This window comes from Adhaeribacter arboris, from assembly GCF_003023845.1.
Taxonomy (GTDB): domain Bacteria; phylum Bacteroidota; class Bacteroidia; order Cytophagales; family Hymenobacteraceae; genus Adhaeribacter; species Adhaeribacter arboris.
The window spans coordinates 1,728,499-1,843,841 of sequence record NZ_PYFT01000001.1; the positions used below are offsets into that span (position 1 = coordinate 1,728,499).

Sequence of the window (115,343 nt, forward strand, 5' to 3'; positions counted from 1 at the left end):
GGATCACCGAACGCAACTCATCGTCGAGGCTGCCACCAAAGCGCCGGTCCCAGAGTTTTTCTCCCTCACCGTTGATGACGACTAGCCAGTAATCTTTTCCGCCCTGGCTCGCTTGGCTCTTATCGCCGCTTAGGCCCGAATGACTATACCCGCCTAAATAAAAGGAGCCGTTCGACAATCGTCCCATCGAAAACAGATGGTCTTTATCGCTACCGCCAAAACGGCGGTCCCAGATTTTGTTTCCCGCTTCGTCCAGGCGCACCACCCAGTAGTCTTCTCCGCCCCGGCTTAACTGACTGCGATCGCCGCTTAAACCCGATGCCGAAGCTCCTCCCAAGAGGTAGCCTCCGTCGGGGGTCAGGGTAAAGTTTTCCAGGTTGTCGTTGAGATTGCCGCCAAAGCGCCGGTCCCAGAGCTTAGTACCGGCCGCATTAATTTTGATTACCCAGTAGTCCCGCCCACCTTGGGAGCCTTGCGTTTTATCGCCGCTGGCCGGGGAAGAGCTGTAGCCCGCTACGAAGTACTCGCCCGTGGGTAGTTGACTGATTTTACTTAGCTCATCGTAGCTGCTGCCCCCATAGCGTTTGTCCCATTGCTTGGTTCCGGTGCTGTTGATTTTCACCAACCAGTAATCCCGATCGCCCCGGCTGTTTTGGGTTTTATCCCCGCCGCTGGGCGAATCGGAACTTCCCCCTAAAAGATAGCCGCCGTCGAGAGTGGGAATTAAGCGATTGAGGTAGTCGTTACCGGTTCCGCCATAGCGTTTGTCCCATTGTTTGTTGCCTTGCGCATCGATTTTGACGATCCAATAATCAATGCTGCCGCGGCTGGGCTGGCTCTTGTCGCCGGTATCTTCGGAATCGGTGTACCCCCAATGAGGTACCCGCCATCGGTGGTTCGGATAAGGTCGGTATAACTATCCCGACCCGAACCTCCATAGCGCTTGTCCCAGGCGGCATAGATGGAGGGATTCGTAATGGTAATGATATAATCTTCCGTTTCCCCGTAGTCAAATTCAGTACAGGATTGATCGCTGGTAACTTCGGTAGCAAAATGCGAGCGAACCCGCAACCGGTGCTGGCCAGCCGTAGCGCTGGCCGGAATAACAACTCTACCGGTATAATCATCGGAGACAATCGGCGAACTAAACACAAATTCTCCGGGATCATCAAAATCATTATCGCTATTATAATCAATCCACGCCCCAAAGCCTTGCTCAAAATCACCGGTGAGGGAAGCCTGTACGGTAATAGGATAGGCCTGGTCGCGGGTTACAGTAGTCGTATATTTTCCGGTGGGAGCATAACTACTATAGCCATTGCCTTGGGCATCGCACCCCGAAGCATTATTAGATAAAGTATTAAAATTAAAACTCTGAATAATATTTAAATCATCGCAGCCATACGTAATTACCGGAATGCAATTTACTTCTTGGAGTTTTACCAGCCAATAATCAACCAGGCCTTTTTTCGCCCCACTTTTATCATTCCCCATTCCGGAATCAGACCACCCGCCCAATAAAACTTCGCCGGATTTAGTAGCCAGAATACTAGTTAAATAATCTCTACCCGCACCCGAAATATACTTTTCCCAAATGGTATTACCAGAACTGTTTACTTTTGCTACCCAATAATCATCTACGTCATTGGTTTCATCGGTAGGATTACCGCCGCCCGCTAAAAATCCACCATCGGAAGTAGGAATTAAAGAAGTAACGACGTGACTGGTACCGTTCAGAACTTTATCTAAAATTTTATTACCATTACTATCTATTTTAACTAACCAATATTCGCCAATACCCACTTCAAACCAACCTTGGGTATCGGTTTTATCGCCTTCCGGAAAAGAATAAGAGAGGCCGCCTAATAAATAACTGCCATCAGCGGTAGCGACTAAAGCTTCGAGGTCGTCCGAAGATTTACCCCCAAACCGTTTATCCCAGATTTTATTTCCGGTACTGTTAATTTTTACGACCCAATAATCTGCCTGAGCCCCTCCCCAAACTGGTTCACTTTTATCACCTCCTACGCCGGAGCTCGATGATCCGGCTAATAAATAATGGCCATCCGGAGTAATTACCAAGGATTTAAATACATCGTTCCCCGAGCCGCCAAAGCGTTTATCCCAGATTTTATTGCCATCTTCATCAATTTTTAAAATCCAATAATCATTACCTCCCCGGCTCGCCTGAGTTTTATCGCCGTTTAATCCCGAATTAGAATAGCCGCCCAGAATAAATCCACCTCCGGGAGTTGCCACCAGCGCTTTCAGCACATCGTTGCCGCTACCGCCATACCGTTGATCCCACAATTTGGTGCCGTCGGCATTAATTTTTATTATCCAGAAATCCTGGCCTCCTCGGCCCGCCTGCGTTACATCACCACTAAAACCCGAGGATGATGTACCACCTAGTACATAACCGCCGTCGGAGGTATTAACTACTACCTGCAAGTTTTCTTCACCGGAACCACCGTAGCGTTTATCCCAAAGTTTATTACCTCTGGTATTCGTACTTACTAGCCAAAAATCATAACTTCCCCGGCGTCCCTGGGTTTTATCATTCCCCATGCTAGAGTTTGATCGTCCACCCAGTAAATAGCCATTATTGGTAGTAATCACGCTTTGCAGGTAAGAGGAGCCGTACGTTTGCGTACTGGTGTTTGTAATTACTCCTCCATACGTCTGGTCCCATTCTTTACTTTGCGCGTATGCTCCCCTCGCTAAATAAATGGTAAGCAGAAGCGTAATAGCGAGCCCGCGACGCCAGTAACTTAAAGTAGCTAAAAAAGAGAAAAGCATTTGGATACGGTGAAAAGTTACTTTCATACAGTTTGAGTTAAAAGTTAAGTTTACTAACAGATAAACATCAAAAAGAAAACCGCTCCGGTTAAAGCTTTATTTAACTTGTTAACAACTAGTAACCGCGGGTAAGTAGCCAGTTAAATACTTGGTGTAAAATAACTTAGTAAAAATTTTTAATCTATTGGCCTTTTAGCAAACGTAACCGGCAGTATAATTAACTGTTACTAAAAACTAAAACAAGATAAACGTTACCGGGCAGCCGGAAGAAGAGAACGACACTACTATTCTCTTAGCGAAGATTCTGAAAATGTTGTAGCCGGATTACTTAAAGTGATAAAGTAATTTAGTTTCAATAGCAACTTTAACTTATCGGGCAGTTAATTTTGGTAATATAAAGCTAAGCAAGCAATAATACAATACGGAAAATCAATTTTGTATTATCAATTTAAGAATAAATTGGGAATTTTATAGTAAATAGAGATAGATTGCAGAATAAGCCACCAAGTTTTTCCTTTATCCCTGGGCATACCTTTTCTGCAGCAAATCTTTCATGTACAAGTTAATTTCCCACAAATTAGCTAATGGCTGGCGGCTATAAGGTTCTTCAGGCATGTACGGGTAGGGGCCAAATTCCGGGCAAATAGTAAAAACTTCGGTACCTTTTTGACGATGGGTGTTGACAATGGCATCCCACCAATTTAAGTGATGCTGCAATGCTTCCTGCCATTCCGGCGCCCGCGGATCGCTTACCTGGGCCGATTGAGTATGTCCCACTCGGGCGTGCAGGTGATCTACCCGCGAAATCGCCAAAGCCATAATTTCCGGCTGATCTTCCAGGTAAGATTCGCATACGTTGCACCAGTGCGAAAAATCAGCGGCTAATCTTAAATCCGGAAATTTTTGTAAAAAATATTCCGTGTTGCGGGTATGAAAAGTAAATTTACCGCGATGTGTTTCGTGCAAGACGGGCACCCCGGTTTCCTGCGCGATCTCGGCGGCTCGTTGAATCAGTTGGGTGGTTTGATCAAGGGTATAATAATCTTTGCCCGTTTGCGAGTTACTGAAAAGAGGTTTTAATAAGGCATTGGTGTACAAATGTTCTTCGAACGAACGCAGGTAGTCTGAAAAAGTACTACCGCTAGCGGCCCATTGCGAGGCGATTAAGTCTAAATTGAATTCCTCTAACAAATCTCGTAGTTCTTCCCGGGCAGTCTGTTCTAAAGGCACCATCATCTCCACGCCTTCGTAACCGGCTTGCTTTATTTTAAGTAAATTGGCGCTCAAGGTTGGTTCTTCCATTCCCCAAATAGCCCGGAAAAATTTAATCTGCATATATTAAAACAGTTTTACTACTTGATAACTTAGGACAAATTAATAAACCTTACAGTAAACATTATTTGAGAAAGCTTTTTATAAAATTTTAATTCATAGACCAGAATCAGTACTTAATAAATTAATTTTCATTCTAAATTTAGCTTTTTACATAAAGTAAAATCCTTGTTGACATTAAGGAGCTTTTTGAATCGTTTTAGCCAATTGGCCCTTCTTCTAATTTACTCCCCAATTTTCATTCATAGTAAATCTTACACTCGCCTAGCGGCAAAGCAACAATTAGGTTTATCAAATTATTCAGCGGCTGTTCGCTAATTCTAGTAGCACCTCGTAATAATCCCGGTTTACCATTTTAGATTTAAGCCAGGCGTAATAACTCATGGCGTGTAAGTCTTCTTGTTCGGCCGGTAAAAAATCTAAATTTTCTTCTACTTGTTTATTAAAATTTTTGCCGATAACCGTATGGGGCTGCACAATTATTTGCTCTACTAACCAAAGAAAATTTGCTACATTTTTGTAAACGGGCATACTAAGTAAAGAGCTAAAGTTTCGGGTAATGGCTTTTCTTATATCTAAAGCTATATCCAAATTCCCGAGTTCGTACTGAATAATCAATTCGCCCAGGTTCTTTTTTAACACCCATTCTTTGCCCATTACTTTCTCGCACCATTTATCCGAGTGGTTTTGACGCAGTAAAATGCGATTCGCTTTGGAATAAGCTTTTTGCGCGAAATACAAAAAACTCAACCCTAATTGAGCCGTTAAGGTATCGCGTTGGTTTAGTAAATGGGCTTTATGCTCTATTAAATCCTCCATTAAAACTATCGACTCTGGTAAATTTTGCAGAAAAATAGCATTGGCGGTTTTCAGGAAAATATACTTCGGATAGAAAGTCGAATAATAACTCTTCCCTTCATTTTGCAGAGCTTCGTACAGTTCGTGCAGGTATTGGTTAGAAGTCTTAAATTTACGATTACGGTACAGCACGTGGGCAATCATGTACAATAGATTAATCCGGTAAATTTGTTGCGCCGCTGAAAACCCAGGTTCGGCCGTAATTTTTTGATATTCGGAAATGATGAACGGCTCGAAGGTAAAAAAATCTTTCCGGGCCAGCACCGCACTGCGGGCAATAGACATTAACTTGTAAAACAAGGCCGGCCGTTGACTTACGGCCTCGGTTAATCCGTAGGTTTGCAACACGTTTTGGATTATTTCATCAAATTTTAAGTTGCGACCCTGGGTGCGGGCTACGTTTAACTGTTGCGCAATCAGGCTATTGGCAATATTAGCTCTTTCGTCTTGGTCGGCGTTTACTTTATTGGCGTTGCGCTTTGCAATGATGCTATCCAGGTTATCGGCGAATTCATTATCCGCTTTTTCAATTTGCAGATTGTATATTGCATTCAGCAAATCAAATTGCTCGTTATCGCGGCCTAGTTTTTCTGCTTTGCGCAACGTATTCCAAGCCACCCGGTCGGCCCGTACTTCAAATAAATACCGCGCCAGCGAAAGTAATCCCATAATAGAAGAACTGGCCGTGGGGTCCTCGGTCATGCGTTTTAGTACCACATAATCCGTGAGGTGCTGCATCAAGCGCTTCCGGAGGGCATAATAAGCTACTGCATTAGGCTCTTCCGGATATAAGCGGGCAATCAGTTCCTGGGGTTTGTATTTTTTCTTTTGCTGCAAAAGCAGAAATAATTCGTAATCCTTCCGGTTAGTTTTCTTTTTCTGCCGCTGAATAAAACTACTAAATTCCTTTTTGTCTTCGGCCGATAAAGAGTCAATCGTAATTTTTAAATCATCCATGCTTTTTCATTTAACCCGAACTTCAACGAAACAAGAGTAAATACCAATTACTTTTCAGGTATAATTACTTAAACTTTACTGCTATTCGATTTCCTCACTTTAAAAATTCCTGCAAACGGATATCAATTCTGATTGCCAGAACTATCTCCGGAAACTTACTAAATAATCAGCCACAATTTTAGCGCTTCGTTAGATTATGAATTAGAAATTTAGGCTAAAAAGTGGTTCAAGCTAGAATAGATGCTAATCTCATATCAACCAATTAGTTTGGAGAAGCACTAATGGCAGCCATATTTTTAACTTTTATTAGAATGGAAGCAACCAATAAATGCAAAAAATTCAGCTGCGTTGCGTGTTAAGTCCAGCATTACAGTATTTTCGAAGTATTCGATTTAAAATTCTACAAAAATTTTCGTTGGTTACTTATGCAAAAAGCACCAGTCGTGCATCTTGGTAATAGTACCAAGTCTTCACTATTTTTAGGTACAGCTTGTGGCTAGTTTAATCTGGTAAGACTTTCTCTTGTAATTTCAAATTTTTGTTATGGCAGATACAATTCGCAGTGCCTAGAAATAGTTATTACTTTACAGACCCTGTATACCACTCAAAAACAAGCCATTAAGCATGCTTTTCACCTTTACTATCCGGGAAAAGCAATCTTATCTGTATTAAAATTTATTATTTCTTGTTGCATTACCTATTTGTAATAACCAAAGAGTATACCTGCGTCCTGGTGAGTTGGTGGAGTAGATTGGATTTAAACGCAAGGCTTAACCCCTTAACTGTTTTAATTTATGAAAAATCTAATTACTCTTTTATTAATTCTTATTGGTCCTGGTGCTGTGGTAGCTCAATCCGTAAATCCGGGCAAAATTTCGGGTTCCCTCACTGATTCCGTTACGGCAAAACCCGTGGCCTACGCTACGGCGGCTCTCAAAAAAGAAAATAAGCTTTTTACCGGCACTACTACGGAGGCATCCGGAGCTTTCCTGATTACCAACCTGCCAACCGGTAATTATAAACTGGAACTTTCCTTTGTGGGTTATCGTACTAAAACTTTTCCGGTAACTCTTACCGCCGAGCAAACCACCCTGGATTTAGGAAAAATTCAACTTAGTCCGGATACAAAAATACTGAGCGGCGTAACTGTTACGGGTCAGAAGGCTTTAGTAGAAGATAAAGGCGACCGGTTGGTCTACAACGCTGAAAAAGATATTTCCAACGCGGGCGGAACAGCGGCCGATGTACTCCGGAAAGTTCCCACGCTAACCGTTGACTTAAACGGCAACGTGCAGATGCGCGGCAACAGCAACCTGAAAGTCTTGGTAAACGGCAAACCTTCGGCCATGATGGCCCGCAACCTGGCCGATGCCTTGCGGCAAATGCCCGCCAACATTATTAAATCCGTTGAAGTTATTACCAGTCCCGGCGCTAAATACGATGCCGAAGGCTCCGCCGGCGTCATTAATATTATCACTAAAAAAGGTTTGCAAGGTTTTAATGGCTCAACCAACATTACGGCGGGTAATTTTAACCGCTCTATCGGCACTAATATAAATTATAAAAAAAAGAAAATAGGTTTAACTCTCTCGGCCAACACCTATCAGTACCGTAACCAATGGGAAAGTGAGAACACCCGCACTACTTTATTTAACAATCAACCACAAAACATTCTTATTCAAAGAAGCATTGCCGATAATACGGGTACGGGTGGCTACGGCGAAATGAGCTTAGATTTTGACCCGGATTCCCTGAGCCGGATTAACTTCTCGGCCAACGTGTGGGGCGGAAATTTCCCCAACAACAGTACGCTTTATAATCGCCTCACTAATCCAGCCGGACAGGAAATTCAAGCCTTCCGCAACGACCGGCGTTTCCGGAATCCATACGGCAACGGACAATTAGATTTAGGTTATACCAAAACTTTTAAGAAACCCGAACAGGAATTTTCCTTACTGACCCAATTTAGCCGAATGCCCGATAATTATTTCTACGATACGGATAGCTACTCGCTGGCGGAACAATTAACCTACCGGCAACACAGCACCAATTACAGTCGCAATAAAGAATACACAGTACAAACCGATTACACGCATCCTTTCACGGTAAAAGGCGCCCACGATACTACCAGTATTAAACTAGAAGTGGGCGTAAAAGGAATTCTGCGCGATATTGGCAGTGAGTACCGGGTCGCCGAATCTTTGGACGGAGCCGGTGAGTTAATTCCGAATCCTTCCCAGTCCAATGATTTTAATTACAAGCAGCAGGTTACGTCCGGGTACACCTCAGTGCGTTTAGATACCAAAAGAAAATGGGGCTTAAACATAGGAGCCCGGCTGGAGCACACCGATATTAAAGGTGATTTTGTTACAACCCAAACCAAATTAACTAATCAATACAATAATTTAATTCCGAGCATTACCCTATCCAAAGGCATAAAAACGCAAACGTTTAAAATAAGCTATACGCAACGAATTCAGCGGCCACTTATCTGGTACTTAAACCCTTGGCTCAATGCTAGCGATACCTTAAATGTAAATACCGGCAATCCTTACCTGAAACCAGAGTTAAACCACGCCACCGAGTTAGGTTATAATGTAACCACTAAAAAAGGATTATCGGTTAATACGGCTTTTTATTGGCGCTACACCGATAATGCCATTGAATACTTAACCGTTGCCGACCCAAATGGAGTTACCATCAGTAAACCCCAAAACATTGCCACCCGTCAGGCGTATGGCTTAAATTTAAATGTATCCGGTCAGCCTAATAAAGAATGGAACCTGAACGGAGGTTTAGACCTGCGCTACGTAGCCCTGCGCAGCCCGGCTTTAAATCAGAGTAACAATGGAATGGTCTGGAGTATAAACTTTAACAGCACATACAAATTACCGAAAGATTTTTCATTACAAGCCAACGGCAATTTTGGTTCTGGCTGGATTAGTTTGCAAGGTACTAACTCGGGCTATTATTGGTACGGCTTTGCCGGCAAGCGTGAATTCTGGGACAAAAAAGCCAGCCTTACTTTAGGCGTTAACAACCCGTTCAAACGAAGTATTCAACAAAACGGCAAACAAACGGCGCCCACCTTTATCAGCGATAATCGTTGGTCGTTCGTTAATCGTTCGGTACGGCTAACGTTTGAATGGCGTTTCGGTCAGATGACCGCAGGTGGCGGCAAACAAAGTAAAAAAATCACTAATGACGATAAAGGTGGCCGGTAAGATTAACTATTTTATTAAATAATTCCTCCATCTAAAGCTAGAGGCAATTTAATAGTATGTATCCAAAAAACTGTTAATTATCATATTCTTTTCAACGTTCTCACTTTACATGGTGTCACTGGTTACTGCTAGCTTCTGGTAAATTGCCACTAGCTTCCGCTAGTATATTTTGTAAATCGGAATAGAAATAAGATATAACTCATAATTTCCTCGTATCTTTGTATCCCATAAGCCTTAAAATACTTATGGATTCTAAATATATTTTTGTGACGGGCGGGGTAACTTCCTCCCTCGGGAAAGGCATTATTTCCGCATCGCTCGCCAAACTTTTACAAGCCCGAGGTCTCTCGGTTACTATTCAAAAATTCGACCCTTACATTAACATCGACCCCGGTACCTTAAATCCTTACGAACACGGTGAGTGTTTTGTAACCGACGATGGCGCCGAAACCGATTTGGATTTAGGCCACTACGAGCGGTTTCTAAATATTCCAACTTCACAAGCCAATAACGTAACTACCGGTAAAATTTATAACCACGTTATTACTCAGGAACGCCAGGGAGCTTACTTAGGGAAAACCGTGCAGGTAGTACCGCACATTACCGACGAAATTAAACGGCGTTTACTTTTGCTCGGCCAAACCGGCGTATACGATATTGTGATTACTGAAATTGGGGGTTGTGTTGGTGATATTGAATCGTTGCCTTTTATTGAAGCCGTGCGCCAGTTACGTTGGGAATTGCCTCAAAGCGATTCGTTGGTAATTCATTTAACGCTACTGCCTTACCTGAGAGCAGCCGGTGAATTAAAAACCAAACCTACCCAACACTCGGTAAAAGCACTTTCGGAAGCTGGAGTACAGCCCGATATTTTGGTTTGCCGGTCGGAGCACCCTATACCGTTGGAGATGCGCAAGAAAATTGCCCTTTTCTGTAACGTTAAGGTAAACTCTGTAATAGAATCGCTGGACGCCGAAACTATTTACGACGTGCCGCTGATGATGAAAAAAGAAAAGCTAGATGACCGGGTTATCAAAAAACTTAAAGTTGCGGGAAAACACGAGTTAAATCTCGACTCCTGGAAAGAGTTTTTAGGCCGTTTAAAAAACCCCACCGAAGAAGTAAATATTGCCTTAGTTGGTAAATACGTGGAGTTGCCAGATGCTTATAAATCCATTATTGAAGCGTTTATTCATGGTGGTGCCGCCAATGAATGTAAGGTCCGTATCAAAACCATTCAATCCGAATACATTACTCCCGACAATATCGACATGCTGTTAGGAAAAAGTGATGGGATTTTAGTAGCACCCGGTTTTGGTAGCCGGGGTTTTGAAGGTAAACTGGAAGCCATAAAATACGTGCGAGAAAGAAATATTCCTTTTCTAGGTATTTGCCTGGGCATGCAGTGCGCTGCCGTTGAATTTGCCCGCAATGTGTTAGGCTTATCAGATGCAGCATCCACGGAAATGAACCCTGACACTACTAATCCGGTTATTGATTTAATGGAAGGGCAGAAAGATATTACCCAGAAGGGTGGTACTATGCGATTGGGTGCCTATATTTGCGAGTTAAAAAAAGGAAGCCGGGCGCAGCATATTTACGGAAAAACTAAAATCAGCGAACGGCATCGGCACCGTTACGAATTTAATAATCAATACTTGCAAGCATTCGAAGAAAAAGGCATGTTAGCCACGGGTATTAACCCCGAAACCAATCTGGTAGAAGTAATTGAATTGCAAAATCACCCCTGGTTTGTCGCTGCCCAATACCATCCCGAATTAAAAAGTACTGTTCTTAATCCGCACCCGCTGTTTGTGAAATTTATAAAAGCGGCTATTCATCACACCAAAACTAAAAACGATTATTTAAAAGGTTAATACCTATATTATTTTATGGAGAAAAATCAAGCAGTAGGCTTAGTTATTATTTCGGTCCTGCTGATCGTTTACATGACATTTTTTGCTCCCAAAGAGCCACCAAAACCTGTTCAGGAAAAACCAACCACTACCGCTGGTGCTTCCTCCACTACTATTGCTGCCACTCCCGCTAACATACCGGATTCGGTACGTGCCCAAGCTCTAGGCGAGTTTGGTACGGTAGCCGTGGGTACTGCCGAGGAAGCCCACCTGGAAAATAAAAACCTGCGTGTTACTTTAAGCACCAAAGGCGGTAAAGTAGAAGAAGTACTACTAAAGAATTATAAAACCTGGGATAAAAAACCGCTGGTATTATTCGATAAGCAAAGCAGCCAAACGGACATAAGTTTTCAAACTAATTCCGGCAAAACAGTTAAGCTATCCGATTTATACTTTAAAGCCTTGCCGGTTTCGAACCAGAATGGCACTCAAGCTATTACCTACCGGGCGGAATTAGGAGCAGGTCAATCTATCGACCAGACCTACGCTTTAACGCTAGACGGGTTTACTTTGGACTACAAACTTAGCTTTAAAGGTTTAAATCAACTACTAACCGATAAACCTCTGATTTTAAGTTGGAACGACCGATTAAAAAAGACAGAATTTGACCTGAAACAAAACCGGGATCATTCGCGCCTGAACTTGATGACCGCCGAAGAAGACTTTGATTACTTAGTAGGCAAACCCGAACAAGCAGAAATAAAAAAATTAGAAACTCCGGTTAAGTGGGTGTCTAATAAACAAAACTTTTTCTCGGCCGCTATTATTGCTAAAAACACTTTTTCTGGGGGCGAGGTAAAAGCTTCTTTTAACCAGGCGGACACAACCGAAGTTAAAACTTTTGCTACTACGCTTGCCATTCCGGCCAAAGATGTACTGGGCAGCGGCGGTGAATTTACTTATTTTTTCGGGCCTAATGATTACACCGTTCTGAAGAAATTGCCTTTCAATTTTGAGCGTAATCTAGAACTGGGCTGGGGCATTTTTGCTTACGTAAATAAGTTTCTGATTATTCCGGTTTTCCACTTCCTACAGAAATTTATTAGCAGTTACGGTATTATCATTGTTCTACTGGTTTTGTTTATTAAAACCTTACTGCTGCCGCTTACTTACAAATCGTACCTTTCCATGGCTAAAATGCGGGTATTAAAACCCGAGATTGACGCCATTAAAGAGAAGCACGATGGCGACATGCAAAAGACTCAATCGGAAACCATGAAGCTGTACAGCGAAGTGGGCGTAAACCCCATGAGTGGCTGTATTCCGGTGGTGCTTTCGATTCCGGTATTGTTTGCCTTGTTCAACTTTTTCCCTAATTCGATTGAACTGCGGCAAGAACCGTTTTTATGGGCCCGCGATCTTTCTACCTACGATGTTTTTGCCCGTTTGCCATTTACCATTCCGTTTTATGGCAACCACGTGAGTATGTTTACGCTTCTCATGACGGCTTCGACCATCCTGTATACCTGGTCGAATAATCAGGTAAATACCAGCATCCAGGGACCCATGAAGTTCTATTCTTACCTGATGCCTTTAGTATTTTTATTTGTGGTTAATTCACTTCCTGCTGGTTTAAGTTTCTACTATTTTGTGGCCAATATTATTACTTTCGGCCAGCAAGAGTTAATTAAGCGTTTTGTAGATGAAGATAAAATCCGGGCAAAACTGATTGCCAATAAAGAAAAAAATAAAAACAAACAGCCGGGTGGTTTCCAGAAACGTTTGCAAGATGCCATGAAAGCTGCCTCTGAACGCGAAGCTCAGCAAAAGAAAAGCAGCAAAAAATAGAATCGCGGATTTCCGCAGATTAAAGGATTACGCAGATTATTTATAAACAGAAAAGCCGTTCTTAATGACTAAGAACGGCTTTTCTGTTTATAACTGATACTTAAGAATTTAAATTTACTTTTACACGATAAATTTAGCTCTATAGCATATTGAAATCAGATAACTAATAGCAAACCGCCTAAATCAGCTGCCATAAAGAAGGAGATGCATCTTGGTGGTTTTGAAAACCCTCCAAGCTTGGGCAACATTCCAAATCAAATTTATGGAAGGCAGTAAATACTAATTTGTATAATTCCTAAGTTATTCTTCCATAGAATACGCATTTTCGGATGTTTAAACAAGAATCTGCGTAATCCTTTAATCTGCGAGAATCTGTGATTGAATAATCCTATAATTCGCATAAATCTGCGATTCAGATTTTATCTACTTTTTCCAATCGCAGGTTATTCATGGCATCGGCTTGCAGACCTGTAATGTTATTTTGCGTTAAACGAATTACTTCATCGTAGAACAACACAATCACCGGACACTCCTCCACCACTATTTTATCCATAGCCTGATACAAGGCATAACGTTTTTGTTCATTCTGCTCCAATCGGGCTTGTTCGTATAAATGGTCGAAGGTTGCATTTTTAAAATGAGTTTTATTAGGACCAGCCGGCGAGAAATTAGGACTGTAAAATAAAGCCAGAAAGTTTTCTGCATCCGGGTAATCGCCAAACCAAGATTTCATGAAAAATCCCGAACGTCCGTTATCTACCGCTTCCTGGTGCGCCGGAAATTGGTTGATGTTAATATCAACCTGCACGCCTACCTCAGCCCAGTTTTTTTGCATGAATTCCGCTATCTCTTTGTGCTCCGCTACTGTATTGAGGCGAATACGTAAAGGTTTTTGCGGTCCGAAACCAGCGGCCTGCAATAATTTTCGGGCTTTTTCTGGTTGATAGGAATATCCCATCACTACTTTATTATTAAACGAAGGCAAAGCCGGTGGTACCATGCCGGAGTGCCCAGGAGTACCCAGATTATTGCGGTAATACAGAATAAGTGCTTTTTTATTTAAAGAGAGGTTTAAGGCTCTTCGCACGCGCTTATCGCGCAAGGCCGGATTATCTTCCGGTAAGTTTTTCGGGTCTAGCTGAAATCCTATGTATTCGGTATCCAGGTAAGGTCTTTTTTCTACTTTAAATTTACCGGCAAAATCTTCCTGCACGGTGCCATCCGGGTTAAATATTAAATCTTTAGAACTGCCTTTAACTCCTGACAAAAAATCAATCTTGCCTTGCTGAAAGGTGAGAAATTCCAGTTTCCGGTCGTTAATAAAAGAAATCTGTACGGCATCCAGATAGGGTAAGCGTTTCCGGTGATCGTCAAGCTTCCAGTACTGGGGATTTTTATGGTAAATAATGGCGTTCTCTTCGTCCCAGCTTTTAAATAAAAACGGCCCGGTACCAATAGGATGGCTACGAAAATCTTTCCCGTATTTTATAACTCCTTCTTTGGGCACCACAAAGGCATACGGCATACTTAAAATCCCTAAGAAAGGAATAAAAGGTTCTTTTAAATAAACTAATAGCGTACTATCATTCAGAGCTTTAAAGCAAGTGTCTGCAACTTCTCCTTCACTATTTTCCAGCACTTTCCCTTTAAATATCCAACTACCGGTACTGGCTGTTGGAGGGTCCAAGATTCGTTTGAAAGAATAAACAAAATCATTTGCGGTCACCCTGCGACCTTTACCATTTGCAAAAACCATGTTGTCGTGAAAAAAAACATCATGGCGCAAGTGAAATAAATACCGGCGACCATCCGGCGAAATTTCCCAGGATTGCGCAATGGCTGGAGCGGGTTGAAGCTGATTATCCAGCTCTACTAACCCATTATACAATTGGGTAACTGCCCATATATTTCCCTGATTGCGGGCGTACGCTGGGTCTAGGGAGGTTAAGGATTCCGGTTGGTTATACTTAAAAACTTTTTTGCTCGTTTCTTCAGTAAACCGCCTTTTACAGCCCCAAATTACAAGTGCCCAGCAGCAGAAAAATATCCGTAGTCTCTTCATGCAGAATAAAAATTTCTCCCTAAAATAGTATATCTTTGCGCAAGTTTTAGGTATTAAATTGCTGCCATTACATTATTCCAACATGACCGTTACATATCTGGGCCATTCGTGTTTTTTATTTGATTTTGATGGGGTTAAAGTGCTTGTTGATCCATTTATAACGTATAATGATCTGGCTAAATCCATTGATAAAGAAAATATTACCTGCGAATACATTCTTTTATCCCATGGCCACCAGGACCACATGGCCGATGCGGAATATTTCGCTAAAAAAGACAATGCCACTTTAATAGCCATATACGATATTGCGGAATGGTTTAAACAAAAAGGCGTGGAAAACTTGGTGCACCTAAATATTGGCGGTAAAGCACCTTTACCGTTTGGCACCGTTAAAATGGTAACGGCGGTGCATTCGAGTGTATTGCCCGATGGCAGCTATGGCGGTAACCCGGCGGGCTATGTTATTCAAACTGTGGATAAAGTATTTTATTTTGCCGGTGATACGGCTCTTACTTACGACATGAAATTGATTGCCGAAAAATTCGGCCAGGTGGATGTAGCCTTCTTACCTATTGGTGATCGGTTAACGATGGATATAGAAGATGCCTTAATTGCCGCCGAATGGGTGAATACAAACAAAATTATTGGTATGCACTATGATACCTTTCCGAATATAAAATTAGACAAAGAGCAGGCCTTTAAAGCTGCTCAACAGGCAGGTAAAGAATTAATTTTACTAGCCATTGGAGAAACCGTAACTATTTAAGTTTAGGAACAGCGTATAAAATGGGAAAAATAATTGCAGTAGCCAACCAAAAAGGCGGTGTAGGTAAAACCACTTCCGCGATTAACCTGGCTGCCAGCCTAGCCGCGTTGGAGTATAAAACCTTATTGGTAGATGCTGATCCGCAGGCGAACGCTACCTCTGGTATTGGATACGATCCGAAAGATATTTCTACTAGTATCTACGAGTGTATGGTAGATGGGCTGAACGCAGCGGACATTATTATATCTTCTTCTATTAATTTTTTAGACTTAATACCTTCGCATATCGATTTAGTTGGAGCTGAAGTTGAGATGATTAACCTGCCTAACCGCGAGGAAAAGATGAAGGAAGCTTTAGCACCGATTAAAGACAAATACGATTTTATTATTATTGATTGCTCCCCATCATTAGGCTTAATAACCGTAAACTCGCTTACAGCCGCCAACTCCGTAATTATTCCGGTGCAATGTGAGTATTTTGCTTTGGAAGGTTTAGGTAAGTTGCTTAATACCATAAAAATTATTCAGTCGCGCTTAAACCAGGAATTAGAAATTGAAGGCATTTTGCTGACCATGTACGATGTACGGTTACGCTTATCGAACCAGGTAGTGGAGGAAGTAAAGCTCCATTTTCAGCAAATGGTTTTTGAAACTATTATTCCGCGAAACGTGAAACTGAGTGAATCGCCGAGTTTTGGTTTGCCGGCCATTATGCACGATGCTGACAGCAAAGGTGCCATTAGTTATTTGAACCTGGCCCGCGAAATTGTGGAAAAAAATGCCGTGGTTCAAGCACGATAATTTACTGCTACCTGTTACTTAATTTAGGCTTTTACCGGAAAGCAGTTTCAAATTGTATTAATTCGAATGTCCGAAAATAAAAATCAAGTAAAGAAAAAAGGAGGATTGGGTCGCGGCTTAAACGCTCTTATAACGGGTAGTTACGATAAAAAAGAAGAAGCCGCTGTTCCTGTTGCGGTAGCTCCCGTAAATGCCATTGCTGAAATTCCTTTAGATACTATTCAGACAAACCCTTTTCAGCCACGTACGCACTTCGACGTTGAAGCTCTAGAAGAATTAGCCGAATCCATTAAAATTCAAGGTATTATCCAGCCTATTACGGTACGCAAGTTCGATGAAAATACCTACCAGCTAATTTCCGGCGAACGCCGGTTACAGGCTTCTAAGTTAGCCGGACTAAAAACTATTCCGGCTTTTATTCGACAAGCCAATGACCAGCAAATGCTGGAAATGGCTTTAATCGAAAACATTCAGCGCGAAAACCTGAACGCTATTGAAATTGCCCTTTCATATCAGCGATTACTGAGTGAATGTAATTTAAAGCAAGAAGAACTCGGCGATCGGGTAGGAAAAAAACGGACCACCGTTACCAATTACTTGCGCTTATTAAAACTTCCGCCAGATATTCAAATTGGCTTACGGGACAATCAAATTAGTATGGGTCACGCCCGCGCCTTAATTAATATTTCTACCGTTGAAAAACAATTAGAGGTTTATAAACGCATTATAGCCGATGAACTGTCCGTACGGAAAGTAGAAGAATTAGCCCGCCATTTAAATAACGAATCCAATCAAGAACCAAAAAAAGTAGAAAAACCAACCCCGACTCCCTCCGGCGAAATTAAAGTGGTAGAATCCCGTTTATCTACTCATTTCGGGACCAAAATTCAGGTAAAATCAAATTCTAAAGGTAAAGGAGAGATTAAAATCCCTTTTGTTTCCGTTGATGATTTAAACCGGATTTTGGAAATTTTAAATTATTAGTTATGATTGTTGCCCGTCGGAGTGTTGTTATTTTTTTAATATTTTTTTGCTGCCTTAGTAAAGCTCAAGCACAAGTTATCACGGCTGGCAACGATTCTATTGAGGTAAGTTCCACTCCCGCGGATACTCTTTCTAGGGGTATATTTGGAAGTTTAAAAAGTTGGGATAAACCTTCGCGGGCAGCTTTATACTCGGCTATTATACCGGGTGCCGGACAATTTTACAATAAAAGCTACTGGAAAATACCGATTATTTATACGGGTGGGGTCACTATCGGTTATTTCTTTAATAAATGGCATAAGCTTTATCTATCTTTCCGGTCTTCTTACGAAGTAAGGATTAGTCAAAAACCTTTAGCTCTGCCAGATCAATATGCCCAACGGTTCCCGGCCCCTACTTATACGCCGAACCTTGTTCGGGCAAGAGACGAGTATCGTCGTTATCGGGATTATAATATCATCTTTGCTATGTTATTATATGGCCTTAATGTAAGTGAAGCCTACGTAGATGCTCATTTAAAAGGCTTTGATATTAGTGATGAGTTATCCATGCGGTTTGAACCCACGATTATTACCGGTCCAGGTTTTGGGTACACTCCCGGCTTTGCGGTAAAATTAAATCTTAAAAAACAATGAGAATACTATTAATTGGCTACGGTAAAATGGGCCGCACCATTGAGCAAATAGCAAAACAGCGGAATCATGAAATTGTTGGCACCATAGACGTAACAAATACGAATACCTTAAGCCAGTACAATAATAGCAATGTAGATGCGGCTATTGAGTTTACCCATCCTGAATCGGCCTTTGAAAATGTAAAATATTGTTTAAATAACCGCATACCCGTTGTTTGCGGTTCTACGGGTTGGTTAGATCATTTCAACAAGGCCAAAGTTCTTTGTGAGTCGAGGAACGGTGCGTTTTTCTATGCCTCTAATTATAGTGTCGGCGTAAATTTATTTTTTCATTTTAACGAATATCTGGCCTCTAAAATGCAGGCTTATCCTAATTTTAAAATTTCGGTGAAAGAAGTACACCATACCCAAAAGGTAGATAAGCCTAGTGGCACAGCTATTACTACGGTTGACGGCATTCTTTCTCATTATTCAGATAAAAAAGGTTGGGTGTTAGCACCGGAACAAGCAGATAATAAAATTGCAATTACCTCCGAACGCATAGGTAACGTAGTGGGAACCCACATGGTACGCTACGAATCAGAAAACGACACCATTGAACTATTGCACGATGCACATAGCCGGACCGGCTTTGCCGAAGGTGCGGTAATGGCGGCCGAATGGCTGCAAAATAAAAAAGGTGTGTTTGGAATGAAAGATATGCTAAATTTGTAAGTTACAATATCATACGTATGAATATCAAGTTATTAACGAAACCAGAAAGAAAACCCAAAAAGCAGAAAAGCTTCTTCCGGGAATGGGGTGATGCTATTTTATTTGCGGTAATAGCGGCAACTCTTATCCGGTGGGCTACTTTCGAAGCGTATACCATTCCTACTCCTTCCATGGAGAAATCGCTTTTAGTAGGCGATTATTTATTCGTGAGCAAGCTGCATTATGGCCCTCGTACGCCACGTACCCCCTTGCAGGTACCTCTTACGCACCAAACGATCTGGGGAACTAATATACCGTCTTATTCCAGCGCTATTCAGTTAAAATCACATCGGTTACCTGGCTTTTCTAAAGTAAAAAATAATGACGTGGTGGTTTTTAATTATCCGCCGGAAGATCAATACCCCGCCGATCTGCGCACCAATTACATTAAACGTTGTATTGGCATTGCCGGTGATAAAGTTGAGGTGCGCGACATGGAGGTTTACGTAAACGGTATTTTAGCGACTAAACCCGAAAAGCTGCAGTATAGCTATTACTTAATGACTGAAAACGCGATTAACGAGAAAACGTTTGAGGAATACGACATTACCGATATTAATATGGTGCAAGGTGGGTATATAGTTCATACTATGCCCGAAACTGCCGAAAAATTAAAAGCTTTAGATTTTATCAAAGAAGTTCATCTGTTAAAAGATCCGGCCGGAGTAGCGGACCCTAGTGTGTACCCCAATCTACCTTCCCGCTTTAAATGGAACAAAGATAATTACGGCCCGGTACAAGTACCGAAAGAAGGACAAACCATAACCCTCGATTCCATGACGGTACCCCTTTACGAAACTGTTATCCGGAAGTACGAAGGAAACGAAAACGTAGAAGTAAAAGGCGATCAAATTTTTATTGCTGGAAAAGAAATTAAGACCTATACATTTAAGCAAAACTATTACTTTATGATGGGCGATAACCGGCATAATTCGGCTGATTCCCGTTTTTGGGGTTTTGTGCCCGAGGATCATATTGTAGGTAAAGCCGTTCTCATCTGGATGTCAGCCAATCCGAATGGTGGCTTGGGAGGCAAAATTCGCTGGAACCGGATATTCAATATTATTCACTAGGGTTTAGTCCATAGTCGACAGTCCACAGTTAATCTTATATGAATTGGTTTTAAGTTAACCAATATCTATTTCATAGTTGACCGAAAGGTAGTTATTGCATTTTAATGCTTTATATAAAATAAAAAACAAAAAAGTATTGATTTAGGTCAGTACTTTTTTGTTTTTCGGCAGCATATCTTTTTTTGCAAATAGAAAAATAGAAGTAGCAATTTTAGATTTTACCAATCTATTTCGGTTAAAGCATGTTGCTTTAAGTAAGTGTTAGCCTGACTGAAATGCCGGCAACCAAAAAAACCTTTATCGGCCGCAAATGGCGAAGGGTGCGCTGCCTTTAAGATACAATGCTTTTTCTTCTGTTCAATAATTACTCCTTTCTTTTGCGCGTAAGCTCCCCAAAGCATAAAGACTAAATTTTCCTTTTTTTCTGACACAATCTCGATCACCGCATCCGTAAACTCCTCCCAACCTTTTTTCTGATGAGAACCAGGAGTATTAGCCCGGACGGTTAAAGTGGCATTCAGCAATAAAACTCCTTGTTTTGCCCAGCGCTCCAGATTACCACTTTTCGGAATAGACTTGCCTAAATCATCCTGAATTTCTTTAAAAATATTCCGTAAGGACGGAGGTATAGCCACGCCATCGTTTACCGAAAAAGCAAGACCGTGGGCCTGACCAGGTCCGTGATAGGGATCTTGTCCAATTAAAACAACTTTTACTTGGTCAAACGGGCATTTATCAAAAGCATTAAAAATCTGACCGCCTGGCGGGTAGATCGTGTGCGCAGCGTATTCTTCTTTTACAAACGAAATAAGCTTTCTAAAATAATCTTTCTCAAACTCTTGTATTAATTCTTCCTGCCAGCTTTTTTCTATTTTTACGTTCATAATTATATTTTTTACAGTTTTATTCTGAAAACAGTAATTTTTAGGTATTTCCTTGTTTTACCAAAACTATTGCCTAAAATTGGGTGTTATTAACCAACAAAAAGGCTTTCAATATGGATACAACCACTACTGAAGGGGTAAAAATAACGGTTACTACCAACTATTTACCCGACTATTCCAGCCCTTCGCAGCAGCATTTTGTTTTTGCTTACAAAATTGTTATTGAAAATAACAGCGAATTTACGGTAAAGTTATTAAGGCGGCATTGGTATATCTACGATTCTAACGCAGTTGTACGGGAAGTGGAAGGGGAAGGTGTAGTTGGCCAGCAACCTGTGTTGGAGCCCGGCGAATCGCATGAATATGTATCTGGTTGTAATTTGAAAACCGGCTTGGGTAAAATGCGGGGTACCTACACCATGGAAAGATTAGTAGACGGAAGTTTGTTTACCGTAAATATTCCGGAATTTGTGTTAATTGTGCCTTACAAACTAAATTAGTTTTACCTTTTTTGTGTTCGCAATCCGGCTGGTATATTACTATATTCTACATTTTATTAAATCCACCCGGTTACATGGTATCCACTCTCCCTTTGTTTTTGATTTTTATAATCGGGTAATTATTCATACGGGTACTTACCGTATTTTTCCGGTTATTGAAAAAATACGACAAGATCTATTCAAAAGTAACAAGCTAATTCAAATAATTGATTTTGGTGCTGGCTCTCAAATTCGTAATACGCCCACTAAAACAATAAGTCATATTGCCCGAACGGCAGCCAACCCACCCCATACTGCCCAACTACTTTTCCGCTTAATCAATTTTCAGCAACCAGCCACCATTCTGGAGATTGGTACCAACTTAGGTATTACTACTTCTTACCTAGCCGCCGCAAAAAAAAAAGCCCGGGTATATACGCTGGAAGGTTGCCTTGATCTGGTGCAACAGGCGCAATCTCTTTTTAAAAAACTTAAATTAAAGAACATAGAAGTACTAACGGGTAACTTCGACGATACCTTACCCGCGCTATTAACTACCATAAACACCCTCGATTTTGTTCTATTCGATGGGAACCACCGTTATGAACCCACTTTGCGCTATTTCGAATGGTGCCGGGTAAAGGCGACAGAAACTAGTATTTTTGTATTTGACGATATTTACTGGTCGAAAGAAATGCAGCAAGCTTGGCGACAAATATGCGCCCACCCCGAAGTAATGATTTCTATTGATTTGTTTTACCTGGGATTAGTCTTTTTCCGGAAAAATCAGCCGAAGCAGCATTTTACTATTCGGCTTTAAGCGGCAATAGCCTGCCTTATTTTTAGTAACTTCTGCAATAAACCTTCTAATTGATCCAGCGGCAGCATGTTCGCTCCATCGGACTTAGCTACCCTCGGGTTAGGATGCGTTTCGATAAAAAGACCATCAGCTCCAACGGCAACAGCCGCCTTCGCAATTGTTTCAATTAAGGCCGGTTTTCCACCCGTAACTCCCGAGGTTTGATTAGGCTGCTGCAAGGAATGCGTAACATCCATCACAACCGGTACCTGGTGCGCTTTCATGGCCATAATATTCCGAAAATCAACTACCAAGTCGGAGTATCCAAAAGTATTACCCCGGTCCGTTAAAATAACGTTTGGATTACCCGATTCTACAATTTTATCCACGGCAAATTTCATGGACTCGCCGGAAAGAAACTGGCCCTTTTTAACATTTATCACTTTGCCCGTTTGGGCAGCAGCCACCAATAAATCGGTTTGCCGGCACAGAAAAGCCGGAATTTGCAGCACATCTACGTATTCAGCCGCCATAGCTGCTTCACTGGTTTCGTGAATATCGGTTACAGTAGGCACTTCAAACTGCTGGCTTACTTTTTGTAAAATACGTAAAGCTTTTTCATCGCCAATGCCCGTGAAAGAATCTAATCTGGAACGATTCGCCTTTCGGTATGAGCCTTTAAAAATCCAGGGTATTTGCAATCTATCTGTTATATCCTTTATTTTTTCGGCTATTTGCAAGGCCATCTCTTCTCCTTCAATAGCACATGGTCCCGCCATTAGGAAAAAATTACCGGAATCAGCATGTTTGAGTTTCGGAATAGATATCATTTCGAGTTCTTAAGTAAAGAGATACAAGTATCAAGACACTGGATAGTAGACTTTGCTTTCCTTAATATAATGATGTAACAATCAATTTAATGATTAAAGCAACATCGCCTTTATGAAAGTAATTTTGATTGGGTACTGAACTACTAATAAGATAAAGTAACAGCCTACTTACAAGCAAAGGTATTCAAATTAATTTGGAGATAAACTTTTGTTTGCAAATAAGTATTTCTTCAGGAGTGACAATACCATTTTCCTCTATTTAGCTTTTCAATTTTCTGGAAGATGCCAGTGTATAAATGTTGGCTTCAAAATTTCACATTCGCAACAATAAGGTTCTGTAAAAAAGCATCGACTTATTCAATCTCTATTCTTTGTAAACTAAATAATTTTTCTCTTTCTATAAATAATTTTTACTATGGCTTAAATGTAATATTTTCTTGTTTGTGTCGGATAAACCATACCTGGTATAGTACTAAAACAAGATACGTTATTTTTAATTTTTTCATTGTATCCAGCCCGCTTCTCCTCAAGTGGCAAGGTTCTTGAGCCTAAAAAGCGAAAAAGACCTTTTTGTTACCTCAACCTTGAATATTCCGGTCAAGTATTTTTACTGGATATTTGTATCCGAATGATATAAGAGTATTTTTGTATAACGTGCATATTATTAACTAATGGAAAAAATAACGACGAGCAAAATGGCAGGAACTTTACCCGACGGAAATAATCCTAACAACAATCGAAAATTGTTGGTAGTGGGGCTGATAATTGTGTTATTAACTATTAATGGCATACTCTTTTACATGCAGCACCAAAAAACCCAGCAGGTAGAAGAAAAAGAAGAAATTATCCGGGTAAAAAACAGTGAACTGGAGAATCAAATTAAAGTTTACGAAGCGCTGAAAGCCGATTTTGAACGTCAGAGTAGAGAGTTACAAGCCTTGGGGGTAGCTAACGATTCGCTCGAATCCCGAATTGCTTCGATTAATGCCGATTTAGTTAAGCTGCAATCTTTCCGGAATAGCTCGTTTAGTTTACAAGATCAGCGGTTATTTAAAGCCCGCGCCGCTAACCTCGAAAATCAACTCCGGCAGAAAAATGCGGAAATAGCGAAATTAAAAGAAGACAATCAGGTTCTATACGGTGAAAATACCAAACTTAAAACTACCAGCACCCAACTTTCAGATACCCTTAAAACATTAAAATCAACTAATACTACTTTAACCGAAAAAGTGGCTTTGGCTTCCCGCTTAGAAGCGGAAAATATTCAGGTAAACATTATCAACAAACGCGGTAAAGAAAAAGAAGACAATGATGCCGAATACCGGGCGAAAAGAGTGGAAAAAATTAAAGTTTCTTTTAAGTTAGCAAAGAATGATGTGGCTCCTAAAGAAGGAAAAGAAATTTTAATGCGTTTAATAGAGCCGGATGGGGCGGCAGTGTATAACCTGGCTACTGGTTCAGGTACCTTTATGCTGGACGGACAGGAAACCTTTTTCACTGCTAAACGCGATATAGTATTTGATAATACGCAGCAATCCGTCTCGTTCGTTTATTCTAAAGGAGCGGCTTATAAAAAAGGCTCTCACACCATTGAACTGTACGCGGATGGCGCTCTAATCGGTAAATCAACGTTTACTCTGAAATAATTAGAAGGTAATACTATAATAAGAGGCCCGATAAGATTGTAATCTTATCGGGCCTCTTATTATAAGGTTTTCTGTTTCGGTTAGGGCTACTCCACTAATACCCGACGATCTTGGATAACTCTAAAATTTTCTACTAATTTAATTGCTTCTGATATTTGTTCGGAGAAGATACAAACAAATGAGTCGCGCGTAGCATTCTCTAGTGCGTACGCAATAGCACGCATTTCCTCGGGAATTATTTTTACTTCCTTCTCGCCGTAATAATTAACTCCTTGCGTGAGCAGGCTGATAATCTCTTCCGGACTCGCACCGCGTAAATCCTCATCCTGTCGGATAATAATCTCGTCGAACAACTCACCGGCCATTTTACCTAATTCTATTGTATCTTCTGGCCGGCGATCCCCTACTCCGGCAATTATTCCCACTTTACGGGCCGCATGCGTGTTTTTTAAAAATTCACCAATAGCTTTCAATCCGGCCGCATTATGCGCATAATCAACCAGAACCTCAAAATTAGAGAATTTAAATAAATTCATCCGTCCGGGTGTTTTAGCGGGAGATGGTATAAAAGTGCGCAACGCGGTTTTAATATCATCGACGGCTACGTGCGATACATAAGCAGCTAAAGTGGCCGCTAATACGTTTTCGATGTTAAAACGAGCTCGTCCCCCGAAAGTTAAAGGAATATCGGCTACCCGGTCTATCCGGATTTTATAACTATTTTTAAAAATGGAAATGTATCCGTTTTCGAGTACCGCCGCTAAACCTCCTTTTGAGATATGTTTTAGAATTCGGGGATTATTTTCATCTAAACTAAAATACCCAATTTTACAACTGAGTTCTTTACCTATGGCATACACCAAATTATCATCCGCGTTTAGAATAGCATACCCATCGGGAACTACTGTTTTAGGAACCACTGCTTTTACTCGAGCCATATCTTCTAGGGTGTTAATGTCTTTTAACCCTAAATGGTCAGCGGCTACATTCGTTACAATGCCTACATCACAGTGCTGAAATCCTAAACCGGAACGTAACATCCCGCCCCGGGCACACTCCAGCACCGCGAAATTTACGGTTGGGTCTTTCAAAACAAATTCGGTACTACGGGCACCAGTGGTGTCGCCTTTTTCCAGCATCCGGTCCTGAATGTAAATACCATCGGTAGTAGTAAAACCTACCTGATAACCACAAGATTTAATAATATGGGCGGTTAAGCGGGTAGTTGTCGTTTTACCGTTGGTTCCTGTTACCGCAATAATTGGGATGCGGGAGGGGCAACCTCGAGGGAACAACATATCAATAACAGGCTCGGCCACGTTGCGGGGTAAACCATCCGTAGGCGAAATATGCATCCGGAAACCAGGGGCTGCATTCACTTCTAATACAGCTCCGCGCGCTTCGTTCAGGGGAATGGCAATATCGGTCGTCATTACGTCGATGCCGCATACATCCAGACCAATTATGCCGGCAATCCGTTCGGCCATAAGTACATTATAAGGATCAATAATATCGGTAACGTCCGTAGCTGTTCCGCCCGTGCTAATATTAGCCGTACTTTTAAGATAAAGAATTTCACCGGCAGATAAGACCGATTTAGTGGTTAATTCTTTATCTCGTAAAATGGCATTGGTTTGTTTATCTACTTTAATTTTAGTAAGCACTTTTTCGTGCCCCACTCCGCGTCGTGGATCTTCGTTTACCTTATCAATTAGTTCCTGGATTGTAGAAACCCCGTCTCCTACCACCATAGCCGGAGTACGCTTCGCAGCGGCCACAAATTTCTTGTTTATTACGAGTAACCGAAAATCAAATCCTTCGATAAATTGCTCTACTATTACAGCCTCCGAATACCTTTGCGCCTCGTTTAATCCTTTTAAAGCATCTTTCCAATTTTTAATGTTAATCGTGGCACCTTTGCCATGATTGCCATCTAAGGGTTTAATAACCATCGGATAGCCTAACTCGGTTACCGCCTTTTTCAGTTCCGTGGCATCGTATACAGTAGTACCTTGAGGGACAGGCACTCCCCCTTCCCGGAGCATATCTTTGGTTGCGTTTTTATCACCGGCTAACTCCACGGCAAAAACCGAAGTACGGCAGGTCATAGTGGCCTGAATGCGCTTCTGGTTCACGCCATAACCTAACTGAATAAGAGAGTTTTTATTCAGCCGAATAAAAGGTATATTCCGGCTCACTGCTTCTGCCACAATGGAATACGTACTCGGACCAATGTGTTCATCTTCCCGGATTTCGTGCAGCCGGTCAATGTCGCGTTGCAAATTGTATTTAGTACCTTTAATTAAAGCTTCGGTAATCTTCACCGCTGCACGGGCCGCATACTCTCCCGCCCGCTCTTCACTGTAAGAAAACAGCACATAATCCATGCTTTGATCCGGTGAGGGCATGGTTCGACCAAAGCCACAATCCATACCGCCTAAATTTTGCAGCTCCAGCGCGATATGTTCTATAACGTAGCTAAGCTTAGCTCCTTCTCTGACTATTTTAAAAAACCCCCCTTCTACTCCTTCAGCGCTCCGGTGCTCATATAAACCCGGAAACATTTGCTCCAGACGATCAGCAAATCCATTTAAGCTATTCGTTAACACACCGCTGTATTCGTTTAAATTTATCTTTAAAACTATAATCCTCGGATGTTTTACGGACCAATAATTAGGACCACGCATGATCCTTAAATCGACGATTTCCATGAATGGGAATATTATTTATATTTTCAAATCAAAAATTAATTTTTCTTCTCGGGATTCTTATTTATGATAGCTTTCCGCAGTAGTAATTTGGTATTGATCGCCTTTTCCCAGCATATGAACAATTAAATTGCGGATAGTTACCGGGGCACCAGTATGTACTATATGTACGTTAGTTTCGGTAGTGAGGTGTCCGTCGACAATAACAATTAAGCCGCTCCCAATTACTTCTAAATTCCGCCCTTCCCGTACAATTACACCGGTATCTTCTTCCAAACCAATGCCAATGCATCCCGGATTAGTAGCAATAGCCTGGGTCATGCGTACAATACGGCCCCGGGCAATAAAATGAGTATCAATAGCAATATCTCGCAAGAATTCCAATCCGGTAGTTATTCGTACATCGCCTTTTAAAATACCACTATCGGCAGAGGCTCCTTCATAAATCATGGGAGTGGACAGGGCTGTTGCTCCGGCACTAGTACCTGCAATTACAATATCATCGTAGGTATACCGATGTTTGAGAAGGGTTAAGAAATCGGTACCTCCCAAAATAGCGGTTAAGCGTAGCTGATCTCCCCCCGTAAACATAACGCCATTAGCTTGTTCAATCAGGTCCATATATTCTGGTTTGCTAACGTCTTCCCGGCAACGTATATCTATAACCTTTACATTGGTTAATCCTAATTCTTTAAAAGCTTTTATATAATCTTCTGCCGATTCCTCGGGTACAGAACTAGCCGTAGGAACCACGACCACTAATGGATTTTCGCCCTTTAACTCGCTTTTAAAACAATTTAAAATACCTAATTCAACAAAATTCGCATTATTATCCTGATTGGAACCTTCCTCGGGAGCCTGTCCTTTATTTTCCTTTCCGCCAATGGCAATTAAAACACCTTTAGGAGTTGGGCATTCCGAACTTTGTTCTAACGCTTTCCGCTTTTTTGTCATAGTAGGATTAACTTATTCTAATAATTTAAATCTAACAGTAGCTTTTGGCACCTATTTATTTAATTCATTTTGGCTTGCAGATAAAATACGCAGCCTAAAGAGAAAAGATAATCTAAAAACAAGGTTGGGTATTTAATGCGTTATGCACGTATTTATACGGAAAATTATAAAAAGAACAGATCCAATAATCTTGCATTACATATTTGTACTATTCATTTTGTTTTCTGTAATAATTGGATGCAGAGGGGAATGATGGCGGAGCTCAACAGCAATTAAAGTCCACTCTTATTGACAAGCATAGGCTTCCATCACCAGGTAATACAACCAACTTTTTCAAAAATCAACTATTTAGCGTTGGCGAATAAGGTGCAAGGCTTGCTCGTAAGTAAAAGCTACCGAAATAAACCGGTCTAAACCAGTTTCAAGAAAAACTGATTTAATAGTAGCTTTTAATTCAAATACAATAATTTTCTTTTTTCTATTTTGAAGTAATCTTTGATAGTGCAGTAAAGAGCGTAAACCAGCTATGCAAACATGCGTTAAGTTCTTACAATCTACCAGAATGGCCGGAGTATCTGATTGCAGACATTGTTCCAATTGACGATTTAACGAAAGAATTGTATTTGTATCTACACAACCAATTAAAGTAATGAGGAAATGATCACGATGTGAAATAGTATTTACTTCCATTCTGCTTTTTAGCCTAAATGTTTATTAAACTCTCAGCCAGATTAATTTACTCTATAATTTCATTGCTGTCATATTACTTATTGAATACTAGTAAATTACTTATATCTAAATGAATATAGAAGCCGATAATTTACTGAATTTCAAAAAGCCGTGTTAATAGCAGTTAAATCAGTATTTATACTTCTTGCGTATAAACTAGAAAATTTAATTTTGTAATAAAGTTAGTATAGATCCAATAAAATAAGTGCGTAATTTCTAATTTATCCATTTACTTTAATCTAATAAATAGGCCTAAAAAATACTTTCTTTCGTATAAGAGTTGATTGTCGTGTATAAAGTCAGTTTTAAATTGCATTATGCTGTTACTTTCGCGTACACTACCCTTGTTTAGCTTTTAATCTATTTAAGAATGATTAAAATATTATTAGTAGATGATCACAAAATTATCAGGGATGGAATTCAATCTTTATTAAAAGACGAAGCAACCATTCAAGTAGTAGGAGAAGCTTCAAATGGCTTGGAGATGGTGGACTTTATACCTAACAACCCGGTTGATGTAATTTTGATGGATTTAAACATGCCCTTGATGGATGGATTTGAGGGCACAAAATATATTCGGGAAAATTATCCGAACATAAAAATACTGGTACTATCCATGTTGGATCACGAAAACTATATTTCAAAAGTGCTGGACTTGGGTGCCTCGGGGTATATTCTTAAAAATACCGGTCGCGAAGAGATGGTTTATGCCATTACTACCGTTGCCGCCGGTAATCAATTTATCTGCACCGAGATTGCTCTTAATCTACTAAAAAGGGTACAATCAACCGCCACTAAAACAGAAGCTAACGGCAGCCGGCAGCACGGTGATTTATCAAAACGCGAAATAGAAGTACTAAGGTTAATTGCCGAAGGATTTACTAACGCCGAGATTGCCGATAAGCTTTTCACCAGTAAGCGAACGATCGAATCGCACCGACAGCATTTAATTGAAAAAACTCAGGCTAAAAATACCGCGGCTTTAGTAAAATTCGCTTTGGAAAAAGGCATTATTGATTAGACTAATTGGTCCCTATTCGATGGTCGATAGTCCACGGTTGATCGTGTAAATACGCTCAATTTAAATAGCGCTCTGCGTTACCTCTACAATAAAAAAGGCTTGGTTTTTAACCAAGCCTTTTTTATTGTAGAGGTAACGAGCGGATTCGAACCGCTGTAGCAGCTTTTGCAGAGCTGAGCCTAGCCACTCGGCCACGTTACCGTGTATTTGCGAGTGCAAACATAGACATAAATTTGCGTGATTCAAAACGCTAAGCCGGGAAAATATTTTTTGTTAGTCTGTAAGTTAGGTATGTACCATTATTTATTACGTTCATAAAAAAAGCGCTCTGAAAACAGAGCGCTTTTATATTTTAATTAAAGCAAAAACTATTCAGCCTCTGCTTCTTCGTCGGATGTCTCCGGTTTAGGGTTTTCCGTTGCTGCTTTAGCATCGGCCGCGGCCTGCAGCTTTTTAGCGCCAACTTCTTTTTCGTTATTCTGCATTTGCTCTCTTAAAGCCGAAAGTGCTTCCAGATCACCAAGAGTAGATTTTACTTCTTCTTTTTTCTTGATATCAACCGGCTTAGCACCTTGCTGAGTGGGAGCAGCACCTACTACCGGACTCGGTTTTTTCTTGGCAAACTTATCGGCTTTAGAGGCTTCTTCTCTCGCATCCAGGTAAACGTTGCTATGCGATAAAGTAATCTTACGATCTTCTTTCGAGAACTCAACTACTTTAAAGTCTAAAGTCTCGCCAGCTTCGGCAACTGCACCATCTTCTTTAACCAGGTTTTTAGGATAAGCAAATCCTTCGATACCGTAAGGCAATTCCAGTACCGCACCCCGATCGCTCTTCTCGAGGATAGTAGCCCGGTGGATAGAACCTATGTGGAACACCGTTGCAAAAGTATCCCAAGGGTTTTCTTCCAGTTGCTTATGACCTAAAGCTAAACGGCGGTTTGGCACATCCAACTCTAATACTACTACGTCCAAGGTCTCGCCTACTTTCACGAACTCAGAAGGATGTTTAATTTTCTTCGTCCAGGATAAATCGGAAACGTGTACTAAACCATCTACGCCTTCTTCTAACTCAATGAATAAGCCAAAGTTAGTCAGATTACGGACAACCCCGGTATGCCGGGTTCCGACGGCGTACTTCTCTAATACATCTTGCTTGGTCCAAGGATCTTCGGTTAATTGCTTAATACCCAACGACATTTTGCGCTCGTCCCGGTCCAAGGTCAACACCACTGCTTCAATTTCATCGCCTTGCTTAATGAAGTCCTGCGGATTACGCAAGTGCTGCGACCAACTCATTTCGGAAACGTGAATCAATCCTTCTACGCCAGGCAAAATTTCCAGGAAAGCACCGTAATCGGCTACGTTTACAATTTTACCTTTAACCCGGGAACCAACTTCAATGTCAGCCGATAAAGCATCCCATGGGTGAGGCGTTAATTGCTTCATACCCAACGAAATACGCTTTTTGTCCTCGTCGAAGTCTAAAACTACTACGTTTACTTTCTGGTCTAATTCCAGTACTTCTTGCGGATGGTTGATGCGGCCCCACGAAATATCGGTGATGTGCAGTAAACCATCTACCCCACCTAAATCGATAAACACCCCGAAATTAGTCATGTTCTTGATAACTCCTTCGAGTACCTGACCTTTTTCCAGGTTGTTCAGGATGCCCTGACGTTGCTGCTCCAGATCTTTCTCGATGAGTACCTTATGCGAAACAACTACGTTATCGAAAGCCGAATTAATTTTAACTACTTTAACTTCCATTTTCTTACCCACGAAAATATCAAAATCACGGATTGGCTTCACATCAATTTGAGAGCCGGGTAAGAAAGCTTCCACACCGTACAGGTCCATAATTAAACCACCTTTAGTCCGGCGTTTTACTAAACCTTCCAGTACTGTATCGTGCTCTAATGCTTTGTGAATATTGTCCCAAGCCTTCACAATTTTAGCTTTTTTCCGGGACAAGATTAATTGACCGTTAGGGTCTTCCTGATCTTCGATGAATACTTCTACTTCGTCACCGATTTTAATGTCGGGTTGATCGCGGAATTCAGAAAGGGGAACTAAACCATCTGATTTGAAACCGATGTTCAGAATAACATCCCGATCGGTGATACCTACAATAGTACCTTTAATTACCTCTTCTTCCTGAACGGTATTCAGGGTATCGGAGTACATTTTTTCTAGTTCGGTCCGCTGATCTTTGGAATAAGCACCGCCAAACTTTTGGGATTCAAATTTATCCCAATCAAAATCATCAATATTTGCACTCATAAATAATAGCTCTGAAATACTAACCAACAGCCGAGCTTTCTGCCGGTAATTTGTTTATAAAACTTCCGGATTAGCCGGAACCATTCATTTTGAACGGACGGCAAAAGTAGTCAATTTGAGGGAAAAATAAAAATAATGTTTTGAAGTGACCGTGTAAGCCTTTGTGGTTGATTATGTTAACCACGAATCACTTTTTCTGTACTAACTAATATGTTATAGTAAGTACAACTTAAAAAGCAAAACATTGCGCAACAGCTAAAGCTCACAAAATACTACTCGCTTTAGGTAGTAGAAAATATTCTGGCATAACGCATCATATGCCATGTTACTAGTTCTTCGTGCGCAAATAAGTATGCCAACTAGTATCAATAGTATCGGAATGTAAAACCAGGAAGGAGGTTAAACTAGGCTTTTTCGGTTTTTGCTTTAATTGCATATTGGCTTCCTCCGGCGTACGATCCCCTTTTCGGGTATTACAACGCATACAAGCCGTACCTAAATTCGTCCAATTCGATTCTCCTCCCCTGGATCGCGGAATAATATGATCGATGGTTAAATTTTTAGTAGAATCGCAGTACAAACAGCGAAACTGATCGCGGCGCATAATATTCTGGCGGCTAAGGGCAATGCCCTTATAAGGCACATTTACGTAGCGTTGCAACCGAATAATGGAGGGTACCGGAAATGATTTGCTAACTGTACGCAAAGCGCCCTTCCGTTTTTCTACTAATTCGGCTTTATCCAGAAATAATAAAATAAAAGCTTTATGAATACTGCAAAGAGAAATAGCGGAATAATCTTGATTAAGAATTAGTACTTTCTGATCCATAAACGTGTAAGATGCTTGCCTAACCTACGTAATTTTCACTTGTTTAGCAAGAACAGGTGGTACATTTAAGAACAAAAAAGTTAAAGGATTTATTTTGCTGCCGGCAGAATTCTTTTTATGATGCGCAAGCGGTGGGTATACCGTTTGCGCTGCTGATTAAAAATACCATAATGATCGAGTACGTCTATTCTTACCTCGCCGTGCGCGTGAATAATCTGCGGGTTTTCCAGCATGACTCCTACGTGAATGATTCGTCCTTCGTCGTTATCGAAAAAAGCTAAATCACCGGGTTGCGTTTGGTTGGCGAAATGAACTTCTTCGCCTAAAGATACTTGTTGCCAGGCATCGCGGGGGAAAGAATAACCGCAAATGCCGTAAACCTGCTGCACAAAACCGGAACAATCTATGCCAAAAATAGACTTGCCTCCCCACAAGTAAGGAGCTTTGAGGTAACTTCTGGCAATTTTAGTAAAAAAGTTGATTTTAAAAGGCAAAGAGTTGTTAGTAGCCCGGCCACTGTAAACGTATTTTTGGTTATTTATCCGAATGTTGATACCATCAAAAAAAGGAAGTATGCTGCCAATCATTATTGGAATGCGTGTTTCCGGACTGCTAATGGTTTGCACTAAATCTACCGCCCGCGGATGCAGCAATTCTTTCCACTCCTCAAAATAATCTGTGGTTACCGGGCAGTTTTGCTTAAAATCAATCCAACCAATGTAATCATCCGCCGCAATTTGAATCTGGTACCAGTTTCCTTGTGAACCAATTATTTTATAACATTCCCCGTAAAGCAACTGAGTAACTAATTCACTTTTATCGGAAGGTTCGGCCCGTACGGGTACTAAACTTAAACTGCAAATTCCGTAATCCACTGTTTTTTTTAGAGGTTAGATGCTAGATTTTAGATATTAGACTTAGAACAGATATTCTGGTTTTACTTAGAGCCTATTATCAAAATTAATCATATAAAGCAATTTTGTCTAATATCTATAAATCTAATATCTAGCGTCTAATTTAAAATCGTTCGCGCTGCAATTCCCGTTTTACGTCGCGTTCTTTAATGTCTTCGCGTTTATCGTACAACTTTTTACCGCGAGCCAGAGCAACTTCTACTTTAGCGAAACCACGGTCGTTAACAAAAAACCGGATAGGAATAATGGTAAGTCCTTGTTCTTCTGATTTTTTATTTAACTGATTTAATTCCTTTTTATTTAAAAGCAGCTTGCGCGGGCGGGTAGGCTCGTGGTTGTTGTAGGTTCCTTCGGTGTATTTAGCAATAGTTACCTGGTGCAGCCACAACTCGTTTTGTAAAAAAGTGCAGAAACCATCTTGCAGGTTTACGTTCCCCTCGCGGATGGATTTTATTTCGGTACCCGTAAGCATAATTCCCGCGATGTATTTACTCAAGAATTCATACTCGTACGAAGCCCGCCGGTTAACTATGTTGACGTTTTTCTTAATTCGATCTTTTTCTTTCGCCATTTATCCTCGTATAATTATCAAAAGTTTAGCTAATTTTTCTTTTTTCAAAATTTTAAAGCTGGTTTCTCCTGCCGTAAACCAAAGAACTTACATTATTGCCAACTTAAAAGATTCTCGAATCTAATAAAAGGAGCTTTCCGAACTCAGCATTATCCTAAACAAAGATTAAATAATAGTTTTACGGTCTTTAATAATTAATGGAGATGACTATTGTTTATAAATCTGGCTTGTAATGCTTGCTACTTTGATTTTTAAAGGCAGAATTTACCTGTAAAGTATAAAAATTTTAAAATTCGATTTTCTCAGGAGCCTTACCAATATAACATTTTCGTTATATTTTACTTGAAAATCCGTTTTATAATCCGATATTGTCTTTTAACTAACTTATTTATATAATTATATTGTGAATCGGAAGACTTTTTTTCTATTCTGCCCTCTGGTTTTAAGTCTAACTTATTTTGTTGCACCCTGGATTTCTCCCGTTTTGCAGAATGAGAACTTAATTCAAACCAAAAAAAATGTTCAACAATTAGTACAGTCCGATACTTTAGTACTTCCTGAAACTGCTATTAATTTTTTAGATAAGGATTCATTGAAAGTTTCTGTAAAACCCGAGAGGAAAGGAGACAGCTTGAAAACCGCCCAATTAGCGGTAAAAGAAAAACTAAAAAGTGAAGTTACTCCTTCGTCTTCACCCGTGATTGGTCCGGATACTTTGGCCGGTTCTATTTTGCCCCGTAAACGAATTATTGCTTTTTACGGGAATCCCTTATCTAAACGAATGGGCATATTGGGCGAACTGCCGCCGGATGAAATGCTGGCCAAATTAGACCAGGAAGTTGCCCGCTGGGAAAAGGCCGATCCCCGCACTCCGGTGCAACCCGCCTTACATGTAATTGCTGTTACGGCCCTAGATGAGCCAGGTAATAGTGGTAAATACCGGCTTCGTATGGCCAATTCGGTGATTGATTCTGTGCTGGCTTTAGCGCAACAACGGAACGCTCTTGTATTTTTAGATATTCAGGCCGGACACAGCACTTTGGAGGAAGAATTACCGCCTTTAGAAGCTTATTTAAAATTACCGAACGTGCACTTGGGTATCGACCCGGAATTTGCTTTAAAACCCAATCGTATTCCGGGGCGATACGTGGGTTCGTACGACGCCGCAGATATTAATTTTGCTTCGCAATATCTGGCCGATCTTGCTCAGCAAAATCAATTGCCGCCGAAATTGTTAATTGTGCACCGATTTACCCAAAAAATGATTACCAATTACAAAAACATAAAATTAAATCCCAATTGCCAGATTGTAATGCACATGGACGGCTGGGGCAGCCCTTCTATAAAGCGTTGGAGCTACCAGAAATACATTAAAGCCGAGCCCGTGCAATATTCCGGGCTGAAGATTTTCTATAAAAACGATATTAAAAGAAAAGGATGGCGCTTGATGAAGCCCAAAGAAATACTCACCTTAACTCCTAAGCCGTATTACATTCAGTACCAGTAAGAATATAGATTCCAGATATATAAATTGATTTAGTTGCAATATTGATGTTAAGGCAAATTATTAATTATTTATTTTTTGGATTATTGATATCTTCTTGCACTAATATATTTGAAAAAGAACATAGAATTTCAGATAAGTATTTTGTTTCAAAAGATCCTGCAGGAAATTTTTATTCTCTCGATTATAATCTATCAGACGGTAATGCCATTTTAAGAGTTGCTAACGTAAAAAGAGCGGGAGAGATTAAAGGGTTTATTATTGTAGAAACAGAGTATAATGAGTTTTATATTTTTAATAGTAAAAAAGATTCCATTTACTATAATAGCCCAGACATAATTGGCAATCCAAAAACTAATCGCGAGTATTTGAAATTTCTTGATTCCCTTAAAGTTGATGATTTTGAGTTTAAATTTTCCTTAGATAAATAGCTTAGAAATACTGATGAATTGGGCAACACTATATGGTATTTAATTAAACTATATTGCTAATCCCAAGGAAAATATTTTTGTTTAGGATTAGCAATATAGTTTATTATCACTTACATCTACAATCTAAATCAGTGCTTCCCACAACACTTCCAAAGTATGTAAAGCTTTTCGCCCTGTACCATCTTTTATTTGGTGGCGACAGCTAGTTCCTGGAGCCGCAATTATAACATGCTCAGGTTGTTTTCGAACAGTTGGGAATAAAACCAATTCGCCAATTTTCATGGATACTTCGTAGTGTTCCGTTTCGTAGCCAAACGAACCCGCCATACCGCAGCAACCTGAAGGAATAACTTCTACCTTGTAATTTTCCGGTAACGACAACATTTTCTGGGTAAATAATACCGATGATAATGCTTTCTGGTGACAATGCCCGTGCAGCTTTATCAAGCGCTTTTCTTTGGTAAATTGTTCTTTCGTAATGTTTCCTTTCGCAATTTCGGCCGCAAGAAACTCATCAATTAAGAAACTATTTTGGGCTAATTTCTGCGCACTGGTGTATTGATTATCCTCTACTAAATCCAAGTACTCATCCCGAAAAGTTAAAATAGCCGACGGTTCAATTCCAATTAATGGGGCATCTGCTGAAACTACTTTACTTAACTGAGATACGTTTTTAATCGCCAATTTCTTTGCTTCGCGCACTAACCCTTTCGACAAATACGTGCGGCCGCTTTCTTCGTGTTCCGGGATATGTACTTCGTAGCCTAATTGCTCCAGCAACTGCACGGCCTTCATGCCTATTTCGGCGTCGTTGAAGTTGGTAAATTCGTCACAAAAAAGATTGACTTTACCTTTAGATGCCTTAATCTGCGTATTCTGCCGTTGATGCTTCTTAAACCATTGCCGCAGGGTAGTTTTATGCAATAAAGGCAAAGGTCGGTCGGGGGCAAACCCTACTACTTTTTTGGCTAACTGCGAGGTAAATTTATTTGTAAAAACAAAGTTGTAGATACCTGGGGCTACCGAAGCCAGGTTATTTAAATTAGTGAAATTACCTACTAAACGGGTCCGGAGCGGGATGCCATTTGCATCGTAGTAATGCTGCAGAAACTCCGCTTTGAGCTTGGCTACATCTACGTTCGAAGGACACTCTGACTTGCAACCTTTGCAAGAAATGCAAAGCTCCATAGCTTCTTTGATTTCGTGGTGATCGAACCGGTTAGCCTTATCTGAACGGGTCAGAAACTCGCGCAACATGTTCGCGCGCCCGCGGGTAGTATCTTTTTCGTTGCGGGTAACCATATAACTTGGGCACATGGTGCCGCCGGTTAAATGCGTTTTCCGGCAATCGCCGGAACCGTTACATAATTCGGCGGCCCTTAAAATTCCTTGGGCATCTTTAAATTTAAACACAGTAGCTATTTCCGGATTTTCCTGCCCGGGCTCGTACCGCAGAAAAGTATCCATCGCCGGGGTATTTACAATTTTGCCGGGGTTAAAGATATTGTCCGGGTCCCAGGTGCGTTTTACCTCTTCCAGCAACTGATAATTATTCTCCCCTACCATCCATTTTATAAACTCGCCGCGTAACCGCCCATCGCCGTGTTCGCCGCTGAGCGAACCCCGGTATTTTTTAACCAAGCGGGCAATTTCTTCGGCAATAATCCTAAAAAGCTTGTTTCCGGCAGCCGTTTTTAAATTTAGGATGGGCCGCAAATGCAATTCTCCGGAACCGGCATGCGCATAATGCACGCAGAATAAATCGTGCTGTTTTAGAATTTGATTAAACTCGGTGATAAAATCCGGCAAATCCTGCACATCTACGGCTGTATCCTCAATTACTGCTACTGGTTTGGCATCACCCGGAATATTAGACAGTAATCCTAAACCAGCCTTCCGTAAGGTCCACACTTTTTTCGTATCCGGGCCGAGTACCAAGGGATAATGATAACCTAATCCTTGCGTTTTAAGATCAGCGGTTAAAGCAGCCGCTACTGTTTCTATTTCTACAGTACTATTTTTAGCAATTTCAACTACCAAAATGGCTCCCGGATCACCCTGCACGAAAAACCGGTTCTGGCTTTGTTCAATATTAGCTTTGGTGCATTCCAGCACGTAATGGTCCATGAGTTCGCTGGCGCTGGGCTGGTATTTTAAAGCGACTAAGTTGGCTCGTAAGGCTTCATCTACGCTATTACAATGAATACAAAGCAGGCCAATTTCCCGCGGTGGTAAGGGCACCACATTCAATTTTATCTCCGTTAGAAAAGCCAATGTTCCTTCAGAACCTGCAAGTAATTTACAAAAATTAAAAGCATCAGCTCCCGGGGTAAAAGGCTCGGTTTCTAAAAGTAAATCTACGGCGTAACCGGTATTGCGGCGTTCTACCGTTTTTTTTGGAAATTCATTACGAATTTCCTCTTGGGTATCCGGATGAGAAAGCATGGCTTTGGTTGCCTGATAAATCCGGGTTTCTAACGAACTAACAGCCGTTTCGCCTAAACATTTTGCTTCAAATTCGGCTGCGGATAATGGAGTAAACTCCGTTTCGGTGCCATCACTCAAAATAGCTTTTACCGATACTAAATGTTCCCGGGTACTGCGGTATACCACCGAGTTGGAGCCGCAAGAATTATTTCCGACCATACCCCCAATCATGGCCCGGTTGGCGGTAGAAGTTTCCGGCCCGAAGTACAAACCGTATGGCTTTAAAAACAAATTTAATTCATCCCGGATAACGCCCGGTTGTACCCGCACCCAACCTTCCTCTGGGTTAATCTCTAATATTTGAGTAAAGGTACGCGAGACATCTACCACAATACCACTCCCAACCACCTGACCGGCCAAGGACGTACCGGCTGTACGCGGAATAAGCGAGGTGCCTTCGCGGCGGGCAAATTGAATTAAAGTTTTTATATCTTCTTTATTTGCCGGAAAAGCTACTGCCAGCGGCATTTCCCGGTAAGCCGAAGCATCGGTGGCGTACAGCGTACGCATAGTAGAATCAAAATGGAGTTCGCCGGTTAACTGGCGGGCAAGTTGTTGTAATTTGTCTGTATTCATTTTTACAAAGGGCAAAGGCGCTAACACTGCTTAAGCTAAATACAATGCCCGGTTTAGAACGCTAATATATTGGCTAAAGAAACAACTTTGAAGTTAAACCTTTCTTTTTGGAAAATTTTAAATAAAATGGTTACCTTTTACTTTCCCCCTTAAATGAGTGATCACTTTAATTTTGGTATTCTTTTCCTATAAATCTTAGCTAAATCTTCTTTACCTTAACTCATTATACTAACCAGAAAAATCTCGAAATAAAAAACTGTAATTTTTAGATTTAGCATATGCACCTTACTCTTACAACCTGCACCATTCGATACTGGCAACTGGGAGATGAATTGGCTTTAGCTAAGCACGCGAATAATTACAATATTTGGATAAATCTGCGAAACTCGTTTCCCTACCCGTATACCTTGCAAGATGCGCAGAATTGGATAATATTAGCCAATGCAATTGAACCCGTAACTAACTTTGCCTTGGAGGTAAATGGTGAAGCAGTGGGTGGTATAGGCCTAGTTTTACAACCAGATGTATACAGTAAAAGTGCCGAAATTGGTTATTGGTTAAGCGAAATATACTGGAATCGGGGCATTGTTACGGAAGCATTAAAAGCCATGACAAAATACGGTTTTGAAATCTTAAAACTGGAACGGATGTACGCGGCAGTGTTCGATTGGAATTTAAAATCGGCCAGAGTACTGGAAAAGGCTGGCTACCATTTTGAAGGTAAACTACTTAAAAGCGTTTATAAAAACGGACAATTGATTGATTCGCTTCTCTATGCCACTACTAAGGAATAAACCAGCCCATAAAAAAAGCTGCTCTTAGTAAGCAGCTTTTGCAGTTATTCTTAATAAATCTGAAAGCAGATTACCGCAAATCAATTACTTTAACTCCCTTAAATTTCGATTTATCGAAGGCAAAGTAGTTGTTGTCTACGTTTGGATTAGGGGTAAAATCAGTAATGGTGTAAGTATACCGGTTACCGTTGTTGCGGAACATTTTCCAGCTTTTTAACGATTTGTCTTTTTTACTGATATTTAAACGAACTTTAAAAACCGGATCGTTTTTATCTTCCGGCGAAAGCTCTATTACATCGCACAATTCGCCGTCTTCTTTGGCCTCTTCTACGTACGCCGATTTATAACCTTTTTTATACATTGTAAAGATTTTATTCGGGGTCATGGCTTCATCATCCGGATCATTCTCCGAAATGTTGACTTCGTTTTCGGATTTAATGTACGTCCAAATGGTATTGCCATTATTTATAATTTCCTGATCTTCGGTTTTCAAGCGGAATTTATTGCCCATTACCGTAATTTCACCTTCCAGGTTTTCTTTGGCTTTACTGGTAGTATTTTCCAGAGTTTGATTAAAGTTAGCCCGAAAAGCTTTCATGGATTGGTATTTTTTACTCATGGCATCCAAAATCTGGCGAGCCTTTGGGTCTTGCGCCTGAGCAAACTGGTTTATGGTTAATGCTATAATAAATACGAATAAAGTTATTCTTTTCATAATTTTTTTGAAGGAAGTAACATTGGATATTTCTTATTTTTCCATTGTATTCAATAATTGTTCCAAACTGTATTCGTCCGGAATTAAAACATCCCGGGCTTTACTGCCCTCAAATGGCCCCACTACTCCAGCTGCCTCTAACTGGTCAATCAAACGGCCGGCCCGGTTATAACCTAATTTCAGGCGACGTTGCAGCAACGAAGTACTACCTTGCTGGTGCGTTACAATTATACGGGCCGCCTCTTCAAACAAAGAATCGCGGGTGCTTGGGTCAAAGTCGGCTTTGTCGTTGCCACTCTCATCCCCAAAGAATTCCGGTAGTAAATAAGCATCGTTATAGCCTTGCTGTTCCCCAATAAAATCGCAAATACGGTCTACTTCCGGTGTATCGACAAAAGCACACTGCAATCGGATTAAATCAGAACCCACCGAGAACAGCATATCACCCTGCCCTACTAACTGTTCGGCGCCACCGGTATCCAAGATAGTACGCGAATCAATTTTAGACGTAACTTTAAAAGAAATCCGGCACGGAAAGTTAGCTTTAATAATACCCGTAATTACGTTAACCGAAGGCCGCTGCGTAGCCACCACCAGGTGAATACCTATGGCCCGGGCTAATTGGGCTAACCGAGCAATGGGAGTTTCCACTTCTTTGCCGGCCGTCATCATTAAATCCGCTAACTCATCAATTACCAATACAATAAAAGGCATAAAGCGGTGACCCTTCTTTGGATTCAAGCGGCGCTCCACAAATTTTTGATTGTACTCTTTCAAGTTACGGCAACCGGCATCTTTGAGTAAATCGTAGCGCATGTCCATTTCCATGCACAACGAGTTAAGGGTATTAATAACTTTTTTCGTATCCGTAATAATAGGTTCGTCGCTGTCGGGCAATTTCGCTAAAAAGTGACGCTCAATTTTATTAAATAAGGACAATTCCACTTTCTTGGGGTCGACCAGCACAAACTTGAGTTGGCTCGGGTGCTTTTTGTAAATCAAGGAAGTAAGAATGGCGTTTAAACCCACCGACTTGCCCTGACCGGTCGCGCCCGCCATCAGTAAGTGCGGCATTTTGGCTAGATCAGTAATAAAAACTTCGTTGGTAATGGTTTTACCGAAAGCAATGGGCAAATCCATTTCGCTCTTTTGAAACTTTTCGGTAGAAAGAATAGACTTTATGGACACCATTTCTTTCTTTTTGTTCGGTACTTCAATCCCGATGGTACCTTTGCCCGGAATGGGCGCAATAATCCGAATACCTAAAGCAGCCAAACTCAAAGCTATATCATCCTCCAGATTTTTAATTTTAGAAATCCGTACTCCGGCATCGGGCACAATTTCGTAAAGGGTTACGGTAGGGCCAATGGTAGCTTTGATACTGGCAATACCAATAGCATAATTTCCCAGCGTTTCCACAATTTTATCTTTATTGGCCTCCAGTTCTTCTTTCGTAACCTGAATTTTACCTAAGTTATAGTCGTTCAGTAACTCAATATTGGGGTATTGGTAACGGGCCAGGTCCAAGGTAGGGTCGTAATTTGCCATTTCCTGGCCCAAAGGTTCCACGGGTAAATCGGTAATCTTAAATTCGGGGGCAGGAGCAGGTAAAGGAGTCGTCGCGCTTTTAATGGGTTCTTCCTCTTCCAAAAATAAATCTTCCTCCTCAAAAAGTTCATCTTCGTCGTAAGCCATGGGCTCAATATCCAAATGAATACCACCAGTTAAAGGTTTATTGGGAGAAATGGGATTGCTCGGACTTAGGAATATAGGCTCAACGGTAAAGCCAGGCGATTTAGCTATGGTTAATTCAACATTGGCCTTGTCCGTAAAAGAATTCTGACTTAAAACCATCTCTGGTTCTTCTTCCTCAATTTCTTCGGGCAATTCTGCCTGTTCAATATCAGCAGTAGGATTGGCATATTGGTTTATGCCCGATGAGTGTTGTTCGTAGGTATCCGCATTATAAGCATTTACCGCGGCTCGGTTATCGGATGGAGATAAAGTAGTGGCTTTATCAGAAGCTTTTTTAACTGACAAACTGGTGATATTAAAAAAGAAAACCACAAAAATTATCAACAGGAAAGCTAGTAGAAAAGCGGTACCTAAACCAATCAAGCTTTCGAACCAAAGGGCCGTTTCGTAGCCAATGCCGCCACTTAAATAAGACAAATCTTCGACCCGGTTCAAACGCAGCACAAGATACCCCAGCAGCAAACTACACCATAGCATGGCAAACGTACAAACGGTATAGGTATACGAAAGAGAGACTTGGGTGCGGCGAAACAAGATTTTATAGCCGCTAAAAAAGATAATGGGAATCAGAAAGAAAGAAGCAACGCCCAGCCACTTATAGATAAAATAGTTCGAGATCCAGGCGCCAAACAAACCCAGCCAGTTTTCTGATTCGAGGCCAGAATCTTTTAAATCACTGGTTTGCAGAGATTCTACTACACTTTGATCGGCCGGACCGGTAAATAAATAAGACACAAAAGCTATTAACAAGTACAGGGCGGCCAGCAGCAAAGTAAAGCCGATAAATAAATGAAAACGACGGTCCCGCAGAAACCCAAAGCTAATAAACTTAAATTTCGGAAAAGTTCTTCCCACTGAAGGGGCTTTAGCGGGTTTGGGAGCATTAAAGGAGCGGTTTACCGGCTCGTCACTGGCCTTGGGGCTATTTTTTGCTTTCGGCGCATTACCTGCTTCACGTTTGTAAGTATTCGTAGCCATGCTTTTATAGAAAACTCTAATTTACATTTTTATCTTAATTCGCCAGAACAAAATTTACCATTCCTCCCTTTTTATCTTCTGAGCAGAGCCTGGTTTATTTGCCGAACTAAACCGGGTCCTTCGTAAATAAAACCCGTGTACAATTGAATTAAATCGGCTCCGGCATCCAGTTTTTCCAAGGCGTCCGATGCGGTCATTATGCCTCCTACGCCAATCAGGCGAATATTTTGCGGTAAATGCTGCCGGAGGTAACGGATAATTTCGGTGGAACGCTGCGTAAGAGGTTTACCGCTTAACCCACCGGCTCCCATGGCGGAAACCTCTGCCTGACTCGTTAATAAGTTATTGCGACTAATGGTGGTGTTGGTAGCAATGAGGCCACTGAGCTGGGTAGTTATGGCAATTTGAATAATATCATCCAGTTGGTTTTGATTTAAATCCGGAGCAATTTTCAACAGCAATGGCTTGGCTTGAGGCTTGCTTTGGTTACGATTTTGCAGCTCCGACAGCAAATGCTGTAATGGTTCTTTATCTTGTAAAGCGCGCAAATCCGGAGTATTGGGAGAGCTCACATTTACGACAAAATAATCTACTACATCGTACAAGGCATCGAAACAATATAAATAATCTTTCAAAGCCTGCTCATTGGGAGTAACCTTGTTTTTGCCAATATTGCCGCCGATAATGGTAGTTCCTTTCCGGTTCCGCAACCGAGCCGCCGCCACTTCCACGCCCCGGTTATTAAACCCCATCCGGTTAATGATGGCCTGGTCTTTCGGCAACCGGAAAAGCCGGGGTTTGTCGTTTCCGGGTTGAGGCATGGGGGTTAAGGTACCTATCTCCAAAAAGCCAAAACCAAAAGTTTCGAATTCGTCGACCAACCGCGCATCTTTATCAAAACCAGCCGCTAAACCTACGGGATTCGGAAACTTTAACCCGAACACTTCACGTTCTAAAATGGGATGATCTACCCGGAATATCTTCTTTCCTAGTTCCGCGGCAAACGGCAATTTAAAGGCTGTTTTAATTCCCGAATACGAAAGGTCGTGAATTTGTTCCGGGTCGAATTGAAAAAGCAGCGGGCGAATAAATGGCTTGTACATTCGGTAAAGTTACGGCACTAAGCGCAAAAATGTAAGTACTGCTTTTACTTATTCCGTGGTTTCTTTAAACCTTTCATTTATTATCCTGAATTTTAATTAATTATACTTACCCTTAAAATTATAATAGATTGTACCTGTTGGCGGTCTTTTTTTCGTGGCTTATTTACTCGGCAGCTGCGCAGCTGGATCCAGGCGCGCCGGCTTATTATTCTATTGCTTGGCAGGATTTTGAAAAATTACCCGCTGCTCGGAAAACCATACCGTTAAAGCAACCCGATTACGCGTTATTAGATGCCGCTATATTTCAAGTTACCAATAAAATTCGCACTCAAGAAGGAAAACCGCTTTTGCAGTATTTACCCGCTTTACACCGATCAGCCACTTTTCACGCGCAGGCTATGATTGAGCTGGACTTTTACGATCATTATAATTTAAAGCAACTGGCTTATTTAACTCCGGATAAACGTATAACCGCATTCGGGGGCTTCTTCCATTATTCCGCGGAAAATATAGCCCAGTACGACATAATAAATACGGATTTGGAATACTGTCCTGTGCGGGAATCTAAAATGTATTTTAATTATTTGAACTGCGATACCCGAAAGCCATTTAAGCCTTATACCTACCTGGCCTACGCCGTAGCCGTAGTGGATGGTTGGCTGCATTCTCCGCCGCACCGCCAAAGCCTTTTAAGTATTCATTACCAATACATGGGCTGTGCCGCAAGAATTTCCAAAAATCCTTATCAGCAAAGACAGGTTCCTTTTGCCCGGATCGCCCAAAACTTCGGCGGTTATGGTCCTTCTAATTCTAATTAAGCTCCAACGAATGAAGCATTAACCTTAACTATCCATATAAATTTTAACTTTCCGGAGATTCTACTAGCAACCATTCAAAAACAAATTATAAAACTTTTTGCGAACTTTAAATTCTCCTTTAATAGGATCCTGATTTTTATTTTTGGGCTTCAACGGTGTAAGGACTAGTAGCGGTTTTTACTTCACCATTGTTTGAGGTAGTAGTAATTTCAATGACAAACTTCCCGATTTGATCGTTGGTGGAAAACAAAAAGTTAGCCGATCCGTTGGCATTGGTTTTAAGTACGGGGTTCCAGTAAACTAATGGCCGGAAATCGGGGGTGGTTGGTTCTGGTCGGTTAAATTGGGGGGCTACAATAGAAGGAGCCGTTCCGGTTACGGTAATATTATTATCGTGCAAAGCCGCCGGATTAAAATTGCGGTCTTTGGTGTACAAAGCAACAACCCCACCCGTACTTAATACGTCAAACGGCGCCAAGGCTGTAGAAGTATTGAATACATCAATTTTAACCAACTGGCTGGCTGGTAAATTTAAAATAGTTTCGACATCATAACTCGGAATACCATCTACCAGAAACAAAGGATAATTCGTGTAAAATCTTTTTAAAAGCCGGGCGTACAAGCGGGCGTGTACGCCATCCTTTCGCTTCACAATTTCAATAGCCGGAATTAACTCCCGAAATATTTCGGTTACGTTGCTAAACTTTTCGTAAGCCTGCAGGTCATAGCTGGTAGTTGGCTTTAATTTACTTTCTTCCAACTGACTCGGTTTCAGATCATTGCTTCGTCTAGCAACCTTCGCCTCGCTTTCGAGAGTAAAAGCTTGATTAATCCGGTTAAGAATTTTAAATTTTGTAATTAACTCCTGCTGGGCGAGGGTATACGCCTCCGCAGTATACGTTTGTGTCCAGGGTACGACACTTTGCGCAGAATCCGGAATAAATTCCAGGTTACGTAATTCAATCCCTTCCTGAATTGCCCGAAATACCAAGGGTTTAATACCTTCAAATGGATCCAACTCCACCTGAATTCTTCCGTCCTTATCGGAATAAACTACTTCGAGCTGATTGGAAGTGGGTACTATTAAATGAATTAAGCTATGCCCGATAGGCCTTTTATCCGTTACCGAAACGATTTTACCTTTTAAATTAAAAATATATTCTTCCGGAGCCGATGAACTGGCCGCTACAATTTTCTTAAGATTATAAGTGGGTAAGCTTTGGTACAAATTAAAACTTTCCGTAACCGGGTGATTTCCAGAAAAACTGAACGGAATAGAATCTAATTGTTCTAAAACCCGCACCGACACCAGTGAATTAGCCGGCTTAGCCGAAGAGTTTTCGGCCACAAGTGATACCTTTACTTCTTCGCGAAGGTTAAAAGTGTTTTTATTTAATTGTACTTGGTAAAGGCTTTTTACTGATTCATTAGGATAAAGCGAGTAATTAAAAAGAATTTCACCGGAACTTTGGGCTAGTACTAATTGAACCTGATTAGTGGTAATGGCTGCGGTGGGTACGGTAATTTTCCCGGTTAAATCAGAAAAATCTATCTCTTGAGAAAAAATAACCTGGTTGAAATCCGTGATTAAAAACCATCCTTTAGATTCATTTGGCTTTCCGGAAAGTTGCCAGTTTATTTCCCAGTTATTTTGATTTTTTACAACTTTTAAATTCTCATTACTGCCTGATTTTGCCCAATTACTCGTTTTATAAACCCCATCTGCTTGAGTGGTAGTATACACCCGGATAAGTTGCGAAGCCTCCCAACCAACCGGGCTAAAAGCCCGCAGAACATAATCGCCGCTTGTACCATTAGTTGGCAAGATTATATAGCTGATACTTAAACCGTCTTTTAATAAAACTTTTGTTGATTTCGGGTTAGGGGTATCTGGCGCCAGTAACTGCATCTCCACCAAATTTTCCGAAGTATTTGGATTGCTGCTCACCCGAAAATAAACGGTATCACCTACTTGGTAATACGGCTTATCGGTAATCAACACCAGTCTTTCGGAAGTACGCTCTTTTAAAAAAGTGTTTAATTTTTCGGGCAAAGTTTGAGCGGTAGTTGGTTTAGCTATTAACAGGCCCAGCCAAATTAAACTCGTGAACAAATAATTCTTGTAAATTTGGAACATGAAAGCAAATAAATTAAACTGGTTACCAAAAATCTGGTTTAATGGCGGTGCTGTTTTTAAGAACCCGGCAATCGTCGGCGTAAATAAAGCGGGGAATAGCAAACGGAACTTCTCCCCTATCAATGAAAAAGGCATCGGTGGTAACGGCTGAAGCACCAAAATAACCCAGCACCATTTCCTTTTCATCCTCCTCATTGTAAATATTACCCGGTACCGAGGCGGGCGGTGGATCTTGCACCGAGCCCACCCCCGTTACCTGAGAAGTAAGAATCCGCCAAAAATTATAAGCGGATTCCGTTAAGGAGTACTGCTTTACTCTTAAATGATACCTGAAATTAAAGTTCTCGGGTAAAATAGGAATTAAAGATATGGGCTGTTTTATTATTTTATTTCCGTTTATCAAAGCATCGTTTCTAACGGAAATATTTTGATGTCCTTCGGTTACCCAGCAAACCGCGCAGCAAGGCAGCGGATCGGGTACGGGCGTTCCTTTTACATCTTTGGTATGGTCCTGCGGTTGGGTGTGCACCTCGTAGGTTCCAACCCATCGCCACATGTAATAATTTTTTTCTTCGGCCGGGTCACTGGTATTGACAAAGGTTTGAAAGTTATATTCAATTATTTCGTCACCTTGGCTATCTACTTTCGGGCGCGCTCGTATCTCAGCGGCCAACCCGTCAACGGGGGTAGTGGCCAGCATTTTCTCGGGTTTAGATTTGTAGACCTTTTTTCCTTCGGTAATAATGGTGAGCGTATAGGTATTGCCTACTACTCCGGTAAAAGCTTGGGAAATGTAGTTGCCGGGAGCATTTTCGTAATAATCAAAACGGTTGTTATTCTGATCTTCAACATAAACGGTGGCATTTTTAAGGGGTTTAGGTATTACTCCAAGCTGCTGGGTATAAGGCTGAGAATAAGCTAATTTTATGGGAGCTTGGGTATTTTCGTTTGTAATTAATCCTTCTACAATTAATTGGTCGGGCTCTGGTTTTAAGCTCAGATTCACCGGATCAATGCAACTGGTTAAAGCCAATAAAACTAAAAAGTATTTCCAAACAGTAGGGTGCTGCATTTTTTAAAATTTAAAATCATATGTAACAGACGGAATTAGGGTACCAACCACGGCTAAACGATAAGGTTGAGGAGGCGCACCGTATATTTTCTTAAAAAACACGGAATAGGCATTTTTGCGAGCGTAAGCATTATACACGCTAAAATTCCAGGAGCCGGCCCATTTTTTCTTTTTCCGATAACCGGTTTGTACGCCAATAGACAAGTCGAGGCGGTGGTAATCCGGAATGCGGTATTGGTTACGCAAAGCATAGTTTGGTACCGAAAACACATCGTATTGGTAATAAGAAATAGGAGCTGAAATAGGCCGACCGGTACTGTAAGTAAAATTGGCGCCAAAATTTACCCGTTTATTAAACTGGTAATTACTCACCAGGTTTAACGTATGCGGTTTCTCGTAATTAGCCGGATAGTACTGGCCGTAATTAATCGTCTCTTCCGAGGTTTTTCCTTCTATCTGAAGTTGAATGCGGCTGTAAGTATAATTTACCCACCCCGATAAGCGTCCGGATTTTTTATTTACGGTAAACTCAGCCCCGTAAGCCCGTCCTTTTCCTTGCAGCAACTCCGTTTCTAAATTATTATTTAAATACAGAACCGCTCCGTTTTTGTAATCCAGAATATGCTGAATGTCTTTGTAATAAATTTCGGCGGAAGTTTCAAAAGTATTCTGAGCCAGATTTTGGAAAATGCCTAAACTAACCTGGTCGCCAATTTCGGGCTGAACGGAAGTGCTGCTGGTAGTCCAGGTATCAACGGGTGAAGCGGCGGCAGTATTCGACACTAAATGAATGTATTGCCGGATACGGTTGTAACCCGCTTTTATAGAGGAATTTTCCGTTAGCCGGAACCGCAAAGAAACTCGGGGTTCTAGTCCGCCGTAGGTCTTCATCACTTGCCCGGAACTGTATTGCAACGTATCCACTATTGTTTCTTCTTTTTGGGGCTGACCTTCGGCATAACTAAAAACCTGGCCGGGGCCTAAGTGCTGATAAACCGAAAACCGAACTCCCGCCATTATAGATAACCGCGGAGTTATGTTAAACTCATCGTTAATAAAAATGCCTCCTTCCCGGGCTCTTTTAGTCGCCAGAGTTATAGGAATAATTTGCGAGTAGCTGGAATTGGGTCTTATTTGGCCAGGAGAGAATAAATAATTATTTACCATAGCGCCAAATTGAAGCTCGTGCGGTCCGGTTAAATAGGTAAAAGTGGCTTTTAAACTTTGTTGCCGAATTCCGTTTTTGTAAACCGAAGCATTGTTTGGCTCGTCCACGTTAATCCGGAAATTATAATCGGAATAGACGGCCGCTACATCCAGAAAAAAACGATCGGTAAAGGTATGACCGTACAATAAACTCGCGGCCTGGTTTTGCCAACTGTAAATGGTATCCCGGGCAAAACCGAATTTATCCTGGCTGGAATAAGCCGTTAAGGTAATTTTATCTTTAGCCGACAATTTGTGGCTGATTTTGGCCGAAACATCGTAAAATGAAGCTCTACTTTGTCTCAGGTCCGAGTCGTGCATGCGGTTAAGAATCCAATTCGAATACGAACTACGGCCCGCTACTAAAACCGAGGTTTTATTTTTGATGATGGGCCCTTGCAAAGCCAAGCGGCCGGTTATCGGACCAATACCACCATTTCCCTCCCATTTTTCAAAATTTCCTTCTTTTTGCTTCACTTCCAGCACCGAAGAAATCCGGCCGCCGTACTGAGCCGGAATGCCGCCGCGGTACAAAGTAATATCTTGTAAAGCATCGGGATTAAAAACCGAGAAAAAGCCAAAGAGGTGCGAAGAATTAAAAATGGGGGCTTCATCCATTAAAATTAAATTTTGGTCGACGTTTCCCCCGCGTACGTTAAACCCGCTGGCCGCCTCCCCAATAGAGCTCACCCCTGGCATTAGTTTTAAGGTTTTAACCACATCTATCTCCCCCATAAAAGCCGGTAGTTTTTTTACCTGGCTCAAATCGAGCTTGGTTACCCCCGATTGAATGGCTGCCAGGTTATCAAGTTTGTTGGCTCTGCTTTTAATTTCGACCTCGGAAAGTTGAACCGCGGACTTAACTAAGGATTGGTTGTACGAGCCGTTGCTATACAAAGCAATAACTCGTTCGGCACTTTCGTACCCAATAGAACTAAAAGCAAGCGAATGATAACCGGTGGAAAGCACTAAAGAATAAAAGCCATTTTTATCCGTGGCTGTACCTATTCCCTGGTTTGTTTCTACCACGTTGGCGCCAATAATTGGCTCCCCGGATACACTATCTTTCAGGAAACCTTTTAAAGTATATTTTTTATTAACGCGGGCATACCGGCGATCGCCAATAACCACTTTATCGCTTTCAACTAATGCTTTATCTTCTTTCATTTCCGGAGGATTACTAGCTGTTGAAGAAACATCCGGTAAAATGACCACCGCCGTTGGGTGATAAATAATAAAATCTAGAGAGGTTCCTTGGAGAATTTGTTTCAAACCTTGTCTTAAGGAAACTAGGTTATTAGTAACGCTAACCACTTTCCCTTGCAGCCATTCCGGGCGATAAAAAAATTTTATTTTGTACTGCTCCTGAATAGCCGTTAAAACCTGAAGTAAGGGTTGGTTGGTAGCCGATACTGAAATAAATACAGTTGTATCCGGATGGGAAACTGTAGAAGGCGCCGCTGGTTGGGCTTGGATTCGCGGATGAAAAAAAAGTAAATAGCTAAAATATATAAAACAGCAGTAAACTTTCATCAAAGAAAAATAATTCGGACAGCAATTTTCGATAAATCTGATTATTACGCTGGCATTTTACTAATTTTTTTGTTAATAATAAGCAGTTACAAAAAATAATATAACCTTACCCAATATTAACTACGCGGATGAAAATCCTGGATAATCTGTTTTAAATAATCCCGGTCTAAATGGGTGTAAATTTCGGTAGTAGTAATCGACTCGTGACCCAGCATTTCCTGAACGGCCCGTAGATCGGCGCCACCTTCAATTAAGTGCGTAGCAAAGGAATGCCGGAAAGTATGCGGGCTAATAATCTTGTTCAGGCCAGCTTTTTGCGCTAAATTTTTTATAATGGTAAAAACCATCACCCGGGTAAGTGCGGCTCCCCGGCGGTTTAAAAAAACAAAATCTTCCTGTCCTTTTTTAATAGGTAAATGGCACCGGATTTCTTCGAGGTAAATTTTAACATATTTTAAAGCATCCCGACCAATGGGAACCAACCGTTCTTTGCTGCCTTTGCCGGTAACTCTTACAAAACCTAAATCGCGGTAAACATTACTCAACCGTAGCTCCACTAACTCTGATACCCGTAAACCGGAACTATACAAAGTTTCGAGCATGGCTTTATTACGGGTTCCCTCGGGGGTAGATACATTAATGGCCTCCAACAACTGGGTAATTTCTTCGTAACGGAGCGTATCGGGTAATTTACGGTCTAATTTTGGGGCTTCAATCGTTTCGGTAGGGTCAGCGGCCAGCAAATCTTCCATGATCAGAAACTTGTAAAAAGCCCGGATTCCGGAAAGGGTGCGGGCCTGCGAATGGGGCGTCATGCCGAGTTCATTCACCCATTTTAATAAAGCCTGCACATGCATGGATTGCACCTCTAATGGTCCCACCGAAAGATTATTGGCTTCCAGCGATTGCATTAACTTATTTACATCCCGCAGGTAAGCTTCTACCGAATTATCCGATAAAGATTTTTCGAGTTGCAGATACGCTTTAAATTGTTGCAGTCCCGTGCTCCAGTTCATAGTTCTATTTTACATAAAAAGACAAATAAGCAGTATAAGGAACAAAGAAACAAATCTACTTGCGGCCAGGCACTCCATTTTTAATCGGGTTGTAGGCAGCGGGACTAATTTTTTCTACCTTTGGCTTAGTAAAATAAACGGAATACAATTTTATGAAAATACTCATACTAAATGGTCCTAACCTGAACTTACTGGGTACCCGCGAAAAATCGGTGTACGGTAGCCGTTCTTTCGAAAATTACTTGGAGGAGTTAAAAAATGCCTTTCCGGACATGGATCTGGAGTATTACCAAAGTAACATGGAAGGCGAATTAATTAACAAGTTACACGAGGTAGGATTTAGCTATAAAGGTATTTTACTGAATGCGGGCGCTTATACGCATACTTCCATTGCTTTAGCCGATGCCATTGCGGCTATTGAATCGCCGGTGATTGAAGTGCATATTTCTAATGTGTACGCCCGCGAAGAGTTTCGGCATAAAAGTTATATTAGCAAGAACTGCAAAGGCTGTATTGTGGGCTTTGGCCTGGAAGGTTACCGACTTGGGTTAACTTATCTGCACAACTTGAAACCAAAAAAAGTCGGTTTCGAATACAAAACCACTTAAAAACACGTTGGTAAACTTAACTTCAGCTTTAACGAATCCTCTATTTTCTAAAGTACCATGCCCCTTACTCCCTTAAACTTTTACCCGGGTCCTTCTAAAGTGTACGACCAAGTTAAAGATTATTTAACTTTGGCCTTCGACGAAGGTATTTTGGGTATACAACACCGCAGCGAAAAATTCGTGGAGATTTCTAAAAATACCGTCACTCTCCTGAAAAAGAAGTTAAATATACCGCAGGATTACTATGTGTTTTTTACTTCTTCGGCTACCGAATGCTGGGAAATTTTAATTCAGAGCCTGGTTAAGCGTTGGAGTTATCATGTTTACAACGGAGCCTTTGGTCAGAAATGGCTGGAATATGCCCGAAAGCTGCGGCCGGACTCGACCGGAGTAGCATTTGATTTGAATGCCGAAATAAACGTGAATGATTTACCTATTCCGGCCCAAACCGAACTGATTTGCATCACTCAAAACGAAACTTCTAACGGTACCCAAATTAAAGAAAGTACGATATTAAACTTGTTTAACCGGTTCCCGGACCCACTTATTGCGGTAGATGCTACTTCTTCCATGGCTGGTATTAATTTAAAATACATTAAAGCCGATATATGGTACGCTTCGGTGCAAAAATGTTTTGGGTTGCCCGCCGGCATGGCCGTATTGGTTTGTTCGCCGCGCACCATTTTCCGGGCCAAACAAATAAACGAGCGGAATCATTATAATAGCCTTGTGCCCATGTACGAGAAAATGCTGAATTACCAAACCACGCACACTCCCAACGTATTAAATATTTATTTACTGCATAAAGTACTGGAACAGCGACCTTTGATTAAAGTAATAGATAAAGAATTAACAATGCGGGCGCAGCAATTATACGATTTTTTTCAGGAACAAATCAGCGAGGGGATAGCCTTACTCGTCGAGAACCCGGATGTGCGTTCCCATACCGTTCTGGCCTTAAAAAGCGATCCTAAAATGATAGAGGATATAAAGAAAAATGCCGCTCGGCACAATATTACCGTAGGTAATGGTTACGGAACCTGGGCCAAAAACACCTTCCGGATTGCTAATTTCCCAGCTATTGCGGATGAGGAATATGAAACCTTAAAAGAATTTTTTCTGAAATATTACGCTTAAATTTGTGGCTTCATGAAAAATCAGGCTCCACGGTTCATTTTGCTGCATGTTTAATTTTAAAGAAATTCTTTCGGTTACCTTAATACTTTTCGCCATTATTGATATCCTGGGTTCTATTCCCATCATTATTGAATTACGGAAACGCGAAGGAGTGATACAATCGGAGAAAGCTACTTTAGTAGCCGGGGTGCTGATGATTGTTTTCCTGTTTCTGGGTCAGGAAATTCTTAGATTGTTCGGTTTAGATTTCGAATCTTTTGCTTTAGCCGGGGCAATTATTTTATTTCTGATCGGGATGGAAATGGTATTGGGCATTCATTTGTTTCAATCTAATCCGAATTCCAAAACGGGTTCTATTGTGCCCTTGGCGTTCCCTTTAATTGTAGGGGCCGGTACGCTTACTACTCTACTATCCTTACGAGCCGCCTACTCCTTAGCTAATATTTTAGTTGGTATCGTCCTAAATCTAGTTTTTGTGTACATCGTACTCAAATCATCGAGTTGGATAGAGCGAAAACTAGGCGATAGCGGTTCCGATATTCTCCGGAAAGTTTTCGGGGTGATTTTACTGGCTATCGCCATTAAGTTATTCAAAAGCAATATTCATTTTTGATTAGTCGATAGTCGATAGTCCATGGTCCACAGATTATAGTCGTTAGAGATGAATTAAGTTTATTAAGTCTATTTGTATAAAATATATAACTCATAACACGCATTATCTTACAACAATATTATACAGTATAAAATTTAAAGGCTCTGGAGCATGGTCTATGGACTAAAAACATGATTCAAATATTTACGGATGGGGCTTCGCGGGGAAATCCGGGGCCGGGGGGTTACGGTACCATTTTAAAATACAAGCAATTTGAAAAAGAACTCACGGCCGGTTACCGCCGGACCACGAATAACCGCATGGAGTTACTGGCCGTAATTGCCGGATTAGAGGCGCTTAAAACCGAAAATATCCCAGTAACCATTTACTCCGACTCCAAATACGTGGTAGATGCCGTGGAAAAGAAATGGGTGTTTGGTTGGCAAAAAAAAGGATTTGCCGGTAAGGCCAACGCCGACTTATGGACTCGATTTTTACCGCTTTACCGGAAGTTTGATATAAAGTTTGTTTGGCTAAAAGGCCACGCCGGGCACCCAGAGAACGAACGCTGCGACCAAATGGCGGTGGAAAGCGCCTTAAGCCCCAATTTATTAATTGATTACGGTTACGAAGCAGCCGAAAAATTAACGAAGTAACCGTGGCTAATTCTTATTTTCAGTTTAAACAGTTCCGGGTAGAGCAAAGCCGTTGCGCCATGAAAGTTTGTACGGATTCTTGTTTATTCGGGGCTTATGTAGCGGTGGAGAAGGCAGCTTCTGTTTTGGATATTGGTACCGGTACCGGTTTGCTCGCCCTGATGACCGCCCAACGATCCCAAGCAAAAATTAAAGCCGTGGAGTTGGATTCTGAGGCCGCTAAGCAAGCAGCCGAAAATTTTGCCGCAAGTTCCTGGGCCAATCGCCTATCCGTCTATTCAGGTAGCTTACAAGATTTTGAAAATATTAATAAGGAAAGCTACGACGTAATTATCAGTAATCCCCCGTTTTACCAGGCGTCGCTTAAATCTCCGGATAATGCCCGCAACCGGGCGATGCATACCACTGATTTGCCTTTTTCGGATTTATTGCGGTTTTGTCAAAAATTTTTACAACCAACTGGTTTCTTATACCTTTTATTACCCCCGCACGAAGCACAAACCTTAAAAAAAATAGCTCCAGCGTACCAACTTTTTCTTCGGCAAGAACTTCCGGTATTTACCAGCGAAACGGGTAAACATTTCCGCAGTATTTTACAGTTTCAGCTTGGGCCCGTTTTAACCCCAGAAGTACTCTCTCCTATTTACATCCGAACCACAAACAACCAATATTCCGAATTCTTTCAACAATTACTGCGGCCGTATTATTTACATATTTAAAGCAGCTCTTCTTGTTCGGTAAATAATATTCCCAATTTTTTAAGTTCAGCCAAGATAGGCTCGTAAATTTCCGGGTGAGTTGGAATGTGCACTCCCGTAAGAAAATTTTTATTTTGTAAAATGAAGCGGGCGGCCATACCCAAAGGTAAACCTACCGTTTTAGCCATAGCCGTATAAGTAGCATTCTGCCCGATCACAACTAAAGCCGATTTCAACCGGCGATTTTCGTTACCTAACTTATACTTAAATTCGTGCTGCATTACCACCAAATCTTTATCAGTAGGTTGTAAAGGTAATTTCTGAATTAACCTTTGTTCCAGTATCTGCGCCGGCGTAACATTTTCTAGATTAATTAATTCATTTTCTAGTAAGCCTAAAAATTGTAGAGCCTCCATCTCGGCGCTATTTTCCGGTAAGTTTAAATAATTGGCTAATCGGGTTAGTAGCGGTAAATTTTCGGAGGAAGCAGGTAAGTAACTTTCCAACCATTGGGCATACGTCCTACCTCCCGAATGAAGCAAAGTATAACTATCGTCGGTGAGGCCTAGTTGGATTAATTGCCGCCAGGCTGCGCAAAACCCCGGCCAACGCAAAGTACCGCGTATTAATGTAGCAATAGATTCCAAACCATAAGCTTCCCGGTAAGATAGCGAATCGCGGTTGGCATATCCTTCTAATTCGCCTAAGCCAATTATTTCTATTTTTTCCGTACGCCGGAACAGCTGTGGATACGGGATGTATTTAGGTGCCTTATTTTGCAGAAACCGGGCGGTACCTTGACCCGCCAGCACCACATTGCGCGGATTCCAGGATATTTTATAATGCCACGGATTGGTATCCGATTCGGGCGCCACTAATCCTCCGGTATAGGACTTGAATGCTAGCAACTCGCCTCCTTTGTGCTTGATTTTAGCAATGGCCGCCAAAGCCGACATGTGATCCATTCCGGGGTCCAGACCAGCTTCCATTAGAAATAACAAACCTTTTTGTTGGGCAGCTTCGTGCAAGGCTTTAATTTCGGGAGAAACGTAAGAAGCGGTTAAAAAATGTTTGCCTAAGTCCAAACAGGTTTGCGCTACCACCAGGTGAAAAGCAGCGGGTAAAAGGGAAATTATTAAATCTGCTTGCCCAACCTGAACTGTTAATTGCTCTTGGATATGAATGTTAAAATCAACCAGCAAAACAAAGGGAAATTGTTCTACTTGCTTTTGTAAATGGTGGGTTTGCAAATCTGCAATAGTAATCCGCCAATTCAGGGAAGGTGCTTGTTCTATCAAATAATCTATTAAGTAAACCGACGAACGGCCAGCACCCAGCAACAATATTTGCTTCATATCAAAAGGTTGTAGTGTAAGTTAATAAAGACGGTGTTACGGCTAAGTTTTTAATTGTATGTTTCGCTTAGTCTTAATCAAAGCATTAATTTGGAACAAAATACATTTATCCTAAAAAGATATGAATTTTTAGTTAGTGATATTCTCCCACAAACCATATATTACTTAACCATTTAAAATTAAGCTAGTATTTTATTCATGGCGCGTCAGCTTCAGCTTACTTTCACTTTCGATGTTTTAGAATCGCTAGCGGAACTTACTCCGGCAGAGCTAAACTTGCTGAAACATGCTCAACACGCTACAGAAAAAGCATATGCGCCTTATTCTGGCTTTTTAGTGGGTACCGCCTTATTGCTGGATGATAACTCGGTACACATTGGCAACAATCAGGAAAACGCCGCTTATCCCTCTGGTCTGTGTGCCGAACGTACAGCATTATTTGGCTTAAGTGCATTGCTCCCAGAAAGAAAAATTTTGGCGATGGCTGTTACGGCTCGTAGAAAAAGTGAGGAACTATTTATAGGTGCTACTCCTTGCGGAGCCTGCCGGCAAGTAATGGCAGAATACGAAAATCGTCAGAATTCTCCCATTAAGATTTTAATTCAGGTAGCTCCTAGCTTATTTTACCAATGCCATTCGGTAGGTGATTTATTGCCTTTACAGTTTTCCCGGGAGAACTTACTTATTAAAGGCTAAAAGATTCGTATTTTCTAGAATTTTCTCTGCCAGATGTAATTAATATCAAAGAGGATTATTCCCACATACCCGTCATCACTATTTCCAGGCAATGCTGGTCCGGATCGCGAAAATAAAAGGACAAATAACCATTACCCCAGTTATGTTCGTGCTCAATGGGAATTTGAAGGGCCTCTATTTTCTCTTTCCATTTAGGATATTCAGCCGGACTAGTTTCAAAAGCTACATGCAACTGCCCCGAACCAAAATGCGGCGGCACCTCAGTAGATTGACGGGAAACTTCAGCAAGGAAACACAACAAAACCGAACTACCCGCCCGCAAAAATAAATGCCGGCCCGGTACTTCACTTATAATAGGTAATCCCAATTGCGCGTGGTAAAATTCTTTGCTACGCTCCAAGTCGGTTACGTAAAGGCAGGTTTCTTTAATTTTTGCGAATTCCACCTTCACTTAGAATTTCTATTTTAATGATCCCTGCTTTTAAATTTTTAAAGAATTTTACATTTAAATCAGCTTATAAAATCAATTACTATTCTTTATAATTGAATTAATAAGCTTTTTTAACAGTGGTTGCGCTGGCCTGGGCCGTTGGTAAAATCAAGATTTCTGCCAGGTTTACGTGCGCCGGGCGGGTTACCATAAACGTAATTAAATCGGCAATATCTTCGGCGCGTAAAGGTTGAAAGCCTTGGTAAATTGTCTCCGCCCGTTCTTTATCGCCTTTAAACCGTACTTCCGAAAACTCGGTTTGCACCAAACCCGGATTTACTTCCGAAACTTTAATACCTGATTTGTTTAAATCTAATCGCATGCCTTGGGTGAGCGCATCTACCGCAAATTTAGAAGCACAATAAACGTTTCCGTTAGCATAGACTTCTTTGCCGGCTACCGAACCAATATTAATAATATGCCCGGCTTGTTGCTGTAACATCAACGGAATAATCTCCTTCGATACGTACAGTAAGCCTTTTACATTAATATCAAGCATCATTTCCCAGTCTAATTCGTCGCCATCCTGAATGGGAGCTAAACCGTGGGCATTACCGGCATTATTCAGGAGTACGTCAATCTGCTGCCATTCGGTAGGTAGGCTGGCTACGGCTGCTTTCACGGCCTGTTTATCGCGCACATCAAAAACCAAGGGTAAAATTTCCTGATCAATTTCTTTTCGTAGGGCGTCTAATCGTTCGGCCCGCCGACCGGTAGCTATAATGCGATAGCCTACTTTTGCCAAGGCTACCGCGGTAGCCCAACCAATACCCGAAGTAGCACCGGTTATAAAAGCAATTTTTTTCATAGTGTTTAGTCCTTAGTCGATAGACGACAGTCCACCGTTATAATGTATGATATATCCGTTTACGTAAGATTAAACAACCCGCTCTTTCATAGTTGGCTGAATACTAGTTTAGTTTTCGAAAAACAGATACAAGGTAACCGTATTAGTAGTAACCCGGTCCAGGCTTTTGGCGCCCAGGTTATTACCCGGCGAACGCAAATTAGTAAGTCCGTTTGAAAAACGAAGTTCCGGCGCAAATTTAAAGAACGGGTAAAATAAATCTACCCCTACCCCGTATTCAATGGCAAAATCATTGGAGTTAATTTCTAACTGGGTAGCGGCATCGCCTTTCTTTTTATTACCCACGTTTATAGAGGCCTTGGCTCCTCCTACTACGTATACCCGTACATTTTTGCGCCGCTCCGATTTTAATTTTACCAATAAAGGAAATTCCGCGGCCGTAATGCCAAATTCCTGGGTACTTTCTTCGCCTTCGCCGTTCTTGAAATTCAAGCGGCGCGAGTAAAATCCGACTCCCGGTAAAAAGCGCAGATCTACGTAATGAGTTATTTTTTTATTTAAAACAAAGCCAATGTTAAAACCTGGGGTGCCTTGCGAAAAAAGAGTGCTGCCATCGGGTTTGTAGACACTATCCACGAAATATTGGGAATGTTCGAGTTTAAACTTGGCTAAATTGGCACTCAGGTGAAACCCATAATGCATGGATTTGGCATCGTGGTTCGATAAATTAATTTTTTCAATTTTCTTCTGTGCTTGTACAGGCTGGCAAATAGCCGCTAGTAACAAAAAAAAGAAAGTTGCTGCTATTTGGTACCCACGTAAATGGAACTGATGCCAAAAGTAAGAGAATGCCATGTGGTTGATTTAAATCCGACTTGTTTTAAAATATTGATAAAATCCGGGCCGTCCGGAAAAGCTTGTACCGATTCCGGCAAGTACGTATAGGCCGCCCGGTCTTTGGAGATTAGTTTGCCGAACACCGGTAATATGCGCTTAAAATAAAAATTATAGCTTTGTTTAAACGGGAAAGCTTTGGGTTTAGAAAATTCCAGAATTAGAATTTGACCGCCCGGTTTTAAAACCCGGAACATTTCGGAAAGTCCTTTTTCCAGGTTTTCAAAATTTCGTACTCCAAAAGCGGCCATTACCACATCAAACGTATTCACCTCAAATTCCAGATTTTCCGAATCGCCGGTTTTTAACTCAATTAAGTGGCTGATTTGCTTTTTGTCTAGCTTCTGGCGGCCTACGGCCAGCATCCCTTCGGAAATATCAACCCCGACAATTTTCTTCGGCTTTATTCTTAATGCTTCAATAGCAAAATCGCCGGTGCCGGTAGCAATGTCTAAAATATACTCGGGCTTTGTTTTCGCTACCAAATCGATGGCCTTTTTGCGCCAGTAAATATCTACCCCGGCACTTAAAAAATGATTCAGGAAATCGTATTTGCCCGCAATGCTGTTAAACATGTGCGCCACCTGCGATTTCTTATTTTCTGCGGTATCTTTATAAGGAACAACGGCCATATTTTAATTTTAAATCCGGAACCAAAAGTACGATGGATTACCAGTAATACGTAGCTTCGGTGCAAAAAAAAGGCTAAACCAAAGTTTAGCCTTTAAAACGCGAAAATTGTATTTTAAGTACAATTCTTTACGATATAATTAGAATTAAGTATCTTAATGTTATTCCCTTCGGGTGGAAGCTATTTATTTTGCCTTTCACCCCAATCCCGACGATTTACTTAAAATTTAATTACCCTTGGCAGCTGATTCTTTTGGTAGTTTGGCAAAGGATAAAGCAAAATCTTTACTCAAAACTACATCTTCGGCAACAGTAGCCGGAACTTCGTATTCCTGCGTAGCCAATACTTGTCCGTTTTTCGAAAAAGTAACCTGGTAAGTTCGACCCGATTGCACTGGTAATTCAAAGGTACGGGTATCAGGAGTTAAAGTAACCGTATAGGAAAGCATTTTATTGTGTAGGGGCTTACTGCTAAAAACAACTTCTATTTCACCAGTAGCTGTGTCTTCAAGGGAATCAGAAATTTTTCCCCGCACTAAAACATTCTTACTCAAATCAATTGACCAGAGATCTTTCTCTCCGTAGCCACCCATCCGGTACGACGATAAATAAGCCATAGTGCCGTCGGCGCTTAAACGAAAGTACGTGTCGTCGTCGGGCGAATTAACCGGATAACCCATGTTCTCGGGTTCCGACCAAGTCTGGCTTTTTAAATCAAAATGCGTGACAAAAACATCGCTACCCCCCATGGAATTATGCCCCCGCGAGGTAAAATACAGGGTCTTACCATCAGCCGTTAAAAAAGGACTGTCTTCGTCCATAGAGGTATTAATAGTTTTTCCTAAATTTTTAGGTTTACCCCATTCTCCTTGCGCCGTTTTTTGGGAAACAAACAAATCTTTATCGCCTGCCTTGGAATAATGGTTCGAAGCAAAATACATGGTAGAGCCATCCGCCGAGATAAAGGCGTCGCTTTCGTAACCACTGCTATTAACACTGCCCGATAATTTTTGCGGATTACTCCAATCTTGATTATTTTTCTTGGAGTAGTAAAAATCGCCGTTTTCCGTTTGACGATACAAAAGCAATTTGGTATCGTTATCGAAAAGCTGAATGGAAGCATCGTGCCCTCTACTGTTCAAATGCAAGCTTAAGGAACGCGGCGCAGACCAATTATTATCGTCTAAACGGACCACTTCTACAATTTCTTCATCATACTCCCCATCGGTTTCCGTATGATTACTGGTAAAGTTGCTGCTGCGGGTGGTATAAATCAGGGTTTTCCCGTCCCGCGCTATTACCGGACTATGGTCAGAAAAAGGAGTATTGATGGTAGGACCCAAATTTCGCACAAAAAGGTCTTTCGGGTTCCTTACCATTTTATCCGCGAACCGGCTTTGCTCCATTAATAAAGCTATTTCTTTCCGGGCAGGTGCATTTTTTGTAAGGGTACCAACATATAGCTCAAAATGCTGAATGGCATCCTCGAACCGGTAATTTACGTGATCTACCCGGCCAAGCCAGTATTCAATATCCGGCGAAACGTTGGGGGTTAAACGTTGGGCTTTATATAAGTAATCGCTGGCTTTGTCTTTATCGTAGGCTAAATAACTTACGCCCGCCTTAAATAAGGCTTCGGCATTATCGCTGTTTTCGTTTAGTATTTGCTCATAGTAAGGAATAGCAGACCGGTAATTTTCTAAGGCAAAAAACTTATCTCCTATTTTCATCAGGTTGCGCAGACTTTGAGCTTGGCTACTGAATGAAAGTAAAAACGAACCGGTAAAGAGTACCAAAGCTTTGGCGGTTTTTCCGTAAAGTTTAATCATAGAGTAATAGTTAATAGAACAGGCACTAAATAAATGAAATACCTTTGTTGTTGAGCGGTGCTTTGTAAACAAATAAGCTTCGTCGTAAAAAGTGAATTATCGAACTGTTATGAACAAAAATCAGCTTCGATTTATATTTCCGCTTTTTGACTATAATTTAGATCGATACCTCATGATAGTTTATAAATACAGAAAAAATATAATTTATTCAATATCAAACCTAAAAGAACAAGTACTTGTGTTAGCAACAATGTGAGTAGCGAAAACTGTTCCCGAATTACTGCTTTTTATTTTACAACTTGTTTTTATTTAAAAGGAAAGTCTTGTTTACCAGAAGAGAGGTTTTAAGAACGCTTAGCATTGCCTCTACTTTACGTATATTTGCGCTTTTAAATAATTAAACTAACGGCTACGTACTAATTTGTAAGTTCAAAGTTTAGTCTAACCGTAACAAAAACACAATGATAATTAAAGAAGCGAAATTTATTAGTAGCAACACCGAGGTAGCCAAATGTCCCGAAACCAAATTACCAGAGTATGCTTTTATTGGCCGATCGAATGTAGGAAAATCTTCGCTGATAAATATGCTCACCGAACGCAGCAAATTAGCTAAAACATCTTCTTTACCCGGTAAAACTCAGTTAATCAATCATTTCTTAATCAACGACACTTGGTATCTGGTAGATTTACCGGGTTACGGCTGGGCCAGAGTAAGCCAGACCTCGCGCGAAAAATGGTCGAAAATGGTGAAAGCCTACCTGCGCAACCGGAGTAACCTGGCCTGCGTTTTTCTGTTGATAGATTCTCGCCTGGAACCCCAAAAATCCGACTTAGACTTTATACAACTGCTCGGTGAAATGGGAGTACCTTTTGTGCTTGTATTTACTAAAACGGATAAACAATCAATACAGAAAACGCAGGCGAATATTGCGGCTTTCCGGCGCACTTTACTGCAAACCTGGGAGGAGCTGCCCCAACAATTTATTACTTCCTCAGCGGAGAAAAAAGGACGGGAGGAACTCTTACAACTCATCGAGCAAACGAATGCCGAACTAGGGAAAAATTAAAAATTTTGGCACTAAACTTGACCCCGGGGACGTTCTACTTTCATCTTTTAATCTAATAAAAAAGTATGCAATTAAAATTTTCGATTTTGTTTTTAAGTTTCGCTTTCTTTGCAGCCGCTCATTCCGCTTTGGCCCAAACCACTGCCCCGGCAGACGCACCAAAAACGAATAAGGTGGGAGTGGATAAGGTATTGCCTTTTGCCGAATTTCACGAAGGTGGCCAAACGGCTATGTACGATTTTATCGCGCAAGAGCTAAAATACCCTCCTTTAGCGAAACGTAATCGCATTCAGGGCCAGGTGATTATTGGTTTCACGATGAATGAGGATGGTACCGTGGCGAACGCAAAAATTCTTAAAAACATTGGCGGCGGCTGCGGCGATGAAGCTTTACGGGTTGTAAAATTGTTAAAATTTAATGCTCCTGGTTTTGCTTCCAACTACAGCATTCCGATTAACTTTAAACTTTAATTAAAAAATTATTTATGCCTGTTAATTTAAAAGACATAGCTTCCATCGCCGGTATGAGCGGCTTATACCGTATTGTGAGCCCTACCCGCAGCGGGGTTATTATCGAGACTTTAGACGATAAGGCCAGCCGGCAGGTAGCACAATCCAAGCACCGGATTTCTTTACTGCACGAAATTTCTATTTATACCGAGGACGCAGAAGTTACGGTACCGCTGGCCGAAGTATTCGAACGTATTCGTCAGAAATATGGTCAGGAATTAACAGTAAGCAGTAAATCGAGTAACGCTGAGTTATTTTCTTTTATTCAGGAAATTATTCCGGATTTTGATCGCTCGCGGGTATACGTTTCGGATATTAAAAAAATAATAACCTGGTATGGCATTGTAAGCAAATACGTACCTTTTACCGAGGCAGAACCAGTCCCGGAGACAGAAAACACTTCCCACGCGGAACCCGCCCTAAGCGAAACCAACAAAGAACCAAATACGAAAGAATCTTAATTTAAAAATCCTCTTTTAAGAGGATTTTTTTTTACCAAAAGTTTACCTTTCGGGTATTATTGCCCGGCCCTTTGCTAAAAGGCTGGGTTAGTAAAACGGAATTTTACGCATTGTTTTCTACTTACCTGATTGGAATGAAAGTATTTAAATTTGGCGGTGCTTCGGTAAAAGATGCGGCTGCCGTTTGCAATGTCGGTACTATTCTGCAAGCCCAACAATCGGGTAGTAGTTATATTTTAGTGGTAGTTTCGGCCATGGGAAAAACTACTAATGCCTTAGAGCAGGTATTTGAAAAAGCTTTTCACCAGCAAGATTTTACTGCCCCCCTGAGCAACCTACAACAATATCACTATCAAATTATCCGGGAATTATTTCCGGAGCAGCATCCGGTTCAGCAACAAGTAGAAAATTTGTTTCAGCAACTGCAAGCCTATTTATCAACTATTGACTCCTCAGATTTATACGATAAGCAATACGATCAGGTAGTAAGCTATGGAGAACTCCTGGCCTCCGTTATTTTAAATGAATACCTGACCCATGTGCAAGTACCCAGCACCTGGTTAGATTGCCGGCCCATAATCCGGACGGACCCCATTTGGCGCGAAGCGAAAGTTGATTGGAACTTAACGCAAAACAATATTCAGAATAGCGTAAAACCGCTTTTGCAAAAAACGCACGTAGTAACGCAGGGTTTTCTGGGTGGTACTTTCGATGAATTTACCACTACCTTAGGGCGGGAAGGCTCCGATTATACTGCGGCTATATTTGCTTACTGCCTCCCGGCTCAATCGGTAACTATCTGGAAAGACGTAGCGGGCTTATTAAATGCAGACCCCAAACTATTTTCCGATACTGTTTTGTACCAGGAAATTTCCTTTCAGGAAACAATTGAAATGGCTTACTACGGGGCCAGCGTCATTCATCCGAAAACGATAAAGCCGTTGGCCATTAGTCATATACCTCTCTATGTAAAATCTTTTCTGCATCCCGAAGCTCCCGGTACCGTTATTCATGATTGCCGGCACGATAAAATTGCGCCCGCTTTTATCGTGAAACAGCAGCAATGTTTGATTTCTTTTCAGGAGAAAGATTTCGCGTTTATCAACGAAAGTAATCTGAGCACCATCTTTGCCGCCCTAGCCAATTACCGGTTCAAAATAAATCTAATGCAAAACTCCGCTATCTCGTTTTCCGTCTGTACGGACTCTGATGCGACCCGACTCCCATTATTTATGCAATCTCTCCAGGAACAATTTAATATCCACTATAATACGGATTTAACTTTATTTACCATCAAAAACTACGACGAAGCGAGCATTACCCATTTAACTAAGGATAAAATAATATTACTGGAACAGCGCTCTCGCACTACGTTTCAGTTTGTGAGTAAAACAGGAATTACCGTACAACCATAAACACTTTAGCGGCAGCGCTAGCAGGTATTACTAAAAAAATAAAAGTTTATAAACCCCCCATTTTTAGTTAAACTGAGCTTTTACCAAATTCTGTCCGACTAAATGGAAAGTTAAAGTCTGCCATTCTATTTAGTCAAAATCAAACCATTGTTTAAGTATTGGTAAACGAAAAAAATTTAAATTATACTCTATTACGTACTTGGTATTCTGGCACTTATTTGATTTTAGCTTATGGAATTTATAAAAGTAACCAACACGGTACAGCCGTATGTCGCTTTAATCCAATTAAACCGCCCCAAAGAGTTAAATGCTTTGAGCGTGGCTTTAATGAGTGAGTTGCGTGCTACTTTACAAGAATTAGATGCGGATAGTAACGTGCGGGTTATTGTTATAACCGGTAATGAAAAAGCTTTTGCCGCCGGAGCCGATATTAAACAAATGGCCGGTAAATCAGCGATGGATATGTACCAGCTGGACCAGTTTGCCACCTGGGATCACATAAAAAAAATTAAGAAGCCCATCATTGCGGCGGTTTCTGGTTTTGCTCTTGGTGGGGGTTGCGAATTAGCCATGCTCTGCGATATGATAATTGCCTCCGAAACCGCTATTTTTGGGCAGCCGGAAATTAAAATTGGCGTGATTCCGGGAGCAGGTGGCACCCAACGTTTAACCAAAGCCATTGGTAAAGTTAAAGCCATGGAAATGGTTTTAACCGGTAAATTTATGCCGGCAGATGAAGCGGAAAAACACGGCCTTATTAACCGGGTAGTACCCGTAGAACTTTATTTATCCGAAGCGGTAAAGTTGGCAGCCCAAATTGCCGCTCTATCGCCGATTGCCGTTAAATTAGCCAAAGAAGTTGTTTTACGATCTTTCGAAACGCACTTGGAGGAAGGATTAATTCTGGAACGCAAGAACTTCTACCTGGCTTTTGCTTCCGAAGATCAAAAAGAAGGCGTGGCCGCCTTTATAGAAAAACGCAAACCAAATTTTAAGGGAAAGTAAGAAGTTAAAGGTTACAGGTTGCAAGTTGCATGGTTTTAAGGTTGGAAAGTTAGAAAGTTGGAAGGTTAAAAAGTTTCTTACTGAAAAAAAGAGGGATTTTATATTTTAATTTAATTTTTCGCTTGTATATGAATTACTAGAACGATTTCTCTCTTTATTAATTTTCCGATATTATACGTTTAACCTTCCAACTTTCCAACCTTAAAACTTTTCAACCTTCCAACCAACAACTGCATGACGAAGCTTTTTTATAACTTGGGAATTCAATTTTACGGCTTATTGCTGCAAACTACTGCTCCTTTTCATGCGAAGGCGGGCAAATGGGTAGGTGGCCGACAAAAATTTTTCCCGGCTATGACCGAAAAGCTAGCCGGAAATAAGCAGCCAGTTATCTGGTTTCATTGTGCCTCATTGGGCGAATTTGAACAGGGCAGACCCGTTATAGAAAGAATAAAACAAGAGTATCAAGCTTACAAAATAGCCCTTACTTTTTTTTCTCCTTCGGGCTACGAAGTACGGAAGAATTATGCCGGGGCCGATTACATTTTTTACCTACCGCTTGATACCGCTGCGAACGCGCAGAAGTTCATAAAGTTATTACAGCCCCATCTAGCAGTGTTTGTTAAATACGAGTTTTGGTACCATTATTTGTTCGAATTAGATAAGCGGCAAATTCCGGCAATTTCCATATCGGCCGTTTTTCGGGAGAACCAACTTTTTTTTAAATCTTACGGTAGCTTTTACCGGAATATTTTAAAACTATTCACCCATATTTTTACGCAAAACGAAAGTTCCGCCCAATTACTCCGGCAGGCGGGTATAAACCAGGTTACGGTAGCCGGCGATACCCGCTTCGATCGGGTGCTGCAAACCGCCGCGCAGGCCCAGAAAATACCCTTGGTAGCTAGTTTTAAAAACCAGGAAAACGTATTTATTATTGGGAGTAGCTGGCCCGCCGATATGCAGGTATTGTTGCCGTTTATTCAGGAAAATTTAGCTACCCTCCGGTTCATCATCGCCCCGCACGAAATACATTCTACTGAAATTAATAAATTGATCCAAAATTTTGCCGGTCAAGCTATCCGGTATTCCTTAGCGGAAGCAGCTACCGTATCCGATTACCGCGTTTTAGTAATAGATAATGTGGGTTTATTGGCTTCTTTGTACCAGTACGGAACGTACGCGTACATTGGCGGCGCTTTTGGCAAAGGTTTGCATAATACCCTGGAAGCCGCCGTTTTTGGCTTACCGCTTTTCTTTGGACCAAATTTTACTAAATTTCAGGAAGCAATAGATTTAGTAACTTTAGAGTGTGCTTTTCCCGTTCATAATACGGCGGAACTAAGCAAGAAATTTGGGCAAGTAAATTCCGATCCGCATAAACAAATTTTAATAAAAGAAACAGCAGAAAAATACCTGGCGCAACATGCCGGAGCTACTACCAAAATTTTAGCAGCTTGCCAGCAATGGCTAACAAATACCGCATGGAAGGTTTAGTAATGAAATCAACGGGGTCCTGGTATTTAGTCCGGACGAATGATGGGGAATTATACCGGTGTCGTTTACGGGGTAAGATCAAGTTAAAAGATTTAAAAGTAAGCAATCCCGTAGCAGTAGGCGATGTAGTGGCATTCGAGCTGGAAGAAGGCGGCGAATCTACCGGAGCTATATACCAGATTACGGAACGCGAAAATTATATTATCCGGAAATCAACCCATAAAACCGCGCATTCCCACATTATTGCCGCTAACATTGACCGGGCTTTGCTGGTAGTTACGCTGGTTTCGCCTAGAACTTCATTTGGGTTTATGGACCGTTTTCTGGTAACCGCCGAAGCATACGATATTCCGGTAACGCTTCTGTACAATAAATCGGACTTGTATGATGCGGAAACGGCCGAGTATCAGCAGCAAATTTTAAATATGTACGCTCAGATTGGATATCCCGGAATTATTTGTTCAACGGTTTCGGGGCAAGGCCTTCCGGAAATCCAGGAAATATTAGCCAATCATAAAACGCTTTTCTCCGGTCATTCCGGGGTGGGTAAATCCACTCTGATTAACCGGTTAGCTCCTGGTTTAGAATTAAAAACCAACGAAATATCTGACTATTCTGACAAAGGTAAGCACACGACCACTTACGCCGAAATGTTTGAGCTGGCGCCCGATACCTTTATTATTGATACTCCCGGCATTAAAGAATTAGGCTTGGTGGATATTCCCAAAGAAGAATTAAGTTATTTTTTTCCGGAAATGCGGGAGCGGCTTAACTTATGTAAATATTATAATTGTTTGCATATTAATGAGCCTAATTGCGCCGTTTTGCAGGATTTAAAAGTCGGTAAAATTTCCCTAACCCGCTACGAAAGCTACCGCAGTATAATGGACGAAACCGATAATCGTCGGTAAAAGTAAATCGTATTTTTAAGGTGCTACTCCGGATGATAGCACCCGGTCTATAATATGCACCACCCCGTTGTTGGACACGCCATCTTTCACGATAATAGTTGCCCCATCTACTAGAATAGTTTGCTTATTATTCCGGATGTGTAAATTATGGCCATCCGCCGCTTTTAATACTACTTCATCTTTTAAGTCGGTAGCTAATATTTTACCGGGTACCAAATGACGCTTAATAAAATGGTTCTTCTGTTCATTATTGGTGGCGGAGAATAACTGCTTAGCCATTACCGGAGATAATTTCTGAAAAGCGGCATCAGTGGGTATAAATAAAGTAAATGGGCCTTTGTCCGATAGTTTTTCTTTCAGATCGGTTCCTTGTAAAAGCTGGTTAAATTTTCGGATATTAGTCGGCTCGCTGATATTTTCCAGAAGAACGTGGTTGGGCACCATCCAGGCTCCTCCTACCGCTACTCCCCTGGTTTGTTTCGCCGCACTATCCGAAATAATAATATCTGATGTTTCGCCGCTAATCCCGCTTATTTCACGCGATTCTTTTACCTGTTGTTTTGGCCGGCAACTTCCCGTTACAATTATTATCCAATAGAAAATAGAAATAAGCTTCATTCTTATTTTTTATAGTACTTTCATTGTTAATACTTTAAACCACAACAATAAGGTTTCCTTTTTTAGTGAAGAACAGAATAAGAACACTTTATTTTTGTACTCAAGAATAATGTCTAATTTTGCCGTTTTCAATTAAATGAATCTACCATGAAAACTGCGGAAATAAAAACGGCTAAAGGCGTGATGAAAGTGGAGTTTTACGAGAAAGACGCTCCGAACACCGTTCAGAATTTTATTGATTTGGCCCAGAAGGGCTATTACGATGGCCTTACCTTCCACCGGGTTATTCCGGATTTTGTAATTCAGGGTGGCTGCCCTAATTCTCGTGAAGGTGCTAAAGGAGTACCTGGCACCGGCGGACCTGGTTACAAAATAGATTGCGAATTAACCGGTGGCAATCAGTACCACGACCGGGGAGTTTTATCTATGGCTCACGCGGGCCGGAATACCGGAGGCTCTCAGTTCTTTATCTGTCATAGCCGCAACAACACGGCTCACCTGGATCGGAACCATACTTGCTTCGGCAAAGTGGTAGAAGGTTTAGAAGTAATCGACCAAATAAAACCCGGCGACCGGATCGAGAAAATTGAAGTAAAAGAAACAGAATAATTTTCTAAAAAATGTAAAAGGTCGTTCTTTGTAATAGCAGAGAACGACCTTTTTTATTAACCTTCGGTTAAACGACTCAAGATAAAAGCAGTTAAGAAGCCGAGTACCGTTATCAAACCCGTAAAATCATGCGCGTGTTCAAAAGCTTCGGGTATCATGGTATCGGAGAGCATCGCCAATATTGCACCGGCCGCCAAGGCCGTTATAGCGGATATTACTTCTTGCTGAAATTGCCCGAAAATCGTGTAACCCGCTAATGAAGCTAAGCCGGATGCCAGGGCAATAAAAGCCCACACTCCAAAAATGTATTGCTTCGAGCGTCCCGCTTTTTTCATACCCGCCGAACTAGAAAGGCCTTCGGGCAAATTAGATAAAAAAATAGCAATAACGGCTACTAAACTTACCGTTCCGCCTTTTATCATGCTAATGCCAATAACAATGGATTCCGGAATGCCATCGATTAAAGCGCCAATGGCCAAAGCCGTACCGCTGCCCGAACTATCTTTGTCGGATAATTGCTGGCCACCGGATCGTTTGCGGTGTTTGGCTCCCTGCCGGGCAAGAATATAATTAGCAATGGTATAAATAGCCGCTCCCGAAATAAACCCAATGGCGGTGGCAGCAAAGCCACCTTGTTCGTAAGCCTCGTTCATTAAATCAAAAGAAAGCGCCGAAATTAAAACGCCACTTCCAAAAGCCATTACTCCAGAAACTATTCTTTGCTGGATGGGAGCAAAATACCCAATTGCCGCCCCTAACAATAAGGCCGAGCCGGCTACTAATCCCCACAAGCCCGCTTGAAGCCAAGGTGCTATCATATTCTATTTTTTTGGTAACGGAACAATGCTTCCACTTACGCCTGGCGTGTTCTTTAGTTTAGGCTGTCTTTGTTTTTAGTTCTTCATGCTGCCACCAAAAGAAAAAGCCGCTCTTTAGAAAAGCGGCTTTTAAGGTTATACCAAGTTTACTGGAATAGCTATTTATAATTATCTTCGTCGTCATCGTCGGCCCCGAAACCAGGCATGCTAAACATACTGCTCAGCAAATCTTTAAACTGCGTACCAGCCGTTAACTTGTTCCGGCTGATTAAACTATGCTCCGCCAACCCGTGTAAGCAGAATTCCATTAAGAAAAGCTTTTCGGCTTCCTCTTTTTCCGGATGAAACTTTTGCACTAAACTGGATAAACCCGGAACACTGTTCAACGCTTTTTTGTATTCGGCCGTGTTCATGTTGCTTAATATATCTAACGTATGGCCTTCGCCGAACCAATCGGTAACAGGTTTGTAAGGATTTTTATCTTTTTGCTTTTTTTGTTTATCCGGATCGGGAAAATAATTTAAAAATTGGCTCCGGAGGGCTTTTCCCATTAAATTCTGCGCCACTATAGCGGCTCCCTCCTGCTCCCCTTCGTAAACCAACTCTACCTTACCCGTTATAGCCGGTACTGCCGCCAGAAAATCCGACACCCGGATGTAGGTTTTACTTTCGCCGTTTAATAAAACCCGGCGCTCCGCGGCGCTCATGACGTTTTCGTAAGCCGAAATAGTTAAACGGGCCGAAACTCCGCTTTTGGCGTCTACATATTCGCTGTCGCGAGCTTCAATGGCCACTTGTTCAATTAAATCATTTACCAACTGATTGGTTTTTACCAATTGCTGTTGCTCGGGTTTAATTTTGGCTTCTTGTAAAGTAATTTGCTTACCAATTTCCAGAGTCTTAGGATAATGCGTAATAATCTGGGAATCAATCCGGTCTTTGAGCGGAGTAACAATAGAGCCCCGATTGGTATAATCTTCCGGGTTAGCCGTAAACACGAATTGAATATCTAAAGGCAAACGCACTTTAAAACCGCGGATTTGAATATCCCCTTCCTGTAAAATATTAAACAAGGATACTTGAATCCGGGCCTGCAAATCGGGCAATTCGTTTATTACGAAAATTCCCCGGTGCGAACGCGGAATCAAACCAAAATGGATTACCCGCTCATCAGAATAAGGTAATTTTAAGGTAGCGGCTTTAATGGGGTCCGCATCGCCAATTAAATCGGCTACGGATACATCCGGAGTAGCCAGTTTTTCGGTGTAGCGCTCCGAACGATGTAGCCAGGCCACCGGAGTATCGGCCCCGTGCGTAGAAATTAAATCTTTGGCAAATACGGATAAGGGCTGCAGCGGATCGTCGTTTAATTCAGAACCTTTTACTACCGGAATGTACTCATCCAGCAATTCCACCAATAAACGGGCAATCCGGGTTTTGGCCTGCCCCCGTAAGCCTAATAAATTAATGTGGTGCATGGCCAGAATCGCCTGCTGCAGTTCCGGAATTACGGTTTCTTCGTAACCGTAAATACCCGGGAAAACGTTTTCGTTGCGGCGTAATTTCTGAATCAAGTTATCGCGCAGTTCTTGTTTCACCGACCGCGGTTCGTAGCCGGCTGCTTTTAATTGACCTAGCGTAGTTATTTTTTGCAGGTCTTGGGGCGTGATGTTTTTATAATTCATTTCTATAAGTTACAAGTTACAGGTTGCAGATTGCAAGTTGTTTTAAATGTTGAAAGATTGGATTGTTAGATGGTTAAATGGCTGGATTGTTGGATAAGTACAAAGAGTAAATTTTCTAATTAGGTAAACTGCTGATTGCTTTTCGCCAATTGGCCACTACTTAGCCAACGGTTGCTGCCTAATCTAAGATTTTGCATAAAATAACAATCCAGCCATTTAACAATCCATTAATTAACTATAAATTTTTCCGGCGATTTTGTTTGTAATCTTCAAAAATAAGGTGGCCTAAACCCTGCAAGCTGCTGAAATAAGCTTTGCCTTGGTTAACGGCGGTAAACTCTTCTACAAATTGCTTTAAGTAAGGATCCGTGGCAATCATAAAAGTAGTAACCGGTATTTTAATTCGTCGGCACTGAGCCGCCAGATTCAGGGTTTTGTTCACTACTTTCCGGTCCAAGCCAAAAGAGTTTTTATAATATTTAGTACCTTCTTTCAAGCAAGTAGGTTTACCATCGGTAATCATAAAAATTTGCTTGTTCGGTGTTTTTCTTTTCCGCAGAATATCCATGGCTAACTCTAACCCGGCTACCGTATTGGTATGGTACGGTCCCACATTCAAGTAAGGTAAGTCTTTCACGTTAATCTGCCAGGCATCGTTGCCGAACACAATAATGTCCAAGGTATCTTTCGGGTATTTTTGCGTTACTAACTCGGCTAAGGCCATGGCCACTTTTTTAGCCGGCGTAATCCTGTCCTCCCCGTACAGAATCATAGAATGCGAAATATCAATCATCAGTACGGTAGAACTCTGCGTTTTGTGCTCGGTTTCGGTTACTTCCAGGTCTTTTTCGGTTAGGTAAAATTCACCTAAACCATGATTCACCTGGGCATTCCGGATAGAATCGGTCATGGCAATTTGCTCCACGGAGTCGCCAAACCGGAATTCCCGCCGATCCGTAGAAGTTTCGTCGCCAATGCCGGTATGCGGGGTATTGTGGTTGCCTTTACCCGACTTTTTCAATTTGCCGAAGATTTCTTCCAGGGCACTTTTCCGGATATTTTGCTCGCTTTTCGGGGTAATTTTAATTTCACCGCTACCCGCATCTTCGCTGAGGTAGCCCTTTTCTTTTAAATCCTGAATAAAATCACCAATCCCGTATTCGTCGGATGTCATTTTGTATTGCTTATCCAGAGAACTTAGCCAGGAAAGAGCTTCGCCCACATCGCCGGAAGTAATGGTAATCAGCTGTAAAAAAATTTTCAGGAGTGATCCAAAACCAGGATTTTGAGATTGGGGCGGAATATAATCGGTAAATCGAAATCCAACTGCCATAAATTTAATGCTTAAGTATACTAAGATAACAACAAACCTGCATTCGATGTTCGGAATTCAGGTCTCGGAAATAAAAATAACTTTATTCAAAAACGAAAACGCTCCGTTAGTTTATAAACGGAGCGTTTTAAAATCTATTGGTAAGTTAGTTAAACTTTGTTAACGAATCCAGCGGAATTTGTACTCTAATTGCGGCACTTTCATGCGATCAGCTACTCTTTTTAAACGGTCGGGTAAAGCCATTACGTAATCACGGGCTTTTTCGCCGGCCTCGTTTAAACCGGTTAAACTGGCAATTTTCCAGTCCTCAATTAATTCCTCTAAAATATCGGTGTAGTCGCGAGCGGTATATACGCCAATCCGTTGGGCAGCATCGGTAAAATGACCAAAAGTTTTACCCATTTCAACTCCTAATTCACGCATGTAATGCGCGGGCATCACAATTTTTTTTCGCATCATATCTTCGAAGGCCAGCATCATGTTATTCGCATCAACTTCAAAAACCTGGCTGACAAACGATTTATAAACTTTCGCGTGACGCGCTTCGTCGGAAGCAATGTTACCGCAGATTTTAGCCAGCAGCAAATCGCCGTCTTTCTTGGCTAATTGTGCCACCCGGCGGTGCGAGATATTGGTGGCTGTTTCCTGGTAACTGGTGTACACAAAAGCCCGATACGGGTCGTGGCCGGTTTGTAAATCAAAACCATCCGCAATTAAGTACTGGGTAGAGGCTTCCATCTCGCGCATATTTACACGGCCGCTTAAATACAGGTACCGGTTTAATAAATCGCCGTGGCGGTTTTCTTCGGCGGTCCAGGCCCGGTTCCATTTGGTCCAGGGGCTATCTTCGGCGGTATTAATATCACTAATGGCAAAAAGCCAGCTTTCGTAAGTGGGGAGGGCTTCTTCGGTAATAGTATCCCCAATTAATACGGCTAATAAATCGTAGGATAATTCTTTGGCTCTTTCTTGTAAGTTTTTGACTTCTTCAAAGAAAGACTCCAGGCTGGCATCCGGCAAAAAGTCAGAGGGTTGCCACGAATCTTCTACCGTTTTTAAAAATTTAGTGATACTCTCCGAAACGAACGACTCCAGGTATTTTAATACTTCTACTTTGGAAGCTAAAGTTGCAATCATTTTTATTTTAAATTTATAGGTAAAGTTAGCTAACTATCTTCATCAATAATTAGTATTTTTTATTTACTCAAGTTCTTGGTAAGTGATTGTCTAGCAATTAAATCAAATTACCCGCGAAGAAAGTTGGAATGTTTATATTGTACGTAAGCCGTATAAAATGTTTTAGGTATATCAGTATTTACACGGAAAGATTTTATTTTTTTCAGAAAATTAATATTCTGATGTAAGTAATTTATAATTAATCTGTTTCAGAATATACCCTGCACGCAAGACCTACCCATTTAAATTATCTCTCCTGATTAGTATGGAATGAAAATCTGTTTAGTAACTGCCGTAATTTCTTATTTCTTATCACTGATAATGTGAATAATTTCTATTTTCTGATTTCGGGAAACTGAGAAATGCGTAAAGTAGTACATCCGTACGGAATAAGCGTTATTTCTTCTTCATTTCCGGTTTCCAGGTTAGAAGTAAGGCTGTACGGTAAAGGCCCGGCCATATCGTTGTATAACTGCCACGAAGGAATGCGTTTTGCTTTTACTTTTATTTCGACGGGAGCATTGCTTATACTCCAGGGATAAGTAGAAACTTGTTCGCGTTTTACTACCTGCATGCTTGCTTCTAATTGGTTATCCGGCACTTGCAACAAACCGTAATTCCAGGGGGTAGTGGGGCGAACTTCCTTATACTCCTGCCCAAACGCAATCGGATCTTTTTCATTTTTTATGGTTTTCCATTCTTCGCCCATTTTTAGCGCGTAGGTAATGGGGCCCCGTTCTACGGCTACCGAATTTTCGTACCAGGTGGTTTTAAAAAGATGCATGGGCAATTGCAATTGCACCGCATCCCCAGATTTCCAGGTCCGATTAATTACGGTAATTTGGTTACCGGTTACTTCTTGCCAGGTTTTACCGTTTATGGTTATAGTGGCTTTTTGGCACCACGCAGGAATGCGCAAATGGAAAGGGAAAGTTACCGATTTTGTATTTTTATCGGTGGTTAAGGTAAAATTTATGGTTTCGTTAAATGGATAATTCGTTTCTTCGGTGAACTTTACTTCCGCACCATTAGCCACCTTTGCTTTTACTTCACTCGGAGAGAATAGCAGTGCCGCTATTCCATGGTCGGGGGTAGCGTACCACAAATTTTGGGTGAACTTTGGCCAGCCCTGGTGCATGTTGGAGGTACAGCACGGGTATCCAGTCAGCAAGCCGTAACAAACATCGGTGCCGCCGTGATTTTGGTCAAAATTACGAATATGGCGGGTGAGCATTACCTGGTTAGCTTGCTGGAAATACTGGCGGCCCATGTAATCATCCGTGGATTGGGTAGGTAAAGCATTAAAAGCAATTTTTTCCAGGTGATCGGCAAAACTTACCTGACCGGTAATGCCCAACATACTTTCCAGGGAAAACATCATTTCCACGGCACTGCATAGCTCCGAACCTTGGGTAGGATTGTTGCCGTGCAGGGCTTCGTCGCCGCCGTATAAACCTTGCGCCTGGCCGTTAAATTTCCGGATGTCGGCAAAGGCCTTATTGGTCGCAGCCAGGTATTTTTGCTCGGGGTGTTGCTGGTAATAGATGAGAGGTTCTTTTATGCCCTGAGCCAAATTTACGCAATGAATACTTCCTGGGGTAGCCAGCATTTCGCCTTTCAAAAATTCGCCGGTATAATCAAAGGTTTGCCGGTGAATAAGATTCGCTAGGTCGAGCAAGAAAGAATCGCCGGTAATATTGTACAACCAATACACTACCATTAGATTATCGCCGCCGCGGTAACGCGCCCAAAAAGTCCAATGGTCGAGCGGGTTCTTCGGTAATTGTTTTAACTGGTATTTAAAATAATTGGTCATTACGGTAATTACCCGTTTGTCGCCGGTGGCGGAATAGTACTGCTTTAATATTTTGAGCATTACCATCTTCGGCCACCAATCCCGGCTGTTATCCCGTTGCAAACCCGGCTCCGGACCGTAATCTTTTTTAGGGCCAAAATAACCATCGGCATCCTGGCTGTTTAAAGTCCATTCCACCCAAGGTTTAGTTTTAGAGATTAATTCTTTGTCGTCCAGAATATAAGCCAAGGGTAACAAACCGTCTATCCAATAAGGTCCCCGCTCCCACTGGTCACCCTCCCCGCCTAACCAACCGTTCCGCTGGTTCATCACCAAGGGATACAATTTATCTAAGTGGCCCGTTGCCCCATTTTTCTGCCGTACGAGCATTTCTTTTAACCAGCCCTTCGGTTTGATGGCGCCTAATGGTAGTTCCAGGTATGGGTTTGGTCGCAGAGGCGCTTTGCAATTTACATAAAGGCTTTTCTTATCTGAGCCGGGAGTTTGAGCAACAGATGAATGATGATTACTAGCCCAAATCAGAAGAAAAATTAAAAGTACGAACTTGTTCATTTTATAAATACGTTTGTAAGTAAATCACTTACTGATTAAGGCTTTAAATAACTTTTTCAACCTGGTAAAAGTTTAGATTATTGGGCAATGAAGCGCCTTTTACCGGTTTAATCAGGGTAAACTTAAAAGTTGTTTGATAAAAATAATTAAAGTACCTCACCAGAAATATAGTCATTTGCGGGTTACTCACCCAAACCACTTTTTCTCTTCGACTCAGGATTTCTAAAGCACCGGCTAAGTTAGTCTTACCCGCTAAAGATTGCAAATATCCGGGATAATGCGGGTCTAGCGTTTGCCAACCCGTGAGAAATAAAAGGCGGTTTTTACGAGCAAAATAATTCTTAAACGGTGATAGCGCCCGTAATTCGTTTTCTAAACCGGCCGTTACAATTACATAATGCGGAAAATTATTTTGAATTGCGGCTATTACTGCTTCTGATTGTTTTTGGCGTTGCTGTTGCCAATTTGCCCGATGGTTTATTCTATAGATTGGAAGGACAAGCAGCAGTAAACCACAAAATTTAAATAATAAGGGCCATTTGATAGATTTACTAAAAGGTAAAGGAAAAGTCAGGTGCATTAACAGCAGCAAACTAATGGCGGGAGTTAAAACCCGGGGCGGTGTTTTCAGGAGTATTCCGGTAGCAAAAAGTAAACTCCAGAAATAAAAATGATAACTAAATAAACGAAATAGGTTGTTTGTGGCTTTAGATCGAATAAGCCAAACAATATGGGCGGCTAGTAAAATTATAATTAAAAACTGGCTCCTGATTAACTCCGGCAGAAACTGTTGAAATTTAAATACCAGAACTTCTTTTTGAAAATATTTCCCATCCGGCCGTTGTTGCTGCAAAAAATTCTGAATGTTCTTATCGGCTAAAAACCAATTGCTAAGGCCCGTATATAAAAGCTTTTCGTTGGGTTTTGAGGGTAAAGGGCAACACCAATTATAATCTAAAATTTGCGATTTCTGAACATCTAAGTGTCGGTAATTTGTTTGCGCAGGGGTACTTTTAATTTTTAACCAGGCGCTGAAAAAAACTCCCGCCAATAAAAAAGGCAGGAGTAAATAAGCGGTTCTTTTAAAACTTACGCGGTAAAATTGCTTATTCAATAATAAAAATGGTAAAGTTAAGCCTATGCCGAAAACCGCAAAACTTGGCCGGAGGCAAAGTGCCAAAAAAAATAAACTGCCATAAGCTAGTAGTCTTTTTTTAATTCCCGAATGGTGTAGCCGCAAATCTAACCAAGCATTCAAGCTGGCAACTCCGGCTAAAAGAATAGCTAAACGCGAGTAATTAAACCAAAATACGTGTTCGTACCAATTAGCCAGATAAAATAAAAGAATGATTCCATAAATAACTCGCGGCTCTACCATTGGCTTTAACACCTGATACATAAACCGGAAAGCCAGGATAGTTATTATAAAAAGCAAACTGTACAAACTGAAACCATACCAAGGGACACCGGGTAAATTCTGGTATAATTTAGAAATCAGAACACTAATTCCGTGCAGATAAAGGGTTAAATCGGAGATTGGTTCCCCACCCGAAAAGCCACTGATTAATAAAGTAAGGATTATATCGTCGTTGGTTTCGTAAAAACAACCGGTTAACCAAAATGTTCCGCCGAAAAGTACACTGGTAAGCGCTAGCAAGGAAAAAAAACCAGTAAATAGAAAATTCTTCAACAGAATTGGTTTATACAATGACAATATATTTTACAAAGTTAATTGGTACGTGTCCTGCACCACGGTTCGCGTTCCGTAGCTTATTTTATTCCGGAGTAAGTTGTGGCTTAAGCCATAAGGTTTTCTTTCGTCGTGTGACGTTCCGAAACTTAGGTATTTCTTTTGGTTTTTATACTGTTGAATTACGGAGTGAACCAGCAAATCCAGCGCGTGTAATTGCCGGCCTTTCAAGGAGGTAGCGATGTATTGCAGATTTACTACTTGCCGATGGTCAAATAAAATAAGTCCCCCCACTAATTCTTCCCCTAAATGGGCGGCCCATAAGGTAATGTGTTCCGGAAAAAGTTTTGTAAGTAATTGTATTTCAGAAACCGTGTGCGTGGGAGAATCGATACCAGCCGTAAGGTAAATATTTTCTACTAATTGCATAAATTCTTTCACCTTATCCGAAATAGCTACGGTAATTTGATTTTTTTGGGCTTCTTTTAAACAGCGCTGCCGCAACTTAGAATAATGAGATGGGCCCGTTACATCAAGCACCGAAATATTTGCCCGTTGGGTAAGTTGAGCCCCGAATTGATACAAAGCAAATAAATCTTCCTGAGCAGGTTGGGGTAAATAAATATACGGTTGTGGTTTGTAAACGAAGCTATGAAAGTGCTGGATTTTTAAATAATCGACTAATTTTTCAAAAAGTCGCAGCATGAGCAAAGTGTCTACTTTTCTGGAAACCAGGATGCCACCAAAACTTAAGCCCAGATGGGAGGCAACTACTCCATCCTTTTCGTGCAAAGGTAGTAAAGCCACTAATTGATCGTTCAAGTAAAATAGCAGGGAATGATCTGTAAAACGTTCGCCGTGATATTCAATAAAATTACGGTTAAAAAAGAAGGTTCCGTTTAAAGCCTGTTCGTTAAAATTATCCCAAACTGATTTTAAACTACTCTGGTAACGTTCTATTTGTATCATTAAGCGTAACAAATTGCTGGCACAAATTATATTTATTTTACTTCTTTGGCTTTGAGTTTAACAATGTTGCCCATAGCAGAAATTTATTCCATCTGGTAATTATAATTATTTAAAAGAAAACTTCCGTTTACTGTAAAACAAACTTATTATTCTACATTCTTTATTTTAGAGTCAAATTTTAGATCAAAATGAAATATCAGATTAATAATAAAGATTTTCAGATAGAGGTAAAAGGAGAACGCGCCTTCGGTAAAGATGCCGTTCTGTTTTTACAAGATGATAACTTAATTGCTCAAACTTCCTGGCAAAAAGAAGGTTTTACTTTATTTCCCTTTTTGAACCCAACTGATTTTGACTTTTTGAATGCGGGTCTTAAACAGTATTTGCGGGAGTTAATCCGTACGTTCGGCGTAAATATACCTTCTACCTTTAACATGGAGAAATACCATGAGGCCGTAGCTGATAATCAGGAATTGCATATTGCTATTATAAACGAAGCCAAACAAGTTGACTATAAAGATTTTCCTGTACCCATTCTAACCATAATAGAACGGATAGAAGAGGAAGTAAAAATGCCACTAACGGTTTTAAACCCGAATACCCAGGAATATCATTTTAGTTACCGGATAGTGCGGCCAAGAAAATCCGATTTTAATGCCTTGCACCGCGATGCCTGGCATCCGGAACTGAAAAATTGTTTGAATTTGTATTTGCCCGTGGCCGGCAGCAACGAATTAACTTCTTTATGTTTGATTCCGGGCAGCCATTATTGGTCCGAAAATACCGTAGAGCGCACTTTAAGTGGCGCGATTATGAATGGCAGCCAATATACGGTGCCGGGGCTTACTGCCACCAGCAATGAATTAAAATTAATCCGGCCCAACCCGGTTAAAAACCAGGCTTTACTCTTCACGCCTTATTTAATTCACGGGGGAGCGGCTAATTTATCCGAAGATACTACCCGAATATCGGTAGAAATTCGTTTTTGGCGACGCGTTTCTTAAACTTTGCCGTGCACCAAGCGGTAATAAAGCCGGTGAATAAACGACAAATTTACCCGGTAATGCACCAGTAGATACAAAAGACGACTCTTAAGGGAAACTGCTTTTATTTTATCTAAGATAGCAAATAGAGCTTCGGCTTCTGTATAATTCCGGGTAAAAAACGCCTGCTTCATTTCCCATTCTACCCGCCGAATGAGCGCCATCTTTTCCCGTTCGTTGCGGTTTAGTTGTAAGGCCTTGTAACAAACTTTAATGGTAGATAATAATTGCTTATCTCCTATTTTGTACCAACCCGAGGAAAGGGAATGCGGATGTAAACGGCGTTTGGTAAGTATTTTATCCTGAAAAAAGAATTTGTATTCCCGGGCAGCGCGTACAATAAAGTCAAAATCTTCGTAAGCCAGCGTTTCGTCGTAACCTTGCAGGCGATCAAAAACCACTTTACGGAACATCAGGGTGGGCGTACAAATAAAATACCGCTCCAATGCAGCGGCATACACATCGCCGCTGGCCACCAAAGAAATTACCTGACCAGCCGCATTCCGGCGGTAAAAGTTACGGATGGGCCTGGAATCTTCGTCCATTAATTCGGCATCGCTAAAAATGACGCCGTAATCCGGACCCAAACTTTCGAAGCATTTTACCTGGTCGGCTACCCGGTTGGCCAACATTACATCATCGGTGGCAAAATCAATCAGGTACTCGCCGGTAGCGTGCGCTTGCGCGCGGTTAAAAGCCGTGCAATTACCTACATTCTGGCTTATCTGAATAAATTTAATTTGCGGGAATCGGCGGCAATACTCTAAAATAAACGATACGCTTTTATCCGTACTGGCATCATCGGCAATAATAATTTCCAGGTTCGGGTAAGTTTGGGCCACTACCGAGTTTAAAGCTTCTTCTAAAAATTGCTCGTGGTTATAACAAAGACAAATTACGGATACTACCGGATACGTCATGCCAGTAACAGTTTACGAAAATAAACAAGGTTGAGCAGCAGGAAAATGAGATAATGCGCACAATGCGCCATGGGATTGCCCTGAATACCGTATAAATGAGTAAAAAAATAAAAAAAGCCCAGGTAAAAAAACGCACTAATTGCTTCGAATAGCAGCGTTATTTTAAATTTAGCTTGCGCTACCAGAATATTCGCGAGCAGCCAGGATATTAATTTGCAAAAATCACCGGTAAGTTGGAAAGGCAAGAACGCTTCGGCGGCTTTAAATTGAGCGCTCAATAACCACGTAAATAAATAATCGCGGGTAAAATATACCAAGCACAAGCCAGCGGCTACCACCGGAGCTAATAACTTTAAGGCTTGCCGCACGAACAATTTTAGTTCTGGTTCTTGTTGGAGCAAGGCCGCGACTTTCGGGTAAAAGGCAAATGCGAGTACGGCCGTATACACCGCCGTATAACTATCCGAAATACGCACCACACCTTGCCATAATCCGGTTTGCTGAATCGTAAAATGTTGAATGGAATAATCCCGGATATAATATTCTAAACCTTTGGAAAAGAGCATAACAGTGCCGGCCATTAAAATAAACTTACTTAATTGTTGCCAGGCTGCCTTGGATATACGTGGTTGAAAAAGTGGAATTTTAGGCAGACCTTTTAAGCTAAATGGCACCGTTATTAAGCCAATACAACCTAAAAGCAGCAGATAACCATTTAAGAAATAAGGCAAAGGTATTTTACCGGTCGCCAAAGCCACGTAGCCCAACACACCCAAGGCCGCCAAGGTATTAACTACTAACAACCAACCATTTTTTTGCCGGGCCAGCAACACGGCGTTTAAAAAACTCTGCAACACCAATAAAAAAACACCAATTAAAAATAAAATTAGCCACGTAGCTCCAGAAGGAAAATAAGGTAAAAAAAAGGAACGGGCACTTACCAGCAACAGGGTTATGGCAAAGAAAACGGTAAGAGTTAGATAAAAGCCGGAGCGGAAATAAGTGCGAAAAGTTAAGGATTGTGTATCATTCCCCGCTAGGTATTTAATTAATCCCCGGCTTATGCCGTCGTTCGGAACTAAAGTAAAAAAAGTAACTAAATTCTGAAAATGAGCTAATTGCACTATTCCCGCCGGGCCAAAATAAAGAGCCACCATTTTATTTAAAAAGAAACTGCTTGCCAGCCGCGATGCTACCGATATTACGCCAAAAACAGAATTTTTAAAAAATGAAAACATCTAATGATTAGCAAGTGGACTTTTACCTGGGCAAATTAAATTTATTGAGCCAGCCCTTTAAGGAGTAAAGCAATTTTAAAGGTAGCGAAAAGTTATAGTTTTCCAGCAAACCGTATCCTTCGCACTGAGCCCCGAAGGATTTGTAAAAAAGAGCTATACCCGAATGAGCACTGCCTTCAAAATCTAAAATTACCTTTGAGCCGGCAAATTGCTGGCAAACCTGATCGAGTAAAAAAGTACTGGCCCCGCATTTTTTTCCCACCTCCGAAGCAGCCGGCAGCAAATAAGTCAGTCGGTTTTGGTGCCGGATAAAAAAAGCACCCGCCACTATTTGCCCGGAGGGTAAAGTAACCGTAAACGTGAGTCCACAGCCTCTGACTGTTGCCGCCTCAATCAACTTTGGGATTATTTTTTTTAATATTAATTGGTGTTTTTTATTTAAGCGGGGAAATACGTTTGCTTGATATAATTCGAAAACTTGCGGCCAAAGTTTGTTACCAGTTTGTACTTGTAACTGCGTAGCGGCGGCCTTCTGCAAATCACGGATACGGTTTAAACGGAAAGCTGCTTTTAAAGTGTTGTAACCGGAAGCTAAAGGTAAAATCAGGTTAATTCTTTCTTTTAAAGGAAGTAAATACTTTAAATTTTGGTAATTGCCAGAGTTAAAACTATACTGCTCCGTGGCTGTGCTCGATTTAAAAACCGCAGGCAATAACTCTTGCCATGGTTTTGCTGAAGAAAAAGAATGGTCGCGGGTAAATAAGCCCAACTGCTGCGTGAGTAATGGTTGCGTAATAACCGGAATTCCGGCTATTTTTCGTTTCACTATTGGGATAACTGCCGTGTATTGTTCATTTTCTTCTTTTACCCAACCTTCCCAAGCCGGAGCAACCGCATCCAGGTACCACGATAAAGCATAGACCAATCCGGCTGGGTCGCTCTGAACACAAGCATCCCAGTAACCTTTGTTAATGCGGGAAGAGGAAAGCCGCTTCCACATACTTAAGAATTAGCTAATTGACGCAACTGCTTAAATTCGAAGTAGTTGTAAATGTAATCTTGCTCCGCATAATCCGTAGACGATAAAGCCAGCAAAATGCTACCGGCCGTATACTGGAGCTTAATCCAGCAAAGAGCCGGCACGTACAGCGCCTGAAAAGGAGAATCCAGTATATAATTCTTTATTTGATTTGTTTCAGTCTCGATGGTAATACTACCTTGTACAGCTATTAATATTTTACGATCCAGACGGTGCGCGTGATTCCCTTTCAGCAGATTATCGGGCACTCCAAACGACCAGAATACCCGCTGAATGGTAAATGGTAATTTTGCCGCTTGTTGCGTCGAAACAATAAAACCACGTTGGTTATTACCCGTAAAATCAGCCGCAAATAAAATCGGTTCCGGTCCATAAATTAGTTGTTCCAACATGTATTAAAGCAACTGTTCTAAAAAGAAAATTTAAAAATTGATTCATCTTCCGGCCAAAGATACTAGTAATACTACATATCGGTTTTACCCAACAATAAGTTTTAATTTTTTACCAGATTTGGTCTTAGTTTTAACTGTACTTTTGATGATGCACGTACCTTTTTTATCCTTTACTTACCAGAACACACAAATCCGATCGGCTATTCAAGAGAAAAGCCTGCGTTTTTTGGATTCTGAAAAGTACGTTTTAGGTCCGGAAGTTACTGCTTTTGAAAAGAATTACGCTGCTTTCAATCAAACGCAATACTGCATTGGCGTTGGCAATGGCTTAGATGCCTTAATCATTTGCTTGGAAACAGCGGGCATAAAACCAGGGGAGGAAGTAATTGTACCAGCCAACACTTACATTGCCAGTTGGTTAGCCGTATCGCAGGTGGGTGCCGTGCCGGTGCCCATAGAGCCCGAAGAAACCACCTATAACCTCGATCCAACTAAAATAGAAGCGGCTCTTACTCCTAAAACCAAGGCTATTATGCCCGTGCATCTATACGGCCAACCTTGTAACATGACAGCCCTTCAGGCCATCGCCGATAAGCACAGCTTGTTTATAATCGAGGATAATGCGCAGGCGCACGGAGCTCGTTGGGCAGGGCAACTAACCGGCAGTTTCGGACATATTAATGCCACTAGTTTTTATCCCACTAAAAATTTAGGCGCCCTAGGCGATGGTGGGGCTATAACTACCAACCACCCGGATTTTAACTACCAGGCTCGTTTGCGGCGGAATTACGGATCCGAAATTAAAAATTATAACGCATTAATTGGCCGAAATTCCCGGCTCGATGAATTGCAAGCCGCTTATTTAAACGTAAAATTACCTTATGTACCAACTTGGAATGCTGCTCGCCGGCAAATAGCAGCCTATTATTTTAGTTATTTAAACCAGGTAACCAAAATTACATTACCGGCTGTATTATCCGCAGCCGAGCCGGTTTACCATTTATTTGTAATCCGGACGAACCACCGTGACGCCTTGCAGCAATATTTACGAACGCACCAGATTGAGACCGCTATTCATTACCCTTTGCCCCCGCACCTGCAAGCTGCTTACCAACATTTAGGGTACCGTAAAGGAGCCTTCCCGATTACCGAAAAACTAGCTCAAACCTGTTTAAGTTTACCTATTTGGCCGGGCATGACCGAGGAAACAGTCCAATATGTTTGCGGTAAGATCAAAGATTTTTTTACCAAGAGATGAAGAAATAACCTATATAGAATTCTACTGCTTAATTTTTAGAAATCCGAAAGCCATCTTCTAACTTTTCGCCTCGCCTTTCCAAACCTGGATGAGGTTCGGGAACTGTGCAAGGCAAGAGATTGTAACACCTGCCTATACCAAGAGCAACCCGGATTTTTATCTTTCCTATTTGCCTTATTTCTGTTATTGGCGTTGGATAACCAGCCGGCCATATAAAGGAAAAAGCTTGCCGGTAAACTTGTTTGTAAATCCCATTTAACGCGTAAATGCCCAACAATAAACCCATAAATAAACCCAACTTGAATGAAATGCGACCGCGGACAAGCAGTATTGTTCCTATTAACAAAGTAGGCACTAAGTAACCAAAACCAAATCTGGGAGCCGGAGCAAAAAAAAACCAAGCCAAGCTGGCAATAAGGGCGCTTAGCCACACGGTGCTTAAAACAAGATCCAATTTAAATTTTATGTTCCGGATAACTCGCCATATTATAAATGGAAGCAGAATTACTAGAATAAGCATAAATATTTGAACAGGCTTATCCTGATTTACCCACCATACCGGAATCCAATTGATAAAGGGTTTATTTACATAAAAACTCCAATTTACGGTAGGTACCCGAGAATAAGCAGCTACTCCTTCTTGGTAGCTGCTTAACCAAGGTTGCGGCACTACCCAATCAAAATTAAAAAGATTTAGGGCCGGCAAAGGATAAAGAATGTGGCCGGTTAAAATTACATTCCGGGTACAATAAGGTACTAAAACAAATAAGCCTTGTAGAACAATAATTTGGATGAAGCGAGAGTTTACTTGCTTTCTGATCAATAGCAACCAAGCTAGCCCTGCAGCACCGCTAAAAATTGCCGAAAGTTTAAAACTTATTACTACCGGCAACAAAAAGAACATAAACGCTACTTGCCAACTTAACTTACGGCTTCGGTCAGCCGTTAATAGTACGCCAAATAAAAAGAAGAAAAAGAACATCACCCCGGTATCTGGAGTAGGCGAAGAAATCCAATTGCGAAAAAAAACCATGCCCCAGAACAGGGAGCCAAAATAATAAATCGAAAACACGGGCCGGTATTTGAAACTACGAAACCCTTCGCGTAAAGCGTAAGAACAATATAACAGAAATATAAAACTGCTCCAGGTCTGATTAAGTATTTTAGTGGTAATGAAAGAAAAGTTAAAAAAGCTCATCAATAAATGGGCATGGGAATTTAAAGCCAAGGGACCGTACAAATTTCCTAGTCCGGGTACAATCCGGCAGGTATTCAGCCATTTAATGGTTTGGGCATGATAAAGGCCCGTATCTGGGTTCGTGGCGGGTTGGGCCGCATGAATTAAAATCAGAATAGAAAAAGTAAACAGGATAACATAGTAAAGTACCTTATAACCGTTTATTTTTTTACGGGAAGCAAAAAACGAACGTAAATCCTTTTTCCAGTGCCAAAGTAAGAACAAACTGCCGGCTAAGATTATAAGCTGCATAATAAAAGAAACGGGCAACCATACATGCAAAACCCCTATAATTATGGAAAGAACCCCACTACCGGCTACTAAAATAATTTCTAAGGGTACTTGGGTTTTACACTCGAGGTAGCCTGTTTTAGATAAAAGATTTAACCACAGCCAACCGTAAGTAAAAGATAGAAATGCGATATAAATCCAGACAAGCAAGGTAGAAAGCATAAGTAAAAATGGAAATAAAAACCTCTTTACCCAAATGGCACATGGGTTTAAGAATTAAAACTTTATGAGTCAATACCTTACCATAGCGGCTCCCAGTACGGGCATTTATAAAGAAAAAGGCAGTAAGTTTCTGGCCTACGCGTACCCGGTAATTACCGAAGCCGAAATCAAAGAAATTATGGCTGGTTTACGAAAAGAATATTACGATGCCCGCCATTATTGTTATGCCTACCGCTTAGGCCCGAGCGGCAACCTATACCGGGCCAACGACGACGGGGAACCAAACCATTCGGCCGGCGATCCTATTTTGGGGCAGCTGAAATCGGCGAACCTCACGGATATTTTACTCGTGGTAATCCGGTATTTCGGGGGATTTAAATTAGGCGTAAGTGGTTTGATTCAGGCTTACAAAACGGCCGCCCAAGAAGCCCTAGCTGCCGCCACTATTGTTCAGAAAGCAGAACAAGCGCAATTAACCCTGCATTTTACTTACGAGCAATTAAACGAGGTGATGCGTTTGACCAAGGAACCAGGATTAGTAATCAGGCAGCAAGAGTTCCACCAGACTTGTTTGCTGGTAATTCAGTTTCCGAAAATTCAGGAACCAATTATACGGGCCAGGTTATCTAAAATAAAAGAAGTTCGACTAACAGATTCATTGCCGGTTCCTCCTTAATTACGTAATAAGTCGGAAAGCTTAAGTTCTGCATTTCATAAAAATTTTTTAATTAAATAAACTCTTTTGCCGAAGCTTAAATATGAAAGTTTTTCCCCGTCTTAAAAAGTTTAAAGCTCTTCAAGAAAATACTTTTGCTAAAAAAGTAGGCCAGCGCCCGGGTTACCTGTACGTACCGGAAAATGCGCATGGCCCCCGTATGTTTTTACTTTCGTTTAACGAAGAAGTATTCGAGCAGAAAGAATATTCTGATTACAACGAGTTACTGCAATACTTCCGGGCAAATCCCCAGCTGCAGCACTGGATTGATATTAGGGGCTACCGCGATATAACTTTATTAGAAAAAATATTAGCTGATTTTCAGATTCATCCTCTACAGATGGAAGACGTGATTAGCGATTACCAGCGGCCCAAAATGGACACGGAAGGAAAGAATTTGTTCTTTATTTCTCGGATGATTACGTTTTTGCCCGATCATTGCCTCGACGATGACCAAATTTCTATCTTCGTGGGCGCTAATTATATTATCACGTTTCAGAGTGATTACGAAGATTGCCTGGACGTACTGCGCACCCGTATTAAGGCGGGGCGCGGTGTAGTACGTAAAAGCCCGGTCCATTACATTGCCTACGCCATTATGGATGTTACCATTGATAATTATTTTCCGGTACTGGCCCAGGTAGGTGATTACCTCGAAGAATTAGAAGATACCTTGTTTGGGCAACCAAACAAAAAACTGTTAAACGAAATCCTCAACATGAAGCGGGAAATGTTAAAGGTGCGGCGCATTGCCTGGTCGGAGCGCGATAAATTAAATGAAATCCTGCGCAGCGACAATAACACCATTCCGGACGATATTAAAATTTACTTTAAAGATGTGTACGATCATATTGTGCAGGTCCTGGATATTGTAGATAATTACCGCGAATTAATGGGCAACTTAACCGAATTATACCTATCCAATGTAAGCAATCGCATGAACGAAATCATGAAGGTACTTACCATTATTTCCAGCATTTTTATTCCGCTAAGTTTTGTCGCCGGGGTGTACGGCATGAATTTTTCGCGCGAAAATCCGGATGGTACAATCAATTACCTGAACATGCCCGAATTATATCATCCGTATGGTTACATAATCTTGCTGGCTATTATGTTGCTGATTTTGCTGGGCCAGTTGTATTTCTTTTATCGAAAAGGCTGGTTGCGTTCGTTTTAATTAAGGGCGCGTTCTAAAAGTAAGTTCTTGCAACAAATTATCGGCTGCTTTATACAATTGGTATTGCTGGAGAATGGGATTATATTCTAGGTGTACGGGTAGGTTGTTGGTAAAAGGCCGGTCGCCAATCAGTTTTATGTTAATGTCGTACAAATAAGTTTTTTGGGGACCTCTTTCCGTTATTACGTACACTCTATTAGCCGGATCGAAGTAGAAATATTGAATCAGTTTGGGAGCAGAGGTAACATACGTTTTTTCCATTACCAATTTCTGATTCGCATCGTACAAATTTACCCGGCCTAAATCCTGGCGGGCAATCAAAAAAGATGGACCGCTATTTTCCGGAATTAACTCGAAAGTAGTTCGACGGGAAGGCCGGGCAAAAGCCATTCTTTTCTCCATTTGGCCGGCTAAATTAAAGGTTATGAGTTCGCCGGCTTGCGAAAGTACTATTATTTTAGAATCGCGTAAACTGGCACTAGGCTGCGCGATGAGCGACGAAGTAAATGAACCTTTCAGATTTATCGGGAACCCAGGATAATTTAAACCATTACCATCTAGCGCGTACACGTATCCGTTTTCCAGTACCAACACAATTACTTCGCGGCCTTTAACTTTTAAATAAGCGGGCGCTAGAGCCAACTTTGCAGGCATTTCTTTTGGTTCCCAACCCGGTAATAAGTTGCCTTGCCGATCGTAAATGTATACGTTACCACGAGTATCATTTACCAGAAAATTGTAATTATTGGGCTCCTCCCGTTCTATAACCGTCAGGTTTTGAATAAAGGTAGAATCGCTTAAATTAAAAGGAAAATTTTCAACGTCTTTCCCGGCCTGGTTGAGGCAATAAATGTGGTTACGGGTAGAAAAAACGTATTTGGGCTGCGGCTCGGATTCTAAAGTAAGGGGGTAAACTACACTGGTAAGTTTACTATCTAGGGAATCGGACCACGCTATTTTTCCTTCGGTAGTAACCTGGTGCAGCACGAAGGCCGAATCCTGCATGAATAAACCATTTGTATTATTTAGCCGGCGGTTTAACAAATCGGGACCGGTAATAAGAGGTGCGGCAAAAGCAATTTCCTGCTCCAGCCTAAACTTTTCTTCTATTTCATCGGTCGAACTGGCTTTTACTTTGTGTTGGAGTAAAATCCGGGTGACAAATTGTTCGTTTTGCCGGGAAAACTGCCAGCTCACTTGGCCAAATTTCCGGATTAAAGATTCGTAACGTAGCAAGCTTACTTTTTTATCTTCCGGCAAGTATTGATTGAGGAGGTTCCAGGTATTCTGGGTATTTAAAATAATACTCAGATTACTCTGGAGTAAAGTTTGTTGAAGAAAATTTTGTTGCTGGTCTTTATTCGCCCAGGTTTTCTTGTCCCGGATATTTTGCACGTACCCGCGCAAGGTTTCTTCGCTGGCCGCAAAAAGTAAAAAGCTATCTACCTGCGCCGCAAAACACCTCGGAAACCCCCTAAAACCTTGTCCAAAAAGCTGCATTGGTAACTCCGGCACTCCTATTTCTTGAATGCGGTAACGGCCAGCCCGCTCTGGGGCAAAGCGTACATCAGCCGCTGCATTTAAATTCTGCAAAACCCGTTGCGCTTGCTCGGGTTTAGGCGTAAATGCCAGCACAACTTTTTCGGGCGGAATATTTTCAGTAGGCATCGCCAAATAACACAAAGCTAGTTCTTGTTGCAAGGTTTGTCGCAAAGAATCCAGCCAAGGCGTTAATGCCGGGAAAGGCAATGTTCCTGCTTGACTTTTACTTTTGTTTAAATTAGAAAATTGTTGGCTACCGAATAAAAGTAAGATGGCTGTTCTATCTGGAACTAAGCCGCTAAGGCGCGAGGTTTGCGGCTGTTGGGGATTTAGTTGTTGATACAAAGAACCCGTTAAAATTTCCGGTTTAGAAAAACCATTTAAGGAAAATTTCTGATCATCCAGCTGTAAAGCCAGTAAACTAGTCCGGCATAAACTTACCAAATAATCTACATCCGGGTGAATCTCTGGTTTTAAAAAAAGGGAGATAAAAGGGGCCAGGTGCCGGTAGTTTATAAAGATACTAGCGTACACCCCACGTTCTTTCAGGAAATTTATTTTATCAAATTCATAAACCGGAGACTCCAGTTTTGCCCGGTTTATTTTGCGGATAACTTGTTGGAGCAGGCCGGTATTTGAACTAAAAACGATATTGTTGCGGTAAGTAAAAAAAGTGAAAGCATCTTTATTTTGCACATTTTGCACGCGGGTGAGCACGTAACCTTGGTAATCTTGTTCTTCGGTTTTAAACAGATTACTTTTTGCAACGTTTTCAATAAAATTCCGGATGTACCGGTGTTCTGCTACCGAGCTAACGGGTAAGTAAACCACAAAATCGAAATCGTTTTTACTGGTTACGTGAATGGACGTTACTATTTTCTTCTGCCGGAGAAAATCCCGAAGAGTTAACCGCCGCGCCGAGGCACTATCTAAAAAATGAATATCTTCTTGCAGGTTGGTAAAATAAGGCAGCCTCGATAGATTTACCCAAATATCCGTTTGTTTTAACTGGCTGATAAACCGTTCGTGGCGGTTAGTTTCTACTACAAAAACAGCATCGTCGGGTACTAAAGTCCAGAGATCTACTTTCTCCTGCGCTTCGCTCCACTTATAATAGCCATAGAATCCGGCAGCGGCCAGCAAAATAAAACCTACCAGGTAAAAAATATATTTTTTTGGCATTCAATCGGATTATTCGCTTACAAAAATAGAAATTAAACTTAATCGTACCAATGCTACAAACAAAGCACCTGAAACATAAAAGAAAGCCTTACTTAAAGCTGCTTGCCGGGATTACCCGTAATTTTAACCAGAATAACTTTCTATATTTTCGAGCAGATAAAAATTAAACTCTATAAATAGAACTTTCAGAAAACAGCTTTAAACACGTATGAGACTAGTCATTCAACGGGTAAGCGAAGCGGCGGTTCGCATTGAAGGTAATTTGGTCGGCCAAATTGAAATGGGTTTACTGATTCTGGCGGGAATAACTCCCGATGATACCGAAGAAGATATTCGCTGGATTAGCCGAAAGGTGGTGCAAATGCGGATATTCGGCGATGATGAAGGTAAAATGAACCGCAGCGTGCAAGACATTGCCGGCAACATTTTACTTATTAGTCAGTTTACTTTAATGGCCAACACTAAAAAAGGCAATCGTCCGTCTTTTATCGAAGCCGCACCCCCTGCTCTCGCCATTCCCTTGTACGAAAAATTAATAAGCGAACTAGAATCAGAACTAGGTAAAAAAATAGCCACGGGCCTTTTCGGAGCTGATATGAAAGTATCCTTAATAAACGACGGCCCCGTAACTATAATTATAGATTCTAAGAACCGAAGTTAGTGTCTAGTCGATGGTCCATAGTCCACAGACGACAAACCACTCATTGAGTGGTTAAATAAGTAAAAGTTTGGATGATTTAGGAAAACTTATTACATAAAAATCTTTTAACTTCTAACTTGCAACTTTTCAACCTTCTAACCTTTTAACTTAATCCAACCTTCTAACCTTTCAACTAAAAATATGACCTTAGCCGAAGCCCAGCAAACCGTAGATAAATGGATTAAAGAAAATGGCGTCCGTTATTTTAATGAATTAACGAACCTGGCTATTTTAACGGAAGAAGTAGGGGAAGTGGCTCGCATTATCGCTCGCCAGTACGGCGAACAATCTTTCAAAAAATCGGACGAAGGAAAAAATCTAGGCGATGAACTGGCAGATGTTTTATTTGTCTTAATTTGTTTAGCCAATCAAACCGGAATTGATTTAACCACTGCCTTAACGAACAACCTGGCCAAAAAAACCAGCCGCGATCAAAATCGTCATAAAGAGAACGAGAAATTAAAATAAACCCAAACCTAGTACACACCTAAATAATCTAAGTAGCATTTCGCCTTAGTTCTGGAGTTATACTTTTAACTCTTTATTACCTCGGGAGTGTAAGGTACCAGGTAGTCTCCTTCCATTACCGGTACAATATCATAAACATCGGGTTGCAAACAGAAGGTAATATCTTTAAAAATATCCAGGTTTCGTAAGCGTTGGACGTGCGAGGCTTTACTTAAAAATCCCTCTAGATCGTTTTTAGCGGTTTCGTACAAATGCCAGGCGGCCAATGTAGCGTCGTTTTCCGGTTCAAAAGAATCTTGTAATTTGTGCGCCAATGCTCCCGCAAATAAAGTATCTTCTAAATTAAATTTCCCTTTCCAGCCGGCGCACACTACCAATACATTTTTTTGCTGCTCTAGTAAGTAAGCAGCTACGCTGCTCAGATTTAAAAAAGCGCCTACTACTACTTTATCGGCTGCGGCCGATAACCGGATGGCCCGGGTACCGTTAGTTGTGGTCATAGCTAAAGTCCGGCCTTTTACCAATTCTGACATGTAACTGAAAGGAGAATTACCCAAGTCAAAATCTGAAGCCATTTTACCATCCCGCTCGGCCGCGGTTAGATAACCTTGTTGCGAATAAAGCTTGCAATCCTCTAAACTACTCACCGGTACAATTCTTTCCAGACCGTGCGCTAAACCCGTTACCATGGATGAGGTAGCCCGTAAAATATCCACTACTACTACTACTCTACCCTTTAACTCGTACAAATGAATCAATTCGGGGCTAAAACAAACATCTAAAAAAGGCATGAAAAATTTATGAGTTAAAAGTTAAAAAGTTTAAACTTCTAATTTTTTAGAATAAAAAATAAAAAGGTTATATGGTGAATACGATAAACAAAAACCTTGTTTTCCATCTTACAAGGTTTTCGCTTGACTTACTTTACCGTTACTAACTGGCAACTTGTTTTACAAAAGGCAATTTTACTATTTTCGCCCGCAACGATTTATTTCGGACTTTGATAAAAATTTCCTGATCGGGCTGGCTGTAACTGGTAATTACGTAACCTAAACCAATACCTTTGCTCAAAGTAGGCGATTGAGTACCAGAAGTTACCTCTCCAATTTTTTCGCCGGTCTGGTTTAAAATCTCGTAATGCGCTCGCGGAATCCCCTGTTCCTGCATTTCAAAACCGACTAATTTTTTAGTTAAGCCTTTCTCTTTTTGCTCTTTTAAAAAAGGGGAATTCGTAAATTCTTTCGAAAATTTGGTAATCCAACTTAATCCACCTTCCAGCGGCGAAGTAGAATCGGTAATATCGTTGCCGTACAGGCAATAGCCCATTTCCAAACGTAATGTATCGCGGGCTCCTAAGCCGATTGGTTTAATACCAAAGGAAGCACCTGCGGCCATAATTTTATCCCAAACCTGTCGAGCATGAGCATTGGGAACGTAAATTTCAAAACCACCCGCCCCGGTATAACCAGTGGCGGATATAATTACATCCGGAACGCCGGCAAACTCCGCTACCGTAAAAGTATAATACACCATCTCGGAAAGATTTACCGCCGTAAGCGGCTGCAAAGCGGCAATTGCTTTCGGGCCTTGAACGGCAAACAGCGAAATAGCATCCGAAATATTTTCCAGTTCCGCTCCTTGGGTGTTATACTGATTCAGCCAATCCCAATCTTTCTGAATATTAGAAGCATTTACCACCAACATGTACTCTTCCTCTTTAAAGCGATAAACCAACAAGTCATCCACAATTCCACCCTGCTCGTTCGGGAAACAAGAGTATTGCACTTTGCCATCGGTTAGTTTAGCCGCATCGTTTGTCGTAATTCGCTGGATTAAATCTAAAGCTTGCGGTCCGCGTACTATAAACTCGCCCATGTGCGAAACATCAAAAATCCCTACGTTTTGCCGCACGGCGTGGTGTTCTTCCAGATCAGAAGAGTACCGTACCGGCATGTTGTAGCCCGCAAAGGGTACCATTTTGGCGCCTAAGGCGGTATGCACGTCGTTTAGCGCGACTTTTTTTAATTCATCCATAAATTTGAGTAGCTGCTGCCGCCGCAAAAGTAGAAATTTTAAACAGGTTCTGAAAACTGTTTTTCGAATCGCGGATTACTGCAGATTAATGGATTACACGGGTGTCTAAGATAGAATAAATTACCATAAAATTATTACCTGTATTTACCATAACATTATATTGAATGAAACAGATAACCCTCTTATATCTAAGTACCAGGACAAAAACAATTACCCCTGTCCCTCCTAAACTTAGGAGGGAAGTTTTACCTCAACTTATCACGTATAATTTAGTTTATCTTATTACTTACACAAAATCTAACACATACTCTATGAAATCCTTTCATCCGCGGTAATCTGCGATTCAGAAAAATTTATAACTTTTATCACCAGATTTTAAGTAGTAAATTTACGCTTCACTTTTCTGCAACTCCACTCACCCTGCCATTTACTTTCCATGAAATTATCTACCAGAATCTTTGCCGGGTTTGTCATTATCTCTTTCATATTTACCTTGGTTATTTACATAAATTTCCAACTCTCCGAAGAAGTGCTCGAAAACAGCCAGTGGGTTTCGCATTCGCAAACGGTAGTGAGGGCATCATCGGCTTTGCAACGCAACATTGTAGATATGGAAACAGGAATGCGAGGTTTTTTGCTGACCGGTAACGAAATTTTTTTAGAACCTTATTACGCCGCCAAAAAGCAAATACCGGCCATGTTCTCGAATTTAGAAACGCTAGTGAAAAATTCGCCGGTGCAAATCCGGCAGGTGCAGCAAATCAAAAATACGCACAATCGTTGGGTAACTACTTTTACCGAAGCATTAATAACCCAAAAAAGAAATCAAACCCTCGAAAATGACCAATTAAAAAATACGGGTTTACAAAATTTAAAAAATGCCGATAACGCCATGAATTCCAGCGGCAAAAAAATGATGGATTCCATGCGTTCCATGTTTATCGGACTTAATGCTATTGAAAACCAAGTACGCGAAGCCCGGTTAACGCGCCTGCGTAATAGTATCAACAATACCCGGTTACTTTCTACTGTAATTACTATTCTTTCAATTTTAATTGGCTTAGGCTGGACGTATTACATTGCTCGGTTAATTACCCGCCGCATAGGTTCCATGGTTCGTTTAGCAGAAAAAATTTCCTTGGGTGAATATAAAACGCAGATATTAGATACCTCGCGCGATGAGTTGAGCCGGCTCTCTTATTCGTTAAATGTAATGGCCAACAAAATCAACCAGACGATAACCGAGTTAGAAAGCAAAAACAAGGAATTAGACCAGTTTGCCTACGTAGTTTCGCACGATTTAAAAGCGCCTTTACGGGGTATTGAAAATGCTTCGCGCTGGGTAGAGGAAGATATGGGCAAAGATTTACCCGCTCACATCCAGGAATATTTAAAATTAATGCGGACTCGGGTTCACCGGATGGAAAACCTGATTAACGGCATATTGGCCCTAGCCCGAATTGGCCGGCGTAAACTAACGGAAGAAGCGGTTGATATTTCCCAGCTTTTATCTGAAATTTTCGAAATGCTGGCTCCTCCGGCAGGGATTAAATGGCAGGTTAGTGATAATCTTCCCGTTTTATTTACGGTGCGGGTGTATTTGCAACAGGTATTTACCAATTTAATAAGTAATGCCATTAAATATCATCACCAATCCCAAGGTTTAATTCAGGTGAAACACACCGAGTTGCTAGATGCTCATCAATTTACCGTTACGGATGATGGACCCGGAATAGAGGAAGAATACCACCAACGTATATTTGTAATATTCCAGACTTTACAAGAACGCGACGCCCTGGAAAGTACCGGTGTAGGCCTGGCCATTGTTAAAAAAATTATTGAGCAGCAGGGTGGAAAAATCACCGTCAAGTCTAGTCCGGGAAAAGGTTCCTCGTTTATATTTACCTGGCCAAAAAACCAAAATTCTGGCCCGGATTTTGAAATAAGCTAAGAATAATACCACAGAATTATTACTTCTGTCTTACAATCTTAATCTTATGAACGAAACACTACCCAGCATACTTTTGGTTGAAGATGATTATCTGGACATTATGAGCGTAGAGCGTGAACTACGTAAGTTAAACATAAATTTACCTCTGCATATTGCCCGTAATGGTCGCGAAGCTTTATCGATGTTAAAAGGAGAAGGTCAGGCGCCTTTAAACCCTTTACCGAGCGTAGTAATGCTCGACATAAATATGCCGAAAATGAATGGCTTGGAATTACTCTCTGAAATCCGGAGAGACATTGATCTACAGTACTTAAACGTGTTTATCACTACTACTTCCATGGAAGATTCGGACCGGACCAAAGCCGAGGATTTAGAAGTGAGCGGTTACATCGAAAAACCTTTAACGTTTGATACGTTTGGGAACCACTCCGGCTCCCGCATTGATTCCTTCAGTTTATTTCTTGATTTGTTAAAACTGAAGAATTAAAGACACACTAGTATCAAGATTTTAGATAGTAGACTTTTCGGTTGTTAAAAAACTAAATTCTAGTACTTTAATAAATTCGTCTTCAAAAAGGATAAAAATTAATCTTATACGACTGTTTTTACTATATAAATCAAAATTAGGCTACTAGCCCCTTCTTTTTACCGGATCTTTCCAAAATTCATATACCACTTTACTAAGTCAAGTATTAAAAAAATGATTTTTAAATTTTAAACTTAAGCTCTGCTTCTGCTTGGTAAAGATTTAAATTGTAAAAGTTATTTTGATTTAATTCTTTAACTCATAGGAGCGGGCTCCCGGAATCCGACCCAGGTAAAACGTTTTATGACAAATTCGGGGTTAGTAAAGGAAGCATTACCCGCCGGATTACCGCCGGTTACATGAAAATCAGAGAAACCCGCGTTTTGGTTCACGTAAATATTTCCGGTAAGGTTAAAACTAACGGGAGTACCGGCCAAACTCATTTCATCTTTTATCTGTTCTTTAATTTCCGCATCGGTGGAATAAGCCGCGCAGGAAATAGCTCCCTGGGTTTCGGCTAACTCTCTAGCCAGCGCAATAGATTCAGCAGTATTTTTAGTTTTAATAATCAAGGCTATTGGGCCGAATAATTCCTGGTTATAAATTTCCTTATGCGCGGCGGTTACTTCGTATAAAACCGGGCTGCACATGCGGGCATTGGTAAAATTTGGATTTACTATATCACAGGTTGATAAAAGCACTTTTCCGTGACCTTCGGCTGCATCTTTCACGCGCTGCCCCGTAGCAGTGTTTTGGATAGCACCCAGGATTTGCGGGCCAGCTTTTGGATTATTTACCAGGTTAGCAATAGCCTCGCTAAGCTTCTGAGTAATTACTTCGTACGATATAACTTCCCCATTGGCTACTATTCCAGCTTCAGGAATAAAGAAATTTTGCGGCGCGGTGCACATTTGCCCGGAATACAACGAAATGGAAAAAGCCAGATTTTGTACTACTTTATCCAAGTCCGTAACCGAATCTAAAATAACTGAATTAACACCAGCTTTTTCCGTGAATACGGTTTTGCCGGGCAATTTTTCCAGGTAATTGCCAAATGCCGTACTACCTGTATAATCAATCAATTTTACTTTCGGGTGTTCGGCCAATTCTTTCGTGATCAAGCATTCGCGGGCATCCACCGCTAACTGACAAATAGTTGGATCCAGGTTTTGTTCCTGCAATACTTTTTGTACTTCGGCCACTATTATGGCAATAGGTAAAACTGCCTTGGGATGTGGTTTAATAATTACCGGATTGCCGGTTACCAAACTGGCAAACATACCCGGTACGGTATTCCAGGTCGGGAAGGTAGAACACCCAATTACCACACTAATACCTTTTGGCACCGCCACCCAGCTTTTCTGCAACTTAATACTGTATTTCCCCATGGGCTTCTCCCATTCCGTTTGCGACGGGAAACGGGTTTGTTCCTCTAAACCGGCCGCGATTGCTTCTAGAGCCCGATCAGCCGCGTGGGGTCCGGATGCCTGGAACGACATCAGGAAAGACTGGCCGGTAGTATGCATGGTGGCGTAAGCAATCTGAAAAAAACGCTTCTTTATGTACTCCAGGGCTTCTACCAGCAAAGCAGCTCGTTCGGCTGGAGCAACTTTTCGCCAGGTATGAAAAGCCTTTTCGCCTCGTTCTATAAGGGTTTGTACTTCAAAATAGGGATACGTAATACCGAGAGATTGCTGCTCATAGGGTGATTCTTCCTGCCCCACCCAGTCCGCTGGATCAGGTTGCCATAACTCCGTAAATGGCTTTTGTAAAGCAGCTTCGAAGGCCATTCTTCCCTCCTGCTCGGCAGTTTCGCCGTATACATCCGGGGTGGGATTTTCGGGGTAAGCGGCAAAAAAAGTACGTTCGTGCAAAGCGCGCATAGCCCGTTGCAAAAGCGTTTCGTTTTTTTCTTTATTAATAATAGCCATTTTTAGATACATTTCAGTTTAAATTCGTACTATTTCGGAGTGGCTGAATCTCTTAAATTTACGCTAATCCAAATTATTTTCCAGTTTTAAACAGTTCTTTTTTAAATCTGGCTTTTACTTACTTTCCTGATTTTCTATGTTGGCATGATTACCCGATTTTTTCATTGTTTACTCGCTTTTTTCTTCCTTTTTACTTTAAGCTGTACTCCTTCTTGGGCGCAAAATTTACGTTCAGTTGATAAGAATTCTTCTCCGGCACGCACCCAACCTAATTTTTTGTTAATTAAACTTAAATCAGAGCACTGGTCAGTTGGGGCTAACCGCCAACCGTCCAGTGCGCCTACTAACTCCTTACAACAAGTGCTGGCGCAAATAAAAACCAGTTCGTACCGGCAAAAATTTCCTGAAACCAGCTCTTCTGCTAACTTAAAACCTGGGCAGGTTGATTTATCGCTGTGGTACGAAGTTCAATACCAAAACACAAAATTCACTTTCCCGCAATTACGCCGGATGCTGCTCGCCACCGGCCTGGTCGACCAGGTAGAGCCGGTTTATTTACCTGAAATCTTGTATCAACCTAATGATCCTTTGGCCGATTCCGTTACCGGCAATCAGTATTATTTGAAACAGATTCATGCGTACCAGGCCTGGGATATAGAAAAAGGTGATTCCACTATTGTCATCGGGATTCTGGATACCGGAACCCGCCTGGATCACGAAGATTTAATTAAAAATATAAAACATAATTACGCCGATCCAATTGATGGAACAGATAACGATAACGACGGCTATAGAGATAATTTTACCGGTTGGGATACTGCCGACCAGGACAATGATCCCTATTCCGGTGGGCACGGAACCTTGGTAACCGGAATTGCATCAGGAACCCCGGATAATAACACCGGTGTGGCGGGAGCAGGTTTTAATTGCCGCTATTTACCCGTTAAAGTTTTCTCTTCTGATGCAGATGGACCATTTGGAGGTTATGAAGGCATTAAATACGCCGCTGACCATGGTTGCCAGGTAATTAATTTATCCTGGGGGGGAGATAATCCGTATTCGCAGTTTGAGCAGGATGTAATTAACTATGCCGTTCTGAACAAAAACGCGCTGGTAGTGGCTGCTGGTGGCAATACTCCTAAAGAAATATATTTTTATCCGGCTTCTTACGAAAATGTACTGGCGGTTAGTAGCGTCGATCCGAATGACGTAAAAGTAGCTAGTCAAACTTTTAACTACGCCATTGATTTAACGGCTCCAGGCATTAATATTACGACTTCCAGCAGCAACGGCATTAGCACGTATGCAAGCGTGGGCGGTTCTTCTATGGCCACTCCCCAGGTTGCAGGCGCCGCCGGCTTGCTCCGAAAAAAATTTCCGACCTATACCGCCCGGCAAGTGGCAGAACAACTTCGCGTAACGGCCGACAATATTTACGGGGCCGGAACAAATAACTCGTACCTGGAAAAATTAGGCTATGGCCGGTTAAACATATACCGGGCCTTAACCGCGGTACAATCAAAGGCCGTCCGGAATACCAACAACACCTACGATTATCAGCGTACCTTAGCCGGCAACATTTTGCCGATTACCGGAACGTTTGAGAACGTACTATCGCCCACGGAAAATTTGCAGGTTACTCTTTCTTCACCTTCGCCTTACGTGTCTATTATCCGGAGCACCTATGCCGCCGGCGCTATGGCTACCTTATCTTCTAAAACCAATTCCGGGCAACCGTTTCAAGTTCTCATTCAGGAAGACATTCCCGCTAATCAAGGTGTTACTTTCCGGTATGGTTTTACCGACGGAACTTACACCGACTACCAATATTTTACTCTTATTCTTAATTCAGATTACGTGACTTTAAAAACCGGTGATTTAGACGCTACCATTACAAGCCGGGGAAACATTGGCTTTAATGGGCTAAATTTGAAACAAGGGGAAAGCGTAATTTATAAAAACTTTGACCAGATGTTAAGCGAAGGAGGTTTACTCGTGGGTACTTCGCCCGAAAAAGTATCGGATCACCTGCGCACTATTCCTCCGGAAACCGACGAAGATTTTACCGTAACCTCTGGAATCCGGTTCGCGGATACTAGTAAGCGGGCGGATGAAGAAGCATACGGCTCTTTTGAAGATAGATATCCGAGTAATGGAGCAGTAGGGGTAAGCGTAAAACAACGGGCTTTTGCCTGGCAAAGTGCTCCCTATATCATTCTGGAATACCAACTTACTAATACTACTTCAGAGCCGTTAACCAACCTGCACGCGGGTCTATTTGCCGACTGGGATATTGGTGATTATACCGATAATGCTGCTGTGTGGGATTCTGCTACCCGAACAGGCTACACTTATAATCCGGACAATCCAGAAGTATACGCGGGAATTACCTTACTTACCGATCAGCAAACCACTACTTATGCTATCCGCAACCCGGCCAGTGGTCCCGAGTCCATTAACCTGACCGATGGATTTAGTAATGCCGAGAAGTTTACCGTTTTAAGCAATACCTCGCGGCAAAACCAAAATACCGAAGGTTCCAATAACGACGTGTCGCAGGTAGTGGGTGGCGTACTTACGGATTTACCGCCGGGGGAAAGTACTACAGTGGCCTTTGCCTTGCTAGGAGCCGAAGGGGTGCCCGATTTACAAGAAGCTGCCCGGACTGCCCGCCATAAATACCAGTTAATAAAAGCTGGTCCGGTGCTGGTAAAACAAATAGATGCCGTTTGCCTGGGTGAAACCGCACTTATAAAACCAATAGGTGGTCGGAATTTTAAATTTTACGCCGATTCTACTGGTAAACAATTATTAAGTACCGGGACAGATTTTACCACTCCTCCCATGCAGCAAGCTACCACTTATTACGTCAGCAACACTGATTCACTATATGAAAGTCCGTTGACTGCCGTGCGAATTGTTCCCGCTAATAGCCAGGTACAGTTTGCTTTTTCTCCCAATCCAGTTTCTCCCGGTGCAAACGGACGAGTTACTTTTACCAACTTAACAACAGGTACCCAACAATGGAACTGGAACTTTGGCAATGGCACGCACAGTCGGGAACAGAACCCCACTATCCAATACACCCAACCCGGAACGTATCCGGTAACTCTGCGGGTAACAAATCAATACGGCTGTATTGATTCTCTCACGCAAACCATTGAAATCAAATACCTGGAATATATTCGGCAATGGCAGGAAAAAGACATTTTGGTCTATCCTATTCCTGCTTCTGAATTTATAAAGATTAATATATCGGCCGGGATGGATGCTACCCAAGGACTTTCAGTAAGTCTCGTGAATGTTATTGGGCAATCCATATTAAAGAAAGTAATACACCAGACTGGGAAACAGCAATTAGATTTAAGTAAACTAGCGAATGGTATTTATTATTTGCGCATCCAGGGTAGAGACGGACTTGTTACTCGCCGGATAGAAGTAGTACGATGATAAAATCAGCCATTCTCTCGTAACTATTTTTAGTTTGATTTAATATAATTCTTTACTATCTGGTTACTATTGCAGGTAATACAAAGCTGTACTTTTGACTGAGGTTTCTTGGAAACTTGAAAAAACTCCAAAGACTAACGGTTGATTGGTTCTTATCGCATTGCACATTTAACCAAAAACCCACCATAAAACGTACAGCCCTCGAAAGAGGGCTGTACGTTTAAATTTAAAATTAACACGTTTGTGCTTACCCTTGCATGGGAGCCGGAGCACTTTGCTCTTGCATCCGGATAAGGTTCAGGGCAGAACCGGCTTTAAACCAGGCAATCTGTCCTTCGTTGTAGGTATGATTTACTTCAAAGGTATGGGTTGTACCATCGGCATGGTGCAATACTACCTGCAACGGACTACCCGGAGCAAATTCAGTCAGGCCAATAATGTCTAAAGTATCATCTTCCTGAATATGATCGTAATCTTCTTTGTTCGCGAAGGTTAAGGCCAGCATCCCTTGTTTCTTCAGGTTGGTTTCGTGAATACGGGCAAATGATTTTACCAGTACGGCCAGAACTCCTAAATGACGCGGCTCCATAGCGGCGTGTTCCCGGCTGGAGCCTTCGCCGTAGTTTTCATCACCCACCACCACTGATCCAACTCCAGCTGCTTTATACGCCCGGGCTACGGCCGGCACTTCGCCGTAACCACCCGTAAGTTGATTTTTCACGTTATTGGCTTCGCCGTTAAAGGCATTAATGGCTCCAATTAACATGTTATTAGAAATATTATCTAAGTGTCCCCGGTATTTTAGCCAAGGACCAGCCATGGAAATATGGTCGGTAGTACATTTTCCCTGGGCTTTAATTAATAAGCGCAAACCCGTTAAATTACCACCTGACCAAGGCGCAAAACCTTCGAGTAACTGCAAACGATCGGAATTTGGATCTACAATAACATCTACCTGGTTCGGATCTTCGGCTGGCGCTACGTAACCAGCATCTTCTACATCGTATCCTTTTTCCGGGAAAGGAATACCTTTTGGTTCGTCTAATTTTACCTGTTCTCCGTTTTTATTCGGCAGAGTATCGGTAAGTGGGTTAAAGGTTAAGTCACCGGCAATGGCAAAAGCAGTTACAATTTCCGGCGAAGCCACAAACGCGTGGGTATTCGGGTTACCATCATTCCGTTTAGCAAAGTTCCGGTTAAAAGAAGTAATAATGGAATTTTTACGTTTCGGATCATCCGTATGACGCGCCCACTGTCCAATGCACGGACCGCAGGCATTTGCCAATACAACTCCACCAATCTTGGAGAAAGTATCCAGGATACCATCGCGCTCGGCAGTGTAACGTACCACTTCGGAGCCAGGGGTAATAGTATATTCCGCGTTAACGGTAAGACCTTTGTCGATAGCTTGTTGCGCCAGTGAGGCTGCCCGGGTAAGATCTTCGTAAGAAGAGTTAGTACAAGACCCAATCAAACCTACTTCTAATTTAGAGGGCCAGTTGTGTTCTCGTACGGCATCCGCGAAAAGAGAAATCGGCCAGGCCGCATCGGGCGTAAACGGTCCATTTACGTGCGGCTCCAGTTCGCTCAGGTTAATTTCAATTAATTGGTCGTAGTAAGCTTCCGGATTTGCGTATACTTCCTCATCGGCGCGCAGGTGCTCCGCCACTTGATCCGCCAATTCTGCTACATCTGCCCGATCCGTATGAATCAGGTATTCTCTCATTTCATTATCGTAGCCAAAAACAGATGTGGTAGCGCCAATTTCCGCGCCCATGTTACAAATGGTAGATTTACCGGAACAAGAAATATTGTTAGCACCTTCACCAAAATACTCTACAATAGCACCGGTACCACCTTTTACGGTTAAAATACCGGCCACTTTTAAAATGACATCTTTGGGAGCAGTCCAGCCGCTCAGTTTACCGGTTAGTTTCACCCCAATTACTTTCGGAAACTTCAGTTCCCAGGCCATACCCGACATGACGTCCACCGCATCTGCTCCTCCCACGCCGATCGCAATCATACCTACTCCACCCGCATTAGGGGTATGCGAATCGGTACCAATCATCATTCCGCCCGGGAAAGCGTAATTTTCCTGCACTACCGTGTGAATAATACCGGCGCCCGGTTTCCAGAAACCAATACCGTATTTATTAGAAACGGAAGCTAAGAAATCATACACTTCTTTGTTTTCGGTGTAAGCCTCGGACAAATCCTGGTTCGCTCCAACCCGGGCCTGAATTAAGTGGTCGCAGTGTACCGAAGAAGGCACCGCCGCTCTAGGTTTACCCGCTTGCATAAATTGCAGCAAAGCCATCTGGGCCGTAGCATCCTGCATGGCCACCCGGTCCGGGGCAAAATCGACGTACGATTTGCCGCGCTCGTACGCTTGCGTAGCCGGGCCATTATATAAATGAGCGTATAATATTTTTTCTGTCTGGGTGAGCGGACGGCCTACCACCTGACGCGCGGCCGTAATCTTTTCCCCTAATCCGGCATACACTGCCTTAATCATATCTATATCAAATGCCATAATATTGGTTGTTGTTGTGAAAATTAATTTTAACTAAGCCAAAACAGTTTTTGACCCACGCAAATCCAATTTGCGCAAATATATATAACCCCACATAAAAGTACTATTTCAATGGTAGCTATTTTACTATTTAAAATTATAACAAATAAGTCAGCATTTTCACTCCGGCAGGGTAAGGCTATTAAAAGTTTTTCATCCTATTAACCTTAAGACGGTTAAACGGAAACAATCGTTACTCTTCTTTCTTTTTTTATCATTTATACCTTTAAAGTGGGTTGGTTAGACGATGTTTCCGCCTACTCTCTTCTTCTGCTCCTGCCACCGCATCCGGTAAGCATTCATCGCAAAGCGACCTAATTTATCGAGCAAACGGTAGTTGACTACGGCTCCCACGGGAGCGCCAATTATTGGGATTAATTGCGCCATTTTAGCCAAATCAATGTAATCGCGGTATTCTTGCTGAAAAGTACGCCAATCGAACTGGTGAATATCATCGGGTAAAAGATGCTTTTGTTCTTCCCAGTTAATTATTTGTTGGTAGATGTAGGTGCGTTGTTCCTGACTGCTAAAAGCTAATTGAAAGATGTACAGTAAATAAAGCCGTTCTTTATAATGGCTTATATTATGGCCGTAAAGCGCGGCAATGTCGTAGAGCATTTTTAATTTTAGACTGAGTAACAACGGAAAATCGGCTAAGCCCAGCAAAATGCCTCCCGCCCCGGTAATCCCGCCTTCGGCCGCGGCCGTTTTTTTGTAAAATTCTATGCGTTCCTTAATAATGACTTCTTGTAGTTCTAAGGAGTAGTTATACGTTGGGGTACGGGTAGTAAATTCGGCCCCGAATAAAACCGCCCGAATCATTTGCTTAATGGTGGCGGTAATTACCTGGTGTACTTTTTCCGGAATGATAGCATTTATTTTTTGCTGAGCGCGTTTGGCCAACCAGTTTGCCAAAGTTGGTTTGCGCAACATTTGTTTTTGCCAGGACCTAAGTTCGTGTAAAACCTGTTCTTCGTAGACTGGCTGCAGCATACACTAACTTTTGAAAAGTTTGTCAATAAAATTAACTTAGAAAAAGAGCCAGTTTCCTTGTGGCTTAAACTCCTACAGGAAACCGGCTATGTACGTGCTTTCTAAACAAAAAATTAAAAATTTTATTAATTATTTAGTTGGGTACCAGTTCCGAAGGCGAACCTCGATTTGGGGATTTTTATCATTTACCAACTTCTTAAACGCTTCAACATCACTTAAACCCTCCTGACCCCGGTAATGGTACGGGTAAACTACTTTTGGTTTAAAAGCTAAAACGGCATCGGCGGCCTGGTTTATATCCATGGTGAAAGGTAGGTTCATGCATACAAAAGCGACGTCGATATTTTGCAAAGCCCGCATCTCCGGAATGTCTTCGGTATCGCCGGACAAGTAAATATTTTTACCGCCAATATTTAGTACGTAGCCATTGCCCCGGCCTTTTGGGTGGCGCGAATCGGGCGCTTCGGGTAAGTTATACATGGGCAGGGCAGTGATGCCTATACCCAACTGAATGGTTTGATCGCCGTTTTTCAGGATGGTGGCTTTTGGCTTAAGCGCAGCGGGCAACATTTCGGCTACGGCAGCCGGCACAATAAATTTAGCTTTACTAGTATTAATGGCTTCCAGAGTTTTTACATCCGCGTGATCGCCGTGAATATCGGTAATTAAAATAAGGTCGGGAGCGGCTAAACCGGTAAAAGCCTCTGCTCCACCGTACGGGTCTACATAAATGGTTTTGTTATTCCAGGTAAATACCACCGAACCGTGCAAAACGGGTTGCAGGGTTACCTTGCCCTTTTTAGTATCAAGCTGGTCGGCGGCAGCTCTTTGAGCCTGCACCTGGTTATACGTAATAGCCAATAATAGAACGAAAAGGTACTTAAGCGACATAGTTTTAAGTTTTAATTATAAATTTATGAAGGAACAATTACAAGGGCATTTGGTTATCTAAATTTCAACAGAGTTCGGTCTTACCTTCCGTTGCCTATATTATTCCGATGAGCCGAAGTTTTGTTTCATTTGAATTTTAGTTGTTTTTGAATATTCGGAAAAAATAGGCAGAGCTGGCATTTAACGGATGAATTTATCTTTTTTCAAGTAAAATTCTAAATAAGCTCTTAAATTTAATATAGGCAATTCCAGAAAATATTTTATTTTATATATAATAAAAACTAAATATTAACATCGGTTAGGTTTATAAATAAATACGGATTTTACCAAATAAAAACGTATTTTGCTGCCTCTAACTGGTTTTTCTATATAATTTTTTTTATTTTGAATCAAATTCTAGACAACCCGCAATAGTAACATAATCGTAACATTTATTTGCGTTACATATTGTTACTTTACACGTATAATACTACTACTTACTCCGTTCTCTTGGCCATTTAGAAAAGAGAATTGACTTCTTGTGATAGTTGGAGAAATAGTTAAGGTCTTTAATGGATTTAGAAGTCTTAAAAGCTTATTTAATTAGCATTAGTGGATATAAATTACTTTTAACAAGCTAAAAAAGATTAAAATATGGTTGTGGATTATTTGTATAAAATACAAAGCCTGGATGTAAATTCCTTGCAGTGGCAGGATCGGGAAGCTTTTGTTACCGTTTTAAGATACCTGAGCCGCCGTGTACGTGATCCTCATCTTCTGGATGAAATTAAAAACCAGATGCTGCGACTTCTTGCTAAATGTAACACCGTAGATAAATTAAAGCCGGCTCAGTAAACTGACCGGTTTTTTATTTATGTAGTGTTTGCTTTTAGAATACAAGGCATAATGAACTAATAAAGTATAGTTGAAATAGGAACTACTTTAAACGGTCAGTCAGTAGCTAATGGGGGCAATATATACCGGCTCATTAAGGCCTCTTTCAGATTTATTTTGCAAGGAGCCGGGTAAAATTTGTAATTTCAAAAGAGTGGAATAATTTAGGGGTCGCATTATACTCTAACGCTATGTCCACTACTTCTTTTTCCCGACGTGATTCTCTCAAATTATTAGGTGCTTCTGTCGGCCTGTCGTTGCTACCCGGTCAGACCCAGGCCGAACCGGTAGTAGCTCCTGGTCCTTTAACTTATTGCTTAAATTTAAGTACTATCCGTGGCCATAAATTAGGCTTCGTGAAAGAACTGGAAGTAGCTTCCAAGGCGGGTTTTCGCTCCGTAGAAATCTGGATGGACACCTTGCAAAATTACCTGAAAGAAGGCGGCACCGTGCAAGATGCCCGCAAAAGAATCAGCGATTTAGGATTAAAAATAGAAAATGCCATTGGTTTTGCCACCTGGATTGTGGACGATGATACCACCCGTAACAAAGGCTTAGAGCAATTGAAACAGGAAATGGAATTGTTGGCCCAAATAGGTTGCCACCGTACCGCCGCTCCTCCCATGGGAGCTACCGAACAACCCGGATTAGATTTAAAGAAAGCAGCCGAGCGGTACCGGACAATTTTGGAATTAGGAGAAAAAACCACTGTTATGCCGCAACTGGAAATGTGGGGCTTTTCGAAAAACCTGAGCCGGGTGAGCGAAGTAATGTACGTAGCCCTGGAAAGCGGCCATCCGAAAGCCCGGGTATTACTGGACGTGTATCATTTATACAAAGGAGGTTCCAGTATTGAAAGTCTGGCTTTGGTAGGCAAACCCGCATTAGAAATTTTTCACGTGAACGATTACGCCGCCGATATGCCCGTAGCTACCATCACCGATGCCGACCGTATTTACACCGGCGATGGAGTGGCTCCTATTCGTAAAATCTTACAAGCAGTGAAAGCACCGGACCGGCCGTTAGTTATTTCGTTCGAAGTATTTAATAAAAAATATTACACCCAGGAACCACTACTGGTAGCGCAAACTGCTCTTAACAAGATGAAGGCCGTAACGAAAGGGATTGGGTAAGAGTTAGCTTTACAATTTAAAATAAATATTTGCTCTTAGCTCATAGAAATTAAAAGAAAAGGTAGAAGAAAAATTTAGGCTAAATTGGTTTCTAAATTTTTATTCTACCTTTTTGCAAAACTGCTTTGAGATAAATACAGTATTATTCCTTAATTCTAAAGTAGTAAAATTTTAATATTTTTTCTTATCCATTTTCCGGCTCTTATCCAGATCAAAAACGCGGGAAATATTAAAACCAAAGAAAATATCCCCATTTTTCCAGGTACCCATATTGTCGGCAATTAGATTTTTTTCGATCATACCAATGGAATTACTGAACAATAACTGAAAAACGTGGCCACCCGTTTCAATATCAAAACTTAATGATAAAGCATTGGTGTAAGTATCGGCGGTATGACTGGGTAAAAGGTAAAAGTATTCGGCGTTAAAAGAAGTGCGTTTCGTTAGTTTGTGCCGACCAGCCAAACCAATAGCGTAAACATCACTCTCATCGCGACGCGTCGGAACTAGGTTGCGGTGAATCCAGGTGGGCGCTAGTTGTAAGGATAAGTTCTGGTTAAATTTGCGGGCAATTAACAGCTGGGTGGTATACGTAAGCCGGGATTTAAACATAACATCCCGCTCGGGATCGCCGGGACGTAAAGAATTTAAAGCCGCGCTGCCAAATAAAACCGCCGAAACAGGACGCTGCCAACCTCCCTCCTGCTGCCGCAAAAAACGGTATTTTAGAAAGCCATCGAAAGTTTTTTGGTAAGAACTCCGCCCAACCCCTACGTTTAAATTGTCGGTAAGGCCATATTCCAGAGCTAATCGCATAACGGCATTATCTAAACCAAAGAAATTATAAGCCCCACTGTTTAAGGTACCAAACCGGTGCGAGATGATCAGAACTAATTCTTTTTGTGCATTCGTCTGCACAGAGTGGCCGGTAATAATGCGCGTGCCCTTAAAAATACCCGTGGTATAACTAGCATTACTACTAGTGCTATCGGCGGCTTCGGCCAACTTTAGTAAATCATCGTCCTGGGCCGAAGCCTGGCGGGCAAACCCACTACAAAAAATCAAGAACAGGAACAAGTAATATTTCTGACGCATAGAATAACAATTTTACAGTTTATTGTTTGGCAACATAGGGCTCATACTGCATATCCACGTTAATCTGGATAATTTTGGCGATGTGACTGCGCACCAGCAACGGAATTTGGATATTGTATTCCTGGGGAGTAATAGTAAAGGTGGATTTGGCACCAATGCGATTACCTTTTACATCTAAAGTGCCATCGGCGGAAACTTGCCTGGATACCCCGTGAATAGTGAGGGTACCGGTTACTTTAGCGGGATATACGCCATCTTTCCGAAAATCGATGCTTTGAATATTGGTTATAGTGCCTTTGAAAGTGCCTTTGGGGTATTTATCGGTTTCCAGGAAGTTTTCGTTAAAATGCTCCTGCATCAGCGACTTTCGAAATTCAAAATTTTTCATGTTTACCGAAAATACCAGCTCGCCGGTATCAAAAGATAAAATAGAAGAAACGGCTTTATTGTGTGCTTCGATGTTTTCGATTGGTGTTTCGGAGAAAAACCAAATGTGCCCGGCCCGGGTGAAGTAGCGGTTCTGCGCCACTCCTTCACCACTGCCCAGCACTAGCAGCCACATTAGCAACAGGAAAACTTTCATGGAATACTAGTTAAGGAATGAGAAAATAAGTTTTAGGTAATAGGTATTCAGTAAAAATTTTTAAATAGAAGGAAAGCGTACCAGAGGAAGTTATTACTATGCCTCAGGTAAGAAGCTATGTTAATTATTAGGTGTTCCGTTGTCGATCCACTTTTTTATGCTGGCAATTTCGCAGTCGGATATTTTTGTACCGCCAAACGGCATTGGGGTATAACCTGGGGCATGGGTTATAGCGCCCATTAACTGACCGCTAGCGGCCCGTTTTTGCACTTCCGCGTAAGAATCCAGAATTACCCCCCCGAGGGAGCAGCTACCCCGTGACAACCAACACAACCCCGATTTTCTAAGATGGAGGTAACCGTACCGGAAAAAGTAACCGCCGAGGTATCGCAGGTACCCGTAGTAGGATACAAATCTTCTTCGTTATCGCTGGCACAGCTAGCCAATAATCCTAAATTCAACAGGCTCAGCCATAGAAAGGCCGTTCGCCATTTTAAATGGTGCATACGTTTCATTTAAATAGTTTCTTGTTAATACCAGTGGTTAGATCTTTATGCAGATCTACCGTTGTCAGGACCAAAGTAGAGCTCGTTTTGGGCCGTAGGAAAAGCCATGAGAAACAATTTTGCGCTCATCTGCTTACTTTTTTTAGTGTATGTTCTAGTTAGTTAATTACTTGCTCGGGGCTTATAAATTGGCTGCCTTGCCCCAGGCTATTTTTAAATAGTACCGGAAAAATTAAAATTTCTTTCTCAAATTCGTTTTAGTGAAAACTATATCCAACGTTAAAGAATATTCCCATACTGGTTAGATTTACCTTACCGGCTCCAATACCCGAAAGCGGAATTTTAACAAAAGGTTCTGCTCCTAGCGAAATACCCCGACTCATCTGGCGGCTATAACCGGCCGATAAGTTTAGTACCTGGAAAAAATGCCGGTTCTGGTTAGCTACAATCCAATGTTTGCTGTAAGGGTTACCATAATTTTCGTAATAATAACGGTAATCTTCGTGCAGCATAATATAACTGGACAAGCCCGTTTGCACATAAGCCACGTGCGTTGGTAAAGCCAAAAACGAATACCGTACATTCAACGGAATATCTAATACTTTACAAACTGCATTTATATCGTCGGGTAAATGAGCACCCGGTTGCCAGTAATTAGGCCCGGGATGATAATCTTCCAGTTTAGCGCCGTACACTTTGCGGGCCCGCACCAACCCGGTGGCAATTGTCCAACGCTTGCTTACCTGATAGCTTAGTATAACCCCAATGTTGGTACTGGCTTTTTCGGGTTTCACAAATCCCACGGTACTAAAATCCGGTCCTAATACCAGGGTTAGGCCTAATTTAGAAATAAATCGTTTACTCGTTTTCCGGATTGCCGAATCAGCCACGGCTTGCAACTGCGCCGAATCTAACACGGGTTTCTGGCTTTGAATAACCGCTTTTGTTGGTTGCTGAATGGAGTCCGCCGCTACCACTACATTTAAATTATTGTTCAATGAATCAGCTTCTAAAGCCTTCGTTTCCGGCTTTTGTTGGTTATTGTTAAAGGTTAAAGCTCGATCGTTAGGTGTATTGGTACTACTAGTATTGTTTTCGCCGGCACTTTTGGCTCCTACCTTATTTCTTACTCCGGAAATTTTGTTTACCCGATTCGTATTACGGGAATAAGTTGCTATTTTTTGCTTTGCTGTAACCCCATTAACCTGACCTAAAATTTGAGTTTCCCCCTTTTTTTGCTCTTTTACTTTAGGCAATGAAGCAGAAGCCCGGCTGTTTTCGGTGGAACTTTTAATGGCTTCCTTATCAAAATTTATCGTCGGTTTAACTTTGTTTGCTAATTTGGGGCTGGTAACCACCACAGGTTTTTCCGCCTGAATTTCTGATTCTTCTTTATTTAAGTTACTTTCCCGATCAACAAAGTGGTACACCAGCCATCCGGAAACTAATAACAAAAATACCAGCACCGATCGCTTCATCCAGGTGGCATAAGCCGGCTTTGGCCGATCGGCTGCATCCAGCTTTTTCTCCATTTCCTGCCAGGCCTCAGGTTCAAATTCCGGTTGAAACGATTCCGCTGCCTGCCGGAACATATTATCCAGTTCTTCTTCCTCAGGCATATTTCTTGAATTCATCCGGTTGACTTTTTTTTAACATGGCCTGCAAATTCGCGCGGGCCTTCGACAAGTTTGATTTAGAAGTACCTACCGAAATATTCAGCAATTCCGAAATTTCTTCGTGGGTATAGCCGTCAATGGCATACAGGTTAAAAACGGTTCGATAACCCGGCGACAACCGCTGAATTAATTGCATCAAGTCGGCGTGGCTCAACTGATGGGTAATATTTTCGGCAGTTGTTTCTTTTTCGGCTTCTTCTATATCACGGTGGTGGTAATGTTTGTAATTATGGCGGTAATTATCCAGGGCAGTATTTATCATTACCCGGCGCAACCATCCTTTAAACGATTTTTCGGTGTCGTATTTTTCAATTTTGGTGAACACTTTCATAAACCCATCATTGAGCACTTCGCGGGCTTCTTCGTTACTTTTGGAATAGCGCACGCAAATGCTCATGGCGTAGCCATAGAAGTATTGATACAACTTTCGCTGCGCATCCCGGTCCGACTGCAAGCAGCCCTGAATCAGGAGTCGAATATCTTCAAAACTTTTTTCAGCCACGTACTTCTGTTTTGCCCCA

The 115,343-nt window shown here is 41.5% G+C and carries 96 protein-coding genes and 1 tRNA gene (1 of these 97 running past the window's edge); 42 read left to right on the forward strand and 55 right to left on the reverse strand.

From position 1 onward, the window contains the following. From AHMF7605_RS07115 to AHMF7605_RS07130, 4 genes are all read right to left on the reverse strand, one after another. On the reverse strand, positions 1-622 hold the 5' end (the start) of the coding sequence (locus AHMF7605_RS07115; RefSeq protein WP_146153533.1) for a T9SS type A sorting domain-containing protein. The gene continues 650 nt to the left of window position 1, outside the view; 622 of the gene's 1,272 nt are visible here — the first part of the coding sequence; its start codon is at positions 620-622; its stop codon lies off the left edge, out of view. Between the two features lie 101 nt (positions 623-723). Next, positions 724-2,826, reverse strand: coding sequence for a GEVED domain-containing protein (locus tag AHMF7605_RS07120; protein WP_106927814.1), 2,103 nt, complete (start codon positions 2,824-2,826; stop codon positions 724-726). Positions 2,827-3,315: 489 nt separating this feature from the next. Continuing rightward, positions 3,316-4,134 carry a sugar phosphate isomerase/epimerase family protein gene (locus tag AHMF7605_RS07125; RefSeq protein WP_106927816.1) on the reverse strand — a complete coding sequence of 273 codons (819 nt, stop codon included), beginning with the start codon at positions 4,132-4,134 and terminating at the stop codon, positions 3,316-3,318. A gap of 297 nt (positions 4,135-4,431) precedes the next feature. Then, positions 4,432-5,946 carry a hypothetical protein gene (locus AHMF7605_RS07130; RefSeq protein ID WP_106927818.1) on the reverse strand — a complete coding sequence of 505 codons (1,515 nt, stop codon included), beginning with the start codon at positions 5,944-5,946 and terminating at the stop codon, positions 4,432-4,434. 794 nt (positions 5,947-6,740) lie between these two features. Here AHMF7605_RS07130 and AHMF7605_RS07135 point away from each other — a divergent pair. From AHMF7605_RS07135 to yidC, 3 genes are all read left to right on the forward strand, one after another. Then, the gene (locus AHMF7605_RS07135; RefSeq protein ID WP_106927820.1) at positions 6,741-9,170 is read left to right on the forward strand and encodes a TonB-dependent receptor domain-containing protein; all 2,430 of its coding nucleotides are present in this window, start codon (positions 6,741-6,743) and stop codon (positions 9,168-9,170) included. Positions 9,171-9,415: 245 nt separating this feature from the next. Then, positions 9,416-11,047 (forward strand): CTP synthase, encoded by a 1,632-nt coding sequence (locus AHMF7605_RS07140; protein WP_106927822.1) that lies wholly within the window; start codon positions 9,416-9,418, stop codon positions 11,045-11,047. A 15-nt stretch (positions 11,048-11,062) separates the two neighbouring features. After that, entirely contained in the window at positions 11,063-12,874 is a 1,812-nt protein-coding gene (yidC, locus tag AHMF7605_RS07145) for a membrane protein insertase YidC (RefSeq protein ID WP_106927824.1), read from the forward strand. A gap of 412 nt (positions 12,875-13,286) precedes the next feature. Here yidC and AHMF7605_RS07150 read toward each other — a convergent pair whose 3' ends face one another. Beyond that, a complete protein-coding gene (locus AHMF7605_RS07150; protein WP_106927826.1) occupies positions 13,287-14,936 on the reverse strand; it encodes an ABC transporter substrate-binding protein in 1,650 nt (549 codons plus the stop codon). Between the two features lie 82 nt (positions 14,937-15,018). On the opposite strand from AHMF7605_RS07150, the gene AHMF7605_RS07155 reads away from it, so the two are divergent. The 6 genes from AHMF7605_RS07155 (at position 15,019) to lepB (ending at position 19,946) form a co-directional block, all read left to right on the forward strand. Continuing rightward, the gene (locus tag AHMF7605_RS07155; protein ID WP_106927828.1) at positions 15,019-15,702 is read left to right on the forward strand and encodes a metal-dependent hydrolase; all 684 of its coding nucleotides are present in this window, start codon (positions 15,019-15,021) and stop codon (positions 15,700-15,702) included. Between the two features lie 20 nt (positions 15,703-15,722). Further along, positions 15,723-16,502 carry a ParA family protein gene (locus tag AHMF7605_RS07160; protein ID WP_106927830.1) on the forward strand — a complete coding sequence of 260 codons (780 nt, stop codon included), beginning with the start codon at positions 15,723-15,725 and terminating at the stop codon, positions 16,500-16,502. Between the two features lie 66 nt (positions 16,503-16,568). Next, complete coding sequence (locus tag AHMF7605_RS07165; RefSeq protein ID WP_106927832.1) at positions 16,569-17,486, forward strand: ParB/RepB/Spo0J family partition protein; 918 nt, start codon at positions 16,569-16,571, stop codon at positions 17,484-17,486. A gap of 2 nt (positions 17,487-17,488) precedes the next feature. After that, positions 17,489-18,121, forward strand: a complete 633-nt coding sequence (locus AHMF7605_RS07170) for a DUF5683 domain-containing protein (protein WP_106927834.1) — start codon at positions 17,489-17,491, stop codon at positions 18,119-18,121. Further along, positions 18,118-18,834, forward strand: coding sequence for a 4-hydroxy-tetrahydrodipicolinate reductase (dapB, locus tag AHMF7605_RS07175; RefSeq protein WP_106927836.1), 717 nt, complete (start codon positions 18,118-18,120; stop codon positions 18,832-18,834). Before AHMF7605_RS07170 ends, dapB begins: the two co-directional genes overlap by 4 nt. A gap of 17 nt (positions 18,835-18,851) precedes the next feature. Beyond that, positions 18,852-19,946 carry a signal peptidase I gene (gene lepB / locus AHMF7605_RS07180; protein WP_106927838.1) on the forward strand — a complete coding sequence of 365 codons (1,095 nt, stop codon included), beginning with the start codon at positions 18,852-18,854 and terminating at the stop codon, positions 19,944-19,946. Between the two features lie 218 nt (positions 19,947-20,164). Here lepB and ung read toward each other — a convergent pair whose 3' ends face one another. Next, positions 20,165-20,830: a uracil-DNA glycosylase gene (ung, locus tag AHMF7605_RS07185; RefSeq protein ID WP_106927840.1), complete on the reverse strand. Its 666-nt coding sequence runs from the start codon at positions 20,828-20,830 to the stop codon at positions 20,165-20,167. Positions 20,831-20,943: 113 nt separating this feature from the next. Here ung and apaG point away from each other — a divergent pair, with 113 nt between their 5' ends. After that, the gene (apaG, locus tag AHMF7605_RS07190; RefSeq protein WP_106933378.1) at positions 20,944-21,330 is read left to right on the forward strand and encodes a Co2+/Mg2+ efflux protein ApaG; all 387 of its coding nucleotides are present in this window, start codon (positions 20,944-20,946) and stop codon (positions 21,328-21,330) included. Between the two features lie 13 nt (positions 21,331-21,343). Continuing rightward, positions 21,344-22,129 (forward strand): O-methyltransferase, encoded by a 786-nt coding sequence (locus AHMF7605_RS07195; protein ID WP_233218970.1) that lies wholly within the window; start codon positions 21,344-21,346, stop codon positions 22,127-22,129. Here the strand turns inward: AHMF7605_RS07195 and kdsA are convergent. After that, the gene (gene kdsA, locus AHMF7605_RS07200) at positions 22,126-22,938 is read right to left on the reverse strand and encodes a 3-deoxy-8-phosphooctulonate synthase (RefSeq protein ID WP_106927842.1); all 813 of its coding nucleotides are present in this window, start codon (positions 22,936-22,938) and stop codon (positions 22,126-22,128) included. The genes AHMF7605_RS07195 and kdsA overlap by 4 nt on opposite strands. A 671-nt stretch (positions 22,939-23,609) precedes the next feature. Between kdsA and AHMF7605_RS07205 the strand changes: the two genes are divergently transcribed. Beyond that, positions 23,610-24,584 carry a hypothetical protein gene (locus AHMF7605_RS07205; RefSeq protein ID WP_233218971.1) on the forward strand — a complete coding sequence of 325 codons (975 nt, stop codon included), beginning with the start codon at positions 23,610-23,612 and terminating at the stop codon, positions 24,582-24,584. Positions 24,585-24,670: 86 nt separating this feature from the next. Here AHMF7605_RS07205 and cphA read toward each other — a convergent pair whose 3' ends face one another. The 3 genes from cphA to AHMF7605_RS07220 all read right to left on the reverse strand — a co-directional run bounded on the left by cphA (position 24,671) and on the right by AHMF7605_RS07220 (position 28,936). After that, positions 24,671-27,295, reverse strand: a complete 2,625-nt coding sequence (gene cphA, locus AHMF7605_RS07210; protein ID WP_106927844.1) for a cyanophycin synthetase — start codon at positions 27,293-27,295, stop codon at positions 24,671-24,673. Between the two features lie 57 nt (positions 27,296-27,352). After that, positions 27,353-28,246, reverse strand: a complete 894-nt coding sequence (locus tag AHMF7605_RS07215; RefSeq protein WP_106927846.1) for a cyanophycinase — start codon at positions 28,244-28,246, stop codon at positions 27,353-27,355. A 348-nt stretch (positions 28,247-28,594) separates the two neighbouring features. After that, entirely contained in the window at positions 28,595-28,936 is a 342-nt protein-coding gene (locus AHMF7605_RS07220) for an STAS domain-containing protein (protein ID WP_106927848.1), read from the reverse strand. A gap of 409 nt (positions 28,937-29,345) precedes the next feature. Here AHMF7605_RS07220 and AHMF7605_RS07225 point away from each other — a divergent pair, with 409 nt between their 5' ends. Next, positions 29,346-29,996, forward strand: coding sequence for a response regulator (locus AHMF7605_RS07225; protein ID WP_106927850.1), 651 nt, complete (start codon positions 29,346-29,348; stop codon positions 29,994-29,996). Positions 29,997-30,126: 130 nt separating this feature from the next. On the opposite strand, the gene AHMF7605_RS07230 is transcribed toward AHMF7605_RS07225, so the two are convergent. The 5 genes from AHMF7605_RS07230 to smpB form a co-directional block, all read right to left on the reverse strand. Next, positions 30,127-30,197: transfer RNA gene (locus AHMF7605_RS07230), tRNA-Cys, on the reverse strand. A 167-nt stretch (positions 30,198-30,364) separates the two neighbouring features. Then, positions 30,365-32,278 carry a 30S ribosomal protein S1 gene (rpsA, locus tag AHMF7605_RS07235; protein ID WP_106927852.1) on the reverse strand — a complete coding sequence of 638 codons (1,914 nt, stop codon included), beginning with the start codon at positions 32,276-32,278 and terminating at the stop codon, positions 30,365-30,367. A gap of 328 nt (positions 32,279-32,606) precedes the next feature. Continuing rightward, positions 32,607-33,107, reverse strand: a complete 501-nt coding sequence (locus AHMF7605_RS07240; protein WP_106927854.1) for an HNH endonuclease — start codon at positions 33,105-33,107, stop codon at positions 32,607-32,609. Positions 33,108-33,196: 89 nt separating this feature from the next. Beyond that, a complete protein-coding gene (locus AHMF7605_RS07245) occupies positions 33,197-33,982 on the reverse strand; it encodes a C40 family peptidase (RefSeq protein WP_106927856.1) in 786 nt (261 codons plus the stop codon). 142 nt (positions 33,983-34,124) lie between these two features. Further along, a complete protein-coding gene (gene smpB, locus AHMF7605_RS07250; protein WP_106927858.1) occupies positions 34,125-34,592 on the reverse strand; it encodes an SsrA-binding protein SmpB in 468 nt (155 codons plus the stop codon). A gap of 592 nt (positions 34,593-35,184) precedes the next feature. Here smpB and AHMF7605_RS07255 point away from each other — a divergent pair. Together AHMF7605_RS07255 and AHMF7605_RS07260 are read left to right on the forward strand one after the other, a co-directional pair. Continuing rightward, positions 35,185-36,099 carry a hypothetical protein gene (locus AHMF7605_RS07255; RefSeq protein WP_146153534.1) on the forward strand — a complete coding sequence of 305 codons (915 nt, stop codon included), beginning with the start codon at positions 35,185-35,187 and terminating at the stop codon, positions 36,097-36,099. 44 nt (positions 36,100-36,143) lie between these two features. Beyond that, positions 36,144-36,527, forward strand: a complete 384-nt coding sequence (locus tag AHMF7605_RS07260) for a hypothetical protein (RefSeq protein ID WP_106927862.1) — start codon at positions 36,144-36,146, stop codon at positions 36,525-36,527. A gap of 123 nt (positions 36,528-36,650) precedes the next feature. Here AHMF7605_RS07260 and AHMF7605_RS07265 read toward each other — a convergent pair whose 3' ends face one another. After that, complete coding sequence (locus AHMF7605_RS07265; protein WP_106933381.1) at positions 36,651-39,590, reverse strand: FAD-binding and (Fe-S)-binding domain-containing protein; 2,940 nt, start codon at positions 39,588-39,590, stop codon at positions 36,651-36,653. A gap of 278 nt (positions 39,591-39,868) precedes the next feature. Between AHMF7605_RS07265 and AHMF7605_RS07270 the strand changes: the two genes are divergently transcribed. Further along, a complete protein-coding gene (locus tag AHMF7605_RS07270) occupies positions 39,869-40,384 on the forward strand; it encodes a GNAT family N-acetyltransferase (RefSeq protein WP_106927864.1) in 516 nt (171 codons plus the stop codon). Positions 40,385-40,454: 70 nt separating this feature from the next. On the opposite strand, the gene AHMF7605_RS07275 is transcribed toward AHMF7605_RS07270, so the two are convergent. The 3 genes from AHMF7605_RS07275 to AHMF7605_RS07285 all read right to left on the reverse strand — a co-directional run bounded on the left by AHMF7605_RS07275 (position 40,455) and on the right by AHMF7605_RS07285 (position 44,935). Then, a complete protein-coding gene (locus AHMF7605_RS07275; protein ID WP_106927866.1) occupies positions 40,455-41,099 on the reverse strand; it encodes a LolA family protein in 645 nt (214 codons plus the stop codon). Positions 41,100-41,132: 33 nt separating this feature from the next. Then, positions 41,133-43,832: an FtsK/SpoIIIE family DNA translocase gene (locus tag AHMF7605_RS07280; protein ID WP_106927868.1), complete on the reverse strand. Its 2,700-nt coding sequence runs from the start codon at positions 43,830-43,832 to the stop codon at positions 41,133-41,135. Positions 43,833-43,903: 71 nt separating this feature from the next. Further along, positions 43,904-44,935: a quinone-dependent dihydroorotate dehydrogenase gene (locus tag AHMF7605_RS07285; protein ID WP_106927870.1), complete on the reverse strand. Its 1,032-nt coding sequence runs from the start codon at positions 44,933-44,935 to the stop codon at positions 43,904-43,906. A gap of 128 nt (positions 44,936-45,063) precedes the next feature. On the opposite strand from AHMF7605_RS07285, the gene AHMF7605_RS07290 reads away from it, so the two are divergent. Beyond that, positions 45,064-45,753: a CAP domain-containing protein gene (locus tag AHMF7605_RS07290; RefSeq protein ID WP_106927872.1), complete on the forward strand. Its 690-nt coding sequence runs from the start codon at positions 45,064-45,066 to the stop codon at positions 45,751-45,753. A gap of 136 nt (positions 45,754-45,889) precedes the next feature. Here AHMF7605_RS07290 and AHMF7605_RS07295 read toward each other — a convergent pair whose 3' ends face one another. From AHMF7605_RS07295 to xerD, 4 genes are all read right to left on the reverse strand, one after another. Next, positions 45,890-47,890, reverse strand: coding sequence for a hypothetical protein (locus AHMF7605_RS07295; protein WP_106927874.1), 2,001 nt, complete (start codon positions 47,888-47,890; stop codon positions 45,890-45,892). Between the two features lie 22 nt (positions 47,891-47,912). Continuing rightward, the gene (locus AHMF7605_RS07300) at positions 47,913-48,962 is read right to left on the reverse strand and encodes a DUF4249 domain-containing protein (protein WP_106927876.1); all 1,050 of its coding nucleotides are present in this window, start codon (positions 48,960-48,962) and stop codon (positions 47,913-47,915) included. 3 nt (positions 48,963-48,965) lie between these two features. Then, complete coding sequence (locus AHMF7605_RS07305) at positions 48,966-51,701, reverse strand: TonB-dependent receptor (RefSeq protein ID WP_106927878.1); 2,736 nt, start codon at positions 51,699-51,701, stop codon at positions 48,966-48,968. 116 nt (positions 51,702-51,817) lie between these two features. After that, on the reverse strand, positions 51,818-52,717 hold the full coding sequence (gene xerD / locus AHMF7605_RS07310) for a site-specific tyrosine recombinase XerD (RefSeq protein ID WP_106927880.1): 900 nt from the start codon (positions 52,715-52,717) through the stop codon (positions 51,818-51,820). 152 nt (positions 52,718-52,869) lie between these two features. On the opposite strand from xerD, the gene aroQ reads away from it, so the two are divergent. The 5 genes from aroQ (at position 52,870) to AHMF7605_RS07335 (ending at position 56,429) form a co-directional block, all read left to right on the forward strand. Then, a complete protein-coding gene (gene aroQ, locus AHMF7605_RS07315) occupies positions 52,870-53,325 on the forward strand; it encodes a type II 3-dehydroquinate dehydratase (RefSeq protein WP_106927882.1) in 456 nt (151 codons plus the stop codon). 57 nt (positions 53,326-53,382) lie between these two features. Further along, entirely contained in the window at positions 53,383-54,462 is a 1,080-nt protein-coding gene (locus AHMF7605_RS07320; RefSeq protein ID WP_106927884.1) for an aminotransferase class V-fold PLP-dependent enzyme, read from the forward strand. Between the two features lie 46 nt (positions 54,463-54,508). Beyond that, the gene (locus AHMF7605_RS07325; RefSeq protein WP_106927886.1) at positions 54,509-55,075 is read left to right on the forward strand and encodes a MarC family protein; all 567 of its coding nucleotides are present in this window, start codon (positions 54,509-54,511) and stop codon (positions 55,073-55,075) included. Positions 55,076-55,245: 170 nt separating this feature from the next. Continuing rightward, positions 55,246-55,710 (forward strand): ribonuclease HI, encoded by a 465-nt coding sequence (gene rnhA / locus AHMF7605_RS07330; RefSeq protein WP_106927888.1) that lies wholly within the window; start codon positions 55,246-55,248, stop codon positions 55,708-55,710. Positions 55,711-55,712: 2 nt separating this feature from the next. Beyond that, a complete protein-coding gene (locus AHMF7605_RS07335; RefSeq protein WP_106927890.1) occupies positions 55,713-56,429 on the forward strand; it encodes a tRNA1(Val) (adenine(37)-N6)-methyltransferase in 717 nt (238 codons plus the stop codon). On the opposite strand, the gene AHMF7605_RS07340 is transcribed toward AHMF7605_RS07335, so the two are convergent. Continuing rightward, positions 56,426-57,763 (reverse strand): saccharopine dehydrogenase family protein, encoded by a 1,338-nt coding sequence (locus AHMF7605_RS07340; protein WP_106927892.1) that lies wholly within the window; start codon positions 57,761-57,763, stop codon positions 56,426-56,428. The genes AHMF7605_RS07335 and AHMF7605_RS07340 overlap by 4 nt on opposite strands. 198 nt (positions 57,764-57,961) lie before the next feature. Here AHMF7605_RS07340 and AHMF7605_RS07345 point away from each other — a divergent pair, with 198 nt between their 5' ends. Then, entirely contained in the window at positions 57,962-58,459 is a 498-nt protein-coding gene (locus tag AHMF7605_RS07345; RefSeq protein WP_106927894.1) for a cytidine deaminase, read from the forward strand. Positions 58,460-58,514: 55 nt separating this feature from the next. Here the strand turns inward: AHMF7605_RS07345 and AHMF7605_RS07350 are convergent, their stop codons facing one another. The 5 genes from AHMF7605_RS07350 to AHMF7605_RS07370 all read right to left on the reverse strand — a co-directional run bounded on the left by AHMF7605_RS07350 (position 58,515) and on the right by AHMF7605_RS07370 (position 63,110). Beyond that, a complete protein-coding gene (locus tag AHMF7605_RS07350; RefSeq protein WP_106933382.1) occupies positions 58,515-58,904 on the reverse strand; it encodes a VOC family protein in 390 nt (129 codons plus the stop codon). Between the two features lie 103 nt (positions 58,905-59,007). After that, positions 59,008-59,757, reverse strand: coding sequence for an SDR family NAD(P)-dependent oxidoreductase (locus tag AHMF7605_RS07355; RefSeq protein WP_106927896.1), 750 nt, complete (start codon positions 59,755-59,757; stop codon positions 59,008-59,010). 108 nt (positions 59,758-59,865) lie between these two features. Next, positions 59,866-60,612, reverse strand: a complete 747-nt coding sequence (gene porT, locus AHMF7605_RS07360) for a type IX secretion/gliding motility protein PorT/SprT (protein WP_106927898.1) — start codon at positions 60,610-60,612, stop codon at positions 59,866-59,868. Further along, complete coding sequence (ubiE, locus tag AHMF7605_RS07365; protein ID WP_106927900.1) at positions 60,561-61,283, reverse strand: bifunctional demethylmenaquinone methyltransferase/2-methoxy-6-polyprenyl-1,4-benzoquinol methylase UbiE; 723 nt, start codon at positions 61,281-61,283, stop codon at positions 60,561-60,563. The genes porT and ubiE overlap by 52 nt, the downstream gene beginning before the upstream one ends. A 225-nt stretch (positions 61,284-61,508) precedes the next feature. Beyond that, complete coding sequence (locus AHMF7605_RS07370) at positions 61,509-63,110, reverse strand: PD40 domain-containing protein (RefSeq protein WP_106927902.1); 1,602 nt, start codon at positions 63,108-63,110, stop codon at positions 61,509-61,511. Positions 63,111-63,571: 461 nt separating this feature from the next. On the opposite strand from AHMF7605_RS07370, the gene yihA reads away from it, so the two are divergent. The 7 genes from yihA (at position 63,572) to rsgA (ending at position 69,975) form a co-directional block, all read left to right on the forward strand. Continuing rightward, entirely contained in the window at positions 63,572-64,177 is a 606-nt protein-coding gene (gene yihA / locus AHMF7605_RS07375; protein WP_106927904.1) for a ribosome biogenesis GTP-binding protein YihA/YsxC, read from the forward strand. 65 nt (positions 64,178-64,242) lie between these two features. Next, entirely contained in the window at positions 64,243-64,647 is a 405-nt protein-coding gene (locus AHMF7605_RS07380; RefSeq protein WP_106927906.1) for an energy transducer TonB, read from the forward strand. Positions 64,648-64,661: 14 nt separating this feature from the next. Then, entirely contained in the window at positions 64,662-65,147 is a 486-nt protein-coding gene (locus tag AHMF7605_RS07385) for a DUF5606 family protein (RefSeq protein WP_106927908.1), read from the forward strand. A gap of 134 nt (positions 65,148-65,281) precedes the next feature. Beyond that, complete coding sequence (locus AHMF7605_RS07390) at positions 65,282-66,562, forward strand: aspartate kinase (protein WP_106933383.1); 1,281 nt, start codon at positions 65,282-65,284, stop codon at positions 66,560-66,562. A 231-nt stretch (positions 66,563-66,793) separates the two neighbouring features. After that, entirely contained in the window at positions 66,794-67,567 is a 774-nt protein-coding gene (locus AHMF7605_RS07395; protein WP_106927910.1) for an enoyl-CoA hydratase-related protein, read from the forward strand. Positions 67,568-67,801: 234 nt separating this feature from the next. Next, positions 67,802-69,064 (forward strand): 3-deoxy-D-manno-octulosonic acid transferase, encoded by a 1,263-nt coding sequence (locus tag AHMF7605_RS07400; protein WP_106927912.1) that lies wholly within the window; start codon positions 67,802-67,804, stop codon positions 69,062-69,064. After that, on the forward strand, positions 69,034-69,975 hold the full coding sequence (rsgA, locus tag AHMF7605_RS07405) for a ribosome small subunit-dependent GTPase A (protein ID WP_233218972.1): 942 nt from the start codon (positions 69,034-69,036) through the stop codon (positions 69,973-69,975). The genes AHMF7605_RS07400 and rsgA overlap by 31 nt, the downstream gene beginning before the upstream one ends. A 15-nt stretch (positions 69,976-69,990) precedes the next feature. Here rsgA and AHMF7605_RS07410 read toward each other — a convergent pair whose 3' ends face one another. After that, on the reverse strand, positions 69,991-70,593 hold the full coding sequence (locus AHMF7605_RS07410; RefSeq protein ID WP_106927914.1) for a fasciclin domain-containing protein: 603 nt from the start codon (positions 70,591-70,593) through the stop codon (positions 69,991-69,993). Positions 70,594-70,740: 147 nt separating this feature from the next. On the opposite strand from AHMF7605_RS07410, the gene AHMF7605_RS07415 reads away from it, so the two are divergent. Then, positions 70,741-71,202 (forward strand): peptidylprolyl isomerase, encoded by a 462-nt coding sequence (locus AHMF7605_RS07415; RefSeq protein WP_106927916.1) that lies wholly within the window; start codon positions 70,741-70,743, stop codon positions 71,200-71,202. Between the two features lie 56 nt (positions 71,203-71,258). Here the strand turns inward: AHMF7605_RS07415 and AHMF7605_RS07420 are convergent, their stop codons facing one another. From AHMF7605_RS07420 to AHMF7605_RS07450, 7 genes are all read right to left on the reverse strand, one after another. After that, complete coding sequence (locus AHMF7605_RS07420) at positions 71,259-72,020, reverse strand: ZIP family metal transporter (RefSeq protein ID WP_199200207.1); 762 nt, start codon at positions 72,018-72,020, stop codon at positions 71,259-71,261. A 158-nt stretch (positions 72,021-72,178) separates the two neighbouring features. Next, positions 72,179-73,705, reverse strand: coding sequence for a sigma 54-interacting transcriptional regulator (locus AHMF7605_RS07425; RefSeq protein ID WP_106927919.1), 1,527 nt, complete (start codon positions 73,703-73,705; stop codon positions 72,179-72,181). Between the two features lie 235 nt (positions 73,706-73,940). After that, the gene (locus tag AHMF7605_RS07430) at positions 73,941-75,038 is read right to left on the reverse strand and encodes a vWA domain-containing protein (protein WP_106927921.1); all 1,098 of its coding nucleotides are present in this window, start codon (positions 75,036-75,038) and stop codon (positions 73,941-73,943) included. A gap of 159 nt (positions 75,039-75,197) precedes the next feature. Beyond that, the gene (locus AHMF7605_RS07435; protein WP_106927923.1) at positions 75,198-76,175 is read right to left on the reverse strand and encodes an acyl-ACP desaturase; all 978 of its coding nucleotides are present in this window, start codon (positions 76,173-76,175) and stop codon (positions 75,198-75,200) included. A gap of 373 nt (positions 76,176-76,548) precedes the next feature. Next, the gene (locus tag AHMF7605_RS07440; protein WP_106927925.1) at positions 76,549-78,582 is read right to left on the reverse strand and encodes a beta-L-arabinofuranosidase domain-containing protein; all 2,034 of its coding nucleotides are present in this window, start codon (positions 78,580-78,582) and stop codon (positions 76,549-76,551) included. 43 nt (positions 78,583-78,625) lie between these two features. Beyond that, the gene (locus AHMF7605_RS07445) at positions 78,626-80,272 is read right to left on the reverse strand and encodes a hypothetical protein (RefSeq protein WP_146153535.1); all 1,647 of its coding nucleotides are present in this window, start codon (positions 80,270-80,272) and stop codon (positions 78,626-78,628) included. 30 nt (positions 80,273-80,302) lie between these two features. Beyond that, positions 80,303-81,241 (reverse strand): GNAT family N-acetyltransferase, encoded by a 939-nt coding sequence (locus AHMF7605_RS07450; RefSeq protein WP_106927929.1) that lies wholly within the window; start codon positions 81,239-81,241, stop codon positions 80,303-80,305. Between the two features lie 188 nt (positions 81,242-81,429). On the opposite strand from AHMF7605_RS07450, the gene AHMF7605_RS07455 reads away from it, so the two are divergent. Further along, positions 81,430-82,245, forward strand: a complete 816-nt coding sequence (locus AHMF7605_RS07455) for a phytanoyl-CoA dioxygenase family protein (RefSeq protein ID WP_106927931.1) — start codon at positions 81,430-81,432, stop codon at positions 82,243-82,245. Here the strand turns inward: AHMF7605_RS07455 and AHMF7605_RS07460 are convergent. From AHMF7605_RS07460 to AHMF7605_RS07475, 4 genes are read right to left on the reverse strand one after another with little or no spacing between them, the layout of a single operon-like run. After that, entirely contained in the window at positions 82,242-83,204 is a 963-nt protein-coding gene (locus AHMF7605_RS07460) for a glycosyltransferase family 2 protein (protein ID WP_106927933.1), read from the reverse strand. The two genes, AHMF7605_RS07455 and AHMF7605_RS07460, sit on opposite strands and share 4 nt — an antisense overlap. Continuing rightward, positions 83,201-84,442, reverse strand: a complete 1,242-nt coding sequence (locus AHMF7605_RS07465; protein WP_106927935.1) for an MATE family efflux transporter — start codon at positions 84,440-84,442, stop codon at positions 83,201-83,203. Before AHMF7605_RS07465 ends, AHMF7605_RS07460 begins: the two co-directional genes overlap by 4 nt. Before the next feature lie 22 nt (positions 84,443-84,464). Next, the gene (locus AHMF7605_RS07470; RefSeq protein ID WP_106927937.1) at positions 84,465-85,442 is read right to left on the reverse strand and encodes a GNAT family N-acetyltransferase; all 978 of its coding nucleotides are present in this window, start codon (positions 85,440-85,442) and stop codon (positions 84,465-84,467) included. 2 nt (positions 85,443-85,444) lie between these two features. Further along, a complete protein-coding gene (locus AHMF7605_RS07475) occupies positions 85,445-85,873 on the reverse strand; it encodes a sugar 3,4-ketoisomerase (RefSeq protein WP_106927939.1) in 429 nt (142 codons plus the stop codon). A 145-nt stretch (positions 85,874-86,018) separates the two neighbouring features. Between AHMF7605_RS07475 and AHMF7605_RS07480 the strand changes: the two genes are divergently transcribed. Further along, positions 86,019-87,131 carry a DegT/DnrJ/EryC1/StrS family aminotransferase gene (locus tag AHMF7605_RS07480; protein WP_199200208.1) on the forward strand — a complete coding sequence of 371 codons (1,113 nt, stop codon included), beginning with the start codon at positions 86,019-86,021 and terminating at the stop codon, positions 87,129-87,131. Between the two features lie 28 nt (positions 87,132-87,159). Here AHMF7605_RS07480 and AHMF7605_RS07485 read toward each other — a convergent pair whose 3' ends face one another. Then, positions 87,160-88,821, reverse strand: coding sequence for an LIC_10190 family membrane protein (locus AHMF7605_RS07485; RefSeq protein ID WP_106927941.1), 1,662 nt, complete (start codon positions 88,819-88,821; stop codon positions 87,160-87,162). A gap of 64 nt (positions 88,822-88,885) precedes the next feature. Between AHMF7605_RS07485 and AHMF7605_RS07490 the strand changes: the two genes are divergently transcribed. Together AHMF7605_RS07490 and corA are read left to right on the forward strand one after the other, a co-directional pair. Beyond that, complete coding sequence (locus AHMF7605_RS07490) at positions 88,886-89,497, forward strand: IMPACT family protein (protein WP_106927943.1); 612 nt, start codon at positions 88,886-88,888, stop codon at positions 89,495-89,497. An 82-nt stretch (positions 89,498-89,579) separates the two neighbouring features. Further along, a complete protein-coding gene (gene corA / locus AHMF7605_RS07495) occupies positions 89,580-90,713 on the forward strand; it encodes a magnesium/cobalt transporter CorA (RefSeq protein ID WP_106927945.1) in 1,134 nt (377 codons plus the stop codon). Here corA and AHMF7605_RS07500 read toward each other — a convergent pair whose 3' ends face one another. Next, a complete protein-coding gene (locus AHMF7605_RS07500) occupies positions 90,714-93,437 on the reverse strand; it encodes a hypothetical protein (RefSeq protein ID WP_106927947.1) in 2,724 nt (907 codons plus the stop codon). Between the two features lie 208 nt (positions 93,438-93,645). Here AHMF7605_RS07500 and dtd point away from each other — a divergent pair, with 208 nt between their 5' ends. Together dtd and AHMF7605_RS07510 are read left to right on the forward strand one after the other, a co-directional pair. After that, positions 93,646-94,098, forward strand: coding sequence for a D-aminoacyl-tRNA deacylase (gene dtd / locus AHMF7605_RS07505; protein WP_106927949.1), 453 nt, complete (start codon positions 93,646-93,648; stop codon positions 94,096-94,098). Between the two features lie 180 nt (positions 94,099-94,278). After that, positions 94,279-94,605: a nucleotide pyrophosphohydrolase gene (locus AHMF7605_RS07510; protein ID WP_106927952.1), complete on the forward strand. Its 327-nt coding sequence runs from the start codon at positions 94,279-94,281 to the stop codon at positions 94,603-94,605. Between the two features lie 65 nt (positions 94,606-94,670). Here AHMF7605_RS07510 and AHMF7605_RS07515 read toward each other — a convergent pair whose 3' ends face one another. Beyond that, complete coding sequence (locus tag AHMF7605_RS07515; RefSeq protein ID WP_106927954.1) at positions 94,671-95,396, reverse strand: 2-phosphosulfolactate phosphatase; 726 nt, start codon at positions 95,394-95,396, stop codon at positions 94,671-94,673. A gap of 142 nt (positions 95,397-95,538) precedes the next feature. After that, positions 95,539-96,639: a glycine cleavage system aminomethyltransferase GcvT gene (gene gcvT / locus AHMF7605_RS07520; RefSeq protein ID WP_106933387.1), complete on the reverse strand. Its 1,101-nt coding sequence runs from the start codon at positions 96,637-96,639 to the stop codon at positions 95,539-95,541. A 436-nt stretch (positions 96,640-97,075) separates the two neighbouring features. Here gcvT and AHMF7605_RS07525 point away from each other — a divergent pair, with 436 nt between their 5' ends. Both AHMF7605_RS07525 and AHMF7605_RS07530 read left to right on the forward strand, forming a co-directional pair. Beyond that, positions 97,076-98,590: a sensor histidine kinase gene (locus AHMF7605_RS07525; protein WP_106927956.1), complete on the forward strand. Its 1,515-nt coding sequence runs from the start codon at positions 97,076-97,078 to the stop codon at positions 98,588-98,590. 46 nt (positions 98,591-98,636) lie between these two features. Then, positions 98,637-99,077: a response regulator gene (locus AHMF7605_RS07530; RefSeq protein WP_106927958.1), complete on the forward strand. Its 441-nt coding sequence runs from the start codon at positions 98,637-98,639 to the stop codon at positions 99,075-99,077. A gap of 293 nt (positions 99,078-99,370) precedes the next feature. Here the strand turns inward: AHMF7605_RS07530 and paaN are convergent, their stop codons facing one another. Next, positions 99,371-101,047 (reverse strand): phenylacetic acid degradation protein PaaN, encoded by a 1,677-nt coding sequence (paaN, locus tag AHMF7605_RS07535; protein WP_106927960.1) that lies wholly within the window; start codon positions 101,045-101,047, stop codon positions 99,371-99,373. Positions 101,048-101,323: 276 nt separating this feature from the next. Between paaN and AHMF7605_RS07540 the strand changes: the two genes are divergently transcribed. After that, the gene (locus AHMF7605_RS07540) at positions 101,324-104,497 is read left to right on the forward strand and encodes a S8 family serine peptidase (RefSeq protein WP_158267466.1); all 3,174 of its coding nucleotides are present in this window, start codon (positions 101,324-101,326) and stop codon (positions 104,495-104,497) included. Positions 104,498-104,744: 247 nt separating this feature from the next. Here the strand turns inward: AHMF7605_RS07540 and AHMF7605_RS07545 are convergent, their stop codons facing one another. The 3 genes from AHMF7605_RS07545 to AHMF7605_RS07555 all read right to left on the reverse strand — a co-directional run bounded on the left by AHMF7605_RS07545 (position 104,745) and on the right by AHMF7605_RS07555 (position 108,956). Beyond that, positions 104,745-107,033 (reverse strand): aconitate hydratase, encoded by a 2,289-nt coding sequence (locus tag AHMF7605_RS07545; protein ID WP_106927965.1) that lies wholly within the window; start codon positions 107,031-107,033, stop codon positions 104,745-104,747. 279 nt (positions 107,034-107,312) lie between these two features. Beyond that, positions 107,313-108,065 (reverse strand): EcsC family protein, encoded by a 753-nt coding sequence (locus tag AHMF7605_RS07550; protein ID WP_106927967.1) that lies wholly within the window; start codon positions 108,063-108,065, stop codon positions 107,313-107,315. 129 nt (positions 108,066-108,194) lie between these two features. Next, entirely contained in the window at positions 108,195-108,956 is a 762-nt protein-coding gene (locus AHMF7605_RS07555; RefSeq protein ID WP_106927969.1) for an MBL fold metallo-hydrolase, read from the reverse strand. A 633-nt stretch (positions 108,957-109,589) separates the two neighbouring features. On the opposite strand from AHMF7605_RS07555, the gene AHMF7605_RS07560 reads away from it, so the two are divergent. Together AHMF7605_RS07560 and AHMF7605_RS07565 are read left to right on the forward strand one after the other, a co-directional pair. After that, positions 109,590-109,790: a hypothetical protein gene (locus AHMF7605_RS07560; RefSeq protein ID WP_106927971.1), complete on the forward strand. Its 201-nt coding sequence runs from the start codon at positions 109,590-109,592 to the stop codon at positions 109,788-109,790. A 230-nt stretch (positions 109,791-110,020) separates the two neighbouring features. Then, the gene (locus AHMF7605_RS07565; RefSeq protein ID WP_106927973.1) at positions 110,021-110,962 is read left to right on the forward strand and encodes a sugar phosphate isomerase/epimerase family protein; all 942 of its coding nucleotides are present in this window, start codon (positions 110,021-110,023) and stop codon (positions 110,960-110,962) included. A 171-nt stretch (positions 110,963-111,133) separates the two neighbouring features. Here the strand turns inward: AHMF7605_RS07565 and AHMF7605_RS07570 are convergent, their stop codons facing one another. From AHMF7605_RS07570 to AHMF7605_RS07590, 6 genes are all read right to left on the reverse strand, one after another. Beyond that, the gene (locus AHMF7605_RS07570) at positions 111,134-112,057 is read right to left on the reverse strand and encodes a DUF5777 family beta-barrel protein (protein WP_106927975.1); all 924 of its coding nucleotides are present in this window, start codon (positions 112,055-112,057) and stop codon (positions 111,134-111,136) included. A 19-nt stretch (positions 112,058-112,076) separates the two neighbouring features. Beyond that, positions 112,077-112,640, reverse strand: coding sequence for a YceI family protein (locus tag AHMF7605_RS07575; RefSeq protein WP_106927977.1), 564 nt, complete (start codon positions 112,638-112,640; stop codon positions 112,077-112,079). Positions 112,641-112,760: 120 nt separating this feature from the next. Next, a complete protein-coding gene (locus tag AHMF7605_RS29450; RefSeq protein ID WP_146153537.1) occupies positions 112,761-112,973 on the reverse strand; it encodes a hypothetical protein in 213 nt (70 codons plus the stop codon). Continuing rightward, on the reverse strand, positions 112,931-113,155 hold the full coding sequence (locus tag AHMF7605_RS07580) for a hypothetical protein (RefSeq protein ID WP_146153538.1): 225 nt from the start codon (positions 113,153-113,155) through the stop codon (positions 112,931-112,933). The genes AHMF7605_RS29450 and AHMF7605_RS07580 overlap by 43 nt, the downstream gene beginning before the upstream one ends. Before the next feature lie 248 nt (positions 113,156-113,403). Continuing rightward, a complete protein-coding gene (locus tag AHMF7605_RS07585; protein ID WP_146153539.1) occupies positions 113,404-114,780 on the reverse strand; it encodes a hypothetical protein in 1,377 nt (458 codons plus the stop codon). Continuing rightward, on the reverse strand, positions 114,758-115,324 hold the full coding sequence (locus tag AHMF7605_RS07590) for an RNA polymerase sigma factor (protein ID WP_106927983.1): 567 nt from the start codon (positions 115,322-115,324) through the stop codon (positions 114,758-114,760). Before AHMF7605_RS07590 ends, AHMF7605_RS07585 begins: the two co-directional genes overlap by 23 nt. Positions 115,325-115,343 lie beyond the last annotated feature (19 nt).

Bases quoted from the DNA above. Each gene is read 5' to 3' on its own strand.
- AHMF7605_RS07205 (WP_233218971.1), top strand. From the start codon at position 23,610: ATGGAAAAAATAACGACGAGCAAAATGGCAGGAACTTTACCCGACGGA.
- AHMF7605_RS07430 (WP_106927921.1), bottom strand. From the start codon at position 75,038: ATGGCAGTTGGATTTCGATTTACCGATTATATTCCGCCCCAATCTCAA.
- aroQ (WP_106927882.1), top strand. From the start codon at position 52,870: ATGAAAATACTCATACTAAATGGTCCTAACCTGAACTTACTGGGTACC.
- xerD (WP_106927880.1), bottom strand. From the start codon at position 52,717: ATGAACTGGAGCACGGGACTGCAACAATTTAAAGCGTATCTGCAACTC.
- AHMF7605_RS07320 (WP_106927884.1), top strand. From the start codon at position 53,383: ATGCCCCTTACTCCCTTAAACTTTTACCCGGGTCCTTCTAAAGTGTAC.
- AHMF7605_RS07300 (WP_106927876.1), bottom strand. From the start codon at position 48,962: ATGCAGCACCCTACTGTTTGGAAATACTTTTTAGTTTTATTGGCTTTA.
- AHMF7605_RS07490 (WP_106927943.1), top strand. From the start codon at position 88,886: ATGAGTCAATACCTTACCATAGCGGCTCCCAGTACGGGCATTTATAAA.
- AHMF7605_RS07475 (WP_106927939.1), bottom strand. From the start codon at position 85,873: ATGTTGGAACAACTAATTTATGGACCGGAACCGATTTTATTTGCGGCT.
- dtd (WP_106927949.1), top strand. From the start codon at position 93,646: ATGAGACTAGTCATTCAACGGGTAAGCGAAGCGGCGGTTCGCATTGAA.
- cphA (WP_106927844.1), bottom strand. From the start codon at position 27,295: ATGGAAATCGTCGATTTAAGGATCATGCGTGGTCCTAATTATTGGTCC.
- smpB (WP_106927858.1), bottom strand. From the start codon at position 34,592: ATGGCGAAAGAAAAAGATCGAATTAAGAAAAACGTCAACATAGTTAAC.
- AHMF7605_RS07470 (WP_106927937.1), bottom strand. From the start codon at position 85,442: ATGTGGAAGCGGCTTTCCTCTTCCCGCATTAACAAAGGTTACTGGGAT.
- AHMF7605_RS07565 (WP_106927973.1), top strand. From the start codon at position 110,021: ATGTCCACTACTTCTTTTTCCCGACGTGATTCTCTCAAATTATTAGGT.
- AHMF7605_RS07525 (WP_106927956.1), top strand. From the start codon at position 97,076: ATGAAATTATCTACCAGAATCTTTGCCGGGTTTGTCATTATCTCTTTC.
- AHMF7605_RS07570 (WP_106927975.1), bottom strand. From the start codon at position 112,057: ATGCGTCAGAAATATTACTTGTTCCTGTTCTTGATTTTTTGTAGTGGG.
- AHMF7605_RS07545 (WP_106927965.1), bottom strand. From the start codon at position 107,033: ATGGCATTTGATATAGATATGATTAAGGCAGTGTATGCCGGATTAGGG.
- AHMF7605_RS07275 (WP_106927866.1), bottom strand. From the start codon at position 41,099: ATGAAAAGAATAACTTTATTCGTATTTATTATAGCATTAACCATAAAC.
- AHMF7605_RS07450 (WP_106927929.1), bottom strand. From the start codon at position 81,241: ATGATACAAATAGAACGTTACCAGAGTAGTTTAAAATCAGTTTGGGAT.
- AHMF7605_RS07130 (WP_106927818.1), bottom strand. From the start codon at position 5,946: ATGGATGATTTAAAAATTACGATTGACTCTTTATCGGCCGAAGACAAA.
- AHMF7605_RS07125 (WP_106927816.1), bottom strand. From the start codon at position 4,134: ATGCAGATTAAATTTTTCCGGGCTATTTGGGGAATGGAAGAACCAACC.
- lepB (WP_106927838.1), top strand. From the start codon at position 18,852: ATGAATATCAAGTTATTAACGAAACCAGAAAGAAAACCCAAAAAGCAG.
- AHMF7605_RS07575 (WP_106927977.1), bottom strand. From the start codon at position 112,640: ATGAAAGTTTTCCTGTTGCTAATGTGGCTGCTAGTGCTGGGCAGTGGT.
- AHMF7605_RS07165 (WP_106927832.1), top strand. From the start codon at position 16,569: ATGTCCGAAAATAAAAATCAAGTAAAGAAAAAAGGAGGATTGGGTCGC.
- AHMF7605_RS07215 (WP_106927846.1), bottom strand. From the start codon at position 28,246: ATGACAAAAAAGCGGAAAGCGTTAGAACAAAGTTCGGAATGCCCAACT.
- AHMF7605_RS07120 (WP_106927814.1), bottom strand. From the start codon at position 2,826: ATGAAAGTAACTTTTCACCGTATCCAAATGCTTTTCTCTTTTTTAGCT.
- AHMF7605_RS07515 (WP_106927954.1), bottom strand. From the start codon at position 95,396: ATGCCTTTTTTAGATGTTTGTTTTAGCCCCGAATTGATTCATTTGTAC.
- AHMF7605_RS07480 (WP_199200208.1), top strand. From the start codon at position 86,019: ATGATGCACGTACCTTTTTTATCCTTTACTTACCAGAACACACAAATC.
- AHMF7605_RS07370 (WP_106927902.1), bottom strand. From the start codon at position 63,110: ATGATTAAACTTTACGGAAAAACCGCCAAAGCTTTGGTACTCTTTACC.
- AHMF7605_RS07500 (WP_106927947.1), bottom strand. From the start codon at position 93,437: ATGCCAAAAAAATATATTTTTTACCTGGTAGGTTTTATTTTGCTGGCC.
- gcvT (WP_106933387.1), bottom strand. From the start codon at position 96,639: ATGGATGAATTAAAAAAAGTCGCGCTAAACGACGTGCATACCGCCTTA.
- AHMF7605_RS07390 (WP_106933383.1), top strand. From the start codon at position 65,282: ATGAAAGTATTTAAATTTGGCGGTGCTTCGGTAAAAGATGCGGCTGCC.
- AHMF7605_RS07325 (WP_106927886.1), top strand. From the start codon at position 54,509: ATGTTTAATTTTAAAGAAATTCTTTCGGTTACCTTAATACTTTTCGCC.
- AHMF7605_RS07280 (WP_106927868.1), bottom strand. From the start codon at position 43,832: ATGGCTACGAATACTTACAAACGTGAAGCAGGTAATGCGCCGAAAGCA.
- AHMF7605_RS07155 (WP_106927828.1), top strand. From the start codon at position 15,019: ATGACCGTTACATATCTGGGCCATTCGTGTTTTTTATTTGATTTTGAT.
- porT (WP_106927898.1), bottom strand. From the start codon at position 60,612: ATGGCATTCTCTTACTTTTGGCATCAGTTCCATTTACGTGGGTACCAA.
- AHMF7605_RS07455 (WP_106927931.1), top strand. From the start codon at position 81,430: ATGAAATATCAGATTAATAATAAAGATTTTCAGATAGAGGTAAAAGGA.
- AHMF7605_RS07425 (WP_106927919.1), bottom strand. From the start codon at position 73,705: ATGAATTATAAAAACATCACGCCCCAAGACCTGCAAAAAATAACTACG.
- rnhA (WP_106927888.1), top strand. From the start codon at position 55,246: ATGATTCAAATATTTACGGATGGGGCTTCGCGGGGAAATCCGGGGCCG.
- AHMF7605_RS07340 (WP_106927892.1), bottom strand. From the start codon at position 57,763: ATGAAGCAAATATTGTTGCTGGGTGCTGGCCGTTCGTCGGTTTACTTA.
- AHMF7605_RS07380 (WP_106927906.1), top strand. From the start codon at position 64,243: ATGCAATTAAAATTTTCGATTTTGTTTTTAAGTTTCGCTTTCTTTGCA.
- AHMF7605_RS07385 (WP_106927908.1), top strand. From the start codon at position 64,662: ATGCCTGTTAATTTAAAAGACATAGCTTCCATCGCCGGTATGAGCGGC.
- rsgA (WP_233218972.1), top strand. From the start codon at position 69,034: ATGGCTAACAAATACCGCATGGAAGGTTTAGTAATGAAATCAACGGGG.
- ung (WP_106927840.1), bottom strand. From the start codon at position 20,830: ATGAACGTAAAAATAGAAAAAAGCTGGCAGGAAGAATTAATACAAGAG.
- AHMF7605_RS07550 (WP_106927967.1), bottom strand. From the start codon at position 108,065: ATGCTGCAGCCAGTCTACGAAGAACAGGTTTTACACGAACTTAGGTCC.
- AHMF7605_RS07460 (WP_106927933.1), bottom strand. From the start codon at position 83,204: ATGACGTATCCGGTAGTATCCGTAATTTGTCTTTGTTATAACCACGAG.
- corA (WP_106927945.1), top strand. From the start codon at position 89,580: ATGAAAGTTTTTCCCCGTCTTAAAAAGTTTAAAGCTCTTCAAGAAAAT.
- AHMF7605_RS07585 (WP_146153539.1), bottom strand. From the start codon at position 114,780: ATGAATTCAAGAAATATGCCTGAGGAAGAAGAACTGGATAATATGTTC.
- AHMF7605_RS07150 (WP_106927826.1), bottom strand. From the start codon at position 14,936: ATGAAGAGACTACGGATATTTTTCTGCTGCTGGGCACTTGTAATTTGG.
- AHMF7605_RS07440 (WP_106927925.1), bottom strand. From the start codon at position 78,582: ATGAACAAGTTCGTACTTTTAATTTTTCTTCTGATTTGGGCTAGTAAT.
- dapB (WP_106927836.1), top strand. From the start codon at position 18,118: ATGAGAATACTATTAATTGGCTACGGTAAAATGGGCCGCACCATTGAG.
- yihA (WP_106927904.1), top strand. From the start codon at position 63,572: ATGATAATTAAAGAAGCGAAATTTATTAGTAGCAACACCGAGGTAGCC.
- AHMF7605_RS07580 (WP_146153538.1), bottom strand. From the start codon at position 113,155: ATGAAACGTATGCACCATTTAAAATGGCGAACGGCCTTTCTATGGCTG.
- AHMF7605_RS07560 (WP_106927971.1), top strand. From the start codon at position 109,590: ATGGTTGTGGATTATTTGTATAAAATACAAAGCCTGGATGTAAATTCC.
- AHMF7605_RS07170 (WP_106927834.1), top strand. From the start codon at position 17,489: ATGATTGTTGCCCGTCGGAGTGTTGTTATTTTTTTAATATTTTTTTGC.
- AHMF7605_RS07435 (WP_106927923.1), bottom strand. From the start codon at position 76,175: ATGATTGCAACTTTAGCTTCCAAAGTAGAAGTATTAAAATACCTGGAG.
- kdsA (WP_106927842.1), bottom strand. From the start codon at position 22,938: ATGATATCTATTCCGAAACTCAAACATGCTGATTCCGGTAATTTTTTC.
- AHMF7605_RS07355 (WP_106927896.1), bottom strand. From the start codon at position 59,757: ATGAAAAAAATTGCTTTTATAACCGGTGCTACTTCGGGTATTGGTTGG.
- AHMF7605_RS07265 (WP_106933381.1), bottom strand. From the start codon at position 39,590: ATGAATACAGACAAATTACAACAACTTGCCCGCCAGTTAACCGGCGAA.
- AHMF7605_RS07270 (WP_106927864.1), top strand. From the start codon at position 39,869: ATGCACCTTACTCTTACAACCTGCACCATTCGATACTGGCAACTGGGA.
- AHMF7605_RS07135 (WP_106927820.1), top strand. From the start codon at position 6,741: ATGAAAAATCTAATTACTCTTTTATTAATTCTTATTGGTCCTGGTGCT.
- paaN (WP_106927960.1), bottom strand. From the start codon at position 101,047: ATGGCTATTATTAATAAAGAAAAAAACGAAACGCTTTTGCAACGGGCT.
- AHMF7605_RS07260 (WP_106927862.1), top strand. From the start codon at position 36,144: ATGTTAAGGCAAATTATTAATTATTTATTTTTTGGATTATTGATATCT.
- yidC (WP_106927824.1), top strand. From the start codon at position 11,063: ATGGAGAAAAATCAAGCAGTAGGCTTAGTTATTATTTCGGTCCTGCTG.
- AHMF7605_RS07510 (WP_106927952.1), top strand. From the start codon at position 94,279: ATGACCTTAGCCGAAGCCCAGCAAACCGTAGATAAATGGATTAAAGAA.
- AHMF7605_RS07555 (WP_106927969.1), bottom strand. From the start codon at position 108,956: ATGTCGCTTAAGTACCTTTTCGTTCTATTATTGGCTATTACGTATAAC.
- AHMF7605_RS07220 (WP_106927848.1), bottom strand. From the start codon at position 28,936: ATGGAAGTAAATACTATTTCACATCGTGATCATTTCCTCATTACTTTA.
- rpsA (WP_106927852.1), bottom strand. From the start codon at position 32,278: ATGAGTGCAAATATTGATGATTTTGATTGGGATAAATTTGAATCCCAA.
- AHMF7605_RS07530 (WP_106927958.1), top strand. From the start codon at position 98,637: ATGAACGAAACACTACCCAGCATACTTTTGGTTGAAGATGATTATCTG.
- AHMF7605_RS07400 (WP_106927912.1), top strand. From the start codon at position 67,802: ATGACGAAGCTTTTTTATAACTTGGGAATTCAATTTTACGGCTTATTG.
- AHMF7605_RS07305 (WP_106927878.1), bottom strand. From the start codon at position 51,701: ATGAAAGTTTACTGCTGTTTTATATATTTTAGCTATTTACTTTTTTTT.
- AHMF7605_RS07140 (WP_106927822.1), top strand. From the start codon at position 9,416: ATGGATTCTAAATATATTTTTGTGACGGGCGGGGTAACTTCCTCCCTC.
- AHMF7605_RS07415 (WP_106927916.1), top strand. From the start codon at position 70,741: ATGAAAACTGCGGAAATAAAAACGGCTAAAGGCGTGATGAAAGTGGAG.
- AHMF7605_RS07420 (WP_199200207.1), bottom strand. From the start codon at position 72,020: ATGATAGCACCTTGGCTTCAAGCGGGCTTGTGGGGATTAGTAGCCGGC.
- AHMF7605_RS07285 (WP_106927870.1), bottom strand. From the start codon at position 44,935: ATGTACAAGCCATTTATTCGCCCGCTGCTTTTTCAATTCGACCCGGAA.
- AHMF7605_RS07395 (WP_106927910.1), top strand. From the start codon at position 66,794: ATGGAATTTATAAAAGTAACCAACACGGTACAGCCGTATGTCGCTTTA.
- AHMF7605_RS07240 (WP_106927854.1), bottom strand. From the start codon at position 33,107: ATGGATCAGAAAGTACTAATTCTTAATCAAGATTATTCCGCTATTTCT.
- AHMF7605_RS07160 (WP_106927830.1), top strand. From the start codon at position 15,723: ATGGGAAAAATAATTGCAGTAGCCAACCAAAAAGGCGGTGTAGGTAAA.
- AHMF7605_RS07345 (WP_106927894.1), top strand. From the start codon at position 57,962: ATGGCGCGTCAGCTTCAGCTTACTTTCACTTTCGATGTTTTAGAATCG.
- ubiE (WP_106927900.1), bottom strand. From the start codon at position 61,283: ATGGCCGTTGTTCCTTATAAAGATACCGCAGAAAATAAGAAATCGCAG.
- AHMF7605_RS07485 (WP_106927941.1), bottom strand. From the start codon at position 88,821: ATGCTTTCTACCTTGCTTGTCTGGATTTATATCGCATTTCTATCTTTT.
- AHMF7605_RS07225 (WP_106927850.1), top strand. From the start codon at position 29,346: ATGATTAAAATATTATTAGTAGATGATCACAAAATTATCAGGGATGGA.
- AHMF7605_RS07465 (WP_106927935.1), bottom strand. From the start codon at position 84,442: ATGTTTTCATTTTTTAAAAATTCTGTTTTTGGCGTAATATCGGTAGCA.
- AHMF7605_RS07295 (WP_106927874.1), bottom strand. From the start codon at position 47,890: ATGTTCCAAATTTACAAGAATTATTTGTTCACGAGTTTAATTTGGCTG.
- apaG (WP_106933378.1), top strand. From the start codon at position 20,944: ATGGATACAACCACTACTGAAGGGGTAAAAATAACGGTTACTACCAAC.
- AHMF7605_RS07410 (WP_106927914.1), bottom strand. From the start codon at position 70,593: ATGAAGCTTATTTCTATTTTCTATTGGATAATAATTGTAACGGGAAGT.